Origin of the sequence: Vibrio barjaei (genome assembly GCF_001639065.2) — a bacterium.
GTDB classification, from domain to species: Bacteria; Pseudomonadota; Gammaproteobacteria; order Enterobacterales; family Vibrionaceae; genus Vibrio; species Vibrio barjaei.
This window is the reverse complement of record NZ_LQXO02000006.1, coordinates 57,467-172,809: the sequence shown is the minus strand read 5'-3', so window position 1 is coordinate 172,809 and position 115,343 is coordinate 57,467. Positions and strand designations below refer to the sequence as shown.

The 115,343-nt window shown below is 45.0% G+C and carries 92 protein-coding genes, 2 tRNA genes and 1 other RNA gene (1 of these 95 cut by a window edge); 41 read left to right on the top strand and 54 right to left on the bottom strand.

Translation table 11 applies throughout. The annotated features are described in order from the left end of the window. From AWH66_RS03450 to AWH66_RS03430, 5 genes are all read left to right on the top strand, one after another. Positions 1–241: the final stretch of a DUF4056 domain-containing protein gene (locus AWH66_RS03450; RefSeq protein WP_063605698.1), read on the top strand. Its footprint begins 833 nt before the window's first position; only the last 241 of its 1,074 coding nucleotides appear in the window; its start codon lies off the left edge, out of view; it ends in the stop codon at positions 239–241. 4 nt (positions 242–245) lie between these two features. After that, positions 246–623, top strand: a complete 378-nt coding sequence (locus AWH66_RS03445) for a diacylglycerol kinase (protein WP_063605699.1) — start codon at positions 246–248, stop codon at positions 621–623. 396 nt (positions 624–1,019) lie between these two features. Further along, a complete protein-coding gene (locus AWH66_RS03440; RefSeq protein WP_063605700.1) occupies positions 1,020–1,922 on the top strand; it encodes a LysR family transcriptional regulator in 903 nt (300 codons plus the stop codon). A gap of 166 nt (positions 1,923–2,088) precedes the next feature. Then, positions 2,089–3,093: an N-acetyltransferase DgcN gene (dgcN, locus tag AWH66_RS03435; protein ID WP_063605701.1), complete on the top strand. Its 1,005-nt coding sequence runs from the start codon at positions 2,089–2,091 to the stop codon at positions 3,091–3,093. Between the two features lie 7 nt (positions 3,094–3,100). Beyond that, positions 3,101–4,066 (top strand): enolase C-terminal domain-like protein, encoded by a 966-nt coding sequence (locus tag AWH66_RS03430; RefSeq protein WP_063605702.1) that lies wholly within the window; start codon positions 3,101–3,103, stop codon positions 4,064–4,066. Between the two features lie 59 nt (positions 4,067–4,125). On the opposite strand, the gene AWH66_RS03425 is transcribed toward AWH66_RS03430, so the two are convergent. Continuing rightward, complete coding sequence (locus AWH66_RS03425) at positions 4,126–5,529, bottom strand: MATE family efflux transporter (RefSeq protein WP_063605704.1); 1,404 nt, start codon at positions 5,527–5,529, stop codon at positions 4,126–4,128. Between the two features lie 267 nt (positions 5,530–5,796). Between AWH66_RS03425 and AWH66_RS03420 the strand changes: the two genes are divergently transcribed. Continuing rightward, on the top strand, positions 5,797–7,206 hold the full coding sequence (locus AWH66_RS03420; RefSeq protein WP_063605705.1) for a DEAD/DEAH box helicase: 1,410 nt from the start codon (positions 5,797–5,799) through the stop codon (positions 7,204–7,206). A gap of 64 nt (positions 7,207–7,270) precedes the next feature. Here AWH66_RS03420 and AWH66_RS03415 read toward each other — a convergent pair whose 3' ends face one another. Beyond that, positions 7,271–7,906: a murein L,D-transpeptidase catalytic domain family protein gene (locus AWH66_RS03415; protein WP_063605707.1), complete on the bottom strand. Its 636-nt coding sequence runs from the start codon at positions 7,904–7,906 to the stop codon at positions 7,271–7,273. A gap of 703 nt (positions 7,907–8,609) precedes the next feature. Between AWH66_RS03415 and AWH66_RS03410 the strand changes: the two genes are divergently transcribed. Both AWH66_RS03410 and AWH66_RS03405 read left to right on the top strand, forming a co-directional pair. Next, positions 8,610–13,607: a 2-oxoacid:acceptor oxidoreductase family protein gene (locus AWH66_RS03410; RefSeq protein WP_063605709.1), complete on the top strand. Its 4,998-nt coding sequence runs from the start codon at positions 8,610–8,612 to the stop codon at positions 13,605–13,607. A gap of 2 nt (positions 13,608–13,609) precedes the next feature. Beyond that, positions 13,610–16,354, top strand: a complete 2,745-nt coding sequence (locus tag AWH66_RS03405) for a sulfide/dihydroorotate dehydrogenase-like FAD/NAD-binding protein (RefSeq protein WP_063605711.1) — start codon at positions 13,610–13,612, stop codon at positions 16,352–16,354. A gap of 62 nt (positions 16,355–16,416) precedes the next feature. Here the strand turns inward: AWH66_RS03405 and AWH66_RS03400 are convergent, their stop codons facing one another. Both AWH66_RS03400 and AWH66_RS03395 read right to left on the bottom strand, forming a co-directional pair. Beyond that, complete coding sequence (locus AWH66_RS03400) at positions 16,417–17,127, bottom strand: ShlB/FhaC/HecB family protein (RefSeq protein WP_063605713.1); 711 nt, start codon at positions 17,125–17,127, stop codon at positions 16,417–16,419. A 75-nt stretch (positions 17,128–17,202) separates the two neighbouring features. Continuing rightward, positions 17,203–18,345, bottom strand: a complete 1,143-nt coding sequence (locus AWH66_RS03395) for an OmpP1/FadL family transporter (RefSeq protein ID WP_240495595.1) — start codon at positions 18,343–18,345, stop codon at positions 17,203–17,205. A 275-nt stretch (positions 18,346–18,620) separates the two neighbouring features. On the opposite strand from AWH66_RS03395, the gene AWH66_RS03390 reads away from it, so the two are divergent. The 5 genes from AWH66_RS03390 to AWH66_RS03375 all read left to right on the top strand — a co-directional run bounded on the left by AWH66_RS03390 (position 18,621) and on the right by AWH66_RS03375 (position 22,753). After that, a complete protein-coding gene (locus AWH66_RS03390) occupies positions 18,621–19,262 on the top strand; it encodes a Crp/Fnr family transcriptional regulator (RefSeq protein WP_063605717.1) in 642 nt (213 codons plus the stop codon). A 308-nt stretch (positions 19,263–19,570) separates the two neighbouring features. Continuing rightward, complete coding sequence (locus AWH66_RS03385) at positions 19,571–19,951, top strand: DUF2061 domain-containing protein (protein WP_063605719.1); 381 nt, start codon at positions 19,571–19,573, stop codon at positions 19,949–19,951. Positions 19,952–20,285: 334 nt separating this feature from the next. Further along, positions 20,286–20,486, top strand: coding sequence for a DUF3955 domain-containing protein (locus tag AWH66_RS26275; protein ID WP_083399944.1), 201 nt, complete (start codon positions 20,286–20,288; stop codon positions 20,484–20,486). Positions 20,487–20,630: 144 nt separating this feature from the next. Then, the gene (locus AWH66_RS03380; RefSeq protein ID WP_063605721.1) at positions 20,631–21,176 is read left to right on the top strand and encodes a DUF2799 domain-containing protein; all 546 of its coding nucleotides are present in this window, start codon (positions 20,631–20,633) and stop codon (positions 21,174–21,176) included. Positions 21,177–21,457: 281 nt separating this feature from the next. Continuing rightward, the gene (locus tag AWH66_RS03375; protein WP_063605723.1) at positions 21,458–22,753 is read left to right on the top strand and encodes a DEAD/DEAH box helicase; all 1,296 of its coding nucleotides are present in this window, start codon (positions 21,458–21,460) and stop codon (positions 22,751–22,753) included. A 98-nt stretch (positions 22,754–22,851) separates the two neighbouring features. Here AWH66_RS03375 and AWH66_RS03370 read toward each other — a convergent pair whose 3' ends face one another. From AWH66_RS03370 to gad, 3 genes are all read right to left on the bottom strand, one after another. Next, entirely contained in the window at positions 22,852–24,087 is a 1,236-nt protein-coding gene (locus AWH66_RS03370) for a methyl-accepting chemotaxis protein (RefSeq protein ID WP_063605726.1), read from the bottom strand. A 209-nt stretch (positions 24,088–24,296) separates the two neighbouring features. Further along, positions 24,297–26,024 carry an aspartate:alanine exchanger family transporter gene (locus AWH66_RS03365; protein ID WP_063605728.1) on the bottom strand — a complete coding sequence of 576 codons (1,728 nt, stop codon included), beginning with the start codon at positions 26,022–26,024 and terminating at the stop codon, positions 24,297–24,299. 80 nt (positions 26,025–26,104) lie between these two features. Next, the gene (gene gad / locus AWH66_RS03360; protein ID WP_063605730.1) at positions 26,105–27,499 is read right to left on the bottom strand and encodes a glutamate decarboxylase; all 1,395 of its coding nucleotides are present in this window, start codon (positions 27,497–27,499) and stop codon (positions 26,105–26,107) included. Positions 27,500–28,009: 510 nt separating this feature from the next. Between gad and AWH66_RS03355 the strand changes: the two genes are divergently transcribed. Beyond that, positions 28,010–29,275: a RidA family protein gene (locus AWH66_RS03355; protein ID WP_063605732.1), complete on the top strand. Its 1,266-nt coding sequence runs from the start codon at positions 28,010–28,012 to the stop codon at positions 29,273–29,275. A gap of 93 nt (positions 29,276–29,368) precedes the next feature. Here the strand turns inward: AWH66_RS03355 and copI are convergent, their stop codons facing one another. The 11 genes from copI to AWH66_RS03300 form a co-directional block, all read right to left on the bottom strand. Further along, positions 29,369–29,935, bottom strand: a complete 567-nt coding sequence (gene copI / locus AWH66_RS03350; RefSeq protein WP_063605734.1) for a copper-resistant cuproprotein CopI — start codon at positions 29,933–29,935, stop codon at positions 29,369–29,371. A 58-nt stretch (positions 29,936–29,993) separates the two neighbouring features. Continuing rightward, a complete protein-coding gene (locus AWH66_RS03345; RefSeq protein ID WP_063605736.1) occupies positions 29,994–33,116 on the bottom strand; it encodes an efflux RND transporter permease subunit in 3,123 nt (1,040 codons plus the stop codon). Then, entirely contained in the window at positions 33,113–34,825 is a 1,713-nt protein-coding gene (locus tag AWH66_RS03340; protein WP_063605738.1) for an efflux RND transporter periplasmic adaptor subunit, read from the bottom strand. Before AWH66_RS03340 ends, AWH66_RS03345 begins: the two co-directional genes overlap by 4 nt. A gap of 20 nt (positions 34,826–34,845) precedes the next feature. Further along, a complete protein-coding gene (locus AWH66_RS03335) occupies positions 34,846–36,177 on the bottom strand; it encodes a TolC family protein (protein WP_420882857.1) in 1,332 nt (443 codons plus the stop codon). A 138-nt stretch (positions 36,178–36,315) separates the two neighbouring features. Next, entirely contained in the window at positions 36,316–36,705 is a 390-nt protein-coding gene (locus AWH66_RS03330) for a hypothetical protein (protein WP_063605742.1), read from the bottom strand. A 77-nt stretch (positions 36,706–36,782) separates the two neighbouring features. Beyond that, a complete protein-coding gene (locus AWH66_RS03325) occupies positions 36,783–37,136 on the bottom strand; it encodes a type III secretion system effector protein (protein ID WP_063605744.1) in 354 nt (117 codons plus the stop codon). Positions 37,137–37,216: 80 nt separating this feature from the next. Further along, positions 37,217–37,465 carry a hypothetical protein gene (locus AWH66_RS03320; RefSeq protein WP_143081455.1) on the bottom strand — a complete coding sequence of 83 codons (249 nt, stop codon included), beginning with the start codon at positions 37,463–37,465 and terminating at the stop codon, positions 37,217–37,219. A gap of 485 nt (positions 37,466–37,950) precedes the next feature. Next, positions 37,951–39,099 (bottom strand): pectin acetylesterase-family hydrolase, encoded by a 1,149-nt coding sequence (locus tag AWH66_RS03315; protein ID WP_063605748.1) that lies wholly within the window; start codon positions 39,097–39,099, stop codon positions 37,951–37,953. Between the two features lie 1,051 nt (positions 39,100–40,150). After that, positions 40,151–41,080: a LysR family transcriptional regulator gene (locus tag AWH66_RS03310; protein ID WP_063605750.1), complete on the bottom strand. Its 930-nt coding sequence runs from the start codon at positions 41,078–41,080 to the stop codon at positions 40,151–40,153. A gap of 185 nt (positions 41,081–41,265) precedes the next feature. Next, on the bottom strand, positions 41,266–41,631 hold the full coding sequence (locus AWH66_RS03305) for a hypothetical protein (protein WP_063605752.1): 366 nt from the start codon (positions 41,629–41,631) through the stop codon (positions 41,266–41,268). A 213-nt stretch (positions 41,632–41,844) separates the two neighbouring features. After that, positions 41,845–42,891 carry an alpha/beta hydrolase fold domain-containing protein gene (locus AWH66_RS03300; RefSeq protein WP_083399942.1) on the bottom strand — a complete coding sequence of 349 codons (1,047 nt, stop codon included), beginning with the start codon at positions 42,889–42,891 and terminating at the stop codon, positions 41,845–41,847. Between the two features lie 297 nt (positions 42,892–43,188). Here AWH66_RS03300 and AWH66_RS03295 point away from each other — a divergent pair, with 297 nt between their 5' ends. Continuing rightward, complete coding sequence (locus AWH66_RS03295; RefSeq protein WP_063605754.1) at positions 43,189–44,982, top strand: alkyl sulfatase dimerization domain-containing protein; 1,794 nt, start codon at positions 43,189–43,191, stop codon at positions 44,980–44,982. 203 nt (positions 44,983–45,185) lie between these two features. Continuing rightward, positions 45,186–45,863 (top strand): hypothetical protein, encoded by a 678-nt coding sequence (locus AWH66_RS03290; protein ID WP_063605756.1) that lies wholly within the window; start codon positions 45,186–45,188, stop codon positions 45,861–45,863. A gap of 794 nt (positions 45,864–46,657) precedes the next feature. Here the strand turns inward: AWH66_RS03290 and AWH66_RS03280 are convergent. The 4 genes from AWH66_RS03280 to AWH66_RS03260 form a co-directional block, all read right to left on the bottom strand. Continuing rightward, positions 46,658–47,161 carry a hypothetical protein gene (locus AWH66_RS03280; RefSeq protein WP_063605760.1) on the bottom strand — a complete coding sequence of 168 codons (504 nt, stop codon included), beginning with the start codon at positions 47,159–47,161 and terminating at the stop codon, positions 46,658–46,660. Positions 47,162–47,610: 449 nt separating this feature from the next. Next, positions 47,611–47,784 (bottom strand): hypothetical protein, encoded by a 174-nt coding sequence (locus AWH66_RS25860; protein WP_167360927.1) that lies wholly within the window; start codon positions 47,782–47,784, stop codon positions 47,611–47,613. Between the two features lie 276 nt (positions 47,785–48,060). Then, complete coding sequence (locus AWH66_RS03270; protein ID WP_063605763.1) at positions 48,061–48,306, bottom strand: hypothetical protein; 246 nt, start codon at positions 48,304–48,306, stop codon at positions 48,061–48,063. 1,864 nt (positions 48,307–50,170) lie between these two features. Then, positions 50,171–51,064, bottom strand: a complete 894-nt coding sequence (locus tag AWH66_RS03260; protein ID WP_063605767.1) for a LysR family transcriptional regulator — start codon at positions 51,062–51,064, stop codon at positions 50,171–50,173. A 134-nt stretch (positions 51,065–51,198) separates the two neighbouring features. Here AWH66_RS03260 and AWH66_RS03255 point away from each other — a divergent pair, with 134 nt between their 5' ends. Then, positions 51,199–51,804, top strand: a complete 606-nt coding sequence (locus tag AWH66_RS03255; RefSeq protein ID WP_063605769.1) for a short chain dehydrogenase — start codon at positions 51,199–51,201, stop codon at positions 51,802–51,804. Between the two features lie 246 nt (positions 51,805–52,050). Here the strand turns inward: AWH66_RS03255 and ffs are convergent. Together ffs and AWH66_RS03245 are read right to left on the bottom strand one after the other, a co-directional pair. Next, positions 52,051–52,147, bottom strand: an RNA gene (gene ffs, locus AWH66_RS03250) — signal recognition particle sRNA small type. A gap of 193 nt (positions 52,148–52,340) precedes the next feature. Then, positions 52,341–53,081: a VP0952 family biofilm-associated protein gene (locus AWH66_RS03245; RefSeq protein ID WP_038229851.1), complete on the bottom strand. Its 741-nt coding sequence runs from the start codon at positions 53,079–53,081 to the stop codon at positions 52,341–52,343. A gap of 51 nt (positions 53,082–53,132) precedes the next feature. Between AWH66_RS03245 and AWH66_RS03240 the strand changes: the two genes are divergently transcribed. Next, positions 53,133–53,435, top strand: coding sequence for an MGMT family protein (locus AWH66_RS03240; RefSeq protein ID WP_063605771.1), 303 nt, complete (start codon positions 53,133–53,135; stop codon positions 53,433–53,435). Positions 53,436–53,455: 20 nt separating this feature from the next. Here the strand turns inward: AWH66_RS03240 and AWH66_RS03235 are convergent, their stop codons facing one another. Further along, on the bottom strand, positions 53,456–53,911 hold the full coding sequence (locus AWH66_RS03235; protein ID WP_063605773.1) for a YbaY family lipoprotein: 456 nt from the start codon (positions 53,909–53,911) through the stop codon (positions 53,456–53,458). 205 nt (positions 53,912–54,116) lie between these two features. Between AWH66_RS03235 and tesB the strand changes: the two genes are divergently transcribed. Further along, entirely contained in the window at positions 54,117–54,992 is an 876-nt protein-coding gene (tesB, locus tag AWH66_RS03230) for an acyl-CoA thioesterase II (protein WP_038222333.1), read from the top strand. Between the two features lie 53 nt (positions 54,993–55,045). Here tesB and AWH66_RS03225 read toward each other — a convergent pair whose 3' ends face one another. The 3 genes from AWH66_RS03225 to AWH66_RS03215 all read right to left on the bottom strand — a co-directional run bounded on the left by AWH66_RS03225 (position 55,046) and on the right by AWH66_RS03215 (position 58,230). Further along, positions 55,046–56,485, bottom strand: a complete 1,440-nt coding sequence (locus tag AWH66_RS03225; protein WP_063605775.1) for a coniferyl aldehyde dehydrogenase — start codon at positions 56,483–56,485, stop codon at positions 55,046–55,048. Continuing rightward, positions 56,485–57,660 carry an iron-containing alcohol dehydrogenase gene (locus tag AWH66_RS03220; RefSeq protein WP_063605776.1) on the bottom strand — a complete coding sequence of 392 codons (1,176 nt, stop codon included), beginning with the start codon at positions 57,658–57,660 and terminating at the stop codon, positions 56,485–56,487. Before AWH66_RS03220 ends, AWH66_RS03225 begins: the two co-directional genes overlap by 1 nt. A 108-nt stretch (positions 57,661–57,768) precedes the next feature. Next, a complete protein-coding gene (locus AWH66_RS03215) occupies positions 57,769–58,230 on the bottom strand; it encodes an Lrp/AsnC family transcriptional regulator (RefSeq protein ID WP_063605778.1) in 462 nt (153 codons plus the stop codon). Positions 58,231–58,353: 123 nt separating this feature from the next. Between AWH66_RS03215 and AWH66_RS03210 the strand changes: the two genes are divergently transcribed. Further along, the gene (locus tag AWH66_RS03210; protein ID WP_063605780.1) at positions 58,354–59,421 is read left to right on the top strand and encodes a PLP-dependent cysteine synthase family protein; all 1,068 of its coding nucleotides are present in this window, start codon (positions 58,354–58,356) and stop codon (positions 59,419–59,421) included. A gap of 73 nt (positions 59,422–59,494) precedes the next feature. On the opposite strand, the gene AWH66_RS03205 is transcribed toward AWH66_RS03210, so the two are convergent. Then, positions 59,495–62,026 carry a choice-of-anchor D domain-containing protein gene (locus AWH66_RS03205; protein WP_063605782.1) on the bottom strand — a complete coding sequence of 844 codons (2,532 nt, stop codon included), beginning with the start codon at positions 62,024–62,026 and terminating at the stop codon, positions 59,495–59,497. A 294-nt stretch (positions 62,027–62,320) separates the two neighbouring features. On the opposite strand from AWH66_RS03205, the gene AWH66_RS03200 reads away from it, so the two are divergent. The 9 genes from AWH66_RS03200 to AWH66_RS03160 all read left to right on the top strand — a co-directional run bounded on the left by AWH66_RS03200 (position 62,321) and on the right by AWH66_RS03160 (position 73,835). Then, entirely contained in the window at positions 62,321–63,748 is a 1,428-nt protein-coding gene (locus AWH66_RS03200; protein ID WP_063605784.1) for an NAD-dependent succinate-semialdehyde dehydrogenase, read from the top strand. A 20-nt stretch (positions 63,749–63,768) separates the two neighbouring features. After that, complete coding sequence (gene gabT / locus AWH66_RS03195) at positions 63,769–65,058, top strand: 4-aminobutyrate--2-oxoglutarate transaminase (protein WP_063605786.1); 1,290 nt, start codon at positions 63,769–63,771, stop codon at positions 65,056–65,058. A gap of 184 nt (positions 65,059–65,242) precedes the next feature. Beyond that, positions 65,243–67,036: a MocR-like pyridoxine biosynthesis transcription factor PdxR gene (gene pdxR, locus AWH66_RS03190; RefSeq protein WP_063605787.1), complete on the top strand. Its 1,794-nt coding sequence runs from the start codon at positions 65,243–65,245 to the stop codon at positions 67,034–67,036. 397 nt (positions 67,037–67,433) lie between these two features. Further along, the gene (locus tag AWH66_RS03185; protein WP_063605788.1) at positions 67,434–68,969 is read left to right on the top strand and encodes an ABC transporter substrate-binding protein; all 1,536 of its coding nucleotides are present in this window, start codon (positions 67,434–67,436) and stop codon (positions 68,967–68,969) included. 81 nt (positions 68,970–69,050) lie between these two features. Continuing rightward, positions 69,051–70,070, top strand: coding sequence for an ABC transporter permease (locus AWH66_RS03180; RefSeq protein WP_038229833.1), 1,020 nt, complete (start codon positions 69,051–69,053; stop codon positions 70,068–70,070). A gap of 1 nt (position 70,071) precedes the next feature. Beyond that, positions 70,072–70,992 carry an ABC transporter permease gene (locus tag AWH66_RS03175; protein WP_083399941.1) on the top strand — a complete coding sequence of 307 codons (921 nt, stop codon included), beginning with the start codon at positions 70,072–70,074 and terminating at the stop codon, positions 70,990–70,992. A 1-nt stretch (position 70,993) separates the two neighbouring features. Continuing rightward, entirely contained in the window at positions 70,994–71,977 is a 984-nt protein-coding gene (locus AWH66_RS03170) for an ABC transporter ATP-binding protein (RefSeq protein WP_167360926.1), read from the top strand. 20 nt (positions 71,978–71,997) lie between these two features. Beyond that, a complete protein-coding gene (locus AWH66_RS03165) occupies positions 71,998–72,993 on the top strand; it encodes an ABC transporter ATP-binding protein (protein WP_063605790.1) in 996 nt (331 codons plus the stop codon). Continuing rightward, a complete protein-coding gene (locus AWH66_RS03160) occupies positions 72,990–73,835 on the top strand; it encodes a carbon-nitrogen hydrolase family protein (RefSeq protein ID WP_063605792.1) in 846 nt (281 codons plus the stop codon). The genes AWH66_RS03165 and AWH66_RS03160 overlap by 4 nt, the downstream gene beginning before the upstream one ends. 30 nt (positions 73,836–73,865) lie before the next feature. Here the strand turns inward: AWH66_RS03160 and AWH66_RS03155 are convergent, their stop codons facing one another. The 4 genes from AWH66_RS03155 to AWH66_RS03140 form a co-directional block, all read right to left on the bottom strand. Beyond that, entirely contained in the window at positions 73,866–74,960 is a 1,095-nt protein-coding gene (locus tag AWH66_RS03155) for a methyl-accepting chemotaxis protein (protein WP_063605795.1), read from the bottom strand. A gap of 210 nt (positions 74,961–75,170) precedes the next feature. Beyond that, on the bottom strand, positions 75,171–75,491 hold the full coding sequence (locus tag AWH66_RS03150) for a DUF1244 domain-containing protein (RefSeq protein WP_006071398.1): 321 nt from the start codon (positions 75,489–75,491) through the stop codon (positions 75,171–75,173). Between the two features lie 123 nt (positions 75,492–75,614). Continuing rightward, positions 75,615–78,743 carry a vibriobactin export RND transporter permease subunit VexH gene (gene vexH, locus AWH66_RS03145; protein WP_063605797.1) on the bottom strand — a complete coding sequence of 1,043 codons (3,129 nt, stop codon included), beginning with the start codon at positions 78,741–78,743 and terminating at the stop codon, positions 75,615–75,617. Then, complete coding sequence (locus AWH66_RS03140; protein WP_083399940.1) at positions 78,743–79,828, bottom strand: efflux RND transporter periplasmic adaptor subunit; 1,086 nt, start codon at positions 79,826–79,828, stop codon at positions 78,743–78,745. Before AWH66_RS03140 ends, vexH begins: the two co-directional genes overlap by 1 nt. A gap of 321 nt (positions 79,829–80,149) precedes the next feature. Here AWH66_RS03140 and AWH66_RS03135 point away from each other — a divergent pair. Together AWH66_RS03135 and AWH66_RS03130 are read left to right on the top strand one after the other, a co-directional pair. Next, a tRNA-Tyr gene (locus AWH66_RS03135) sits at positions 80,150–80,234 on the top strand. A gap of 81 nt (positions 80,235–80,315) precedes the next feature. Beyond that, positions 80,316–80,400: transfer RNA gene (locus AWH66_RS03130), tRNA-Tyr, on the top strand. 101 nt (positions 80,401–80,501) lie between these two features. Here AWH66_RS03130 and AWH66_RS03125 read toward each other — a convergent pair. From AWH66_RS03125 to AWH66_RS03115, 3 genes are all read right to left on the bottom strand, one after another. After that, the gene (locus AWH66_RS03125; protein ID WP_083399939.1) at positions 80,502–81,014 is read right to left on the bottom strand and encodes a GNAT family N-acetyltransferase; all 513 of its coding nucleotides are present in this window, start codon (positions 81,012–81,014) and stop codon (positions 80,502–80,504) included. A gap of 79 nt (positions 81,015–81,093) precedes the next feature. Beyond that, entirely contained in the window at positions 81,094–82,266 is a 1,173-nt protein-coding gene (locus AWH66_RS03120; protein ID WP_063604468.1) for a BamA/TamA family outer membrane protein, read from the bottom strand. Between the two features lie 134 nt (positions 82,267–82,400). After that, on the bottom strand, positions 82,401–83,285 hold the full coding sequence (locus AWH66_RS03115) for a Tim44 domain-containing protein (RefSeq protein WP_063604469.1): 885 nt from the start codon (positions 83,283–83,285) through the stop codon (positions 82,401–82,403). Between the two features lie 263 nt (positions 83,286–83,548). On the opposite strand from AWH66_RS03115, the gene AWH66_RS03110 reads away from it, so the two are divergent. The 3 genes from AWH66_RS03110 to AWH66_RS03100 all read left to right on the top strand — a co-directional run bounded on the left by AWH66_RS03110 (position 83,549) and on the right by AWH66_RS03100 (position 87,126). Continuing rightward, entirely contained in the window at positions 83,549–84,139 is a 591-nt protein-coding gene (locus tag AWH66_RS03110; protein ID WP_006075270.1) for a TetR/AcrR family transcriptional regulator, read from the top strand. Between the two features lie 15 nt (positions 84,140–84,154). Further along, positions 84,155–86,029, top strand: a complete 1,875-nt coding sequence (locus AWH66_RS03105; RefSeq protein ID WP_063604470.1) for an MFS transporter — start codon at positions 84,155–84,157, stop codon at positions 86,027–86,029. A gap of 170 nt (positions 86,030–86,199) precedes the next feature. Continuing rightward, complete coding sequence (locus AWH66_RS03100; protein ID WP_063604471.1) at positions 86,200–87,126, top strand: YeiH family protein; 927 nt, start codon at positions 86,200–86,202, stop codon at positions 87,124–87,126. Here AWH66_RS03100 and AWH66_RS25295 read toward each other — a convergent pair. From AWH66_RS25295 to AWH66_RS03070, 7 genes are all read right to left on the bottom strand, one after another. Then, the gene (locus AWH66_RS25295; protein ID WP_083399938.1) at positions 87,071–87,280 is read right to left on the bottom strand and encodes a hypothetical protein; all 210 of its coding nucleotides are present in this window, start codon (positions 87,278–87,280) and stop codon (positions 87,071–87,073) included. The genes AWH66_RS03100 and AWH66_RS25295 overlap by 56 nt on opposite strands. A gap of 72 nt (positions 87,281–87,352) precedes the next feature. Then, a complete protein-coding gene (gene menE / locus AWH66_RS03095) occupies positions 87,353–88,738 on the bottom strand; it encodes an o-succinylbenzoate--CoA ligase (RefSeq protein WP_063604472.1) in 1,386 nt (461 codons plus the stop codon). A gap of 3 nt (positions 88,739–88,741) precedes the next feature. Further along, the gene (gene menC / locus AWH66_RS03090; protein WP_063604473.1) at positions 88,742–89,743 is read right to left on the bottom strand and encodes an o-succinylbenzoate synthase; all 1,002 of its coding nucleotides are present in this window, start codon (positions 89,741–89,743) and stop codon (positions 88,742–88,744) included. Positions 89,744–89,937: 194 nt separating this feature from the next. Beyond that, a complete protein-coding gene (menB, locus tag AWH66_RS03085) occupies positions 89,938–90,804 on the bottom strand; it encodes a 1,4-dihydroxy-2-naphthoyl-CoA synthase (RefSeq protein ID WP_006075264.1) in 867 nt (288 codons plus the stop codon). Between the two features lie 3 nt (positions 90,805–90,807). Continuing rightward, the gene (gene menH / locus AWH66_RS03080) at positions 90,808–91,662 is read right to left on the bottom strand and encodes a 2-succinyl-6-hydroxy-2,4-cyclohexadiene-1-carboxylate synthase (RefSeq protein ID WP_063604474.1); all 855 of its coding nucleotides are present in this window, start codon (positions 91,660–91,662) and stop codon (positions 90,808–90,810) included. Next, positions 91,655–93,367: a 2-succinyl-5-enolpyruvyl-6-hydroxy-3-cyclohexene-1-carboxylic-acid synthase gene (gene menD, locus AWH66_RS03075; RefSeq protein ID WP_063604475.1), complete on the bottom strand. Its 1,713-nt coding sequence runs from the start codon at positions 93,365–93,367 to the stop codon at positions 91,655–91,657. Before menD ends, menH begins: the two co-directional genes overlap by 8 nt. Continuing rightward, a complete protein-coding gene (locus AWH66_RS03070) occupies positions 93,364–94,671 on the bottom strand; it encodes an isochorismate synthase (protein WP_063604535.1) in 1,308 nt (435 codons plus the stop codon). Before AWH66_RS03070 ends, menD begins: the two co-directional genes overlap by 4 nt. A 228-nt stretch (positions 94,672–94,899) precedes the next feature. Between AWH66_RS03070 and AWH66_RS03065 the strand changes: the two genes are divergently transcribed. The 3 genes from AWH66_RS03065 to AWH66_RS03055 all read left to right on the top strand — a co-directional run bounded on the left by AWH66_RS03065 (position 94,900) and on the right by AWH66_RS03055 (position 98,132). After that, positions 94,900–96,114 carry a pyridoxal phosphate-dependent aminotransferase gene (locus AWH66_RS03065; RefSeq protein ID WP_063604476.1) on the top strand — a complete coding sequence of 405 codons (1,215 nt, stop codon included), beginning with the start codon at positions 94,900–94,902 and terminating at the stop codon, positions 96,112–96,114. 83 nt (positions 96,115–96,197) lie between these two features. Continuing rightward, positions 96,198–96,782, top strand: coding sequence for a 5'-deoxynucleotidase (gene yfbR, locus AWH66_RS03060; protein WP_063604477.1), 585 nt, complete (start codon positions 96,198–96,200; stop codon positions 96,780–96,782). Between the two features lie 18 nt (positions 96,783–96,800). Next, on the top strand, positions 96,801–98,132 hold the full coding sequence (locus tag AWH66_RS03055; protein ID WP_063604478.1) for an anti-phage deoxyguanosine triphosphatase: 1,332 nt from the start codon (positions 96,801–96,803) through the stop codon (positions 98,130–98,132). A 19-nt stretch (positions 98,133–98,151) separates the two neighbouring features. Here the strand turns inward: AWH66_RS03055 and AWH66_RS03050 are convergent, their stop codons facing one another. Then, positions 98,152–98,772, bottom strand: coding sequence for a tRNA-uridine aminocarboxypropyltransferase (locus AWH66_RS03050; RefSeq protein WP_063604536.1), 621 nt, complete (start codon positions 98,770–98,772; stop codon positions 98,152–98,154). Between AWH66_RS03050 and rrtA the strand changes: the two genes are divergently transcribed. Then, positions 98,771–99,334, top strand: coding sequence for a rhombosortase (gene rrtA / locus AWH66_RS03045; protein WP_063604479.1), 564 nt, complete (start codon positions 98,771–98,773; stop codon positions 99,332–99,334). The genes AWH66_RS03050 and rrtA overlap by 2 nt on opposite strands. Here the strand turns inward: rrtA and AWH66_RS03040 are convergent. From AWH66_RS03040 to tig, 7 genes are all read right to left on the bottom strand, one after another. Further along, on the bottom strand, positions 99,317–99,610 hold the full coding sequence (locus AWH66_RS03040; protein WP_063604480.1) for a ComEA family DNA-binding protein: 294 nt from the start codon (positions 99,608–99,610) through the stop codon (positions 99,317–99,319). The two genes, rrtA and AWH66_RS03040, sit on opposite strands and share 18 nt — an antisense overlap. Positions 99,611–99,781: 171 nt before the next feature. After that, positions 99,782–101,641 (bottom strand): peptidylprolyl isomerase, encoded by a 1,860-nt coding sequence (gene ppiD / locus AWH66_RS03035; protein ID WP_063604481.1) that lies wholly within the window; start codon positions 101,639–101,641, stop codon positions 99,782–99,784. Positions 101,642–101,826: 185 nt separating this feature from the next. Then, positions 101,827–102,099 (bottom strand): HU family DNA-binding protein, encoded by a 273-nt coding sequence (locus AWH66_RS03030; RefSeq protein WP_006075676.1) that lies wholly within the window; start codon positions 102,097–102,099, stop codon positions 101,827–101,829. Between the two features lie 195 nt (positions 102,100–102,294). After that, positions 102,295–104,646 carry an endopeptidase La gene (gene lon, locus AWH66_RS03025; protein WP_063604482.1) on the bottom strand — a complete coding sequence of 784 codons (2,352 nt, stop codon included), beginning with the start codon at positions 104,644–104,646 and terminating at the stop codon, positions 102,295–102,297. A gap of 117 nt (positions 104,647–104,763) precedes the next feature. Further along, positions 104,764–106,044, bottom strand: coding sequence for an ATP-dependent protease ATP-binding subunit ClpX (gene clpX / locus AWH66_RS03020; RefSeq protein ID WP_038229801.1), 1,281 nt, complete (start codon positions 106,042–106,044; stop codon positions 104,764–104,766). Between the two features lie 123 nt (positions 106,045–106,167). Continuing rightward, complete coding sequence (clpP, locus tag AWH66_RS03015; RefSeq protein WP_038229800.1) at positions 106,168–106,791, bottom strand: ATP-dependent Clp endopeptidase proteolytic subunit ClpP; 624 nt, start codon at positions 106,789–106,791, stop codon at positions 106,168–106,170. 105 nt (positions 106,792–106,896) lie between these two features. Beyond that, positions 106,897–108,201, bottom strand: a complete 1,305-nt coding sequence (gene tig, locus AWH66_RS03010) for a trigger factor (protein ID WP_063604483.1) — start codon at positions 108,199–108,201, stop codon at positions 106,897–106,899. Positions 108,202–108,761: 560 nt separating this feature from the next. On the opposite strand from tig, the gene AWH66_RS03005 reads away from it, so the two are divergent. From AWH66_RS03005 to AWH66_RS02995, 3 genes are all read left to right on the top strand, one after another. Further along, positions 108,762–110,552 carry a sensor histidine kinase gene (locus AWH66_RS03005; RefSeq protein ID WP_063604484.1) on the top strand — a complete coding sequence of 597 codons (1,791 nt, stop codon included), beginning with the start codon at positions 108,762–108,764 and terminating at the stop codon, positions 110,550–110,552. 3 nt (positions 110,553–110,555) lie between these two features. Next, a complete protein-coding gene (locus AWH66_RS03000) occupies positions 110,556–111,902 on the top strand; it encodes a sigma-54-dependent transcriptional regulator (protein WP_063604485.1) in 1,347 nt (448 codons plus the stop codon). A gap of 96 nt (positions 111,903–111,998) precedes the next feature. Further along, the gene (locus AWH66_RS02995) at positions 111,999–112,187 is read left to right on the top strand and encodes a hypothetical protein (protein ID WP_006075546.1); all 189 of its coding nucleotides are present in this window, start codon (positions 111,999–112,001) and stop codon (positions 112,185–112,187) included. A gap of 32 nt (positions 112,188–112,219) precedes the next feature. Here AWH66_RS02995 and AWH66_RS02990 read toward each other — a convergent pair whose 3' ends face one another. The 3 genes from AWH66_RS02990 to AWH66_RS02980 all read right to left on the bottom strand — a co-directional run bounded on the left by AWH66_RS02990 (position 112,220) and on the right by AWH66_RS02980 (position 115,316). Further along, on the bottom strand, positions 112,220–113,581 hold the full coding sequence (locus AWH66_RS02990) for a TRAP transporter large permease (protein WP_063604486.1): 1,362 nt from the start codon (positions 113,579–113,581) through the stop codon (positions 112,220–112,222). A gap of 2 nt (positions 113,582–113,583) precedes the next feature. Further along, a complete protein-coding gene (locus AWH66_RS02985; protein ID WP_063604487.1) occupies positions 113,584–114,237 on the bottom strand; it encodes a TRAP transporter small permease in 654 nt (217 codons plus the stop codon). 80 nt (positions 114,238–114,317) lie between these two features. After that, positions 114,318–115,316, bottom strand: a complete 999-nt coding sequence (locus tag AWH66_RS02980; RefSeq protein WP_063604488.1) for a TRAP transporter substrate-binding protein — start codon at positions 115,314–115,316, stop codon at positions 114,318–114,320. Positions 115,317–115,343 lie beyond the last annotated feature (27 nt).

Here is a 115,343-nt window from a genome sequence, read left to right as displayed (position 1 = left end):
AAATGGGGTGACTAAGGGTACGCCGCTTTCGTTATCAGCATTTAGCCATCTAGAACAATTTGGACAGTTACAGCTCGTCGCTGCTGACAAGATCAATTCGTTTGATATACTGCCGTCCGCATTAAATGAGAAAGAGGTCTGGACTCATCAAGAGTTTCAGATGATCGCCAATATTGCTAAGTCGGTCGATGACCAAGATGCGAACAATCGTAACGATGCCCTAATAATGAAGTTGAATTAACACTATGAGTGAAATACAAAAAAACACCGGAATCAAACGTATCATCTATGCCGCCCGATATTCTTGGTTAGGGCTAATAGCAGCATGGAAGAACGAAGCTGCCTTTCGTCAAGAAGTGGTCGCATTGATTGCCGCTGTTATTATCGCTTTGGTCATCGATGTTTCACTTTTTCAGAAAGTGGCTCTGGTCGGTAGTGTTGTATTTGTCATGATAGTCGAACTGATGAACTCGGCAGTTGAAGCCGTTGTTGATCGAATCGGTTTAGAACGTCATGAGCTTTCAGGCCGCGCAAAAGACCTCGGCTCTGCCGCCGTTTTTCTTGCAATTGGTTTAGCACTGATGATCTGGGCAGCCATATTTTGGTCGCATTTCATCGGCTAATTCCGTCACAGCCGTCTTACTTCTAATTTCAACTCAAGGCTTGAACCTAACCTAGGTTCGAGCCTTTGTTTTATCTAGTGCTCATGCTTTGAGCCGCCTTTTGGCACCTCTGATATTGAATTGAACTTCAACGAATTCTTTGCGAATAAGAGTTATCTACCGTTCCTCAGGCACTTTCAAGACGCTCTGACTATGCAGGGTTCGCCGACAGTGTGTCTGATCACGACCATTTCCACGGAGATTTTGATCAAGACAGACAATAAGCCAACGTCAAATCTAACAAATAAGGACTCCTTCAATTTTCTGAAGGAGTCCTTATCGCGTCAAAATCGACCATTCTCTTCACGCGCAAGATCCATTACAGTTAGAGCGAGCCAGTATGGGAATGGAGTCTTTGTGAACTTACGTCAACTAGAAGTGTTTTACGCGATTATGCAAACGGGAACCGTCTCGGGCGCTGCGAAAAATCTCCATGTATCGCAACCTAATGTGACCCGCGTACTAGCTCACACGGAGCTGCAGCTTGGTTTCTCTCTGTTTGAGCGCGTCAAAGGACGTCTGGTTCCCACTCAAGAAGCCAAAACCCTGTTACCAGAAGTAGAGAAAATCTATCTACAACTCGGCCAGTTTAAAACCCTCACCAATAAGGTTAAAAAAGGGCATCAACACATCCGAATAGGTGCGCCACCAGTATTGGCCACAAAATTCCTGACGCCAGTGATCGCTCAATTCTATCAAACACATCAATGCTCAATAGAACTGGTCACCGGTAATCGCTGTGAACTGTGCGATGCATTACTCGACAATGCACTCGATATTGCCGTCGCGTTTGGTGAAGACACTCCTGCCGGTATCTCTCACCAACTTCTGACCAAAAGATCAATGCAAGTTCTAGTGCCAACCTCTGATTTCACTCGATTGAACGATAGCGAAAATAAACACGCGGCTGTGACGTTAAAAGCTTTGTTAGACGATGAACTAAACATCATCGCCCTAGACAGGCGCGATCCTTTAGGGCAAAAACTCACGCTCGCTCTTGAACAAATACAACCTGATTTCGTTCCGTCTCTCACGGTTAGAAATTACAGTTCAGGTGCAGAACTGGCCGCTCTGGGCGCGGGTATTGCGATTGTTGATCCGTGGACTGCCAATCAATATGCCGCAAGTGAGAGCTTACATAGCCTTCAGCTATCTGACGCTATCGATTGTTCCGTATCACTGCTCACCAGCGACTTACATCCTTTTTCGATTGCGACGAAATCTTTTCTTTCGATGTTGAAAAATCACGCACGTGCCTAGTTACAACTTACGACCACCTATAACCTAATGTTATAGGCGACCAACAACAGAGCATTCGCTATTAGATTATCCCCTCCCTATCTTAAATAGCATCAGCCTTGCAGGTACGAATCTATTGTGAAGCTGGCTACTTGTGAATCTAGCTACTTATGAATAAAGGGACACTATGAACATTTCTCAGCCTTACTTACTTTTCCTTGGTGACGTCACTGATCCTCTTTCAGCAAAAACCGCGCGCGGTATTGTCAAATGGCGTCCAGAGGCCTGTTTAGGACAACTTAGGCTAACCGAGGATACCATCTCTTTAGGACTCACTGAATTAACACTCGAGCAGGCTAAGCAACAAGGAGTGAAAACACTGGTCATTGGCACCGCCAATGCGGGCGGCTTTATTCCTAGAAACTGGGTAGAGACACTCATTGCAGCAGCGAACCTAGGGTTGGATATCGCATCGGGAATGCATCAAAGACTGACAGACATCCCAGAGTTAACCCACCTGGCTGATCAAGGCTTAATCCAGCTATTTGATGTTAGACACTATGACGAACGCCTTGCAGTAGGTAATGGTAAAAAGCGTTCGGGGAAAAGGCTACTCACTGTCGGAACAGATTGCTCGGTAGGGAAAATGTTCAGTGCCCTGGCTATCGAACAAGCTCTACAGCAGCTTAATGTTGACGCTAGATTCAAAGCAACGGGGCAAACTGGCATCTTAATCGATGGTCAAGGCATCTCAGTGGATGCGGTCGTAGCAGACTTCATTTCAGGTGCCGTAGAAGCCTTAAGTCCTGAGTTTAACGATCATGAGTGGGATATCATTGAAGGACAAGGCTCTCTTTTCAACCCATCCTTTGCTGGCGTAAGCTTGGGACTATTGCACGGGGCTCAGCCAGATGCGCTTATTCTTTGTCACGAAGTTGGACGTCAGCACATTCGCCACCTTCCCCACGCTCAATTGCCTACGATTGAGCAGACTATTAACGCTAACCTTTTGGCAGCGCGTGTGACCAACCCTAAAGTCCAATTTGCGGGTATCTGTTTAAATACTTCCATATTGAATGAGTCTGACGCCAAAGAACTTTGTCAACAATGGAGTGAACAGTTTGACCTTCCCGTAACGGACCCAGTTCGTTTTGGCGTAGACTCAATCGCTAACAAGCTAAAAACGTTGTGAGAGTCTTATGAAGATTGAAGCGCACCATCACTCAATTAAACTCGCGAAACCCTTCACCATATCCAGAGGCACACGTACTCATTGTGAAGTAGTTCGTGTGTCCATCGAATACCAAGGAGAACTTGGACAAGGTGAATGTACGCCTTATCCGAGGTATGGTGAGTCGGTGGAATCCGTCATGGCGCAAATCAATGAGTTTAGTGCTGTTCTAGTGACCCAAGACCCCTTTGAAGCGCGACTCGCCTTGCAAAACTATCCGGCTGGCGCTGCTCGAAATGCTATTGATTGCGCGTTATGGTCGCTTGAAAGTCGGCTTTCTGATAGCCAGTTTCCATCACCCTATTTTGCGATTGCACCCAGCATCGAAACAGCGATGACGGTTTCTGTTGCTGACCTCAACACTATGACAAGCCAAGCAAAGCAGTATATTAGTGAAGGTGCAACGCTGCTGAAGGTCAAACTCGATAACGAGGATGTCGTTGAGAAAATAGCCGCTATTCGAGCGTTATCGTCTGAAGTGAAGATCGTCATTGATGCTAACGAGGCTTGGGCGTCACTTGATCTCGAGTCCTTGTTCGATCAACTAGCACCGCTAGACATCACCATGATTGAGCAGCCCGTTCCTAGTGGCCAAGATGACTTGCTCAAGGGCATTCCTCATCCTATCCCACTGTGCGCTGATGAGAGTTGCCATACCAGAGCCGAGCTAGATGAACTCGTCGATTGTTATGAGATGATCAACATTAAGCTTGATAAAACTGGCGGATTGACAGAAGCCTTAGCGCTAGAAGGAAGAGCTCGAGAACTGGGACTGATGATCATGAGTGGTTGCATGCTGGGAACGTCAATGGCAATGAAAGCAGCATTGCCTATCGCTACTAAAGCAGAAGTGGTGGATCTCGATGGTCCAGTGCTGCTTGGCAGCGATGTCGAGAATGGACTTAGCTATAAAAACGGACGATTACTGCTCTAGCCCCTAACAAATAATAAAAAAGCGCGTGACCCTTTCTCAGGTATCACGCGCTTTTACTATTAGCGAGTAGTCATTCCATCAGAAGCTCTATCAGAAATAATAGGCGGACGCTTTTTAATCACGTGGCGTAAACGCAGCAACATCAAAATCGCAGCCACAGTCAGTCCTGTAAGAATGCCGACCCAAAAACCTTTTTCACCCATAGCTGGCACAATATGATCTGTCAGCCCTAACACTATGCCAAGCGGCAATGCCAATCCCCAATAAGAAGCTATCGCCAACAACATCGGCACTTTCGTGTCTTTATACCCACGGAGCGCACCGTTCGAAGAGGTTTGCAATGCATCACTAAACTGATACATCGCTGTAAACACGAGTAATGTTGCCGCTGTCGCACTCACTGCTGGATCTGTTGTGTAGAGGCGAATAATCCAATCCGGGAACAATAAGAAAATTGTCACCGATATTAACGACATCAACCCCGCAACCAAGATCCCAATTTTACTGCGTTCAATCGCGCCTAATTCGTCTTTTGCACCTAATGCGTGGCCAACACGAATAGTAATACCAAACGAAATACTCATTGGAATCACGTAAGTCATGCTGGAGATATTCAAGGCGATCTGCGCAGCCGCCACATTTTCCGCTCCAATACGACCAATCAACAAGGCGATGACAGCAAAAATACTGCCGCAAACCGCGATGTTCATACCAATCGGTAGACCTAATCTAAGCAAATGAATCATCTCTTTTGCTCTTGGTTTAATATCAGTAAACCGAATGATAGTTTTGTAGTGATGATGGCCTTTAATGTAAGAGTACAATAGTCCTGACATTAACCAATACACCAAACTGGTTGCCCAGCCACAACCTACCGCACCGAGTTCAGGAAACCCAAACTTACCGTAAATTAAGATGTAGTTAACCGGAATGTTCACCAACAAGCCAATAACTGAAATGATCATTGGCGCTTTAGTATTGTTCATCCCTTCGCAGAAACCATTTAAGGTATAGAACAAAGCAATACCCGGCACACCAAACGCCAAGGCAAACGCATAATCACTAGCAATAGGGATAATTTCTGACGCAACCCCTATCCACTCTAATATAGGTTTCGCACTGACCAAGTAAGCCACCAGCAGCGCACTAGAAATCAATGCGAGCCAAACCATTTGAAAGAACTCGACAGAGATGCTCTCAAAGTCACGCGCACCACGGTGGTAAGCCACTACAGGAGTAAGCGCCATAATCACGCCGCGAAGCAGCAATAAAACAGGAATCCACAGACTAGCACCCAAGGCTATCGCCGCGAGGTCGGCAGCACTTACTTGACCTGCCATTGTGGTATCCACAAAACCCATCGCTTGAGTCGCAAGCTGAGTCAGAATAATAGGTATCGATAGATGCATTAATGCACCCGATTCACGAGTAAAACGAGAAAAAGGACGAGTAGTCATTTGCATGAAAGTTCTAAAACACCAATATAAATGCACCAGTGATGGCGGGATGGCGAATGTGCATTTTAGGGTGTGCCCGTTAGGCGGCGACAATATAAACACCTTACCTATAAATTTCAATAGCGCAAATCGACGAGAATTGTATTGAAGTTCGTCACAAAAGCACGCAGAATAGCGCGCCTTACCCTATCCTTGGGTTTACGGCCTTTTATAACGATAGATTCGCTCTATCCCATGACTGCCACTTTTCTCACTCCACCGACGAGTACCACTATGAGTTTTGAATCTTTAGGTCTTTCGACTCCTATTCTTCGTGCTATCCAAGAACTAGGTTACGAAAAGGCATCACCAATTCAAGAGCAAGCCATTCCTGCTATCATCGAAGGCAAGGATGTCATGGCTGCAGCACAAACCGGCACAGGTAAAACCGCTGGCTTTGCGCTACCGCTACTTGAAAGATTGAACTCTGGTCAGCGAGTGAAAGGCAATCATATTCGCGCGCTTATCCTTACCCCAACGCGTGAGCTTGCTGCACAAGTTCATGAGAGCGTGTTCAAATACAGCACTAACCTTCCATTAACCTCACAGTGCGTGTTCGGTGGCGTGAAGATCAACCCACAAATGCTTAAGCTACGCAAGGGTTGTGACGTAATGGTTGCTACCCCAGGTCGTCTACTTGATCTTTACCAACAAAACGCCATTAAGTTTTCTCAACTTGAAGTGCTCGTACTTGATGAAGCCGACCGTATGTTAGATATGGGATTCTTCCGCGATATTAAGAAGATCCTCGATCTACTACCTAAAAATCGCCAAAACCTACTATTCTCAGCCACTTTCTCCAACGAGATTCGTGATTTGGCTAAAGGGTTGGTGAATAACCCTGTTGAAGTGTCAGTCACACCGCCAAACTCAACCACAAAACTCGTAGAGCAAAGCTTATATGTGGCAGATAAGAAGCAAAAACCAGCTATGCTGGCCAAGCTAATAGACGATGGTAGCTGGAAGCAAGTCTTAGTCTTTTGTAAGACTAAACACGGCGCAAACCGTCTCGCCCGCTTCCTTGAAGGTAAGAAAATCACAGCGCTTGCGATTCATGGTAACAAGAGCCAAGGCGCGCGAACGAAAGCACTTGAGCACTTTAAAACTGGGCAAATTCGCGTACTAGTGGCAACTGACATCGCGGCTCGTGGACTCGATATTCCACAGCTACCTCAAGTGGTGAACTTCGATCTTCCTCATGTCTCTGAAGACTACGTCCACCGAATTGGTCGTACAGGCCGCGCTGGTGAAACTGGTAAAGCGTACTCTTTAGTATGTGCTGATGAAGCAAAAGAGCTGTTCGGTATTGAAAGGCTGATAGGTAAACTCATCGACCGTTTCGAGTTAGAGGGATTCAAACCAGTAAACGCCGTTCCTGAGTCAAAACTGGACACGCGCCCAATTAAACCGAAGAAACCAAAAAAACCTAAGCAAGAAGGCCAAGAGAAATCGACTTCATCTGGGCATGGTCGTGCAGATAAGCCTCGTAAGCCAAGAAAGTTCAATACTAAACGTAATGGCGACGGTGAGTCAGGTAGTTCTAACCATCGTAACAGTGCGAATAATACGAACAGCAGTGCGAACAAGAAGCGTAAGCCTAGACCTAACAAGCCTCGTGCTAGTAAACCACAGCAAAACGCTTAACTAGACAGCAAAAAGCCCACTATTCATAGTGGGCTTTTTAATTTAAAAATCAGATAATTATCCATTAAGAACTGGCGTAAATAACACTGCCGCCTTTAATCGTATCAATAATTTCTTTAGACAGTTTTTCCGGCAACGCTGGGCATCCCCAGCTACGACCAAGATAACCGTTTTTCTTCATAAACGACTCATTAGCGTAATCTGCTCCATGAACAACAATATAACGGTCACGAGCATTATCATTCACGCCTTTTGTTAGTCCATCCAATCTCAGTGAATAACCATTAGAGCCGTAATAGGTCGTATCCGTTAAAAATGTTCCAAGTGATGTCTTGCGAGAGTTTATAATATTTGAAAACTTAGTCGCCGTCTTTTTACCACTATTAATACCATGAGCTACATACGTATTAAAAACCAAAGACTTCTTCGCCATATCTATGACGTAAAAGCGTTTTTCCGTCGAGGGCTTTGAATAATCAATAATAGTTAACAGGGATTTACTGCGATTGGCAGTACTTTCATAAGCATTATAGGCGTCTTTAAACAGCTGAAAATCGACGATCCCATACAGCTTAGCGCTGTTGTATATGCCTTTAGCCGATGTTGGACTAATCTCAGCTTCACTGCGAGCGCTGTGGGAAAACAGGAAAGCACAAGAAAGTGCTAACACCCACAACGGTGAAAATATCTTTTTTACCATTATTACAACAAGTTATTCTAATCGAGTTAATAAATAAAAGACGTCTTTGTCTTAATTAGTGAACAATATTATCCTAACCTAACTATTAATAAAATCTAGTTTACTAATTTTTACATGATTATTTGAACATGATCGGAAATTATTCACATTCATTTCAAACATAATTCCAGATATCAGATAGTTAATGTTGATGCCTTTAACTTTATTAATTAACCCCTCTATGAATAATTAAACTCTCCTATATTACACTGTAGGCATATTTAAATAGACTATTGAATATATATCGAAGCGACCGTTTTTAAACCAAAGATATTAACTTGAACTGTACTAATTAAACCACCTCATTTTCAATAGGTTATTGCTCACCTAACCACATGTAATGCCGTTATTTTCTTATTGTGAACATCGACGGATAAGACTCACCTACCTCTCCTTCTATCTCGCCCTTATAACCACATAAATTGTGTTGATTTTGTGAACATACGAGCAAAGTTGTCTTTGCAACTGGTGTAGTATTTAACGCATAAGCATCAGATGGTCATCTCGAGAGCGGTCACTAGGTTTATGTGGTTCATCACCAAATGCTCTGAATGATAAGGTGCAAACTGGCAACTAGCCATGAAGTATTTGGTGAGGAGTAAAGAATCGACGCATTAAGGAAGTCGAACTAATAATAAAACCATATACCAAGGAGCAACCTCTTATGTCTACGATGACCCAAGGGAGCAATGCGCACCACAACACCCCATCCTATCCCGGCCTGACTACTGTAATCCACGGCAATGGTGCTGTCGCACATGTTATGGATTACGTCTGTGGTGGAGTAATAGGATACCCAATCACCCCTTCTACCGAGATTTCCGAACTGTATGAAGCCTTTAGAGCTCAAGGCGGCTGCAATGTTTGGGGGCAACACCCATTCTTCTTCGAGCCTGAAGGTGAGCACTCTGCGCAAAGTGGCGCATTAGGCGCTGCGCTAACAGGGGGCAAGTACATTTCCAACGCCTCATCAAGCCAAGGGATTTTATACGGGCTTGAATCACACTATGTGACCGTGGGTAAGAAAGCCGCAGGCTTTGTGCTTCATGTCGCGGCGCGTTCAGTTTCACGTCACTCACTTAATGTGATGGCGGGACATGATGACGTCTACGCCTTGTTGTCTGCGGGATACACCACCTTATTTGCGAGTAATGCCCAAGAAGCAGCCGACCTTGCAGCCATTTCGTATCGCGTCAGTGCCTTGTCACTTATTCCTGTCGCCAATACCATGGATGGCTTTGCAACCAGCCATATTCAAAGTGAAGTTCAACTACCCGAGCCGGAATTACTTAAACAATATCTTGGTAACCCAACCGATCGAATTCTCGCCCCTACAGAAGCTCAGAGAATGCTTTATGGTGCCAAAGGGCGCGTCTGGCAACTCAATCAATTTATCGACAAATACCAAGACCAGTTCTGGCCTGAAAAATTAGCTGACTTAAGAGGCTATATTACAGCTAATGAAGCAGCGATAGAAAAAGACACGCAAGGCGAATGGGTTGAATCCACCAGCGCTTACCTACCCGAAGCACTATTGAAAAAATGGCAACGTGCTTGGCTCAACGCTTATGAAAAAGATACGCGTCAACGTGTACCAGCACTGATGGATCCGCATAATCCAGGATTGACGGGTGGTGTGCAAAATCAGCCAGATTACCAAGCGGGTATCGTCGACCATCGCAGCCACTTCCTAAGTGATGTTCCACAGTTTATCGAGCAAGCCATGCGTGAATATGGCGAGCTAACGGGTCGCACCTATGAGCCTGTCATGGATTATCTATGTGATGACGCAGAATACGTCATTGTCGGTTTAGGCTCGGTCACGGATGACGCTGAAGCCGTCGCTTTGCACCTCAGAGAACAAGGTCAAAAAGTCGGTGTCATCTCCATCAAACAGCTACACCCATTCCCTGAAGCGCAAATCGTCGAGAAACTTGCAGGGAAAACTGCAGTAACAGTGTTAGAGCGTTGCGACGAAACACGCTTAACTGCGCGTATCTCTAGAGCGCTATTTAAAGCGCAAGAGAATGCCCACTACCCTCGCCACAATGGCATCAAAGCGCTAACAAACATACCAATGATCAATACTGGTATCTTCGGACTTGGTGGTCACGACCTGCAACCTAAACACTTGATCGCTGCTTTCGATAACATGCGCTCGGAGAACATTAAGCCGTTCTTCTACTTAGGCAGCCAGTTCTTCGACAAACAAGCAACGGGCGAGCTGAAACAGATTCAAGATAGATTGCGCTCTGCCTATCCCGATACTGAGCTGATGGCTTTAGAAACGGGTGAAAACCCTAACCTGTTGCCTGAATCGGCAATGCGTGTACGCTTCCACTCTGTCGGTGGGTACGGCACTATCGCAACAGGTAAGCTACTGACGGACATTCTTTCTGGTGCATTAGGACTGCACTCGAAATCCATGCCGAAATATGGCTCTGAGAAAAGTGGCGCACCAACCAACTTCTTTATTACGCTTTCTCCAGAACCTATCAAAATTACCAACGCCGAACTACAACAGGTCGAAGTCGTTCTTTCACCCGACCATAAAGTGTTTATGCACACCAATCCACTGGCGGGGCTAAGCAAAAACGGCACCTTCATTTTGCAAACTCATCATGAACCAGAGCAAGTTTGGCAAGAGATCCCTGCGAGTGCTCGTCATTTCATTCGTGACAACAACATCAACTTCTACATTGTTGATGCGTTCAAGGTAGCGCGTGAGCAAGCGCCATCGGCTGATTTAGAAATCCGTATGATGGGTATCGCCTTTATCGGAGCCTTGTGTGGTCACGCAAAACAAGTTACCCAAGGTGCTGACGAATCGGCGATGTTAGAGCGCATTACCCAGCAAATCGCCAAGAAATTTGGTTCAAAAGGCGAGAAAGTCGTTGCCAGTAACATGGCAGTGATTCGTGAAGGCATGCACGCAACACAACACGTCAATTACAGTGCATTTAATGACAATGTAGAAATCAATGAAACGCTAGCGCAAACCGAAACCCAAAAACCAGCACAAGCCAGCTGCGGATTATTTGACCCTTCTTACTTCAATAATATCGCAGGTAAGCGCTACGTTGATGGCTCCATTGGCGAAGCTCCTGTTATCCCGGGTTCTGGTATGTTCTTGCCTCCTGCCAGCGCTATCACTAAAGATAAAGGGCTCTTTAGACTTAACGTACCTAAGTTTGATGCGAATAAGTGTACTGGCTGTATGGAATGTACTATTGCCTGCCCAGATGGCGCTATTCCTAACGCGGTGCATGAACTGCACGACATTGCCTATGTGGCGATAGACAAACTGAACATTCCACCTGTACAACGCGACAGTTTAAAAGCAAAAATGCCGCCAATTCTGGACGCAGTACGCCACCACTATCGCAGCTCGGCAAAAGGGGAATCACAGCCACTGCATCAAGTCGTATCAAAAGTTGTGGATTCCATGACCTTTGAAGAGCCTATCGCCTTGCAAATGGCAGCGCTATGCGTGGCATTAGAATCCTTACCAGTAAGCCGCACCAAGCCATTCTTTGATACGATGGAAAAAGCGGTACCAGGAAGTGGCGGTTTGTTCTCTGTGGCTATCGATCCAAGCAAATGTAGCGGCTGTATGGAATGTGTCGACGTTTGCGGCCCGAATGCGTTAGAAAAAGTTCGTCAAACCACCGAAATGAACCAGCAAATGCACGAACTGTTCAACACGCTAGCGAATATGCCAAATACGCCTACTCGTTTTGTTGAACAAGGTGTGAAAGACGCCTCAGAGTCAAAACGTTTGCTACTCGACCGCAGCAACTACTATGCAATGAGTTCTGGCCACGGCGCATGTCGCGGTTGTGGTGAGGTTACAGCCTTAAGACTCGTCACCTCCATTAACCGAGCACTGCAACAGCAGCGCTATCAAGCTCATATACAGAACCTTGAGTCTATGATTGAGCAGCTTGAAGACAAGTTGGATGTAATCGTTGAACAAGATAGTGAAAATAGCAGAACCCAGCGTTTAGTTCGCACTATTGAAACGCTAGAAAAACGCTTGTTCCTATTCGAACATGGCCCAACTGGAAATGGCCCTTCTGATGCACTTATCGCTAACGCCACGGGCTGCAGTAGCGTCTATGCCTCTACCTTCCCTGCGAACCCATACAACGACCCATGGGTTAACAGCTTGTTCCAAGATACCCCAGCTGTCGCGAAAGGCTTGTTTGAGGGTGAAGCCGCCAATCAACTTGAACAGTTCAAAGCACTGCGCACCGCTAAACTCGAGTTAGAAGATATGTACGATGAAGAGATTCACGATCGTCAGCTTCGTTACCTTGAGTGGAGTCAGTTGTCCGATCAAGAACTGGCACTGATGCCAACGGTATTCAGCATCGGTGGAGACGGCGCAACCTATGATATCGGTTTTGGTGCACTTTCTAGACTCTTAACAACCAGTACTCCGATTAAGATCTTTGTGTTGAATACGGGGAGCTACTCTAATACTGGCGGACAAGCGTCCACAGCAAGTTTCACCGCGCAAGATTCCGACCTCAGCCGTTTCGGCAGTGCTCATAGCGGTAAAGAAGAAGCACGTAAAGAGCTAGGAATTATTGCTACCTTCCATCCGAAGGTCATGGTGGTACAAACCTCAACAGCATTACAAGGTCACTTTATGTCGAACTTGATGGAGTACTTGAATTATCAAGATGCACCAGCACTGTTTGATGTTTATACCCCGTGTATGGGTGAGCACGGTATCGCAGATGATGCCAGCACGCGACACTCTCGCTTAGCCGTAGAGAGCCGCATGAGTCCGGTATTTGTTCACGACCCACGTAAAGGTGAAACTTTAGCAGAGCGCTTCTCTATTGAAGGTAACCCTGAACTGGATCAGGACTGGGCAACTCATACCATCAGCTACCTAGATAACGATGGCATGACCCAACTTAAACAAGTGCCATTTACCGCCGCAGACTTCGCGTTGTATGAGGGTCGATTCAAGAAACACTTTGCGTTATTCAGCGACAACAACAACGCCGTGGAGCTTGCTGATTATCTCAACCTAAGCGTTCAAGAACGCGCAGATAAAGTACCGTTTATCTGGTCTACCGATAAACAGCAACATTTGGTGCAGCTCTCTGTTTCGCCGTCGTTAGTGGCACTGAGTGAAGAGCGTCTTCGCAACTGGCATATGCTGCAAACGCTAAGTGGACAGCATATAGCGCAGATCGAGGGAGGTTATCAGCAACAGATCGAAGAGTGGAAACTGCGATATCAACAAGCCTTGGACAACAATGAACAAACGATTGAGTCCATCGCAAATGGACTAGCAGAACTTGCAATGGTGGCAACACCAACCAGTAGCATTCCAGTGACACAAATCGATACCACTTACGCACCTGCGAAAGCCGATGGGCAATCGCAACCTCTTGTCGCGATCAATGAAGACGAAAAATGTCTGTGTACCGATTGCAAGACCTGCTACCAACAGCTGAGTGAACTGTTTGAGAAAACAACCGTGGTCGAGAATGGCGAAGCGAAAGTGATTAGCCAAGTCATTCCAGGTTCATTGGCAAAAGTGAAGCTCACTGATGAGTTAGTGAAACGTGCCGCACGAATCGCCGATGAGTGTGATGCTGAAATCATTCACTTTAACGCTCCTGCTTCGGTGGAGGTGTAGTTATGGTCGCTTTACTTACTCAATCTCAAAGGGAGCTTATGCTAAAGCGCATGGACCAAAATCCACAGCGCTTCCAGCAAATGATCATCGAAGAGAGTCAACAGCTAATCCAGGACACGCTGAAACGCGGTAACCTTTCGGCAGAGTTCACCACCAAGCTATGGGATCTGTTGCTTGCGGGCAACGATCTTAGTACCGCACTACAGCGTTATCTGTGGCGTATTCCACTGAAGCAAAAGCGGACGTTTGTTAAAGGCTTAGATCTGCACCTTTCAGAACGATACCCTATGTTTAAAGGGTTATCTGAAGGTTGGCCGGGCAGCAATAACATTCCTCCTTACGTTCGTCCTGCGGAAGAACGCCGCAAAGACTTCGATCTAGTGAGCCAAGGCTACCTTGGCTACATGGGACTGGGTTATTCGCTGCGCGAAGTAGAGCTGTTTGTGTGGCTTGAAGTGCTTCGCGACAAGCAGTGTGAAGACAAACCTTGTGAAGTCGGTGTCCCTATGTGCGACCGCGACGGCAACCCTGCAGAAGAAGCCGATGGAGGCTGTCCGGTTAAGATCCACATACCGGAAGTGTTGAATTTGATGGGCGAAGGCCGTTTTAAAGCAGCATTTGAGCTAATACGCGACGCCAACCCTCTGCCAAATGTTACGGGTCGAGTTTGCCCACAGGAGCTTCAATGCCAAGGTGTATGTACTCACAATGATAGACCGATTGAGATCGGTCAATTGGAGTGGTTCTTACCACAACGGGAGCGCGAGCTTTCTAATGGTGAGCCGCCTAAGCCTGTGGCGTGTAACCCTTGGGTTGCCGCTAGCAAACCGCCAGTTGCTATTGTAGGTTCTGGGCCCTCTGGGTTAATCAATGCTTACCTACTGGCGAAAGCCGGTTACCCGGTGACGGTCTTTGAAGCATTCCATGTACTAGGAGGCGTACTGCGTTACGGCATCCCTGAGTTCCGTCTACCGAACCAATTAGTGGATGACGTGGTAGAAAAAATCAAAGCGCTCGGAGGCCGCTTTGTCACTAACTACATCGTTGGTAAAACTGCCACTCTAGCGGACCTCAAACGTGCAGGTTTTGTGAGAGTGTTTGTCGGCACTGGTGCAGGGCTACCGCGCTTCATGAACGTTCCGGGTGAGCATCTACTTAATATCATGTCAGCGAATGAGTTCTTAACTCGCGTCAACCTAATGCACGCCAACCTCCCTGACTATGAGACCCCTATGCCAGAGATGGACAATAAAGAGGTGATGATCATCGGTGGTGGTAATACCGCAATGGACGCTGCGCGAACCGCTCGTCGCCTTGGCGCTAACGTGACCATTGTCTATCGTCGAACGCAACAAGAGATGCCAGCTCGTGTGGAAGAGCTACATCATGCGTTAGAAGAAGGTATTATGCTCAAAGAGCTACGCTCTCCTTGTCAGTTTAATGGGGACAAAAACCACGTACTGGCTACTGCCGATTTAGACGTAATGGCACTAGGTGAGCCAGATGCCTCAGGCCGTCGCAGACCGCAGTCAACCGGGGAAACGGAGCTAATGAAGGTCGATTTCGCCATCATGGCTCTGGGTAATAGTTCTAACCCTATAATGAAAGACGCCAACCCAGATCTTAACACCTCGAAATGGGGTACCTTGCTGCTTAATAAAGGCTCGCAAGAAACTTCGCTTGCTGGTGTTTATAGCGGTGGTGATGCGACTCGTGGTGGCTCAACAGCCATTAAAGCGGCAGGTGATGGACAAGCAGCCGCTCGTGAAATCATGAGTACGCTAGACTTCAATTTAAAAGAAGTCGAAGGGTTAGTCGCGCAGGCAAGCAATTACACTGAACTTGGGCAAATGCCAGCCAAAATCGTCAAACGTCGTCAACTTACCGATGAGATTGTCGAATTTACCATTACCGCCCCACTTATCGCCCGCTCCGCAAAACCCGGTCAGTTTGTGCGAGTTCTTGCCGATGAAAAAGGCGAGCTCATTCCACTGACACTCGCCGATTGGGATGCTGAGAAAGGGACGATTGAATTAGTCATTCAAGGCCTAGGAAGCAGCTCTAAACTTATCAACCAAATGCAAGAAGGCGATGTCTTTGAGGCAATTGCAGGCCCATTAGGTCAAGCAAGTAAAGTCGTCGTGCACCAAGATAATCACAGAGTCTACTTCACCGCAGGTGGTGTGGGTCTTCCCGCTGTTCATCCTATAATGCGCGCACATCTCGAAATTGGTAACAAAGTCACTTTGATTTCCGGTTTTAGAGGCGCACCCCAAGCATTCTGGACTGAGCAAGGTGATAAAGTCGAAACACTCAAAGCGCTCTACCCTGATTTACTGGAAGTCATCTATACCAGTAATGACGGCAGCTTTGGTGTGGAAGGGTTTGTCACTACCCCTCTAAAAGACCGCCTAGATGAGCATCAAGCCGGACAAGGCGAACCTATCGCGGAAGTCATTACTATAGGTCCACCACTCATGATGAGAGCTGTGAGCGACTTAACTTTAGAGTACAAAGTGGAGTGCGTGGCGAGCCTTAACTCTATCATGGTAGACGCTACCGGTATGTGCGGCGCGTGTATGGTCCCAGTGATGGAAGATGGAAAATTGATTCGTAAACATGCTTGTATCGATGGCCCAGAGATCAACAGCCATGTGATCGATTGGGACAAGTTCTTACCTAGGTTTAATCAGTTCAAACCGCAGGAAAGAGAGAGTCAGATAAAGCACAAGTTTATTGAGGAGTAAACGACACGGCGGCTATCAATGATAGCCGCCGTTTTCATTTCGTTTATCTACACCGTTCGACGTTAAAACTCATAACTCACCGATCCTGCCAGTTTATTATTGGTTCCATAATCGTCCTCCGATAACATTCCAAAGAAATTAAACGATGCGTTTTTGTTTATCTTGTAACTAAGGCCAAGTCCGCCCCAATAACCGCGGTAATTATCCGAACCAATCGAGCCACCAGCGAACCCGAGTACGCTCCAATCCGAGTCATCGATTGGACGAACACCAAACATTCCCAAATAACCGCCATGACTTTGGCTTCGCATCAGTACGTATTCGTTATCCACCTCTTCCGAAGGCATTGCCATTTTTCCATCGTTATAGCTGTAGCCCGCCATGGGAAATAACATCCACCCTGCCGGAGAAATATCAAAGTAACTTAGAGGAATGTAGGTACCAATGCTGTAGTTGTTGCGATAGCTATCATTTTCATAATCAGTGCGGCTAAAGTTGAAGTTTACGATCCCCAAATCAAATAGCCATGAGCCGCCTAAGCGCCATTCTCCGGTTTCATTGTATCGAGCATTTATCATCCTCGCTTCATCAAGGCCAATTGAGCCAGACACAAACGCAGAGTCTGAATAGCCAGCACCTACTTTGGTAACGATCTTGGTTGGATCTTCATGATGTTTCTCTTTGGCTGAAACTCCTGTCACCACCAATAATCCAACAACGGTAACAAAGCCAAAAGCTCTGACAACCGATGAAAACAGACCATTCTTTTTCATAACGCTTTATTTCTCATTAAAAACAAAAATGCCCCTCACAACGGTGAGAGGCCAATTTACGGTTAGCTCACTAGGTTAGTAGGCGTAGCTGATACTTAGGACATGAATGCGGTTGGTGTCCACACTGCCCGTAAAATAAGGAATCGTATCTGTAGGGCCAGTGTAGGTGACGTCTTGAGTGCCCATATTGCGATATTGGTATGCGATACCGATTCGATGTCCATTTGAACGCTCTTTCTCTGCGCCAAGACCTAACGACCAGTTTGCTCCAATAGGCAGCGCAGGAGTCATTTTGTCAGTGTCGTACATTTTCGAGTCGTAACGAATACCACCTTGGTAGGTCCAATCGTTTTGAGAATACGCGAGTGCTGTACCTAAGCTATAAACGTTGTTTGCAGCGTCATCAAACTGTGACCAAAATTCCACACCAGTCATAGCTTTGAAGGTTAACTCATCAGAGATTTTGTGTTGAAGACCTAAATCAAAACGCGATGGCCAAGTTAGATCTTGCTCAATCGGGTTGATGTCATTCCCATTAACAGAGACATCAATATCAGCAGAATCATGCTTAACACGATGTTTATAGTTAGCAGATAAATACGTCGATTCAGAAAGGTCATACATTGCCGAGAGCATAAAGCTTAATGCCGTAGAGTTACCAGATGCATCAATATTAGTAGCATTACCTGTCTCGAAAGATGTCATTAGATGCTGTATGACAACTGCACCACCCAACGACAATTTATCGTTCGCTTGATAACCCGCAGCCAACTGAAGGTTAAGTGCTTCCTGTGATATAGAGTCAACAATACCTCCACCAACCAAGCCTTCGTCGTACTCCATCCCGAGGCCACCATCACCATGTAATGATGCGCCTAGTACCCAACTATCGTTTACACGTTGCGCATAGGCCAAACTCGGTACAAAAGAACGTGTTTTACCACTGGTCGAAAGGTTGTTATCAGCAGGGCCTTTGCCATTATGCTCTGTATAGGCATCCAAATATTGAACACCAATAGAAAAACTATTGTCATCTATCGCCGTTAGACCAGCAGGGCTCGTAATCGCAGCACTTGCATCAGTACGATTAGATGAGTTCCCTACACCAGCGGAAGAAACGCTATCAAAGGTAGCCACTTCGTGAAGTAAGATACCGCCAGCAAATGTGGACGAAGAGAAGGTTACAGCCAGAGCGACTGCCAAAAGGTTTTTGTTCATCGTTTGCAACTCACAGATTCGGATGGCGCAAATCATAGTCAAATCAGCAATCCAAAGGTGCACTATGAGTGCATGGTAATAGCTTGTAACGAAAAGCGACGTAGGCAATTGGTCAAACTTCCTCGTTATCGAAAAGGTTGAAGAATATAAACTGCGTTTATGTTTTATATAACCAACGGCTTATTTATTCACCGTCTTGGCCCTCTTATAATTACAGACATACACCCCCCAAGAAGCTAAGGAATAGCGCTCATCCCGTTCTTGAGAGGCTTAAAATGTCAGTCCAGAAGATACTTAAAGAGATATACCGCGCGAGCGACGAACTTGCAGCTCAACTTATCCAGCGTGGCGCAGTTGTCACCATTCCCAAGGATAAATTTCTGTTCTTCCAGTATCAAAGTGTGAGCGATATCGTTATCCCTTTACAGGGCGTATTAGGTTTTTACCCCACTATCGATGAGGGCACTAACTTAAAGTACGACCTGATTACCCCCGGCATCCTTATCAATGATGTGCCATTGATTTTAGGTGAAGGTGCTCAGTCTGATATACAAGCCGTGACCGACAGTACCGTACTACTGTTACCCTTTGAGGACGTCAAAGAATTGATGGATTCTTGCTGTAGTTTTTCAAAAATGATCAACTTCTCTTTGGCAAAGAAACAGCGCTTTTGCTTAACACTATTTCGTCTACGCGGCGAAAAAAATACCGATTTGAAGATTCGTCTGGCGATGGAAGCGATCAGTTCAGCGACCTACGATGGGTCTATCCCACTAAATATTCTTACTCTCGCTTCATTACTTAATATGTCCCGCAACACCGTCGGAAGCTATATGAGTAAAGCAATTGCCGCTGGAAAAGTAGAAAGGAATGAGCTCGGTTTTCGTTTAATCGAAACAAAATCTATCGCAGCCTGACTATCTACTAGAACATGAGTCTACTAAAACATGGAATTGAAGGAGCGCCAGTGCTTGTACATCAGAAGATATCTAGCGCTCCTTCATACATTTACCCTGCTTCAGCACAAGAATAGTACTAAGGTCAATGTCGCTTTAGTATGTGCTAGTTTTTCTTCCTTAGGTGCACTAGCAGTGCATCTGTGTAAAATAACTCAACAACGACAATATAGGTATTACCTATCAATAGAAGAGTTTTAATTGATTTTAATTCTCATTACCAGTTCGACATAATGGAACCATAAGATTTGAACTGAGTGATACATCCCATGATTAAGACGATTCGATTTGCCGCTATCCATTTTACTATTGCCTTTACGGTTGCTTACGCGCTAACCGGAGAAATCTTAATCGCGAGTATGATTGCGATGCTTGAACCTGCCGTAAATACGGTTGCGTTTTACTTTCACGAACGTGTTTGGGACAAAAACCAACGCCTTCAAGCTTTGAGAAATAACGAAACCATTAAGACAGCTTCATTTGCGACCGTACACTTTAGTGTGGCGTTTGGTGTCGTTTACTTGTTAACGGGTGATGTGTTGGCGGGTGGTATCATGGCAACATTAGAGCCAACGATTAATACCATCGCGTACTTTTTCCACGAAAAGTCCTGGAATAGGAAGCACCAGCACACATGCTTCGCGCATTAATCACCTCAAAGCTATACCAGCACAATGAGAGGAAGTCGTTCATACATTTTGTACGCCATACCGAGGTCGCTATCCTACCTGTTTGTATGACTTCCCTGCTACTCTTCTAGTGTCAGATAAGCCGTTGCTGCAAACGCAACGCTCCACTTCTAATCGCCGTAGCACTGGCAAACCCACTTAGACTCCTCACCTACGAAAGACAACTACGTTTCATGACACCGCTAGTACATTCGGTTACAGATCAAAAATTACCCTAGGTGATACAATAAGAATTGGTGATATTGCTCCCTATAAAAGTTGGAGTGACGACAAGACGTGGCAAGGATGCTAGGTAATGAACTGTAAAAAATATAGGTTAACTTTCATTCTATTTGGCTTGGCAAACCTCTGCTTAGCTATCTTTCTTATGAGCGATTCTTATGTCGATCAATCAGGCGTCCTTGTAGAGAATTTTGGATTTCTTGCCCTATTCTGGCTATTACTCTTTAGTTCAGCAATTAGCTGGCTCATTACCTTGAACCGTCGACGTCGTTAAAACAGACAGAACAAAATAAACCAATGCCTTCACCCAATCTCAATGAATGGATCGTTACTTAATAAGCTTGACGAAGAGCATTGTTGATTAAGTAACTTTCGACTCTTTAGCACTATTTTTCTTTTTCACTGTTTTGGATTTTATATGTATATCGGACTAAAAAGTTTAGACATTAAATGGCTTGTCGCTGCGCTAGCTATTACGCTTTCTGGTTGTTCCAGTATGTCTATTGAAGAGTGTAACAACGCTGACTGGTATCAAGTTGGTTATAGCGATGGACTTAACGGTCATAGCCCTAAAATGATTGATAGTTATATCAGTGATTGTAGTGAAGCCGCTGTTTTTCCCGATAGAGAACAATGGTCAAAGGGGTTCAAAGTAGGGACGGGGCTGTACTGCTCACCGGATAATGGTTACAAGGTGGGTTATGAGGGACAGCAGTACTACTATGTGTGTCCGGGCGAGTCTTTTCTCAAAAACTATGAGTTGGGCAAACAAGCTAGGCAACGCGATCAGCGCCTTAAACAGATTGAAACCGAGTTACGTACTATCGAAGATAAGTTAAGAACGACACCAAGCGAAAATCATGATGAGCGCAAACGTCTAGAAGATGAAAAGCGAGATTTAGTGTCAGAGCGTTCTCATCTACTCGGGTTAACCGTACAACATAATTTCAATATCTCATTTTAAGCTGAGTTCTTGCAACCCAAAGCCTTCCTCTCACAAAGAGGGAGGCTTACCTTTTAACGATAAAAACCCCACTCAAATTCGGATTGACTGCCGTCATATCGTAATAATTTTCAGATTGTTAGCCTAATAACTGTACAATTTCTACTCAAACAACCAAAATTAGTCACCACAGGCAGCAATTATTCTTCTATAATCACCGACCGTATTTTTGGTCAACAATCATTTTGTTGATTGGTTAACGAGAAACACCAAATACCGCCATCTGCTTTTAGGAACAACGAATGTCATTTTTATCACAAGGTTTTTCATCCGAGATCGTGCAAGCACTGACAGAGTGTGGTTATGAAAAACTCACTCCAGTTCAACAACAAGCGATACCACATGCTCGTCGTGGACACGATATTTTGGCACACGCTCAAACCGGCACAGGTAAAACCGCCGCTTTCTCTTTGCCAATTATTCAACAGATTGTCGATACTCCAAAGGCTCGCACTCGTGGAGCGGTACGTGCACTTATTCTGGCGCCAACTCGTGAGTTAGTGGATCAAATCGCTAATAACATCGAGAGCTACACTCAATACGTCGACGTGTCAGTTGCCGCCGTGTTTGGTGGTGCGAAAATGTCGTCTCAAGAGCGCAAACTTGAAGCTGGTGTCGACATTCTGGTTGCGACTCCAGGTCGTCTTATTGAGCACTTGGAGCTTGGTAACGTTAAACTTGCCAATCTTGAGTTCCTAGTCTTCGATGAAGCAGACCGAATGCTGGATATGGGCTTCATTAGTGCAATTCGCACTATCATGACTAGTATCAGCAGCCAGCCACAAACTATGCTGTTTTCCGCGACATCATCACCTCAGATGAATGCCTTAGCGCAAGATCTGCTGCATAAACCAAAACGCATTATTGTGAATGCAGAAAACTCAACGGCGGATACGGTAGCTCACGTTGTTTATCCGGTAGACGAAGAGCGCAAGATCGAACTACTTTCCGAACTTATCGGTCGTAAAAACTGGCAACAAGTTTTAGTGTTCGTAAACTACAAAGAGACCGCGAATGAGGTCGTAAAAGAGCTAAAGCTTGATGGTATTAAAGCGGTGCTATGCCATGGTGATAAAGCACAAAGCTCTCGTCGTCGTGCTCTGGAAGAATTTAAAACCGGTAAAGCACGCGTGATGGTGGCGACAGAAGTTGCGGCTCGTGGTTTAGACATTCAAGGACTTCCACATGTTGTAAACTATGACATGCCATTCCTAGCTGAAGACTACGTGCACCGAATTGGTCGTACTGGCCGTGCAGGTCAGCAAGGTCATGCCGTCTCTTTTGTTAGTCGTGAAGAAGAACTGACACTGGTTCAGATTGAGAATCTAATTCAACACCGCATTAAGCGTATCCAACTTGCAGGTTACGAGCCAGCAAACCGCGATGCTTTGCTACAGAAAATGCACACTAAACCAGCATACAAAGACCGCCAAGGTCGCACGAATAATGCTAACGAGCAAGGCTCTGCAGAGCGCAGACTACGTCTGATGCGAGCGATCAAAAACAAGTCTAGTAAAACAACTCGCCTAAAAGATTAATCGCAGCTTCACTAGCAAGCACCATCAAAAAACGCAGCCGTTAAACGCTGCGTTTTTTGTTTGTCTGTAGACCTATCTCTGTCGCCATCGCTACTCTGCTATTTCGCAATCGACTCCAATGAAGCATCCAAGCAGTCCGATATCGTCACCAGCTCATCTTTAGCACGCACGACATTGTCGGTACTTTTGGTGCAGTCGAGCGCCAACTTATTCACCATCTCTAAACTGTCGATAGACTGCTCACATAGGTGCAGTGTTTCTACCGAGTCGTTACAGATCTGTTCATTCAATGCCAGAAGCTGGTTATAAGCAACGGTTATATCGTCAAAGCTGGCCGTGGACCGCGTGGTCACTTGAGATATTTCACTCACACTGCTCTCGCTTTTCGCAATAGCTGACACCAACGTACTCGCCGTATCGATAAGCTGTTTGGTCATGGTTTGAATTTCCGACACTGCGTTTTGGGTATTCTCCGATAAGGTTCTAACCTCTCCCGCAACGACTGCAAAACCCCGCCCAGCTTCGCCAGCCCGAGCGGCTTCAATGGCCGCATTTAGCGCAAGCAAATTCGTCTGCTCAGAGATGGAAGTAATCACATGCAAAACATCCCGAACCTTCATCGAAACATCGGTCAACACATTGCTTGATTGATTCGCTTCTGCCATTTCATGTCTGAGTTGATCGACATCTTTAGTTAGTTGTTGGTTGTTCTCTTGAATCGCTAAGAACTGGTTGGAGATGGACTGGCTCGCATCAAGACTGCGCTGTGCTTCTTGCTCACCACGACTTATCGCCACTTGAATATTGTTGATGTCTGACGTGGTATCGGCTAGCTGAGTCACCTGCGTTTTGAACAAAACATCTAAATCCGAAGAAGCACTTTCGATATGGTGAGTACAACGCTGAAGCTGCTCAACTGAACCATTAACGTCATTGATAAGAGAAACCAGTTTATTGAGAGTGCTATCGACAGCCGAACCAATCTGGCCGAACTCGTCTTGTCCTGAAAAGCCAATTCGGTGATCAAGTTGACCGCGCTGAACCTGCTGCATAGTGTCAATAATGTGTTTGAGAAGCGGCAAAATATTCTGAGAAATACCGGTGGATAAGAACAGCACTAACCCAACGACTACCACTGAAAAGACGACAATCGCAGCAGGCGATAGTAGCAATTGAATGCTATCGCCGCCCGATAACAAGCCTAAAGCGTACAAATTTGATATACATAGAACGACAATACCCAAGCAACCTACAATGCCCGGTAACAGCATTTTTACTGGCATACTGATGTTCATAAACAGCCTATCTCGCCAGCCAATCTCAATATCACTCATTTCCATTCCCTTGATTTTCTGACCTTACGGTCAGGATATTGAGCAGGATTTAGCCGATAGTGTCAACTTATTCTGATATTGGAGTACGAGTTTTATGATGCCTGCGGTTTTATGAGGCACGCATAAATGGCACAAGAAAAAACGGCACAAAGAGTGCCGCTTCTCATTAGTATTGTATTCAACTCATAGAACTATTAGCTAATAGCCATCTAGCTGATAACCATTGCGATATAGCCAAGGATTAACACGATAACGGAAGTCAGCGCATACGGCACTGGATAGCCAATCGCCGGCATGTCACTTTGGGTGGCATCTTGAGCTCCTTTCATTGCAGGCGTACTATTCCTACCACCAGCACAAGCTCCAGCTAGAATGGCTGGGTTCATCTTTCGGATGTACAATCCATATAGCCAAGCTAATAGTGGTGGAACCAGTGCTGCAGTTACACCCAGCAAGGCTATTTTAATCACGATAATGCCTTGAAATGAGGCAAGGATTTTAGGCCCAACCGTTGCAGCAAGTACCGCTACGAACAAGTTAAGACCAATATCTTGCAAGAAGCTTCGTGCTCCTTCACTCATTGGGCCACCAAAGGCTGGGTTACGAGTTCGCAAGAACGAGAACACGATCCCGGTAAGCATACAACCAGCAGATGTACCCAATGCAAATGGGATTCCGGCAATGGTCACACTCAAGTGGCCAAACACATAACCCACTAGCAATGCTAACGCTAAGTAGAATGTTTCGGTGACTGTGCTTTCTACAATGGGCACACTATTCAGCTGACAAGCCGTTTGTTCTACGCACCACTGTGAGCCTGCAATACGAACAACGTCACCCACTTCTACTGTTGTATTAGGTAATAGTGGTTGTTGATGACCTTGTCGAAATAGCGCTTTGAAGTACACGCCAAAACCCACCTCAGCATGCAACTGAGCAATAGTTTTACCTGCATGTTCTGATTTACCCACATGGATGTCAGCAACTTCAATATCGACATTGCGCGCTCGAGGTTCGTCAACTTCATTGCCAATATCTGCTTCACCTTCTTTGATAAGAGCGCTGTATTCACCACGAACACCGATGACATCACCTAACTGTAACGTTGGGTTCTCTGAAGCATCCAACACTTCATCGCCCCGCACGACTTTTAGCACCACTGCATCGGGGAAATGTTTATAAAGATCTTGGACCGAGCGCCCTACCAACTCTTCATGGGTCACCTTGTAGGCACGAACATCAATAGGCAACGCACCAACGTCTGAAAAGCCAAAGGTGCTAGGGAGTTTCTCGTTATCATCACCAGTAGAGAATTCTTTCTCGGCATCTTTACCAGCTTTTACTGGATCAATACCAAACATAGAAGGTAAGTATTTGATCAGCAATATAATAAGAACTGTCGACAACACATAGCTGATGGCATAGCCTGCCGCGATATTCGCGCTCACTTGATCTGCACTCATTCCCGCTGGCGGCACAAAAGCCCCTGAGGTAATGGCTGATTGCGCTACGCCCATTACTGCGGTAACGGTATAACTTCCAGAAATGATACCTGCCGCATATCCGGGCTCTAATCCCATTAGCTTGGCGCCAATCACAACGATGGCAAAGTTACTAAAGACAACGATTAGCCCTATAACGACAAAATCTAAGCCACCTCTTGCCAGTCCGGAAAAGAACTGAGGGCCTACTTTCATGCCGATGGCGTACATAAACATCATTAAGAAGATGTCCGACACTAGCCCCGGCTCCTCAATTTTTAATCCAAAAACTGAGAAAGAGGTCAACGCCAATGCAACACCAACAATCAATGTACCTGCCGTTGTACCAAGGCTCACACCTTTAACGGTAATACGTCCTAATGGGTACCCTATCGCGAGTGATAGAAATAGAAATACAAATGGGTTTTCAGATAAGTAATTAAAAAGAAAAGACATGATCTCACCTGCTACATTCTGATTGAAGCAGCAGAGCAATGCACCGCATCACTCTGCCGTTTACTAAGAGCGGTGGCAACTTAACCGTGGTTAAAGTTACTTGACTCGTCGGCATCACTGCCGTTAATCACTGGATGCTTATCGAAGAAATCAACACAGTGTTGTAAATCGGAGATCAGCAAGTCCGCCATGTCTCGACTAAAGCCGTGACGCACGAGAATACGCATAATAACCAGATCTTGGCGATCCGCAGGCATTGCATACGCAGCAATCTGCCAACCACGAGATCGAATGCGATCCGATAGGTCGTAAAGGTTGAAGCCTGGGTTTGCACCTTTCTTGATAGACCAACTCAGTGCCGGAATACCACCGTGGCCATCGTAAATGATTTCAAACATGCCCATCTTCTCAACTTCTTTGGCAATGTAGCGTGCTGTTTCATAGCATGCGTCATGAATCTTTTTGTAGCCTTCTTTACCCAATCTTAAGAAATTGTAGTACTGTGCAACGATTTGTCCCCCAGGACGAGAGAAGTTCAATGCAAATGTCGGCATGTTACCGCCAAGATAGTTCACATTAAATATCAAATCCTCATGCAACGCATCGGCATCACGCCACACTACCCAACCCACACCTAATGGCGAAAGACCAAATTTGTGGCCAGAAGCATTAATCGATTTAACACGAGGCAAGCGGAAATCCCATTCTAAATCAGGGTCACAGAAAGGCGCTAAAAACGCGCCACTGGCGCCATCAACGTGAATTGGAATATCTAAGCCTGTTTCTTCTTGAAGCTTATCTAGAGCTTCATGAACCGCTTTTACTGGTTCGTACTGGCATGTGAACGTCACACCGAGAGTCGGTACTACACCAATGGTGTTTTCGTCACAACGTTTGATCACTTCTTCAGGTGTCATGATGAGGCGATCACCTTCCATTGGAATCTCACGAAGTTCAATATCCCAATAGCGCGCAAACTTATGCCAACAAACCTGTACCGGACCACAAATAAGATTTGGTTTGTCAGTAGGTTTGCCCTGCTTCTTCATTTTCTCACGCCAAGCCCACTTTAATGCCATCCCGCCAAGCATCGCGGCCTCACTCGACCCCGTCGTTGAACAACCCATTGGGTTCTCTGCATCTGGCGCATGCCAAAGATCCGCTAGCATATGAACACAGCGCGATTCAATTTCGGCCGTTTGTGGGTACTCATCTTTATCAATCATGTTCTTATCGATGCATTCATCCATCAATTGATGCACTTCATCTTCTACCCATGTTTGACAAAATGTCGCTAAGTTCTGACGCGAGTTACCGTCTAGCATAAGTTCATCGTGAACAACTTGATAGGCATGTTCAGGTGCGTGCTCATTCTCAGGGATTCGATACTTGGGCATAACCACTGACAAATCTTTGGAAGAGTAAACATCATCTAACATTGAACCACGAACAGCTGACTTTTTATGAAGAGGCATAATCAATCCTTTATATCATTGAAACTATTGCGTAAGTTGTCATTAAGCATTTGTTTTAAAAGGCACAACGACGTTGGATTAAAGTTAGTCGAGATTCCATTGACGTGCTAGTTTCATATTCGGTTGATAAGATTCAAATCGTTATTAGTAGACTTTTCTGCAGATGAGAGTAGTGCGGCCTCTCATTTTCGTCTCTAATGATTTAACCCCATGACTTTCTCAACTCATGAGATTAAACCGCTAAAATTGCCTAAAAAATTAACAAGAATCGTTACTTGAAACCTAACTAGACGCTCAACACAAACGCACTTCGACTTATACCACCCGCTCTCACTGTCAGATAAATCTTAGTGCCAGAGGCTAAGATAAACGCCTCACCATGCATTGAGTGCGACAGCAAATCCGCCCTACATGAAGCTTTGATTTACCCTTTTGTTAGTTTGGCTCTCTTTTTGCTTATTATTTGTTCGTTTTATCCTAACTAATAACGAAAATTGGAGATACCACTACATGGATAACCGTATCATTAAGGTTTCAAGGAATACTGAAAAAGCGCCCGTAAGCCCAATATCTACACAGTCTGTTGCCTTTTCTCACTACAATAATATTTCGGCTCAACTACCCATCGATCCTGCTACCAAGACTCTTATTGCGGGTGGTATAGAGCAGCAGGCAAAACAGTGTCTGAACAATATCAAAATGATAGTAAACAGCATTGAGCATACGATGAGTGACGTGGTGAGGATCAACGTTTACCTAAAAAACATTACCGACCTCGACAAAGTCAATGAAGTCTACGCTTCCTTCTTTCCTCTACACCGCCCCACTTATACGTCACTTGCAGTCGCTGACTTACCAATGAAAGGGGCGTTGGTGCAAATGGACGCTGTCATTTCAAATGGCGAAGGTACCTACCCTCAAGACCCTTGTGATTTGGTGAAATTAACTCGAAATAGCGTCAACGCACCGATAACACCACTCTCCAGTCAGACTGTTGCGTTTTCCCACTACAATCATATTTCAGCTCAGCTACCTATCGAACCAAAGTCGGGAAATGTAGTGACAGGCGGAATTAAAGAACAGACTCAACAATGTCTACGCAATATCAAAACGATACTCGAAAGCATTGACGTGCCGATGGATGATATCGTCAAAACAAATATCCATATCACAAAGTTGGAGGATCTTCAGGCCGTTGACGAAGTGTATAAAACCTTCTTCCCAGATTCTTCCATTGCTCGTGCCGTTAATTACTTACCTGCACGCTCCAGTGTGGTGGTGGAAGGCTTAGCGCTGGATGCACTAGTACAAATAGATGCGACCGTTTCTCACGGCGATGGCACTCCGCCTCAATTAGTTGAAGACCGTCACGGCATCGTTATTAAGGCAACCAATACCGAAAAAGCACCGTTAAATGCCCTATCGACGCAAAGCGTGGCCTTCTCTCACTACAACAATATCTCAGCGCAACTGCCTATTGACCCTTCGATCGGTAAGATTGTTGCATCAGGGGCAAAAGAACAAGCGATGCAATGCTTCGAGAACATTAAAGCCATCGTTGAAAACATCGATCACGTGATGGATGATATTGTTAAACTCAACATTCAGCTTAAAGACATGAATGATCTGTGTGCACTAGAAGAGGTGTTACGGAGCTATTTTAATGATTCATTACCAGCGTTGACCGTTATTGGCGTATCAAGTTTACCGTCCAATTCGGTGATTCAAATAGATGCCATCATGTCGAACGCGGAAGGAACACCACCAAATAAATAGGCTGATAGCAGCGCGCTGACAAGGTTTCCCGCTGATTTGAGTGCCCTTGAAGTTATGTTCTAGGGCACTTATTGCTAACGAAACACCAGCCTATTACAACGTGATGCTCTTAACCATCCCTGCTTCTGCATGACCCGGAATGTTGCAAGCAAACTCGACTTGTTTCTCACCATGAAAATGCCACAGCAACTGTGCTGCTTTGCCTGGTTCAAGATAAACCACGTTGCCCATACCATGATGGTCATGTCCCGCTGGCATCGATTTCATCATTTCACGGTGTTCCAATTGTTCTGCAATAGAACCGATAGAAAACTCATGGTCGATTTTGCCAGTGTTCATGACCACAAACTGAACGACGTCATTAGGCTCGATCTTAACATCACGCTTAAAAGTGATTTTCATGTCATCCGTTAAAATGACATGCACCACTTTATCGGGTTTAGCTCCCTTAGCAGGCATGCCCACTGCAGACATCCCGTCCATGTTCATCATATTACTATGGTCCATCTTAGCGTTGTCCATATCAGAATGATTCATCATGCCATGATCCATATTGGAGTGGCCCATATTGGAGTGATCCATTTTCGAATGATCCATACCTTCTGCCATCACGGCGGTTGAAGCGATGGTAAGCGCTAATGTCATCAGTGTTTTTTTCATGATTGCTTCCTTTTTGAATAAGTGATTGGCAGCCTCTTTATTAGGAGGCCGCTAACGGTTATTGGTTAATTTCCCTTGATTTCCACAACTTGTAGATAGCCGGAAGTACCAGCAATGTGAGCAATAATGCGGACGCCATGCCGCCAATCATTGGGGCGGCGATGCGTTGCATCACTTCAGAGCCAGTACCTGAACCGTACATAATTGGAATAAGACCGATGATGACTGTTAACACCGTCATCATAACGGGACGCACGCGCAGCCCTGCGCCTTCACGGATCGCCTCGGTTAACATATCGAGCGTTAATGGCGATTGATTTTCTTGTGCCGCTAGTTTGCGTGCATGCCATGCTTGATTTAGGTAAACCAGCATAATGACCCCAATCTCGACGGCTACTCCGGCAAGCGCGATAAAGCCCACTCCTACAGCAATCGAGAAGTTGTACCCAAGGTAGTGCATAAGCCACAACCCACCTACCATGGCGAGCGGCAGTGTCCCCATAATGACCAGCACTTCACCGACCCTTCTAAAACTAAGGTAAAGCAGCAACATAATGATGGAGAGAGTAACAGGCACAACAACGCTTAAACGCTCTTTGGCACGCTCCATATACTCATATTGACCAGACCACGTTAGCGAGTACCCCGCGGGTAGGGACAATTGCTCCGCCACAACGTTTTGAGCTTCGGTGACATATGACCCAAGATCGCGCTCAGCAATATCAACAAACACCCAGCCGTTCGGGCGGGCGTTCTCAGTCTTAATCATTGGCGGGCCATCTTCATAGCGGATTTTCGCCACATCTGCTAACGCGATTCGAGCACCATTTGGAGTAACTAGTGGCAGATTCTGTAGCTTCACCACCGAATCACGATAATCTTGTGGATAGCGAACGTTAATTGGGTATCGCTCCAACCCTTCCACCGTCTCGCCCACATTCATACCACCGACTGCCGTTGACACCACTTGCTGAACATCACTGACGTTCAGACCATAACGCGCGGCGGCGAGTCGTTTGATATCAATCGTGACATACCGTCCACCCGCTACCCTTTCGGCATATACCGACACCGTACCTTGAATCGTTTTGAGGATAGGTTCGATATTGGCACCTATCTCCTCAATGACTTTGAGATCAGGTCCCGCGATCTTGATACCAATTGGCGTCTTTATCCCAGTTGCCAACATGTCAATACGAGTCTTAATTGGCATTACCCAAGCGTTCGTTAGCCCTGGGAACTTCACCAAATCATCAAACTCCTTACGTAATGATTCTGTGGTGACGCCATCTCGCCACTCAGAGCGAGGCTTCAGTTGGATGGTGGTCTCAATCATAGTTAAAGGGGCGGGATCAGTGGCGGTTTCTGCACGGCCAATCTTGCCCCACACAGTCTCGACTTCAGGAACAGTCTTGATCAACTTGTTGGTTTGTTGAAGCAGTTCACGTGCTTTACCAATCGAGATACCAGGATAGGTCGTTGGCATGTACATCAAATCCCCTTCATCCAAAGGTGGAATAAACTCACTGCCTAACTTACTGGTCGGATAGAAAGCCGACCCCATCAAGGCGATAGCCAGGACAATCATCGACTTAGGGTAACGAAGACTTAGGTTAAGCATTGGTCGATACATGGCAATCAAAGCTTTGTTGACGGGATTTTTATGTTCGGGCAGCACTTTCCCGCGAATAAAGTACCCCATCAGCACAGGCACCAAAGTAATCGCTAAGCCCGCAGCCGCTGCCATGGCATATGTTTTGGTATAAGCGAGTGGAGAGAACATTTTGCCTTCCTGTCCCTCAAGCGCGAACACAGGAACAAAGCTCAATGTAATAATAAGCAAGGAGAAAAACAGCGGAGCACCGACTTCTTCTGCTGCCCGCCCAATAACTTGCCAACGGTTTTTATCGGTAAGCGGTGTTTTCTCGATGTGTTTGTGAACATTTTCGATCATCACGATCGCGCCATCCACCATAGCTCCAATGGCAATAGCGATCCCACCCAACGACATAATATTGGCGTTAATGCCTTGCCAGTGCATGACGATAAATGCGGACAAAATACCGATAGGCAAACTAATAGCAATCACAAGCGACGAACGAATGTGGAATAAGAACAGCGCACAGACTATAGCTACTACCACGAACTCTTCAGCTAACTTCTTCCATAGGTTTTCAACAGCCGCATCGATGAGCGTTGAACGGTCATAAGTCGCAACAATCTCTACGCCATCAGGCAGACCGCGTTGCAGCTCTTCCAGCTTTGCTTTGACATCATGAATAACCTGACTGGCGTTCTCCCCAAAGCGCATAACGATAACGCCACCAACCGCTTCACCTTCACCATTAAACTCGGAAATACCACGACGCATCTGAGGCCCAAGATTGATGTCCGCAATATCCCCCAGCAGCAGAGGTGTCCCTTTGCTCGTCACCTTAAGGGGAAGCGCTTTGATATCCTCAATGCTGCTCAAGTAGCCCGTAGTGCGAACCATATGTTCAGCCTCACCGACCTCTATCACCGACGCGCCGGTCTCTTGGTTACCATTTTTGATGGCCATGTTGACCTGCTGCAAGGTCAGGTCATAAGCACGCAACTTAGCAGGATCAATTTGAACCTGGTACTGCTTGACCATGCCGCCTACCGTCGCGACTTCCGAAACGCCGGCAACGGTCTGTAACTCGTACTTTAAAAACCAGTCTTGTATGCTGCGTAACTCTGCTAGATCATGTTGGCCTGTCTTGTCTTGCAGTACGTAGCTGTATATCCAGCCCACCCCTGTCGCATCGGGACCCAGAGTCGGCTTTGCCTGTGATGGTAAATTAGGCGTAACTTGACTTAAATACTCTAAAACCCGCGAACGTGCCCAGTACATGTCGGTATCATCGTTAAAGATAATGTACACATACGAATCACCGAAGAAGGAGTATCCCCGTACCGTTTCTGCGCCCGGCACCGCTAACATGGCTGTCGTCAGAGGATAAGTAACCTGATCCTCAACAACCTGTGGAGCCTGTCCCGGATAGCTGGTTTTGATAATCACCTGAACATCTGACAGATCAGGAATGGCGTCAACAGGTGTGTTCTTAACACTGTACAAACCTGCCAACGTCAAAAAGCAGGTAGCGACCAAGACCAAAAAACGATTTTTGATAGACCAACGAATAATGGCTCCAATCATGGTTGACTTCCTCCACGCTGCAGATCAATAAGCACATAGTCCGAACCCTGCTTCGTCACTAAGAAACGCACCGTGTCGCCTTCAGAGAAGCCAGTTAGATCCACGTCTCCTTGGGAAGTGAAGTTCATTTCTCCGGCTTCCCAGCCCCATTCTGCAACGGCGTTGTGACGGAGGGTTATCATGCCAAAATCAACCATCAACATGGTGATCTCCCCTTGAACCCAAACCTGCTCAGCAACCAGTTTGTCACTCACTTTGAGATCGATAATGGCGTATTGCCCTGAATCGGTTTTTGCCATTTCAAACTCAACGTGTTGACCTGATTGCAAGGGGTTAAGGTTGACACCCTTGTCCACCGTGAAATCCATCGTCATCCCCGGCCAATCCCACTCTGGTACAGGTTGGTGATTAATGGTCAACATATTGTGTCCTGCCATCACACTCGTGATTTCACCTTGCGCCCACACAGTCTCCGCTGGCGGTTCTACGCCATTGATTCGTGACAAATCCGCACTTTGGCTTGACTCCGAATCCAACATAAACTGCGCAGAGGTCACAACCTTGTCACTTGTGGTCAATCCCGCTAACACCTCAACTCGGTCACGGGCCTCTCGTCCAATGTCGATACGTGCTGAGCGGTATTTACCACCACCTTCGGATAACACTACGCGAGTCATCCCTCCAGAGCGAATCACGCTTGAGCGAGGTATCGTCAACACCGCTTGCTCCGTCTTGGGTTGCAGCGCAATGTTGGCAAACATATTTGGCTTCAATTGATGATCTGGGTTAGCAAACTTGAGTCTGACTCTCAGCGTTCTCGTTGCTGGGTCGAGAATTGGATAAACATAGTCAATTTCCCCTTGCCATTCCCTGCCTGATAACGCGTCCAATGTCATCGTTGCTTGGCTGCCCGCTTTGATCCATTCCGCTTGACGTTCGAACACTTCGGCATCGACCCAAACTTCATCAATTGGCCCTGCGCTGATAACCGATTGAGCTGGGGATAAATAGCCACCTTCACGGATATTTAACGTAGCCACCACACCATTGCCCAATGCCTTGATATCAATGGTCTGAGACGCTTTGCCTTGCCTAACTATCTGGTTAATTTGATCTCGATCTACACCCAACGAAATTAACCGCTCCGTGGCGCCTTTAACCAAGCTACTGCGTCCTGTGCGATGGGCATTAAGTAACTCTTCTTGCGCTTTGACCAACTCTGGCGAATAAAGCTTGAATAACACATCTCCTTTGTTAACACGCTCCCCCACAGCGTTGATATAGAGCTTTTCGACCCAGCCCGCAACGCGCACATTGGTTTGCCATAAGCGACTTTCATCAAAAGCGATATAGCCGACTGTCTCGATACGCGGCGATAGCTTCGCTAGCTTTACCGGTTCTGTTTTTACTCCTAAGTTGTTCTCCACCGCAGGGTTGATGTTGACCGTTCCTGGTTTGTCATTACCACCGTTAAGGTCATCGGCGTACACTGGGATAAGGTCCATTCCCATTGGGGATTTACCTGGTTGATCGCGTTGATAATTTGGGTCCATCGGTGCTACCCAGTACAGCGGCTCTTTCGCTCCCTTTGTACTAGCATTTTCATCGGACGCCCCCGCCATGTTATGACCTCCGACATAAGGAGCGACTAACACACCAATTCCAGCGCCAACCGCTAAGGCCAATAGCGCAACATTCAATGTCTTCATCTTTGTTTACCTTCTCAGAATTATTGTTGTTTTGATGGCACTGAAAGCACCGGAGTTGAGGCTTGATAATCAAAACCACCCAGAAAATAGGACAGATCGCTATTGACCAAACTAAGATCCGTTTCCAACCTCAGAGCCTCTAGCTCTATTGCCAGTTCGTCTCTGGAGGCGGTGATTACATCACTAAATTGCGCAGTGCTGTTTTCATAACCTCTTTCTACAGCTTTGGTGCGAGCTTTAGCCTGAGAAAGGAGACTTTGACGATAACGTTCAAGACGTTCGGTGAGGTTTTGCCTATCCATTGTCAGTGCACTGACTTTGGCGTACATCTGAGAAAGCAATGCATCCTTATTAGATTTGGAGGCAACCACTTGATACTCGGCAGCAGCATGATTTTTGTCCTGACGATTACCAGTGAACAGAGGAATATCCATCGTGACATAAGCGCTCACTAAATCTGGCGCTGGTTCACCGCGCATATTGTTAGCTCGTCTATGGGCATACATCGCTTCAACGCCAAACTGAGGCTTGTACGCTTCTTCTGCAATGGCGACTTGGGTTTCACTCGCGGCTATTTCGATATCTGCCATGCGAGCCATTGGGTGCTGATTTAGAATGGCGTAGTAGTCTGAACGACTGTGCTCTAATAGGCGACCTTCCAACCTCTGCCAGTCTGAAGTCGTGGTCGCCTTAAGAGTCGGCTGATTAGACAACCATTGAGCACCTAACCATTCGGAGAGCTGAGCAATCAGGCGGTTTTGCATTTGACGGTTGGCCTGCAACTTTTCATCCAGCTTACTGACCTGCAACTGAGCCTGAATCAGATCTTGAGATTCACTGTTACCAATGGCGTAGTTAGTTTGGATAAAGCGAACCATTTCTCTCATTAGGCCCTGACTTTCCAGCAGCACACGCTCTGACTGTTGCTGAAATCCCAGCTCATACCACAGCTTTGAGATACTGTTTGCTATCTCAAGCTCACGTGTTTGTACCTGAAATTCAACACCATCGGCTTGCGTTTGCGTTTTTTGGTTTTGAAGGGCTAATGTCGACCCTCGTCCAAACTGTTGCATCAAACCCACTGACACGTTTGTCATTGGATCTTGGTCTAATTGAAAGCTGTCCGTTGGTAGGCCGCCAACGCCAACTTTTAATACTGGGTCTTTCAACGTAGCGCTAGCAATCCCAGACTGCCTTAACGATTCTGATTGAGCGTAGAAGCGAACTCTACTTGCATCATTGGCGATCGACAATTCGATCAGCTGTTGCAGTGTTACTGAACCAAGCTGTTCTGTGCTTGGGTTGGTAACTTGCATCGTGGTGACATCGTCTGCCAAAGCAGACATCGGCATCCACAAGGCAGCGCTCACGGTAAGCGCAACCAAAGTAATAGGTTTGTTCACGATAGTATCCAATCTGCGCGCTTAAATAATAAGCACGATTAAACAACTTCTTAGAACTCTAAGAAGGGCTAGAAAAATTAGATTGGATTACGCTCTAGGGGGTCGATCGAGGCCGTTTGCTCGATAAATTGGACTAAACGCGAGTTCGAGCGTTCTTTTAGAGAAGAGAAAATGATGAATACCGTGCATTAAGTCTGCACTGATAACCCCAACACCGTTCGCACACGTTGCGCTACAGCAATTATGCTTTGATTCACCCCCACACTCACTGACAGCAGTTTGCTTAGAAGCATTATGATGGGAGTTTGTGGAGGAGTCGACACTAGCAGTACAATCTACCATTGCTCCGTGTTGAGAAGACACAGCGATATCATTAGAAAAAGCCATCGTAGGTGCACTAACCACTAATGTTGATGCTAATAGCGCAACAACCGTCAGTAACGACATCCAACGTTTTCTAATAACACTAAAGCGCATAACAAGCCTTCTGCGAAAAATCTCAACAAGTGTAGACCTTCCCCTTGGGGGAAGGTCAATAAAACTGTGAAGAAAATTTAGAAATATCGCTGTCTTTTCGCTAAGCCAAATTGAGCTCTAAATACGTTTTCGCTCATTGGGTTATTTTCATATTTGCCTAGTCCAGTCGTCCATAACTCTTCGTCTCGACCATCCATCTTAATACCTTGAAGACAATGTAAAGAGTGAATCAACTCATGAGCTAGCACCACATAAGGCTCTGCCTTCTCACCTCTTCGGGTAACAACCTGAACGTTGGTAAAACGCATATGACATACGGAACCTGTAGCGTTGGTGGCAGATTTTTGGTCTAAAGCGGAGTTATGACTGCCTCCAGAAATCCAAAATGGACATCCTTGAGGTGCGTGTTTGGCGAGGTTTGAAGGTGTCATCAATGAAGAGGCAAGAAAAATACCAAACGCACTCTACTGCGTTGTTCTTTTTAACGCAGCGATACAAACGTTTATTGGAACTATTTAACCAAATAGAGCAGTGTCGAATTAACTTGAGGGATCTCTAAGCTAGGGTCTTCTCTGCAAGATTGATGGCATGTATCACAAGCACTACCATCGGCAAGACACTTTTGTCTCATGACGATGTCATCTAATGCTCGGATTCCCTGACGAGAGTTCAATTCAATGCTCCGAAAAATCTGGCATTGTGCTTCATCAGCCGAATCAACTAACCCCAAAATAGAAACACCTTCCTGTTTTGCGATCATTAACAACTCTTCTATTTTACGTCTCAGCTCTGCACTCATCATCTACCCCATCATACTTTAGATAACTGGTTCACTCTCCTTGGACATAACGCAGTTTCCCCACCAGCGATCGAGCTACTTCAATAACTCACTCTAACTGACAGTTATATAATCAAAGTACTACGTTAATGAGTTGTTATACAATGGAGGTTTACAAAACCATACATTATTACCGTATTAACGTAGAAGCTCTAAATAGGGCTTTAAAGAGAGGTTAACAATATGGATTTGATAGCAAAATGAGCAGCCTGAGACAACAATAAAGTACTCCCCAAATCGATTCAGCTTGTGGTTTTGTAATGCATTGTATTTATGAGCAGTGAGTCACTTATTATTAACTAATTTTAAGCTTATCGAGGTTACTTAGATTTTTATGACAGAGCTGAAAAACTCACTTCTGAAAACACGCTGATATAGCGTGTTTTCGTCACAAATTAAGCATATTTTTACAGCGAAGTAGGTAAATAGCTTGAACCTACATCATACTTGCGTTCCTTATTGATGATATCGTCTAACCACTTGTAGAAGAAAGTTCCCTCCTCAGAACATTCGTAATATATATCATTCCACTCTAGGCAATGAGCCGTCGTTTTGGTTTCTTGATTCTTCCCACACTCCGATATGTAAAAGAAATAGTTGTCGTTGCTAACGCTTTTCAGATGCTTTTTGGCGTAAATCATATCTTGGTGCCAGCGAGCTTTCACTGCATCTGTGACTTTGTCTCGTAAGACCCAACTTTGAAACTTAATCATGGTTTCGTCGAAGGTTGTATTCTGCTGCAACATTGTAATACGCGGATTATTCTTAAATAACTCAAGTGAGTATAGGTACGCATCTTTCGTTATATTATTAGTGATCTTGAAACCAAATGCCTTTTCACTGTCTACTCCCCACGCTTCAACAATTTCAATAGAGCGCTCTGTCGCAATGATATTCCCATCCGACAGTTGATAGATTTTGCTGTTTTTGAACATTTCTGCGATACGTGGCAAATAAAAAATGGAAGCGAACCCGCCCGCACTCTCACCCGAGACTAAGACCTTCTCCGGATTTTGTTTATAGTTTTTTTGAAGGTAATTCAGTGCTGCATCAACATTAACTTTGCCTCTGTGCGTGATTAAACGAGTCTCACCATTAAGCATTTTGTATTGATGCTCATTGTGACCAATATGAACATCTGCTGAGCAGTAAGATATCATTAACTTGCTCCAGTCCTTGAAAGGATTCTTTGGATTCTCATTTCGGAAAATACCTGTTTGAAATACCTCTTCATTCATATTTAGAGCATCTGCGTAGTAGGCTCCGTCCTCCGCGGTAAGTGCACGTGATTCCTCCTGCCAATAAATCGGGCGGTTGCAAGTGTCTTTATCCCAGCACGTACCTCCAGGCCCAAAGAAGATATGTAGGTTGTCTGACTTTCCCTCTTGATAATAAATAGCGTACTCTGAACCATCGCTACAGAGTGTTTCGCCACCTAAAGGAACTTTTTCCCATACATCAAGTAGTTTGGATTCGGTCACACTTGCCGCCCCTAAGCCTGTCGCAAGTACAGGAGTTGTCAGTAGTATGCATGCACAAAAAAGTAGTTTTCTCATTTTTCCTAATCCTTATGTCCCTTGGAAGGACTTGATTGTGGCTAGCTAACTAAATCATTTAATCGCATAGATGCATTGCTCAAACCGACCGTTATCTAGTTTGTGAACAAATTGACTTAATTGGAGCTATTAATTGATTGCCTTCGAACGTGAGAACTGCAAGCTAGGATTGGCATCTGCTTAACATAGCTCTTCTGGAAGGAGTTGGCGTGAGTGTAACTACTTCCGAGTAAACGGCGTATTCGATGTGTGCATTGAAATTGATACGGAAAATTGAGCTCTGATAGCGCATAGCTCAGTATCTAAATTCAATGCCAGTCGGGTTTTCCAAGCTATTTGGGAATTGTGGTGCGTTATAACTCGTTGATTAAAAGTTACTAAACGCTAGATGGTGATGCTTGCAACAAAAGTCTGCAAATTCTAACTTGTCTCGAATTTCTGCGTAGTAAAATTACAGCCATTTACGTACAGCCAAGTCACTAGGACCGCTTGGTGATCACGCTAGTTTAGTTAGCGGCCTAAATCGTTTTTGGACAAAACTAATTTAGTGCAAATAGTCAAGTACATTTGTGTCAGATAAGAAAAAGTATCTTGAAACCTTAAACACTTGTATCTGCGTGTTAAAGGCCTCGCGACTATGTTGAACGATAGCAGAGTAGATAAGTTCACAAATTCTGATGTAACTCAAAGAAGTGTCGAAAATCTTACCATGGTTTCTATCTACCTTTGCTTCCAGCTAAACATAATTGGAGCTAAACCACTCTGGAATGCATAATTTATAGTTAAAATGTTGTTCAACTAAATTGGTTAATCCTGAACGAAAAGTGGCTAAAGGAGCGTCTTGAGAACTTGAGAGTTACCCTGTACTTGCCTTTTTGGTTTTACCCACATTCGTAATCAGCAAAGTGTACGAAGCAAGTAGTTGAGCTCGCGGTAAAACAGACATGATCAACCAGTCAGAATCAAGGCATGATTGCCCCCTAATGTTCTAAAAGAAATGAAAATCGTACTGAGGTCACCATCTCTATTGGTCATAAGAAGAGACCCCTGTTTAAAGCTCAGGCTGCTCCACACTATCAAAATAAGACTGAAGTGTTTGATGAAGCAATTGATTAAGAGGAAAACCTCGCTTGGTCTGCAAATAACCTCCTACGATATTGATATGATGTAACTCTTTAGGAAGTTTAGGGAGCGGATAACAAGCCAATTCGGGCTCTATTTCTACCATATAGCTGCTGCCAAACAAGATAGCGTCTGAAGCTTTCAGTTTATGCAGCAGTACTTTTACACTGTGAGTGACTAAAGCAACATCTGCTTTGTAACCTTTTGATTGATATAGTTTTTCGATTGGAGAACGTTTCGAGTTGACGCCATCAATCTCAACTCTGGTGAGCGGTAGCCTATGAATGGATTCCCAGTCACTTGTCTGTTCCAGTACAGGGTGTCCCTTGCGAGCCACCAAGCAGAGCTTCACACTATTTAGATGATGTTGATAGATTTCCTGAGGCATCGGATAGCCTTCGAACTGAACCAAGTAATCAACATGCCCATTGATGACTTCTGCTAGCGAATCGTTTTGCCAATAAACCAATCGTATCTTGGCTTTAGGAAGAACTTTTCTCAAAGCATCAAAAATGCCGACGCCATAAACTTCTAAGAAAAATATCTGTAGAGCAATAGTAATTTCACCATCAAACTCTTCGGGTTCAAAATCTCGATAGGACTCAACTACTTTTATAATCGGTGTAAACATTTCGTCAGAAGCCTCTGCGAGTTTTTCAGCCAATTCCGAAGGTTCTACACCATGAGCCTTACGTATGAACAATTGATCTCCAAAGACTTCTCTTAATTTAGCTAAGCCTCGGCTGACACTAGTTTGAGAAATACCTAACTGACTGGCTGCTGCATGAGTGTTCTTGGTCTCTACGACTGCTTGCAATAGCTTGAGAAGATTAAGGTCTAAGTCTTTGATCTCTTTCATTCAATCACCACTATGGAAACAATATATTTTGCTCTCTTCCACTATGGTTCAATTTTATGATTGAAGCAATCAGTATCTAAAGCTGCTTATAAGGATAAGAAACTATACACTAAGGTGGGTGTCACTCTATGCGGATTGAAAAACGCTATAATCAATGCAGTGTGATGTGAAATTACTAATAAAACTCATTCATTTGGCAATTTCGGGTAGAACCTCATTCTCCCATGTAGTTTTGCGTTAATCTTTTCGCAAAGCATACCCACCTTACTTTCTACTTCAATCCAAACTTCATCTAGCCAATATATATCGACTAAGAGATGAATATCGTTTACCAAATCGTCCATCGTTTTTTTCGTCAAACCTTTCTCGAGGGTGGTACTAGAAAGTGATACATCAACTACTATTAGCCGACAACCGCGTTCATACTTACCATTATACTCTTCATAAAGATCAGCAACGTTTTCAGCAGAACAAATAACCATGATGCAACGACCCTCCCCAACGTCACATATACGATAAGGGCGATCATTTAGATATATGATGTGTGTCATCAGAATTTACCTTGTTAAGTTAACACTAGTGGTTAAATATGCTTAGTGCACTTGTATGGCAAGCTACTGAGGAAACGCTGCAATATCTAACATCACAGCGGCCCTGCAAAACAGCGAGCAACTTGGTATTCTCACTGCTATTTGAACTTTTTCGTAAACCTATCAACAGAGACTAAGCTTAAATACCTTTACCGAACGCAATTAGCCGCTTCGCTATAAATAGGTACGCATAAAGCGACTGAGTGCCTGATAATGCTCCGTTGACTCTGGTGTGCCTAAGCCTAGTAAGTAATCGGCGTGAGACTGCCCTTCATAAACGTTCAGTTCTGTTGCCACCCCTGCGCGTTTTAACTCTCTGTCTAGTCTGATCGTATCGCTAAGCAGCAAATCACGTGTGCCTGTTATCAAATAACTCGGTGGAAAATTATCAAAGCTGCCATTGATTGGCGAAACTAAAGGATCACTGAGCTCTAGCTCACCCACATACTGTTCTACCATAGATTCCGCCAGGCCACGCCAGCTACCTAGTACATGATCTAGGCCTTCATTGATATATCGGCTGTCTCCCGTCATTGTCATATCAACCGAGGGGGTTCCTATATATAACGCGGCTGGTATCTCAATGTTCTGCTTATTGAGTTCTTGTACCGTCAATACAGAGAGCGTCGCTCCGGCAGAAGTTCCTCCCATGACCATGCTCTCTGCACTGCGTTCTTGGATGAGCTCTTTCCATACATTGACGATGTCATTACGACCCGCGGGAGCCGGGAAGTTTGGCGCTTTGCCATAATCTATCGCCAATACAGGGACTTGTAAGTGAGTCGCAATAACTAGCCCTTCAGTAATAGAAGCGTATCCACTATTTAACATATACGCGCCTCCCTGAACCGAGATAAAGAGCTTATCTTTCATATCTGGAGCAACGACCTTTGGCGTTAGCCAATAAACGTCAACACCTGCAATGACCCCTTTTTCAATGCTTGTGCCGAGATGCTCAGCGAGCCCCAGAGCTCTCTCCTGAGCTGCTGTATCTTTGGATTCGACAAACTGGAGCCACTCGCTTTTGGTGGCAGGGATATTGATTTGCAGCGCATCCACATCTGGAGAAGGAACACTGCTTGAAAACTGATAGAACTCCTCGCTGACCGCGGTTGTCAATGGTACCGGGTTGGATGACAACATCACTTGCTTATCGCTGGTCATAGCAAGAGTAGAAACAGAGTATGCAGCAAGTAATGAGACTAAAATTTTCTTTTTCATTGGTTCACCTTAAATAGTTACGAAAGTCATTTTGTTGAGGCCTATTTAAGCTCACCGAACTTGCCCTGAACATGAATTGAACAAATTCATTTTTGACGTATCACTCCACCTCTTCGTTGTTCAAAAATGAATCACTGTAATTCGTAGAATCTTCACCCACCTCTCCATAGACTTTCTCACCATAACTAAGGGGAAAGCCCTTCTAATTCGTATCTAACGCCGCACGATTTAACATTGCAGCAAAGCGATCACAAATCTATTGGCGCCCGATACACCCGTAAACGAGGAATAAACGAAATGGTATATCGCAACTCAATCAAAAAGATCGCTCTGGCAATCACAGGCCTTACTATTACAGGCACTGCGGCAGCTTTCACAGGCACGCCGGCAGTTGCCCCAAGTCAATACGGCATGTCTTTGCACCATGAGCTTGTCACCACAGCAAACGGCGCAATCACCACGCTTCCTCAGGCGAGTGTGAATTCCAATATGGACGCCGAGCAAAAACAGGTCACTCAAGTGGCTGACAACGTATATCGCATTGCCGGCTGGGGAATTGGCAACATCATCGCTGTGGATGCACCCGATGGATGGATAGTGGTCGATACTGGTGACAATATTCAGTATGCCTCCGAGCAGCGCGCCGCACTTGAAGATAAAGTGGGTCAATCGATTACGGTTACCGCCATTTTGTATACCCATTCACATTATGTTCACGGAACCAAAGCGTGGATGGATGACGAAACCCAAATCTATGGGCATCAAGATCTAGTCGCTAACCTTGAAGCAGACAACGGTATTAGCGTTTTGAGCGGTAATTTTAATACCAGAGCGGCGATTCAGTTTGGCATGCTGCACCCAACAGAGGGGCAAGATGCCTTCCCAAGCATACTTGGCTTTGGGTTAGATAAACTCACCGGAGAATCTGGGTTCTTACCGCCCACCATCACTTTTGAAGACAATGTGGTTGAAACTCACACTATCGCTGGGCTGAATGTAGAGGTTCTTCCAAGTAAAACCGATGTGTTGGACTCTGTGGCGTTTTACTTTCCTGCGCACAAGTTATTGGTATCAAACGCAGTCAATAATGGCAGCCTGTTTAACCTTTATACACTGAGAGGTGATATTTACCGCGATCCTATGCGTTTAGTGGAAGCCGCCGATTTAGCACTTGCCAGAGACATTGAGCTGCACGTAGACATACATGGCCCCACACATCTCAATGCCGATGACGCTCGCCAAGCCATTGAGTTTTTCCGTGACAGTATGCAGCTTATCCATGACCAAACTTACCGTGGTATCTCTATGGGCAAAGATGCGCAACAAATAGCGGAGTGGATTTATCTGCCTGCAGACATTCGGGCCGACAACGAAACCTATGGTCAGGTAGAGAGCTTTGCCAAGCAGGTCTATAACGCTCGTATTGGTTGGATGGGATGGGATGTGTATGACATCAACCCACTCCCTAAACGCATTCAGGCTCAAAAAACGGTTGAGGCGATGGGAGGCGTTGACGCGGTCATCAGCAAAATCAAAGATGCACAAACCCAAAAGGATACCGCGAGCGTCCAGTGGAGTTTGTTCTTAACAACACAGCTGCAAAATATGGGGGCTCTAGAAGGCGATGCCAAAACCCTGCGTGCCAATGCTGCCCGTACCCTGGGTCAACATACCACGTCAGCCAATGCGCGAGGTTTTTATATCTCTGAAGCCTTACTCCACGAAGGCAAATTACGTTTTGCTGGCGAAACACTAAACCATTACCAGGATCTAAGTGAGATGTTGGGCGGAGTAACTGCCGAGAAGCTCGAAAACTCACCACTGCATGCCAACGTACAGTATTTACGATTCATGGTCGATACACGTTTGGCGGAGGGCAAGCATTTAGAGTTTAACCTTAACTTCAGTGAGGAGGGCCAGCACTACGCTATCGCGTTACGTAATGGCATAGTGGCTATTACTGAACAGCCAAATAATGGCCGAACTTTTGAGTTAACAAAGCAAGATTGGGATCTGATGTTATTGGGCAAAATTGCATTTACATCATTACATGATGACCTAAACGATCTTGAGCAGATCATTGTCCGATAACGGTTGATATCAGCACACCATCAGTCTTCACCGTTGTGGGGGCTGATTCTCATATCCATCACTCGCTACAAATTTGAATTTCTCTAATTCATCGGCAACATCAACCACAAAACATAAAGTAGCGTTATTCAAACGGCACACAAACGACGGATTGCTCACGAATTCATGGATGCGTTAACCACTGATTAAGACAGAGAGTAACAATGAAAAAAGTAACCACTATCGCTGCAATTTTAACAACTCTATTTTCTACTTCAGCTTTAGCAAATAAAAATATCGACTTCTCCAACCCGTACGCACTGTATAATGGTGTTTCTGTTGGTTATGGCAGTCATGATTTCGACGTGAGCGCGCAGTTCACTAGCCAGGTTAATAACCGCTGGAATCTATTGGGGACGTATCATAGTGACGACAACTTTGACAATCATAACTTAAGACTCAACGTCATCCACAATACAGGCGTCGGCTATTTTATTGGTTATAACTACGATTCCAACTTCAACAATAGAAACATTCGCGCAAACACTGGTGAACTTGGCGTGCATGTAAACGTGCCCCTAAGTAGAGAAGTTCGACTGGTCCCAGAGTTAGCCTTAGGTTCTTTTGAACATCAACATATGTCGAACACTGCTTACTATACGCTATTGTCGCTAAGTATGGTTTACAACACGAGAAACAACACCTGGTTTAGTGTTACACCAGAATACACTTATAGCTTCAATGATCTTAAAGAAGACAATGGGCGTCGCTCTAGTTTTAGGAGCTGGGATCTTATCGCGGATGCCGGTTACCAGATTAATAACAACCAGAGTTTGGTTTATACCTATCAATACGACAAAGGGGATCACCTCTCCCTAATCTCATACCGAATTGGTTTCTAGCTAGTTTCAAGCCCGCCTAACACGGGCTTGTTAAAAAGTCACCAAGCACTGGGGAGAACGTTCTAGAGTTCATAAATGATAGATGCAGGTATATTATTTCCGAAATTAGAAAATATGTGTCCAATCGTTTGTGATGAAAGGACTGTTTCGCTAGGTATAGCTCGAAATGTAGCAGAAATAACTCTCGAAACAAGTTGTGTCGTAATTGTGCAAGACCCTCTTGGAAAATTGGATACTAGAGTTTTGTCCAACAGCTTGTTGGACAATTGGGGCGTGAAGACGTTGTTGCAAGTTCTGCAACTCCTGAGGATTCCTCGGCAGTTCCTCATTAGCAAATCCTATGGGTTATATTATGGCTCCTGAAACGTTTTGGGGCAGATCCGAGCTAGCCGAACGGTCAGCACGGATCTGGACATAAACGTGTTTCAGAAATTAGAACATTAGCACTTCATGAATTAGTTAAAGTATGGAAAAGTCGTACGCTTAACTTGGTGTCCAAAGCTAATGGTGCGGTTCACAATGATGGCCAACCCGCACGTTACCTACAACTAAAAACGAGGTACTCGAATTAAAGACGCTGTGCTACAGATGCTAACTTATACTGCTTACACCCCAAGGTAGTGCTACCTGTCTGTATAGGTGGCTTCTGTACCGAAATCACCAAAAAACTAGTTTAGATCGAAGAAAATCATCACAAGATTGATTTATGAAATATGCCCGAGTCGTCTAATTCCCCATCTATCGTTATCGCCCCCACTCCAAAAGAGGTAGCTATAAGAGCAGCTGGTATAGTACTAATAAGTTTCATTAGGTTGGATTCTCCCTATGTATTCATAATTTGTTCCAGGTACTGTGTACACAACCCAGTAAAACGATTCTCTAGATGATGAATCAAAAACTCTTAAAGTGAGAGAATGACTACCTCTTATTATTTTATAAGTCCTTTCATTGATTCTAGAAGAAAAAGTTTTGTTTGTGAATTTTGTTGACATACTTCGTAATGCATAGATTAAAGCTTCTGAACTCTGAATCTTTCCATCTTTGATGATAATGTATTCTTCATAAGGATTAGAGGCATATTCTCTAACTTCTGATTCTACCTTAAGCATCAGAAAATTGTCATACAAAAAGAAAGATAACCAGAGTGATGCAGTAGGGATAAATATTAGCAACGTTTTTTTTAGAGGCTTAGTTGCTCTTCTGTTTATAAAAAATATTAATCCTACTAGTAAGGGAGAAGAGAAAACTAGCATCAACCCCCAAATGTATTGAATATCGATATAATCTTTTATACTCATTTATGTCATATTTCCCAATTTATTGCATGTATTTTTCGAATAAAAGCACGCTCATTTTTCTTCTGTTTTTTATCCTTTCTCCATGAATGGGACAAAATTTTCTACCTCATATCTCTCAGTACTTCTCTTTTAGGTACACACCCACTATGTCGCATCCAGATACTTGCACGTCTATCTTTGCTTTAGAGATTAATGCAGTCGTCAATAATTTCAAAACCGTCCGACTGCTAACCACGAATCTCCTCACCAGCGGTTTCAATCACAATATCAACCGCTACTTTTGTAGCACCTTTCTTTAGTACAACGTAACTTTAGGAAAGTTAGTTCCAAAAATCGATTTTTCTGGAAAAGTCTCAAGTACCGTTTCTCTTGTACCTTTCCAGATTTATTCAAGAATTGACCTGTGTTGGTAGATTGAGACTCTGACAATAAAGTTCGTAACTTTTACATTAAAGATGCGAACTTTTTTGGGGAAGTACTGCTCCTGCTGAAACAGTTTTTTGGACATATGATCTGCTCCAGTCTCTACTATCTCCATCAATTGTTAAAGCTCCTGCTAAACCTGGAATTATCACAAGCATTGATAATACAATATGCTTTATATAAACTTCTATCTTCATCATTAGCATTTCCTATAAAATAACGCCCCTTAAAGTATGGGGAAATAGTTTTTGAAGCATAAAACGACCACTTCGACTTAGTCTGATATGAAGCAGTTATAACAAAACTCTTTTCGTTCTCGTTTTTAACCAATAACCTAAGGCGAATATCTCTTGCCGCGCTTCGGTTACTGATGCTTGTATCTAATGTCGCTTTCATAGCAAGTTCCTTTATATCTTCTGATAAGTCCCTCGAAATATTAATTACAGAATTATTAATGATTGCTATTTCACTTGACTTTAATACGCTTCTAATTTCTTTCGCACTAGCTGCGTATGCTCGTAAACAGCCCACGACAAAGCAACAAAGGCGAAGATTGTAGAACCAATAAATTTAATTAATAGTTTAGTGCTAGGTTTCCAAATTTTTATCGGTGAGAACGCTAGCCCTGCCAAAGAAACAGTAGTAAACATTAATATCAATGCTGTACCTTCCAGATACACTAGAAAATCACCTTGAATATCCAAACTGATTAACTCTGTCATTTTTATCTATCCATATGATGTAGTGAGGTTCTACAGTATACTCTTCAGGGCAATGTATTCAGTATTTTTAACTACAGATCAACATTAGTTTTGCGACGGTTAATCAACTAGTGTTATGCGATGAATAGAATCTCTATCATGCAGTCACCACAACGATGTCTTCCATAAACAACCACTCTCTCATTTTGAGCTTGTGCGGAAAGTAACATTGAATATACCGCTTTGCTAAATTCATCAAGTATTATGGTCCACTCTGTTGCTAGTTCGCCACTAACTCTTTCAACCTGCTACTGGTAACCAACGCTTTGTTTCGTAAGGACTGACACCTATAGACAGTCTTTAGATTAGGATAATTGGGTTATTACGTTGCCTCATGCTATCAGGCCGTAAGAAGGTTTGGGGTACTTCTGAGTTTCTAAGTGCCATCTGTGAAGGTTCTGGACAATTATCAGTTTCGGAAAATTGAACATTAGCAATTAATGAATAACTTCAGGTATTGCAGATTCAGTGAAAACATCATGTAATCAGTTATAAGTTATCAGGCACTGCTTTACATGTTGCTAGAAACAACCATGGCCTAGAGATCCAATTTAAATCTCCCTGTGAAGATATAGCTTTTATAATTTATGTTAAACCTAACTAGCTTCATTTGAGGATTTGAGTCGTGGCTACGAACTTGAAATTCATAGACCTCATTCCCTCTGTAAATCGTTAGTTTATATGTATAGTTGTTTCTTGAGAAACCTCTGTACTCTTGGTTTGTTCTCAGTTTTCGTAGTGACTTGATAATTTGAGTGCCATCTGTTTTGACATCATTAACTAATACTGTATAACCAGATACTGGATGAGAAAGGAAATTTACAACTTTATCTTTAATGTTGATATTTACAATGTGCCTAGATAAAAAAAGTGTGCACACCCATATCATCGCGAATGAAACACAAGCAACTAACCTAATTGTCCTATTCTTTATCAGCCCTAGACCTTGTATCGCTACTAAAACCAATAAAGGTAAAAATGCTACCCAGTAGTAACTTTTCAAGAAAGCAATCAAATCAATCAAATGATACATACCGATATTACCTCATATAAACCTGCCATTTGGAGCACGCTAAGTAGAAGCCTGTATGTGTTCGCTCATAAATAACGCCTTGTAGAGCCAGAATCAGGACTACTCGAGTGTTCCTTCAGATAACTAGAATCAGTTTGTAACCCTGTATTTTGCTTTGATGAATAGTCGAGGTATAAATCCATACTTGGGGTAGACTCTTGTTTAAGCAGCACCTCGCCCCCCCTCTCTGGAAACTTTCATAAGAACCGAACGAAGATAACAAACCCTATGACATATATAGGTTTGGGTCAGCTAGCATACCATAAGCATAGTATTTGTAGTTGAAATCCGTATCTTTATTGACTGCAATTTAATTCTGGCTACGCAACGCTTAATCCTTATTTTTAACCGCTGACATCAAGTTCTTGTAGGGAACACCATTCACGCAAGGCTTTTTCATTACGTTCTTGCTCAAACTTAAACCAATCATAACGCTAGTAATACTCGCGTTCAATCTAATGCCCTTATAGGCCTAACGTCTAGGATGCGAACTTTAGATATTGCCGAAAGTTCTCACGTAATTCCAGCGATATTGAGCAAGACGATTTTCAGCCAATTCATGCCTCAAGGGCGAATGGTCCAATCTTCTTTCATCGGATAAGATTTTGTAGGGAAAATGCACGCCCCTAAAATGTGTAGAGTATTTGATCTAACTGACTTTGGGGCACTTCTGAGCTAGAAAGTGCCACGGTTAAAAATTCAACCCATCAGGTTTTGAATAGGAACATTTTTTGCGACCGATACCGAAGCAACCTATGTGAGGTATTTGTCCTCTAATAGTGAAACAACCCACTTTTGTAGCGGATCATCGTTATACCTTGGGTGCCATGCGGCGATAACATCAAACGGCTCAGGTGACGCACTCATATTGATTTGCGTCACGTTCAAGCCTTCAATAGCTCTCGAAGGCAAAAAAGCGATAGAGTCGGTTGTTTCAAGGTAAAGAGGTACCACGGAGAAACACGGTGCTGACACAACAACATTACGCTCTAAACCAAACTTTTTGAACCAGTCATCTATGGAGCCCTTAAAGTTTGGCCTAGAAGGCGAAGCCATAATCGCTGGATGAGCTGCGATTTCTTCGAGTGATGGATTTACTTTAGAAATCGTAGAATGGTTGGATGTGATACACACATGGTGCTCTTCAAACAGCTTAATGATTGGATAAGGCTCAGGAATATAATCAGGAAATGCAATCGCTAGGTTCACTTTTCCACTTTCCATTAAGTCATTTAACTTATCTAACTCAAAGTCTCTAACAATGATTTTTAAGTTTGGCGATTGAACCCTCAACATTGCAATCAACGGTGGCAAAACGATTTGTTGCGCATAGTCTGTAGCTGCTATGACATATGTGCCTTCTACCGTTGTTGGATCAAACATTTTTGGCGAGAGGAGAACTTGAAAACCCCTAAGAAGTTTATCGATTTCTAGAGAGAGCTCTTCTGCCAAAGGCGTGGGTACAAAGCCATTAGTTTTCCTAAGAAATAGTCGGTCGCCAAATACATCACGTAGTTTTTTGAGTTGCTCGCTTACTGCTTGCTGAGTTATGCCGAGTTGACCTGCCGCCTTCGATGCACTCTGCTCTCGAATCAACGCCTGAAAGACTCTGAGCTGCTTAATGTCTAACCTATCTAGCTTATTCACTTGAATTACCTTTTGCCTAAGCGGAGCATTACCAAATTTTATTGTATCACTTACAAAATAACGTTGTTTCTATTTGTTTTTGCTATTCACTAACATAACTCCTGCCGAAACAAATCATAGAGACGGAGAAAATCATGAAAACAGTAATTCTAGTAGGTGCTTTGGGTAAAATGGGACAAGCTGCCTTAACTGGTTTAGGTAATCATAAAGTGATTACCGCAGGCCGCTCTGGCAATGTTGACCATATTGTTGATATTACCGATGAAAACTCGATTCGAGCACTATATGAAAAAGTCGGTCACTTTGATGCTGTAGTTAATACAGTTGGTTTTTGTGAGTATGCAACGTTTGCTGAAATGAGCGCATCACAATGGATGACGACGGTAATGAGCAAAATGATGGGACAAATCAACCTTGTTCGTATAGGTCAAGAATACATCGCAGATAACGGCTCATTCACTTTAATCAGCGGTATCTTAAATGTAAAACCTATCCCTTATGCAATTGCGGATGCGACAACAAGTGGTGCAATTGATACCTTTGTTAAGTGTGTCGCACACGAAATGCCAAAAGGAACACGCATAAACGTTGTGAACCCAACTGTACTTGAGGAAGCCTGGGAAGTTTATGGTGAAATGATGCCAGGCTTTGAGCCAGTACCAGGTAAACTAGTTGGTAAAGCGTTTGAACGCTCCGTTGACGGCTTTATCAATGGCGAAGTACTGTTTGTTGATGCTTAACAATTTCTAATCAATATGAGCACGCCTTTCACGGCGTGCTTCTTTAAGTAAATAGAGTACTTACGTTAACAAACTTTGGGAAAAAATAAGCCAGCCTCGTAAGACAGTTAGTTGAGATAGTTCATATGATTCAGTGGGCGCTATCGATAGGTTCCTACTGACACAGGAAAGAGAGCTATCAGCGAAGGTTTGATGAGATTTAGATAGCAAAACGCCGCTTATAAAAGCGGCGTTTTCAATGGGTGGAAGCCCCAGCCACATCCCGGCACACAAGTCACTCGCTGCGGCTGCTTCCTTCCGGACCTGACCGAGTTCACGAGCTATTGTTGCGGGAGGACCAGAGCCTCCATAGATTTTGTTGCGTTGCTTGGTTAAGGGTCACTGTTGCAAGGCGTGGGAGGATTATCAGGTATCGTGACGATGAATGCAAGGCCATCACCGCAAATTTGTACCCTAAGCAGATTAAGTGCTTACAGAATAGTCAAAGCGCCGACACTGTAGTCAATGTCTGCGCTTTATCTTGTTCAAAAAGGGCTTTAAGGTTCTTGCTGTTCTTCATCTATGCTCAGAATGTAATCGGTCATCCATGCTGTGCCCAATAAACAGAGCCAAACAACAAATACTGGTTTAGGCACCTCTATCGATGGCACCACGACTAAGGCGGCAAAACCGACCGTAGGCAGTGTCCAGCACAACAGCTTGTTCCAACGAAATGTTTTAAGTCTTCCGAGACTTTCCATCGAAGCTAAGATTCCGGTAATACACAAAGATACTAACGCGGCGTAGGGCAAACCTGCCGCCCAAATGGGCAATATCAATGCTAACGACCACCAGCTATGCTCCGTTGAACCTTTCCAGTTTCGTGCCGCATACCAAGCAACGAAAACTGAGAAAGCTTGAACAAGTGTCACCATAGGGGTGCCACCTAATTTACCCGCTGATTGGGTGAGCATAATACCCACGTTCAGGGTCAAGACTATTAGCCCTATGATGCTGACGACCCATATATTACTTCGTTTGGAAAACGCGACAGAAAACACTGGGATTAGTATCCAAACCGCCACCGACATCGCAATGGACTGAAGGGGCAAAGTGAGACCATATACCACCATTGAAGCAAGCAGCATCAGCCCGGCTATACCACCCTGAGGCAAGATCCACAGAGCAGGGATCATCATCGCTAGCACAGGGATGTCCCCTTCTGTAACGCTGATAGTTCTGGCACAAACTACAACAAGTAGACTTGTGATTATGAATTGAAAAACGGAAAATACCATAGCTCCTCCTTATTACCTATCCTTGGCAAAATGAACTAGGACTCCTTCAGTATGGATCAATTTAAGGCGCAAATCTTTGCAGTAATTCACCAAATTCCACATGGAAAAGTCGCGACTTACGGTCAAATTGCCAAAATGGCGGGCTATCCGGGTTATGCGCGCCATGTTGGTAAAGCCTTAGGCAACTTACCTGAAGGTAGTGCATTACCTTGGCATCGAGTGATTAATGGCAAAGGAGAGATATCGCTAAAAGGAGATAATTTCTTAAGACAGAGAGCGCGATTGATGGAGGAAGGAGTGGCGTTTTCATTTAAAGGTAGGATTCGTTTGAAAGAATTTGGATGGCAGCCATAACCGCCATCCAGTGATAGGTATTAGCGCACGCCAACTAACATCATATTGATGTTTGCTGTTTGGTTCGCGTCAGTAATAACAGGGTATGAGGTATCACTGATAAAACGCAGCTTGCCATCTACTTCAATGCGAGCACTCACACTATAAGTGTGCTTCGCTTTGATATCCGCCATGTCGTAGCTTAACTCAAAATCAAACGGCACTTGTGCACCATCGGTTGTAAAGGTTTGCTCACTAATCACCGTAGCAGCGACGTCTTGTAGCGATACATCTTGAAGCTTCACTGTCACTACGGCATTGGGCGGTAATGCTATACGCTCTCTGTAAGCAATTGTGCCTTTCACTGATGACATACCGTCTTCCATCTTCTTCTGTTGTTCAACTTGAGATGCTGCGTCTGATTGAGGTGCAGATTGGCACCCTACCAAGCCTAGACCTAAAGCAATAACCAGCGTGCCGATGAGTGTCTTTTTCATGATGCCTCTCTTTGAGTTTTGATTACAACCTGTGCAAAAAACAGGAACAATATGCAATAAACATATCAGATATACGGTATCTCGCTTAACAAAAACACGCTTTTTTTCAATAAATTCACCCAATTCCTACATTTTTCTCTGCTTGACGAAATTGACAGCAAAACCCACACTTGGCTAATAAAGTTATGAATAAAAGATGGGTGCTATGAGTAAACCACTAAGCGATTTATTAGAACTATTACAGCTAGAACAACTCGAAGTTGACTTGTTCCGAGGGCAAAGTGAGAACCTTGGTTTACCGCAAGTCTATGGCGGCCAAGTGATTGGACAAGCGTTGTCTGCAGCGCGTTATACCGTTGCTGAAGATAGAACGGTTCACTCCTTCCACAGCTACTTTCTCTACCCTGGTGACCCAGAAAAGCCCATCATTTACGATGTAGAGAACCTAAGAGATGGTAAGAGTTTTAGTACTCGCCGCGTCAAAGCCATCCAAAATGGTCGCCCCATTTTCTACTTAACGGCAAGTTACCATGGTGAGGCTCCGGGCTTTGAGCATCAAAGCGCCATGCCAGAAATACCAGGTCCCGAAAACTACGCCTCAGAATCTGAATTGGCGGCACGAATCGCTGACTTTCTCCCAGAAAAACTTCGCAAAGCTTTTTGCGGTGAAAAGCCGATTGAAATGCGTCCAGTGACCGTCATCAATCCATTAAAACCAGAGAAGGCAGAGCCTAAACAATACCTTTGGATTCGTGCGAACGGCGAAATGCCAGACAATCAGCTTATCCACCAGTACCTGCTTGGATACGCGTCTGATTGGGGCTTCTTAACCACCGCACTGCATCCCCATGGCGTTACCTTGTTAACTCCTAAGTTTCAGGTCGCTACCATCGACCATTCCATCTGGTTCCATCGTCCTGTAAAAATGGATGAGTGGCTGTTGTACGTAATAGATAGCCCGAACGCTAGTAACTCTCGAGGATTGGTTCGTGGCGAAATTTTCAACCAAAAAGGCGAGCTCATTGCTTCTTCAGTTCAAGAAGGAGTTATGCGCTTTACCGACGAAACGTCACGATACTAATAGAAAAGGCGGGGAATCATCCCCGCCTTTTCGTCTCTACTCTAGCTCTAAGTTTAGTGAGGGTATTTGCCCCACTTTCGATTGATTAGATAATTCACCACACGACGAGCGAATCCTGAGTAAGGTGAATGCAAAAAACCAATCGCTGACACCTTACCTTGATGCATGATTGGACGCAGTTTAGAAAAAGTCTCAAACCCTTCGCGCCCATGATAATGCCCCATACCACTTGGCCCTACACCTCCGAACGGCAAATCATGCTGTGCTACATGAAGCATCACATCATTGATGGTTAGCGCGCCAGACATGGTATTTTCCAACACCGCTTGTTGCAGTTCTTTATCATCAGAGAACAGATACAGCGCCAGCGGTCGGTCACGTTCATTAATGAAATGGTAAACATCGTCCATGGATTTGTAAGTCAACACTGGCAAGATAGGACCAAATATCTCTCTGGTCATCACTGGCTCATCGCAAGCTGGGCTTACCACTAAATGCAGAGGAAAACGTCGAGTCTGCGCGTCTGGCTCACTTGCTGGGATGAGGTTAGTCACCTCACCCTGCCCTTCCTTCGCTGATTGAAGCGTCTCGTTAAGGCGAGTAAACGACACCTCATCAATCACTGCTGTGTAGTCTGGATGGTCAATAGTTTTATAACGGCTCTTCATCACTGATTTCGCCGCTTTAATCACATGCTTGAGCTTGTCTTCCGGCACTAACAAGTAATCCGGAGCCACACATGTCTGCCCAGAGTTATACACTTTGCCGCCAAGAATACGCTTGAGTGCTTTCTTCACATCGTAATCTGGAGCGATGATAGTTGGCGACTTTCCGCCGAGCTCTAAGGTCACCGGTGTTAGATTTTCTGCTGCCGCCGCCATGACTTTGCGGCCCGTCGCACCTGAACCAGTAAAGATAAGATGGTCAAATGGCAGTTTTGAAAACGCTTGACCCGTCGAGCCAGTTTCGGAGATAAAGCACACTTCATCTTCGGTAAAAGCACTGGAAAATGCTTGCGCTAAAGCTTGGCACAGATGAGTTGAGTTCTCCGACATCTTTACCATGACACGGTTACCCGCAGCTAACGCGGCGGTCATAGGCCCCACAGCCAAATAAAGGGGATAGTTCCAAGGTACGATAATCCCAACCACACCTAGCGGCTGAGGTACGACTTTATTTTTCGCTGGCCAGAACCAAACTGAAGTATGACGTTGTTTTGGACGCATCCATTTTTTTAGATGCTTTCTGGCATCAATAATGCCATCGATGGAAGAGAAAATTTCTAGCAGCGCCGTTTCTGTGGAAGAACGATGTCCAAAGTCCTTAGCGATGGCCTCACAGAGCTCAGATTGATTCTCTCGCAGGATTTTTTCCAGTTTGAGCAGGTTGACGCGTCTCAGTTCGCGACTAATACAAGGAGACTCTTTAAATGCGGCTTTCTGTTCTTGAAGTCGCTCTATCATCTGTTGTTCATTGAGTTCAACTGCACTCATTAATGCGCTCCTGTATCAAGTAATGTGTCTAATAGTCGTTGGCACTCCGCTACCGTCATCTCTTCAGGTACCGGATACTCTCCAAACGCTTCTTTAATCGCTTGTTTTGCTAAGCGAGGAATGTCGGACTTCTTAAGCTCCGGAATCACCGTTGGAATATTCAGAGTACGGAGTAACGAATCGACATTTTCAATAAAGTGATGACTATCTTTATATCCCAAGGTCAACGACAGTTTTGTCAGTCTGGCGTTATCTCTTTGTTCAATAAAGCGAAGTACATGGGGCAATACCACTGCATTAGCCCTGCCATGTGGAACATGGTAAAAAGCGCCTAATTGATGGGCGATTGCATGAACATAGCCAATATAAGTTCGGGTAAACGCCAAGCCTGCCTCATAACTCGCTATGGCCATTTTTTCTCGCGCAACTTTGTCACTTCCTTGCAGATAAGCAGCTGGAAGATAGTCGAAAATCGCTTGAATTGCGTTGATTGAGCACGTTTCAGTAAAAGTATTTGAATATTGGCTCAGGTAAGACTCAACGGCATGAGTTAAGGCATCCGCCCCCGTTTCTGCGGTAATTTGTGCGGGTAAGCCCAACATAATATCAGGGTCTAACACCGCCACTTTCGGGACTAAGAAGGGATCAGTAATAGAGCGCTTCATTTTGGACTCTACATCGCTGACTACCGCCGCTACCGTCCCTTCGGAGCCTGTGCCTGCTGTTGTTGGAATCGCAATAATGGGCATCAGTGGACGGTGCACTTTAAGCAAACCTGTCAGCTTAGAGACATCTTTATTAGATTTCGCACTGCCAGCAATCGCCTTAGCGCAGTCCATTGGTGACCCACCTCCAAACGCAATGATGCCATCACAACCCAGCTGCTTATAGCGTTCTACGCCGTTGCGAACCGTGGCAAAGTCCGGGTCTGGGAGCACTTCATCGAACACGCTGTACTCAATCGATGCAGACTCTAACGCTGTTAGCATATCGTCTAACAGTCCCAGTTTTCGCAAAAGCGCATCGGTGACCACTAGCGGTTTTTTAACTGAATACTGATTACATAAAGCCGGAATATTGAGTACTTGGCCAGAACCAGATAAGCATTCTGGTTTAGGCACTGGTACCATTTTGATAAATGGCTTTTTTACCGACACCAATAGCTGATGCAGCATATGACACTCCTTTGCCTGCCAATATTAGAATTGAACCTAATCTAGTTTTATAGAGTGATTACTCAGATGAAGCAAGCGTGATAGTAACAAGATGAGAGATCTAGGGAATCAACGTATCGGTAACGCCGTGGTGTACTTCAACGGTTCCATCGCGAATGTAGAGGTCACGTTAGACAAGCCATCAATACTGTTAACGAGCTTCTTGTAGAACTCATCAAAACACTTCATGTCTTTAACCAGTACTTTCATCATGTAGTCATATTCACCCGCCATGCGATAAAACTCCATCACTTCAGGAAAAAGTGATGCGGTTTCGACAAACTCTTTATACCACTCATGTGAGTGATCAGTGGTTTTGACTTGCACGAAAGCGGTGAATGACAAGCCGAGCTTTTCTGGGTCTAGCAAAGCGACGCGCTTTTCAATAATGCCGTTATCTTCAAGCTTTTTGAGGCGCTTCCAGCATGGGGTCGTAGTCAGGTTGACGGCCTCTGCCAGATCGTTCAACGACAAGGTGCCGTCTTGTTGCAACAGCGCTAGCAACTTCTTATCAGTATTATCTATATCCACAAACAGCTCCAAATAGAAAAGTTTTCTACCTATTAGGGAATTCAAAGTCAATATAGCAAAGTTTTTCTCCTGATACGTAGGTAAATTATCACCATACCGATAACAAAGTAGGAAACAAAACTTATGTGTACCGATATTAAATGGATTAACAGCGCCGTTCGTAAAATTGAGGCAGACTTCCAGCGCTCAGCCGATACGCACCTCATCAAACTCGATCTTCCAAGCATCGAGGGTATCGATGTTTATCTAAAAGATGAAAGTACACACCCTACTGGTTCGTTAAAACACCGTTTAGCGCGTTCTCTTTTCCTTTATGCGCTTTGTAACGGTTGGATCGGCTCAAAGACGACGGTTATTGAATCATCATCAGGTAGCACTGCGGTTTCTGAAGCTTACTTCGCGCGCCTGCTTGGTTTGCCATTTATCGCGGTTATGCCAAAAAGCACAGCTCGTAAGAAGATCGAGCAAATCGAATTCTATGGCGGTACAGCGCACCTAGTTGATCGCCCTGACCAAATCTATGCAGAGTCTCACCGCTTAGCGAAAGAACTTAACGGTCACTATATGGACCAATTTACCTACGCAGAGCGTGCTACTGACTGGCGTGGTAACAACAACATTGCTAACTCTATTTTTAATCAAATGGAGCTAGAAGATCATCCGATTCCTACATGGGTAGTAATGAGCCCAGGGACTGGCGGTACATCTGCAACAATCGGACGCTTTATCCGCTATCAAATGCACGACACTAAACTGTGTGTTGTCGATCCAGAGAATTCCGTGTTCCACGACTTCTTCAAAACAGGTAATGCCGATATTACCGGTGACTGTGGTAGCAAAATTGAAGGCATTGGCCGTCCTCGTGTGGAGCCTAGCTTTATCCCAGGTGTAGTCGATGAAATGCGTACCATTCCTGATGCAGCGAGTATTGCTACCATCCACTGGTTGGAAAAGATGCTAGGCCGTAAAGTAGGGGCATCGACAGGTACTAACCTATACGGTGTGTTGCAATTGGCTGGCGAAATGAAAAAGCGCGGCGAAAAAGGCTCTATTGTCACCCTACTATGTGACAGTGGCGAGCGTTACCTAGATACCTACTACAACGCAGAATGGATTAATAACAACATTGGCGATCTACAACCTTATACTGACAAGCTAGAAAGCTTCGAAGCGACAGGTGAACTGGCTTAATCTTCAATGAAGACCAAACGCCACTTCGGTAAGCGAAGTGGCGTTTTTATTGTTACGTTCTTAGCGTTAGATCCTAATTGCAATACGGTGCCAATTTACCTAACTCAATAGCAGTTGTATCCCAATTAAACTCATCATTATCACTTACATAATAATAGATCACACCATTCGGCAACATCACAAACTGTATGCCACCATAGCCCGACATGAACGGAATCATCACGTCGCATCCTGAGTCAACCGTCACCGATTTACCCCACATACTATTGGCGTAATATTTATCGGTAATTGTCGTTGGCAGCGGAGGTGACGTGGGGTCTTCAAACAACGCGATCGCTAGCTCTGCTGGATCCAGTAGTTGTTGACCATTAACAACTCCCCTATCAATAGAAGTGAACTTAGACAACTTAACAATATCATCGCTCAGGAAAGTCAAACCAAATCCACCAAATGGCATACCTTCACTGTCATAGGTGCGACGCGTGTCTTTCGAGCCTTCATCAATACCTAATGGCGACCAAATATCCGCCACCAGCACGTCATCGAATACATCAAAGCTGCTACCTAACTGACTCTTGGTAAAATTCTGAGCTGCAACGGTTGCAATATAGGTATCGGTCGTGTGATAGATAAACAATGAACCCGGCGCCGACTTACGAGGATAACGACTTATTGAGTAATCGAGTTTGTCTTGGTGGCCTAGGACCAGGAAGAAGCCAGTATCATTAGCCGTCGAGCCTTCATCACTCATAGAACTTGAGGACAATCGATAATTACCCGTCGCCATATCCAACGCATGGTTCGGTGTTACATCTTGCCAATCCCCTTCAGGATCATTGGCAGTTTCTGGTACGAGTGAAGTCAGGTCAGTATTCATGTAGCCTGGATACATAGCCTCTAACCTCATCGAAACCGTACCCGCAAATGCGGTTTTAGCCGTTGAGTAAGATGGCATTCTCAAGCGATCACAGTACGGATGCACACCTTGTCGTGTAGTGCACTCAGCGCGGTAGTGAACACCGTTGAAAAACACCCCATAAGCGGTCATATGCTCCGGCGTCACACCACTACCAATATTGGCAAGGTTCAAGCCAATAGATGGATAGTCACTAACAAGTTCACTCAAGGCTCGCGTTTCAATTTTCGAGCGCTCATACGCCTGGTGCGCTTGTTTGATCGCTAAGCTGTCTGCGACAGTATGAGGAGTGTACGTAGCGGCTACACTTCCCCACATATCAAACTGATAATACAGACATGTTTCAGAGGCGATCTGATAAGCAACCTGACTGACAGATTGATTATCAAAGGTAAACATCATTAGGCCATTATGGACACAATTCGAGTTCTTTTGGATAAGAGAAAACGGAATGGCTGCCCGGCTTGAACCATTGTCCGAGTTTTCTTTCCATACTCTCCCCGGCTCTAAAATGTACTCCCAGTATGGATGAGAGCCAAGATTAATACCGCGTTCTACAGGAATTAAGTGGGTACCACTTTGAACAAATGAGAAGGAGAAGTCAGGAATATGCTTTCTAGGATCATCACCATTCCCGGTGTAACGGAAGGTATCTCTATGCTCGGTAAACTGGCCGATTCCGGCACTCTCAGGGGCGATAAGAGTTAACGTCCCTTCAAAATTATGCTCTGGTTGAGCAGCCTCACTCGGTAATGCGAACGCCTGAGTTGTCGCTAAATAGGAAACCGCATTGCTACTGTTAAGTTCAGAGTAAGTCAGTTGGTTACGACTCACACTCCCACTGCCAGTGAGCGGTTGATAATTCTCCGTATACTCTCCGCTGTTATCTTCAACCCCATAGCCACTTAACGTCACTTGAGCGGTTGGATTTTGAGGGTCATTACTATCTAGGGTAAGTGTTCCGGCTTTTAATCCAGATGTCGTTGGCTCAAACTGCACCGTCACATCACAGGAGGTATTGTTATCCAGCGTGACCCCATCACAGCTATTATTGACTAACACATAATCCGCACCAGAAACTTGAGCACTGTTAATGGTAAGCGACTGCGTTCCTGAATTGGCTACCGAAATTCGCTTTTGAGTTTGACTATCAATCAACTGGTTACCAAAGTTGGCTTGCTCCGTTACAACAATACTTGGATTCTCTCCGCCCGAATTGGCTGTTCCTGTTACTGACACATTCTCCACATAGCAATGGTCAGCACCACCCGTTTGCGCTCTAAAACGAAGGGTTAGGCTGTTGCTCGAAGGAATAGTTATCGACGATGGATAAAAATCGCCACCGTCTTGCCCATTAGTGAGCGCTGACATTTGAGTGTAACTGTTACCGTCATCCGTAGAGTATTCTGCTATACAATAATCAGCTGACTCAAGTAGTCTTGCTGCGAGCAAATAGTCCACATTAATATCACTATAACCGCTGACGTTTATTACTCTTTCTATTGAACCCGTTTCTTTTAGATAAGCCGATAAACCATCAATAACAACAGTGTCACTGGTGCTGGTATTTCCATACGCGATCCAATTAGACAACCCCGAATTAAAGTCATCATAAAAAAGCTCATCCGCTACTGTTGGTACTGAATAGAGCACAACAGATACTAGCGAGAGACAGAGAGAAGGCTTCATTCTATTTCTCCAAATATAAAGTCAATGTTCTTCCCTGAATAGGGACTTTATGATTGCCGCACTCTGAAATATTGCACTTAATGTCGCACACAGTTGACGGCTCACAATCGAACTAATAATAGAAAAGCCAAAATACCTGATAGGTACCAGTTGCCACTATTTCGTGGTACCAGCAAATTATTATTCCCCTCAATAACCATCTTAATCTGGTACCAGAAAATAGTGCTAACTGGTACTAAGCCGAGTAAACCGATTCGCCTATTCTCAACGTTACATTAGTTGGGAGAATAAATAATGGAATATATAAATAATAACGAACTGCTCGCTGCATTTAATAATCAAACTGACCATTCTATTGCAGTATATAACCCACATGATGAATCCATTGTGGGATATATACCTTCTCTTTCCATTGAAGACATTAATCACAAAATAGAACGCTCTAAGGTCGCGCAACAAGAATGGCAAAATACCACCGCCAGCCATCGTGCCACTATTTTGAATAAGTGGTTCGAGCTGGTAACTGAGTACAGTGATGAGCTAGCGCAAATCATGACACTAGAACAAGGCAAACCGCTGACTGAGGCTAAAGGTGAAGTGGTTTATGGTGCCAGCTTTATAAAGTGGTTTGCAGAAGAAGCCAAACGTACCTACGGTGACACTATCCCTACTCCTGCTGCAGGAAAACGACTCATGACCACTAAGCAGCCAATAGGGGTGACCGCTTCCATCACGCCTTGGAACTTTCCTATTGCCATGATCACTCGAAAGGTAGCCCCAGCGTTGGCTGCAGGTTGTAGCTGTATCGTGAAACCTGCGAACCAAACCCCTCTATCGGCTTACGCCATCGCTGAGCTTGCGTATCAAGCTGGTCTTCCCAAAGATCTGCTGTTTGTTATCAATAACCACTCTTCTGTACTGGTTGGCGACCTACTTTGTCACCATGAAGATATTAAGAAGCTGTCATTTACAGGTTCCACAGAAGTAGGTCGAACCTTACTGAAACAAACCGCTGACACCATAAAACGTACGTCGATGGAACTCGGTGGCAACGCGCCCTTTGTCGTCTTTGACGATGCGGATATTCCGGCTGCCGTTCAAGGCGCTATCGCCTCTAAGTTTCGAAATGCAGGACAAACTTGTGTCTGTGCCAATCGCTTTTATGTTCAAGACGCTATCTATGATGAGTTCGTTGATCAGTTTGTGTCTGCCGTCTCACAACTCAATGTTGGCTACGGCTTGGAAGCCGAGACCCATGTGGGTCCACTGATTGATAGCAAAGCTAAAGACTGCATCTTAGCGCTGATTTCTACGACGTTGCAGCAAGGTGCCAAGCTGCAATACGGTGGCGATAAGTTATCGGGTAACTATCTACAACCCACCGTCCTGACCGACGTCTCCAGCGATATGGACATTGTACAAACTGAAATATTTGGCCCCGTTGCACCGGTGATTCGATTTGAAGATGAAAGCGATCTCATCAGGCAATGCAATGACACCATCTATGGCTTGGCAAGCTACTTCTATACCGAAGATATTCAACGCGCTTTCAGAGTGGCCGACGCATTAGAGTTCGGGATGGTAGGCATCAACGAAGGCATAATCTCCACCGAAGTCGCCCCATTCGGCGGTATTAAACAATCTGGTTTCGGCCGTGAAGGCGCAAAACAAGGGATCGAAGAATACCTAAATACTAAATACATCTGCTTCGGTAATCTCTAACTCTCAGCTAAGGAAAGAATATGAGCAATTTAGACTGGCAAAAAAGAAAAGACGCCGTTATTGCACAGGGTATGGGTAACCTTGCCCCTGTCTATATTGAGCGAGCCAACAACGCCACGTTAACGGATATTGAAGGCAACCAGTACATAGATTTTGCTTCTGGCATAGCAGTAACTAATACAGGTCACTCACATCCGAAAATTGTCGCTGCCGTCACTGAACAGCTACAACAATTCAGCCACACCTGCGCTATGGTGACGCCCTACACTAGTTTTGTCACATTAGCTGAAAAGCTCACCCAATTAGCCCCTGGAGATTTCGATAAAAAAGCGGTGTTCTTAACCACCGGCGCAGAGGCGGTTGAAAATGCAATTAAGGTTGCTCGCGCCCACACTAAACGCAGCGGAGTTATTGCTTTTAAAGGCGGCTTTCATGGCAGAACCAATATGTGTATGGGGCTGACAGGAAAAGTGACCCCTTACAAAGCTGGTTTTGGTCCATTTCCTAACGACATCTACCATGCACCGTTTCCCAACGCACTTCATGGCGTTACCGTTGAGCAAAGCCTCGAGGCGCTCAATGACCTACTGACTACTGATATCGAGCCTTCACGTGTCGCGGCTATTATTTTTGAACCCATTCAGGGAGAAGGTGGATTTTACGCCGCACCAAAAGCTTGGACAGATGCAATACGAGTCTTGTGTGACCGACACGGTATCGTACTCATCTGCGATGAGATCCAAACCGGCTTCGCTCGTACAGGGGCGATGTTTGCTTCCAGTCACACTGACTTGGTACCGGATATCACGACTATGGCTAAAGGCATCGCGGGCGGTTTTCCTATCTCAGCGGTGGTTGGCAAAGCCGAAATCATGGACAGCGCTATGCCCGGTGGCCTAGGAGGTACCTATGCGGGGTCTCCATTAGCTTGCACTGCTGCTCTCAGTGTTTTAGACATCATAGAGCAGGAACAATTGTGTCATCGCGCGGTTGAAATCGGACAACAGTTTAATGACAAACTCAACGCTATGCGCAGGGAGTTACCTTGTATTAGCGAAGTGCGACAAGTCGGCGCCATGATTGCGATAGAGCTCGACAATCCGAGAACTGGAGAGCCACTTGCACACATTACTAAGCAATTAGTGACGGCTTGTGTGCAGCAAGGAGTGATCATTTTATCTTGTGGAGTTAAAAGTAATGTCATCCGTTTTCTACCGCCCCTGACCATTGAAAGGGACGACATTGAAAAAGGACTCACAACGGTTTACAAATGCCTTACAAAAATCACTAATCAAAACTTGACGCTGTAGTTTTACTGCATTTATTTACCAAACAACAACCAACTAACTCTATGAATTAAATCTACATTTGGAATCTGAGTCACGTATTTACAGTTGTGAATCAGATTCCAATACAACGCGCGATCTTGGTCTCGGAAAATAACATTTTGTTAACCAATACTGTTGATAAGATAATCAATCGTTGAGGTAAGCAGTGTTAGAGAAGTACATTCAAATCGACCCCAATTTATCCCTGTCACTGCAAGACCAAATCAAAACCGGTATTACGCATGCGATCACCAGCGGCTTTCTGGATAGATCGGTGCCTATCACCTCTTCTCGAAAGCTGGCCACCAGCCTCAAAGTATCTCGCAACACCGTCCTTCGAGTGTATGAACAGCTTAATGCTGAGGGCTTTTTTGTTTCGCGAGAGCGCAAGGGTTACTACATAAACCCCGAACTAAATATTAAGCCTAAGCCTCTTACTACACGCGACCAACAGCAGACACTGCCATGGAACAAATACGTCAAGCTCACCACTCTCGATTCACCGCCCTCTCCTCAAGAGCTGAGTGAGTATCCTTATCGCTTTATTCATGGAATGGTCGATGAGACCACCTTTCCCGTGGCTGAATGGCGTAAATGCGCCATTCAATCGTTGAACAAAATCAACAGCAAACGCTGGACTTCCGAGTTTGAGAACTACGATGAACTGATTGAGCAAATTCGCACTCGTGTCCTGCCTCGACGAGGTATCTTTGCACAGCATAATCAAATAATGGTTACCATGGGAACTCAGCATAGTTTAAACCTGATTAGCCGCTTGTTGACCGACCAAAGTACAACGGTTGGTATCGAAAACCCGGGATACCCAGAAGCAGTAAACCAACTAAGTGCAAAAACAGATCGCATCGTCCCAATTGATATCGACGAACAGGGAGCGGTAATTAATGAGTCATTGCACTCATGCGATTTGGTTTATGTCACTCCGAGCAATCAGTTCCCCACAACAGTGCGAATGTCAAAACACAGAAGACAAACTCTGCTTCAAGCTGCTGAGGAACATGACTTTCTGGTGATCGAAGACGACTTTGAGCATGAAACCAACTTTATTGATGAAGACATTCCAGCACTAAAAGGCGAAATTCATAGTGAGCGTATTATTTACCTCTCGAGCTTTTCTTCTACTATCGCTCCAGGTCTGCGACTTGGCTTTATCGTCGCCGCTCCTCAGTTCATTGAGCTGGCTAAACGGCTTCAACAGCGCAACCATACTTGCCCGCCTAAAAACAACTGTCAGACCCTAGCTCTGTTTCTTAAATTAGGCTACTACGATTCATTAATACATCGACTGCTGACTCGCTATCGCAGTAAATGGCTTACCATGGAAAAGGCGCTTAATTTCTACTTTCCGCAATCAGGGGTAGCCTCAGCGTTATCTGGTACCGCATTCTGGATCGACTACAAACCCGGTTTTGACGCAAACCGGCTGGCTAACGTGGCGCAGCAGCACGGGATTTTGATCAATTCTGGAGAGAAGTACTATTTTGCTAACGCCAAGAGAAATGGTATTCGGCTGAGTTTCAACTCCATCGACGAAAGCGATATTAGGGAAGGCATAAAACGGCTAGCGCTGCTTGCTCAACACATTATGCCCGATGACTCCTTAGAAACAGTAAAAGGACAACGACTTAAGGCTGAAGAAGTCAGGGAGGTGGTCGATGATTACATCATCTGCACGACTGACTGCTTTAACATTCCTTATAAAGTGACTTTCCAGCAAGATGGTCGAATGCACGGTATGTCCAACCGCCCCAATGATGAGGATGAGGGGTATTGGTGGTTAGAAGAAGACACCTTGTGCATTCAATGGAAGAAATGGCAATTTTCCGACGTACGAAGACAGAAGTTGATTCGCCATAACAATACCTTGTATCGGTTTGACGAAAATGGTCTTTTGGTATCGAAAGGGACTCTATTACCAAAAGCATCAATACCATCCCATTGAATAAAATGATCGCTGAGATAAATGTCACATATTTGTTAACTGGATTTCATATCTATTAAAGAAAGGTCTTACCCAGCATTCTATAAGCGAATTATTTTACCGCTCAGTATCTTATATATATCGCTATTTAGAACTTAAAACCAAGAATATCAACCAATATTTCACACAATTTAGCATAAGTAACTATAGAAATACCAAAACAGCGAGTGTAACTCACCAAGATAATTCTGTTTTATATAAGCCAATTCGTTGAACATATTTATTAACAAAACTGGATCCAACGATAACGACAACTGGTACTACTCGATAGTTAACCTGAGCGCTATTTTTTAAATGTCTTGAACAGGAAGTAAATAAACAAGGCCTTACTCTGGTCAAATAATTACAAGGAAGCATTATGTTACTACGCAAACATAAATTGACTGCTGTTGCGCTACTGACGCTCGCCACTGGCTTTACTCATGCCTCTGCGCTAAACACCGCAACATTTGCTACATATACCGATATAAAAGATTGGGATCCTGCAATTGCCTTTTCTACCGAAGTCATCATGCTTAGCAACGTTTACGAACCATTGGTCTGGTATAACCCTCCGGGTTCAAAAGAAACCTTCAGCCCGGCACTAGCAAAAAGCTGGAACGTAAGTGATGACGGTTTAACTTGGACGTTCCAACTGAGAAAAGGCGTGCAGTTTCATGACGGGACACCCTTTAATTCTCAAGCAGCCAAATCTTCTATCGAACGTACGGTTTCTATGAAAAAAGGGGCTTACTATATTTGGCCTAAAATGGAGATTTCCACACCCGATGCCAATACCTTAGTCATCAAAACCGAGAAACCATCGCCTATCGATCTTATCGCTTCGTCACAGTATGGCGCTTATATCTACTCACCCGCTGCAGCAGACAAAGGCACAGAATGGTTTAATCAAGGTAATGCAGCCGGAACTGGTCCTTACCAAGTGACTCAGTGGGAAAAGGGTCAACAAGTCATTCTAGAGCAGAACGAGCAGTATTGGGGTGGTTGGCAAGACGAGCAACTCGATCGTGTGGTGCTAAAATACGTTTCAAACCCAGCAACGCAAGTACAGATGATCAAAGCAGGTGATGCCGACTTCATCAGCTTACCTTCTGCTGACCTAGTGGAATCACTCGCAAAGCATCCAGATGTTAAAGTGATTGACACTCCCTCATGGAAGAACTCACAGTTCTTAATCAATACCCAAAAATACCCAACGGATAACCTAGAGTTCCGTAAAGCATTACTTCATGCTTGGGACTATCAATCTGTGGTTGATTACATCTACGCAGGAGGAGCAACCATTCCTAGCGGTATTGTTCCCGGTACCATGTGGGGTGCTATCGAAGGTCAGGAAAGCCCAGCCTTCGACCTTAAGCAAGCCAAAGCATTATTGGAACAATCTGGCATTCCGAAAAAAGACTGGGTTCTGGATGCTGCCTATATCAACTCTTCAGAAGCCTATAAAAATGCCCTGCTAATGTATCAAGAGAATCTACGCCAGATTGGTGTGACGCTGAATCTAAAGCCGGGCCCTTGGGGTAAGATCTGGAACGATGCGAAGAATCTAAAAACCGCACCGAACCTTCAGTCTATGACATGGTGGCCAACTTACGCGACACCGTCAGATTGGTTGATTGGTCTGTTCAAAACCGAAGAATCACCGTCGTTTAACTTGTCTCACTATTCCAACGCCAACTACGACTCTCTTGTGGACAAGGGTGTAGCCGCCGAGCCAACGAATAAAGCTCAGGCTTCTAGCTATTACCAGCAGGCACAACAAGTGCTCATTGATGATGCCGTCGCTATCTTCTACGCCGACTTGAAAGGCCGCATCATTCATCACAAAGAGATTGAGGGCGTCACGCCAAACCCAGCCTACGCGGCCACGTTCTTCTATCAACTCTCAAAATAATCAGCGAGCAGGAGATCAGAAAGAAGTACCGAGCACGGTACTTCTTTCTCAACGTCATTGAAGACACAGTGGTAAGTAGTTATGAGAAATTACATTTTTAGACGCTCGTTAACGCTAGTTGGCATCATGGTCGGCATTTTGGTTATTACCTTCTTTTTAACCAGAGTGCTACCTTCGTCTCCAGTGGAAATGATGCTTGGAGCCAAACCCACAGCGGAACAAATCGCTATCGCCAAACAAGAGTTAGGGCTGGATAAACCGTTATGGCACCAATTTGTGTCCTATATTTCCCAAGCCGCAACAGGCGATTTCGGCAAGAGCTTACGTACCGGCCAAGAAGTTAAATCCGAAATTATTAAGCATATGATGGCGACCATTGAACTGGTCACCATTGCTATTGGTATTTCATTATGTACTGGTATCCCACTTGGTGTATGGGCAGCGATTCGAAATAAAACGCCAGTCGACCAAATGGCGCGTGGCGTGTCTATTGTTGGTATCGCGATTCCATCCTTCTTTCTCGCCATCTTGCTACAAATGCTGTTTTATGGCGTCTTAAACTGGTTTCCGCTGCAAGGAAGAATTGATTCTCATATTCTAATCGATGCGCAGTTTACTGCAGTTACAGGGCTGTTCACGGTAGATACTTTACTGGCTGGGGATTGGGTTGCCTTTAAAAGTGCGGTCCAGCATTTAGCCTTGCCCGTGCTCACCCTTAGCCTCGCCACGTTTGCCATTTTTGTTCGAACTACACGCAACTTAATGGTGGAGGTGTTGAGCCAAGATTACATTCGCACTGGTCATGCGTTTGGATTGAGTCACTCCAAGATTTATTTCTTCTATGCGTTAAAAGCAACACTCGTCCCGTTGTTGACTGTTATTGGCCTGACCTATGGATTTATGTTGGGCAACAGTGTGATTGTAGAGTCCATCTTTGATTGGCCCGGTATAGGTCGCTACGTTGTCGAATCTGTCATCACTAACGACTTTCCTGCTGTTATGGGTGTCACCTTGATCCTGTCATCGAGTTATTTACTGGTGAATTTCGTCATCGACCTACTGTACTTCACCGTCGACCCAAGACTGTCTCCTGAGGTGTAATATGAGTAAATCATCCGCACACGTTGCAAGTATTGCGTTAACCGCAAATTCAGAGCCTGTCGCACAGCATCTGTGGCAGACTCGCGTTCGTAAGTTTTGGTACAACGCTAAAAACAATCCGCTACTTTACATTGGCGCGTTCATTTTTATTTCTCTGATTGTCATGGCGGTCTTTGCACCTTGGCTAGCGCCTTGTGACCCTGCAAAAATGAATTTTGCCCACAAGCTGCAATCGCCTAACGCGCTTCATTGGTTTGGCACGGATAACTTAGGAAGAGACATCTTCTCCCAAATTCTTTATGGCGCCCGAACCTCTCTATCCGTCGGTATTATTACTGTGATATTAGCGCTTGTGATTGGCTTACCCATTGGTCTGGTCGCAGGCTATGTTGGTGGTAAAGTTGATGGCTGCTTAATGCGAATCTCCGATGTGTTTCTTGCCTTCCCTCCCATGCTCTTACCTATCTGTATGATAGCGATACTTGGTCCAGGGCTATTGAATGTGATGTTTGCCATCGCCCTATCATGGTTCCCGTGGTACTCAAGGATACTGCGTGCAGCGGTAATTAGCGTGCGTAATGAGCAATATGTGTTATCTGCTCAAGCGGCCGGCGTCGGTCATTTAACGATCATGTTTAAACACCTCCTTCCTAATGCTATGACCCCTCTATTGATTCAAGTTTCTATGGATTTTGGGTACGTGATCCTCTGGGCAGCGGCATTAAGTTTCTTAGGTCTGGGCGCTGTCCCTCCAACCATTGAGTGGGGATTAATGATAGGCAATGCACAATCTTTGTTCCTTGAATACTGGTGGACCGCCGTATTCCCAGGCTGCGCTATTTTTGTCACGGTCTTGGCTGCCAACTTATTAGGTGATGGTTTACGAGACGCACTTGATCCAAAATTCAAAGGGAGAGATTAGTATGACCGATTCTCTATTGTCCGTACGCAACCTTAGCATTCAATTTGAGAACTTCTCCTCAACTATCCATGCCGTTAATGGATGCAGTTTTGAACTCAACCGTGGCGAGATCCTTGGTTTGGTAGGCGAATCTGGGTGCGGAAAGTCCCTCACTTCAACCGCCTGTCTCGGATTACTGCCAGATAACGCTATTCTTAATGGTTCGATTTGTCTTGAAGGTCAACCCCTTGAGTCGCTTTCCGCACAAGAGTGGGCACGCGTTCGTGGTGACGATATTGCGATGATATTCCAAAACCCGATGACGGCTCTAAACCCCTATTTCACCATCGAACAACAAATGGCTGATATTATTCTTGCCCACCGCAAAATCAGTCGCAAACAAGCCAAGCTCGAAGCAATACAGTTGCTGGACATGGTTCACCTTCCAGAACCAGAACAAGCGGTAACGAAATATCCACATCAGTTTTCTGGTGGCCAATTACAACGAATTATGATCGCCATCGCGTTAAGCTGTGAGCCCAAAGTCCTTATCGCCGATGAGCCAACAACAGCACTCGATGTCACCATTCAAGCACAAATCATTTTGCTGCTGCGCGAACTAGCCGAAAAACAGAACATCAGCATTTTGTTTATTACTCATGACCTATCCGTCGTGGCATCGCTATGTGACCGCGTGGCGGTGATGTACGCCGGAACCATTGTTGAACAAGGCCCTATCGATTCACTGTTCAATCACCCTATGCATCCCTATACCAAAGGACTACTTAATTCCGTCCCAGCGATTGGTTTAACCCATGAATTGTACGCCATACCTGGTTCTGTGCCTGACATGAGAACAAAACCTCAAGGTTGTGCTTTTGCCTCCCGTTGCCATGCTGCCACAGATCTGTGTCTAAGCGCTGCGCCAGAAGCCAAACAATATAACGCGCATCAGGTCCTGTGCTTTCATCATCAACCACCAAAACAGCAGAAGCAAATTGCTTGATTAATTGAGGAGGAATCATCATGGTACAACCATTATTGAAGGTCACAGACCTTGCCAAGTCCTACTCTGTTGGGCAACAAACATTACAAGCGTTTCAGCACATCAACTTCGACATTCAACCAGGCGAGTGTGTGGCCTTGGTCGGAGAGTCTGGCTGCGGGAAAAGCTCCATAGCCATGACCATACTCAAGCTTATTGACGCTGATTGCGGTCATATCCACTTTTGCGGTCAAGATATCAGCGTACTTAAAGGTCGACAGCTCAAACAGCTACGAAAAGAGTACAGCATCGTATTTCAAAACCCCTACTCTACACTCAACCCTCGACTTTCAGTTCAAAAGCTATTGGAAGAGCCGCTGCTTACTCACACAAAGCTGAGCAAACTAGAACGGTTGGATAAGGTTCTCGAAATGCTCACTACAGTGGGACTTAATGAGAACATGTTAAACCGCATGCCTCATGAGCTTTCCGGCGGGCAGCGTCAACGAATAGGGATTGCACGCGCTTTAATGCTCGACCCCAAATTGATTATTTTAGATGAGCCAACGGCAGCGCTGGATGTCTCTGTTCAAGCCACCATTGTTAATCTACTTAATCAGCTTAAGCAGGAACGTGGTCTGAGCTATTTGTTCATTACTCATGATTTAGGATTGGTCGAACGAATCGCTGACAGGGTATTGGTGATGTATTTAGGTGAAATTGTCGAAGCAGGTCCCGTCGGTGATGTGTTTCATCAAACTCAACACCCGTACACACAAGCCTTGCTTAACTCTATCCCGTCACTAGATCCTACCCAACGTGATCGATTGCAAGCCTTATCGGGAGAAGTACCAAGTGCGTTGAACCGTCCACATGGATGTGCATTCCAAAGCCGCTGTCAAAGGTTGAGCGAGAAGTGCCAAAAAGCCTTTCCTCGCATAGAGCAAGAAAGACCCCATGAGAGCGCTTGCTTTTACCCTTTATTGAATGAACACCAGCACTTTGCAGCAAACCAACAAGATAAGGTGACAATATGAGCCATTTTTCAATTGCGGGGCTGCAATTAAGCCTTCCAATGGGCGATAACTTAGCAACGTTGGAACAGAAGACTCGTGCCACTTGCCAGCGATTCCCTTGGGTCGATATGGTGGTTTTTAGTGAACTTGCTATTTACGGTGCGTCACTCAAATATGCCGAGCCTATCGGAGGCGAAACCGAGCAGAGACTGATCAAGCTGGCTCAAGAACAGAATATCTGGCTGGTTTCTGGTTCCTATTACACTCAAGATGACAATGGTACCAGCAACACCTTGTTGGTGATTAGTCCCGAGGGACAAGTTATCGCTCGTTACCAAAAAATGTACCCTTTTCTCCCATACGAGCAACAGGTTGAAAATGGCGACCAGTTCGTGACTTTTGACATCCCTAATGTTGGGCGATTTGGCGTTTCCATTTGCTATGATATGTGGATTCCAGAAACTATTCGTGCGCTAGCCTGTATGGGGGCTGAGGTTATCATTCACCCAACGATGACAGGCACGATAGACCGCGAGATTGAATGCTGTATTGCACGAGCCAATGCCATCACCAACCAGTGCTTTATGGTGGATATCAATGGTTGTGGGCCGCTGGGAAATGGGCAATCGATCGTCGTAGGTCCGGAAGGCGATGTGCTTTATCAAGCAGGAGAAACCGAACAAGTCATTCCTATTGAGCTTGATGTAAGTCGAGTAAAACGAGTGAGAGAAAGAGGAACCTTAGGCCTAGGACAGCCACTGAAGAGTTTTAGAGACCACCCAATTGCGTTTCCTCAGTATCAAGAGCCGTCGGTTTATCTCAATACCCTAGGCGAGCTTAAACTTCCTCCAGCTAATCTCTAGACCTGAAGGGGACTCACCGTCCCCTTTGCTTCAGCCACGCTGATAGTCTGACTTCACTTTGTCCTGTGCCAGCGAAATATAATGAACAAGGTCTTGATACCCATCATCAAGTTGAGCAACAAGCTCCGCATCTGTCGCATTATTCGCCACTCTGTGCAAACAGTCATGATAATACCTAGCTTTGTCGCTAAAGTATTCTAACGGCCCGCCAACACTTGCTAGTTGACGGGTTTCTTCATGATGAGCCACTATTTGGCCAAAGATGGTTTCGTGTTCTTTGAGCTCTAATAGCGAATGTTCGTATTCTGCACCAATGAGTTTAGAGTGGGCAGTCGTCCACATATTGGTGTATTGCGCGACTGCGCTTGAGGCGTAAATATCTACAGTGCTCTTGTAAATCACATCTACCGTTTCAGACGAGAGAGACAAAATAGACTGGGTATCTTGAACTATCTCTGCCGCGCCTCGTGACGCTTCCGCTACTTGGCTTGAGACCAATTCAATATTGTCTCCCGCTCGATTCGTGCTGCCTTCAATGCGTTCAACCAATCCCGAAATTTCACTGGCGGCTTCATTGGCTCTACCCGCCAATGAACGTACTTCATCCGCCACTACCGCAAAACCACGTCCATGCTCGCCAGCGCGCGCCGCTTCAATGGCAGCATTTAACGCCAGTAAATTCGTTTGCTCGGATATCTGGTGGATAATACTAATAAACTGAGTGATATCGCTGGTAAGTACCTGAAGAGCTGCGACGGTTTCTTTGCTCGTTGCCGCTGACTGAGAGACTTCATCCAACGACTGATACATAGCATGCAACTGCTGCTGTGTGCTTTCAAACACGCCAAGATTAGCCTGCAACTGATCACTTTGAGCGATAAGTTGGTTATTGGCCTGTTCAATATTGGCGGTGGTGGAGATCAGTTGCGTCGTCACGCTATTTAAGAATCGACGCGAACGGGTTTTCTGCGAAGACAACTGCTGCTCCAGCCGCTCGATAGTTTGCTCACGAAGCGCCAACTCTTGCTGCAATTGCTCAATCTGGCAAGCGAAAGTGTCCGTCTGTTGTTTTTGCTGTTGCAACTGCTGCTGAGTGTTTAGTAACTGTTTTTTGGATGCAAACATAAATCATGACCACTGCGGTTCTTGTTATTCTTTATTAACGTTAGCATTGAGGTGCTAAATAGAAATGGACTAAAGAGTAAGTTGTGATTAGTGGCAGTGGGTATACCCCGATTAGGGTATGGACGGGTGAGCGCCTTGCGGCGATTTATCGACTTAAATGGCTATCACAAAAAAGTGACTCTCTTCCTCAAAAGGAAGAGAATCTAATGACTATTTCTTGTTTTGACGCGCTTCAAACGCAGCCAACTGTTCAGGTGTTGCTTTAGGTTGGTGGTTGGTTTTCCACTCATCATAAGTCATACCGTAAACACGCTCTCGGGCATCATCGATGTCCAGCGCCAATCCTTCATTTTCAGCTTCTGCTTTATACCATTTGCTAAAACAGTTACGGCAGAATCCTGCAAGAATCATAAGATCGATGTTCTGCACATCTTTGTTTTCATCAAGGTGAGTCAACAGCTTACGAAATACCGCCGCATCCAGTTTATCTTGCTGCTCTTGAGGAAGATCTTTGTATTTAAATTCAGCCACTTTACTTTCCTTATTGATTGTTTTTGTACTCAACAATCCTAACCAACAAACAAAAAAATGCCCAGTCGAAACTGAGCATTTTATGAGACTAATTGAAACCTGATTTTAATTTAATCTGTGGTTTTAGCTGTCGGTTAACTCGCCATGGCTGGTTCGCGCTTTGACGTCGTGACTCAGCGCTTTATTGAGCTCAGCTTCAACATGCCCTGGCGCTTTGGTCTTAGCAGAGATAAGTCGATACATCGCTGGGATTACAAACAAGGTCACTAAGGTAGCGAAAGCCATACCAAAGAAGATTACCGTACCCACTGCGACTCTACTTTCATAGCCTGCTCCAGTAGACAGAATCAGCGGAATTGCCCCTGCGAGCGTGGTAAATGCCGTCATCATGATTGGTCGTAAACGTCGTGCTGAAGCATCGATAATGGCTTTTTCAAACTCAACACCTTTATCACGTAACTGGTTGGCAAATTCTACAATTAGGATGCCGTTCTTGGTCACCATACCAATCAACATGATCATGCCGATCTGGCTGTAGATATTCAGTCCTTGCTGCATGATTACCAGACCTAAGAAGCCACCAAAAACGCCCATAGGTACGGTAAACATTACCACGAGAGGGTTTACGAAGCTTTCAAACTGAGCGGCTAGTACGAGATAAGCCACCAGCAAAGCCAAACCAAACACGACTAAGATACTGGATTGGTTTTCTTTGAAATCTTTCGATTCCCCCGCATAACTTACCGAGATATCACCAGGGAGCATTTCCACAGCTTGTTGGTCCATGAAATCGAGTGCTTCACCTAATGTGTAACCGTCCGACAAGTTGGCTTTAATGGTAATCGATTTTTGCTTATTGTAGTGTGACAAACGAATCGATGACGCCACTTCTTCGATGGAAGTCACCGCATCCAGAGTAACCAACTCGCCGGACTTAGTTCGCATATAGATCTGACTTAAATCATTGGCGTTATTGAAGTTATTCTCATCACCACGCAGATACACGTCATACTCTTCACCGCGTTCTACATAGGTGGTTTCACTTTTACCACCAAGCATGATCTCTAACGTATCCGAGATATCAGACACACTAATGCCCAACTCCGCGGCACGCTCACGATCAATCGTCACAACAAGTTCTGGCGTTTTCTCAGAATAGTCGGTACTTGCCCCTTCCATAAACGGAGACTGTTCCGCTGCCAACTCTAGTTTATCCGCCCACGTCTGTAGCTCATGATAATCCGAACCACCAATAACAAACTGGACAGGTTCGCTCGACCCACCTCGGAAACCCGGCATAAATGGGAAGACACGGACGTCGGCAATACCCGCCAAAGACTTTCTCACCACATTGAGAGATTCTTGTGCCGTGATATCACGATCATTCCAATCCTCTAAAATCATGATAACAAAGCCCGTTTGGTCACCCGCATTACCACCAAACGCAGGCGATTGAATACTAAACGACTTCAAGAAACCTTGCCCTAATAGGGGCATAAGGCGTTTCTCAACGATGTCCATATTTGCAGCCATACGGTTATAACTGGTTGCATCGGCACCACGAACGAAGGCAAAAATAACCCCACGGTCTTCTGACGGTGTTAATTGGGCAGGGACTTGTTGCATCAATTGGAAACTACCGCCTATACAAGCCACGATGATAATTGGTGCCATCCATCTCAATTTAAGGGCTTTAACCAAAGCCGCTTTGTAGCCGCGCTCAAGCTTTCTAAACCCCTTGTCGACAAACTGAGTAAAGCGATTCGGTTTAACATTGGCTTTTAGAATAGTGCTCCCCAACACCGGCGTTAGCGTTAATGCTATCAATGAGGAGAAGATCACCGACATCGCCAGTAATACCGAAAACTCAGTAAACAGCAACCCGATCATGCCATCCATAAACGAGATTGGCAGGAACACCATCACCAAAACCAGTGTAGTGGCAATAACGGCAAACCCCACCTCACGCGTCCCTTTATAGGCCGCTAATAGAGGTGACTCCCCTCTTTCGATATGGTGGAAGATGTTTTCGACTACCACAATGGCATCATCGACCACCAGACCGATTGAAAGGATCAGTGCCATTAAGGTAATTAAGTTGATTGAGAAGCCAAAGAAATATGCCGCGATAAAAGACGAGATAAGCGACACTGGAACCGTCACGGCTGGAATCAAAGTAGCTCGAGCTTGGCCAATAAAGATGTAAAGAACGAGGATAACCAAACCGCCAGTAATAAACAGTGTGTTATACACTTCTGAAATCGAGCGATCGATAAAGACGGTAGAATCGTAGTCAATCGCCAGTCTTGTTCCTTGTGGAAGGAACTGCTGCATGCGCTCCACTTCTTTATGTACTAAGTCAGCGACTTGTAGCGGGTTTGCATCAGATTGCGGCACAATCCCCATACTAACGTTAACAACGCCATCACTCTTAAAGGTCGAGTTTTCGTTTTCTGCGCCCACATAAACATCAGCGACATCTTTTAGGTAGATAGGCGTATTATCACTAGCGCGCTTAACTACCAAATATTCAAAATCGACAGGTGTATTGTAGGCGCGTGCGGTACGCACTGACATCACAGTGGCATCGTTTCGAACTTCACCCCCTGGGCTTTCGATGTTTTCGCTGCGTAGCGACGAGGTAATATCTGACGTTGTCACACCGCGACCAGCCATATAGGCAGGCTTAAGCTTAATGTACATCACCTGATACAAGCCACCCGAAATGTCCACCGAGCTAACGCCAGAGATAAGACTGAAACGGTCGACCAAAACACGGTTCACATAATCAGTAAGCTGAGTGCGGTCCATCTCTGAAGAACTAAGATTGATATAGAGTGACGCTTCACCACTACCATTGTTCTTAAACACCAGAGGGTCATCCGCCTCATCCGGAAGTGCACGTTGGGCACGGGCTACGGCATCACGAATGTCACTGACACCGGTATTCAAGTCATAGCCGAGTTCAAATGTCACAGTAATACGTGACATGCTGTTTCGCGTGGTTGACTCTATTTCATCAATACCACTGATACCAGAGAGCTGGTCTTCAATAACAGAGGTGATTTGACTCTCAATGATAGTGGCCGATGCCCCTTCATAACGAGTAGAGATAGAAACGACTGGGTTTTCAATGTCCGGCATTTCACGAACGGCGAGTTTACTAAAGGAAACAATACCGAACACGCAGAGCAGCAAGCTCAATACGATTGCCGCTACCGGACGTTTAACAGAAACATCAGATAACAACATTAGCTCGCTTCCTTGTCATTGCCCGCTGGCTTGTCACCGGTGCGACCTGCTGTCGGCTCTGATTTCACTTCTTGAACCGAGGCACCATCACGCATATTTACGATACCTTGAACCACAATACGCTGGCCGATTTCTAAACCCTTTTCAATCACCACTTGGTTGCCAACGCGCGCACCTAAGAATACTTCCGTGCGATGTGCCTTGTTGTTTTCATCAACGACGTAAACAAAACGTTTGGTACCCGAATATTCCAGAGCCTGTACTGGGATAATAGGTGCTTCAATTGGAGGGAATTCCATTCTAGCTTGCGCTAGCATGCCCGGTTTTAAACGGTTCTCATCGTTTTCAAAATGAATACGAACTCGAAGGTTGAGGGTTTCCTGATTCACTCGGGTATCGATTGCAACCACTTTACCTGTGAAGATACGTGTACCCCACGCTGATGTTCTGGCGGTTACATCCATGCCTTTTTCAAGCATAGGTAAGTAGTGTTCAGGAACTTGGAGGTCGAGTTGCATCGTCGAGAGGTCATCTAAAGTCAGCAGTTCAGTACCCACACTGACCAGCTTTCCTCGGCTGAAGTCAATTAAGCCCACTGTTCCCGTGAAGGGCGCTTCGATATAGAGATCGTTGAGGTTGGCATTGGCCGCATCTAATCGAGCGTTACCAATTTCTACTGCGGCTTTCTGAGCATCAATTTCGGTTTTAGTAATCGCATTACGATCCACAAGGCGCTCAAACTCGGCAAGAATACGTTTTTCATCACGAACGTAAGCTTTAGCTTCCGCCACCGCTGCACGTGCTTTATCATCATTCAACAGCACCAACGGCTGACCTTTTTCAACTTTTTGGTTCGCTGTGACTTTGATTTCGTTAACAATACCATTGACTTCCGAGGCGATAATAACCGACTGATCCGCTTCTAACTTGCCAACTAATGAGAGAGATTGAGAAACTTGATGGATGGCAACAGGTTCAGTCACTACTGAGGTAGCCTTGGAGCCAACGTTCCTTTTGGCGAAGGTTGCTGGTGAAGCACTAAGAATAGACAGTGCCAGCAAACCGATTATTGTTTTGTTTTTCATCGTGTTTGTCTTCAGTGTAAAAACTACAGATAGTGTAGCGAGTAATACGAGGAATAACGTCAAGAAGTGTAAATGTATCCTAAAGAGATTATTTACATTTGATGATCATCTATTTAGAAACCATCCACGTACAATCAATGTAACACCGCGCTGGTTAATAAATAATGACTAAAAACACGCTTTTTAAGCGTCTTTGTCCAAAAAGGCACCATTCAATTCAAAATCCTCAAAAAAGGGTTTACAGCTATGCGCAGTTTGTTATGATGCGCTCCGCACTTGAGTGATGTGTTGGGAAAACATTAAACAAGTATAAAAACTCCTGGGGGGGTTCCCGAGTGGCCAAAGGGATCAGACTGTAAATCTGACGGCACTGCCTTCGATGGTTCGAATCCGTCCCCCCCCACCATATTCTGTTTAGTTGTTATTAACGGTTAAACAAACTTGAAGCACTGCGTTGGGAAAACGGTGAAACAAGTATAAAAACCCTGGGGGGGTTCCCGAGTGGCCAAAGGGATCAGACTGTAAATCTGACGGCACTGCCTTCGATGGTTCGAATCCGTCCCCCCCCACCATATAAACGAAAGCCGACTCAGTGAGTCGGCTTTTTTGTTATTGTCACTTTGTATTGCTCACACCATTACCTACCAACCTATTTTCGAGTTTACTTCAGACTCTAAATCTCACGCTGATATAAATATGCATTTGAGCAAACGTCATGAAGCACCGCAAAATCTTTGATCTTTTCTATTTGCTCGAATTGGTTATTCTCAAGCACTTTTTGTGATGCCAAGTTTGACGTTAATGCGTGCGCTTTGAGGGTTTTCAGGCTGGTAGTTTTTTTTGCGTAATCTATGAGCAGTGATAAGGCAGAACTGGCGATACCTTTTCCTGCATGGGATTCGCCGACTCGATAACCCACTTCAGCATGAGTCATGTCGGTTTCAGAGACATTGAGATTAATTCGACCGCAAATCTCTCCTTCATTGTTACGAATGAGCATTGGGTAGCAAAGAATCGCTCTATGAAACAGTATCTGTTCACGAATATGTTCTTCCACACCTTGTTGACTGTAGAAACCGTCGTCCCTCGGAGGAATATGCTGCTCAAACCACGCTTTGTTCTGCCGCTCAAACAATAACAAAGCGTGACAATCTTCCAGCTCAACAAGCGATAGGGATATGTCCATATGGGCTAATAATCCTTAATATTTGTGATTGCGCATCCAACTCACAAATCCAACTCACAAAACCAGCGCGAAAGTCTGTTTAGAAGACTTCATTAACATGGAAATAGAATGTACCGCCATGTTCACCGTAACCGATATCCGCACGCACATTAACCTTGTCTTTGATCTTTAAGCGCAAACCAGTACCAGCACTCGCCAGAGTTTTGTCCCAAAGCCCTGATACATCATCGGCAACGGTGCCAGCTGCCCCCCAAAATACGACACCTACTCGCCAATACACTGGTAAGCGGTACTCAACTTGTCCCATCATCATCTGATTATCACGGTAACGACCAAGTATGTAACCACGCATAGCATCAGCACCACCAAGATCAGGCAGTTGATTCCATGGCACATCCCCAGAAGTTAAGTTCGCTTGTACTTGCCAAGCCAGTAATCCTGGCATAGGTGACAACGAATGGTACTGTGATGCTTTCAGTGAGTATTTACCAAAATCTGCTGAGTTAGTTGCATCATGGTAATAACCGATATCCGCTTGCAGTAGAGTTCCCTTAGAAGCATTGGTCACATTATCACGTGTGTCATAAACGTTAGATAAAAACACACCGTAGCTGGTGTTATCGGTTAGCTCATCGGCAAGATAGTCAGCAGCCTGATTATCAAATTCCTTTTCATGAGGGCGCACTGATTTGATGTTACCGCCTAAACCCAAGAAATAGTCACCTTTCACTCTAGTGAGCCATGTAGGCTTAATATCGATAACTTGCTCTTTAAAGTTGACCTTATTGTCGTCCTGCTGACCATTCTCATAGCCTCGACCATAATAAACCGCTGCATCATCAAACACTTTTATATCGGTAAAAATACGGTCGTTACCCGAATTGTAAAAGTGCTTGTTACTGAACGTAATCCCCATAGAACCATTAGTCGAAGCGTAAGGATTGATCACCAAAGACGAAGGCTGTCCCGCCCCCTCTGAGAGGTCACCATAGAGGCCGACATACAAAAGACCAAGACCTAATCCTTGTTCTGGGGTATAGAACACGGCAGGAATATAGCTAGAGTTAAGCCCTTGTTGAGCATCATAATCTTGTTCGGCACCAAATATGCTCAGCACATCATCCAGAGTGTCAGTCGTTGGATTAGGTGTTGCTTCAAATAAAGGAACTACTTGCTCTTCAGCATGTAATGTAGTCGCAGTCGCTAATGAAGCACAAAGTACAAGTGCAAATCTAGAAAATGTCTGTTGCATCGATAATTTATATGAGTTCAAAAAGAAAGGTCGAATTATAAAATAAAATAGCGCCAACATTGTGAAATTATTAACTCAAAATACAAAAAAACCGCAGTGGTCAGACTGCGGTTTTTAACATGATATTGAGGTAATTAACCTTGAATACCGACGATAAGCCATGGCGCGTTAGGTACAGTAAGATCGCGCTCTAAGTGCCAAATATCTTCGATATCCTCTTCGATGCTTTCTACAGCATCACGGTAACGACCCGAGAACTGCAAGCTCAGCTGTGCTTTGTTTGCATCGAAGTCTGCGCGAACAATTTCCGCATCTACGTACATAACGTCAGTATGCTGCTCGCCTTCTAACTTAGCACGCTCAGCTATTAGGTCTTGCAATAGGCTCGGTGATACATACTCTTCGATGGTATGAAGTTCGTTATGGTTCCATGCACCTTGCAGGATTCGATAGTGTTCACGCGCACCATTTAGGAATGCTGCTTGATCGAAACCCGGTGGGTAGTTATGTGGGATATCGCTGTGACCTGCAGCACCAAAGCCACCCGTCGCTGCACCACCGTTTTGTGGCTGCTCGAAGTTTTGGAAGTTTGGTTGCTGCTCAAACTGATTGCGCGTGTTGCCACCGAACGCCGGCTGCTGTCGCTGCTGATTCATGCTACCTTGCTTGGCACCAAGCATCCCTCGCATAAACTTGAAGATTACGAATGCAATCAGGCCAAAGATTAGGATGTCCATGAAGTTGATGCCTTCAAAGGCACCACCAAAGAACGCCGCTAACAAACCACCAGCCAATAGACCGCCTAGAAGACCGCCCATCAAACCTTTTTTGCTGCTACCAGCTTTGTTTTGATCCTGTCTGCTGATGTTATTTGTGTTCTGTTGCTGTTGTTTCGGAGCTGGAGCTGTTTTAAAGCTCTTACCGAATGATTTACCGCCACCGAACTTCTTCGCTTCAGCTACCGGATTCACCGCTACTGCAAGAACAAGCAGAGCGACGAAAGAAAATAAACGTTTCATTCTAGACCTTTAGTTATATTGTTACGTTAAGTCGTAACCACTATACATGAACTACGACCCATCAAGCATAATATACTGAGCTTAGCATTAAAGGAATCACTCTGATGCCTCGACATGTTTCAGAATATTGCACGTATGTTACGAGCTAGATAGAACTGCATTCAAAACTATGCGTAAAGCCTGCAATACAAGGCTTCATTAGTTGACGCTTAAACATGACACCTCTAAAATAACGAACCGTGTTCAATTAACGATGCGCAACCATGGCCCGCAGAAACGATCATACCAGGGAAGAGCTTGTTGAGCTTACGCTCACGACGGTAAAAGACTACCTTAGCGAAAACTCTTATCACACGCTTAGCCTTCGGAAGATTGCCACTCTGATTGGTTATGTTCCCAGCACATTAGTGAATGTATTTGGCAGCTATAACTTGCTACTGCTGCACGCTGTCGCTCGCACTTTAGATGAACTGTCACAGGAAGCAAAAGCGGTTGTGGATGAAGCTGACAATGTCGAAGAGGCCTTATATGCTCTCGCAAGTTGCTATCACGAGTTTGCCAAGAAATACCCATATCGTTGGCAGTTGATTTTCGAACACAACATGAACGGTGATACGCTTCCTGAATGGCAATCACAACGTATCGACGGTATGACAGGCATGCTGGAGAGCTTGCTTTCAGTCTATAAACCGGAAAAGTCTCACTCAGAAGTCCTTCGTGCCAGTCGCGTACTTTGGGCTGGTGTTCATGGCATCACACTGCTCAGTGTTGACGACAAATTCTTTGCTTCAGAGCCCGTCGATGGCGATGAGCTAATCAAAGATCTAATCTCAAAGTATTTACAAAGCTGGTAATCAAAAGGAAAGGTAATGCCACATACGAAATCTGCGTCTCTGTTATCTCAAAGGCGCTTTCTGCCCTACTTTGTGACTCAGTTCTTTGGCGCTTTTAACGACAATATTTTTAAAAACGTTCTATTGTTGTTTGTCGCATTTGCAGGACCGCAGGTTCTGCCAATCTCAAGTAACCTGTTTATTAACTTAGCGGCCGGTCTATTCATTTTGCCGTTCTTTCTGTTTTCCGCCTCAGCTGGTGTACTTGCCGACAAATACGAAAAGTCATGGTTCATCAGAAAAGTAAAGCTGGCTGAGATTGCAATTATGTGTCTCGGCGCAATTGGCTTTATTACTGAAAGCTATGGCATTTTATTATTGTTGCTGTTCTTAATGGGCACACAGTCCGCGTTTTTTGGCCCGGTGAAGTACGCGCTTCTGCCGCAACAACTGAAACCGAACGAACTATTGTCCGGCAATGCATTAGTTGAAACAGGAACCTTCCTTGCTATCCTGTTGGGTACCTTAGGCGCAGGTATTATAGCTTCAGCAGAAAGCGCAAAATACGTTGCTGCTGGCTGCGTAGTGTTATTTGCCTTGGCTGGCTACATTTCAAGTCGCTCTATTCCAGAGGCCCCTGCGGCTGCGCCGGATCTAAAATTTCGCTGGCAACCCGTAAAGCAAACTAAAGAAACACTTAAAATTGCTCACCAAGACCGCGTGGTATTTCAGTGTATCATGGCCATTAGTTGGTTCTGGTTCTTGGGTGCGGCCTACCTAACGCAATTTCCGAATTTCACCAAAACACATTTAATGGGCAATGAAGCGGCCGTTTCATTCCTACTTGCACTTTTTTCTGTAGGCATCGCACTCGGGTCTATGCTGTGCGACAAGATGTCTAAGAATCGCATTGATGTCGGTATCGTACCAATAGGCAGTATTGGCATTACCATTTTTGGTGCGCTGATGGCTATTGCGGTTCCATCAAATCTGCCTCAATTTACTTCATTCGGCGAGTTTATTTCCCACTCTAGCTTATGGCCTGTATTTGGCTATCTATTGTTATTAGGCATGTCCGGTGGATTGTTTATCGTCCCTTTGTACGCGCTGATGCAACAGCAAGCTAAAGAAACTGAACGTGCTCGAGTGATCGCTGCTCTCAATATCTATAACTCGCTATTTATGGTTGGAAGTGCAGTTTTAGGTATCGTAGGACTGTCCGTGTTGGAACTCACCATTGTCGAATTGTTCCTCGTGCTGGCACTGATGAACTTTATGATGGCGACCTACCTATTTTTGCAAGCTCCTATCTTTGTGGTTCGTTTCCTTATCTGGGTACTCACAACTATCATGTACCGTATCACCCATAAAAATATGCATCACCTGCCCGAAAAAGGCGGGGCCTTGATTGTCTGTAATCATGTGAGCTATATGGATGCGTTAGTGATGAGTGCTGCAAGCCCAAGACTCATACGTTTCGTCATGGAAGAAGACTACGCAAACTACAAACCTGTTCGTCGCTTTTTACGACGCGCCGGAGTCATACCTATCTCTTCCAACCGAAAGGGTTCCATCCGAAGAGCGTTTAACGATATCGAACAAGCTTTAGCGGAAGGAGAAATTGTATGCATTTTCCCTGAAGGACGTCTAACCTCAGATGGTGAGATGAATGAGTTTATGCGGGGTATTGATATTGTCCTGCGCCGTTCCCCAGTACCTGTCATCCCTATGGCGTTGAAGGGATTATGGGGAAGCTATTTCAGTCGACACAAAGGTCGTGCTTGTAAAGGGCTCCCAACTCGCTTCAGAGCTAAGTTGGAATTAGAAGCCGGCGCACCAGTAGCACCGGAAGATGCATCAAGTGCAACGATGTTCGAAAAAGTCGCAACACTTCGTGGCGATTATCGCTGATCACCTCGGATGGCCTGATAAGTCTATATCGACATTGTTCATATCAAAACAACAAGCGTTTAGTTTTACTGAACGCTTGTTAAGAAATTTTAGGTTTTGTTGATCTAGCGAAATTCATACAATTCCTTTATGTGGCGAGAAAATTCTCGCCTTTTTATTAAAGGTACTCCATGTTCACCCAGTTACGCTCATACCCTCTGTTTTTTCTCGCAATTCTTGCCTGCCTTACTCCCTGGGTTTCCTCGCCAATAGCGCTGATACTTGGCTTCTTTTTGACAACTTTCAGCCTAGTGCCAACCACGCTGCCATTAGCAAAGTTCACTAAAAAGTTGCTCGCCTACTCCATTATCGGATTAGGTTTTGGTATCCACTTAGATCAAGCTATGCAAGCCACCAGCGATGGGATTGGAATCATCGTTGTAACTATAGTTGGCACGCTAGTCATCGGTTGGTTCTTGGCACGCCGCATGGGATTGGACAAACAAACGGGTTACCTCATTTCATCAGGTACTGCCATCTGTGGTGGTAGTGCTATTGCAGCGGTTGCACCCGCTATTAACGCGGATGATGAGAAAATCGGTATCGCTCTTGCCACTGTATTCGTACTTAACTCTGTTGCCTTATTCGTGTTTCCCGTCATTGGTCATGCGTTAAGCCTCGACCAACATACTTTCGGTACATGGGCCGCTATAGCCATCCATGATACGTCATCCGTGGTCGGCGCTGCTTCCGCTTATGGTGAGGAAGCACTCACCACGGCAACGACGCTCAAACTGGCCCGTGCGCTTTGGATCATTCCTGTCGCCCTAGTCAGTGCAGCTATTTTTAGCAACAAGCAAAATAAAATTACTATCCCTTACTTCATTTTATTTTACTGTGTTGCGATCTTGGTAAGCGACTACTTACCTCAGTTTGAGGTGGTATATCAGGGGATTTTTGATGTTTCGAAAAAGCTGCTGGTAGTGTGTCTGTTCTTGATTGGTTGCAGCATCTCAATTGAAAAGCTTAAACAGGCAGGAAGTAAACCGATGGTGTTTGGCGTTACGATGTGGTTGTTGATTTCGGCGACTTCTCTAGCTTGGCTAACGCTCGTTTAGTCTCAGGGTCTGTTGTTTGTCCTTGTTTTACATTGAAGAACAACACTACGGTCAACAAAAACGCTGTCAGTTCCGCAAGCGCTCTTGTCAGTCCATCTGTTGAGAAGGCAAGCGCCAGTTGAAGGGCAATTGCGATAACCAGTAATTTGTTCATTCCATAGGCTCACTGTTTTTCCATGTCTCATATTATGGTGAGCCTATTGGGTAATGAAAATTCAGTTTTGGACTATGAAATAACTACATAATTGGATTGATGCTGCGATAGCCACTTTTTCACCTCAGCACGTGAGACTTTAATTCCCGATGGTGAAAGAGACTCTGGCAATAAGAAATACGCAATCGGCTGTTTGAATCTTGGTAACGAATCCGCAAGTTTTCGCCGCTGTTCAGAGACCGTCGGCAATGCAGTTGACTGCACTACCGCAACACATCGCGCCCCATATTCTTCATCTTCTACCGCAACTACAATGCTCTGAGTAATCATTGGCTGTGCATTGAGAGCAGCTTCGACCTCCTCGCAGTGTACGTTTTCGCCACCTGAAATAAACAGATTGTCAGCACGACCAACCACTCTAAGCTCATCGCCATTGACCCACTCTCCGAGATCTCTGGTATCCAGCCATTGCCCTTCCAACGCCAGTGGCAGAATTTGACCTTGCCAATAGTAGCCTTTGGCTAAGGTCTCACCCGACACAAAGATACGATTGCCACTTAACTTTAGCTCTCGTCGCGGAAGAATATGCCCCGATGATGGCCACTCATCAACCGATTTAGCGGTCACTGTCGAAGCAGTTTCTGTCATACCATAGCCCATCCATGCATCGATCTGTCGGGCTTTTGCTTGTTGGATTAGTGACAAAGGAATGTGGCTACCACCGAGTAGTACTCGCACTAACTTAGTCTGCCATTGATTATCAACAATCCGTTTAAGCTGCGTAGACACCAGCGAGGCGTGACTTACATCTGAGATGTCTTTGCAAAAGTCACCGCTAGCAATTTTGAGTGTCGCACCAGCTTGTAGCCAACGCCAAACAATACCCAACCCAGAGACATGGTACATGGGTAGGCTCAATAACCAACAGTCTCCAACACCGAAATGAAAACGCTCGAGCAAGCCACTAGCAGAGGCTATGTGTTGCTCTCTACCATGAACAACGGCTTTTGGGCACCCTGTTGAACCAGATGTGAAAATGATGGAGGCTATATCAACATTTGTAGGGGCCAACGACTGTCGCGATGCAGTCCCTCGAGAAAGGAAGCACAAACTTGGTGGCAACGTCGAGTTACTACAATCCCAAACCACAGCACGCTCACCTTCTAGGTATAGAGAGGACAGTTTGGCTTCAAGTAACTCACTTGACTGCTCGGCAATAATCGCAGGCACCGCGCCATGAGTAAGGCAAGCAAGGTAAGCGAAGACTAACGTTTCCTCGGCACGACCAATTAGACAAACGACCTGACCTTGAGTAATGGCATTATCAATAAGCAACTGTCGATATTGATCGACTTGTTGTTTTACATCGACCCACGTTAGTTGGCGTTGGGGTGTAATTAAGGCTATGTGGTTGGGAGCAAACTGAGCCCAGTGCTCCCAAAAGTGTGATGAAACCACCGACTAGCTGTCCACCGATTCAGATTGCCAAACCAAAGTTTGGTCCGCTAGACGCTCGACAGGAAGCAAGCAACCTGGCCACGGCGTTTCGAGTTGAGCACCGAACAGCTGCATGGTATCCAAACCAGGTGTTTCTGCTGGTATTTGCCAGTGAGCAAAGCGCGCTAACTGCCCAAGACCAATACTACTCTCTAAACTTGAGCTAATAACGACTTGAATAGCATGACTTCTTGCTTCATCGATCAAACGAATACATTTGTCAAAGCTGCCGATTAAGGTTGGTTTGATGATTAACGCTTTTACACCCGTTAGCTCTTTCACCGAAAAATCAGGTTCTTTGATCGCGGCCTGTAGTGTTTCATCCCAAGCAATAGCGATCCCCGTATCTATTGCAAACGACACACTATCACCAGGTGTTTGGCAAGGCTCCTCGACAAACGCGATACGTTGTCTAAGCGATGGGACAATGTGCTTGGCAAACTGCTTGGCTTTGTCCAAAGTCCATGCTTTATTGGCGTCAAGTCGCAGAGTGAGGTCTGGAATCGATTCGAGGAAAAGACTGACCAACATGCCATCTCTTATCGTTTCGTACAGCCCTACTTTGAACTTAGCAACCTTAGTGCCTTGCATGTTGTTCAATATAGGTATCAGTTCGTCCGGGTCGCCACTACACAAAGGAGCCGCACGATAATTGCCGGTTTGAGGAAGCGTGTGAGCAAGTTCCATTAATGCGGCAGACAAACCGAACGCGACAGAAGGCACGCATGCTTCTAAGTCTATGTCTTTGCCATTGACCCATTGCTCTAATTGGCTTTGCGCTTCTATTCCGGCTTGTTCAAACGTTTCTTGGCTGAATCCAGGTAGAGGGGCGATCTCACCTAAGCCTGTCTGGCCGTCTTCAGACAGTTCTACAATCCAACCGTCTCGATGAGTAAGTTTTTGTTCTCGAAGAATAACACCACTGTCCATAGGCAGACTGTAGCGGTAGAGTTTTGCTTGTCTCATAGTAGAGTCCCACTTCATAGGAAGTATACGTCGTCAACTAAAAATGAGAGAGTCGACGACGTTGAATACACCGTTGTTAGGCCACATTTCACTACAAGAGTTCCCAAATTACTTGAGCAAACTATCGATAAAATGTATCTAAATATGGCCAAACAAACATGACGCCAAGGCTGATAGTGCCTTGGAGCCGATGGTTACGGGTTTCTTGGGAACTTATTGAAGTCTGGACGACGCTTCTCATTAAATGCATTACGTCCTTCCTGACCTTCATCAGTCATGTAGAACATCATGGTCGCGTTGCCCGCTAGCTCTTGTAAGCCAGCTTGACCATCACAGTCAGCGTTCAGAGCGGCTTTCAAGCATCGAAGTGCCATTGGGCTATGTTGAAGTACTTCACGACACCAACGAACGGTCTCTTTGTCCAAATCCTCTAGTGGCACAACCGTGTTCACTAAGCCCATATCCAAAGCTTCTTGTGCGTCGTAGAAGCGGCATAAGAACCAAATTTCACGAGCTTTTTTCTGGCCAACGATGCGAGCCATATAAGACGCGCCCCAACCTCCATCAAATGAACCAACTTTAGGACCCGTTTGACCGAACTGTGCATTTTCTGCTGCAATCGTTAGATCACACATCATGTGTAGAACATGACCGCCACCAACGGCCCAGCCAGCTACCGAAGCGATAACAGGTTTAGGGCAAGTACGAATTTGACGTTGGAAGTCCAACACATTGAGGTGATGTGTACCTGAATCATCTTGGTAACCGCCATAGTCGCCACGAACACTTTGGTCGCCACCAGAACAGAAGGCTTTTTCACCTAATCCAGTAAGAATAATGACTCCAACACCCTCGTCGTAACGAGCGTCAGCCAGTGCTTTAATCATTTCGCTGACTGTTTTTGGGGTAAATGCATTGTGAACTTGTGGGCGTGCAATCGTGATTCTCGCGATGCCATCTTCAGATTTATGATATTGAATTTCTTCAAAATCGCCCGTTACGTCCGCCCAATTAACCGGTGCGTAAAGTTCTTCTTCTGTTAGTCCAACTGTTTTAGCCATGATCTATTCCAATTTTTCTTTTGGGTTTAAACCCATTTGTTCTAGATAACTCAGCAACACCGAGGCAAAAGCCTTAGGCTGCTCTTTGTGTACATTATGCCCAGCTCCCGCAATCACCTTAAAATCAAGGTTGCTATCTTGAGCTAGCGCAGTAAATTTTGTGTCTCGTTCACCCACGATATACAGAGGTCGATTACCGTTACTAAACCGAAGCTGCTGGATTTTTGGCAGCAGGTTAGGCTGGTGAGCTAGTGAAGTCGTCATCAGCATATGACTTAGCTTGTCACCAAGGTTAACACTACGTTTAGCAATCAAATCTTGTCTTTGCTCATGATTTAAGGAAGAAAACACCGGTTGTTGATACCAATCGCCCAAAACCTCTGCAATATCATCATTTTTGAAGCGATGCGCCCATGCTAAGTCATTTGCAAATCTATCCTGACGGGCATGTTCTGAGCACAGTCCAAAATTTCCACCTTCAATGACGACACCAGCCATCGTGAGTGGCAGCAGTTGATTATCTGCACCCTCATACTCGCAGAGAAAGTACATCGACAACCTAGCACCCAACGAGTACCCCACCAAAAAGGTGGGCACTGTAGCACTGAGGTTTTGTGTTTCAATACATTTTAGTATGGTTGAATGGATCAATCTGCAAACATCACTAAAACTTGTGCTTTGGATCGACTGACTTTGACCATGTCCCGGTAAATCGATAAACAGCTTGTTGTAGTTTGGAAGGTATTCACTAACGGTGTGAAAGTCGTCACCCGCCCCTAAAAAGCCATGTAAGAAAACCAACAGAGGCTTATCTTCAGTATGAGCTTGGAGGGACGCTGTGAACTGACTATTAAGCATGAGTCTGATAAGTACTAATGTCTTGACTTAGTTGGCGAATCAAACTTGCCACTTCGTCGGCAGCGGTAAGCACTTCAATCAATAGAGTGCCTTTCCCACTTAATAAATGATGTTGAATTTGTGTCTCTAAGTCTTCACGTGATTTAGGTGCGCAATACTGCAAACCAAACTGAGCCGCTGCATGTTCAAAGTTTAGGCCATGGGGCATTTGATAACAGCGCACTTTTTTGTCTTGCGGCACGGGTAACATATCAAATATCGCGCCCCCATTATTGTTAGTAACAACGACTACACAAGGTGCTTCCGTACGGCTAAAAAGAGACAGCGAATTCAAATCATAGAGCAGCGATGTATCACCCAAATAGAGCACCGTCGACTTACCTTTATCGCGATGAACACCATTGGCAGAAGCGACCAAGCCATCAATACCTGACGCGCCTCGGTTGCTATAAGTTTCGATGCCTAGCGGGTTAGTTAACATGTCCGCTAACCTTACGATAAGGCTATTACCCAAAAACAGACTAATGTCTAGCGGCAGTCGCTCAATGCTACGGGCAACATCAAATTCGGTCAGATGTGAGCGAGTAGGCATTAATGTCGTCACGAGTTGGGCATAAGATTTTAATTCATCTCCCCATCCGATATTCTTGCTGTGTTCCAAAGTTTCCAATGCCGACTTTAGCCATTGAGAGATCGACACCTGGCAATGTTTCAACGAGACGTGATCTGGGTTTAACCGATCGTCAAACTCACTCAGTACTAGGTAGTCACTTTGATGAGATTGCTGTTTTAGCCAAGCGTTCAACCTCTTCGAAACCAGCCTTGCACCCACTTGGAGTACGGTATCAGCACGTGAAAGCATGTCTGCAGCTTGTGCATTCTGAAGCCAAATATCATAACGCTGCCAATCGCCTCCCAAACCCGATTGAGGGTCGAGTAAAATTGGCCAACCTAACTTCTGCGCAAGTAACTTTGCTTGCTTGGCAATCGCGAGAGTTACACTGCCTACTACGATGACACCCTTTCTGTCACCAAGTCTTAATGCACTATGCTCTGCCGTATAGTCAGTAACGCTAACCGTATGATAGTCGACAAAGCAGGCGTTGCTATTTCGCCATTTAGCAATGGGTTGCAAATAGGCAGAGAACGAACGCTTATCGTCTCCACCATATAAGGGTTCAGGGAACGGACAGTTGAAGTGAATACTACCGCCACGCGCCTTTTGAACTGATAATGCGTGGTCAACAGTAGATAATATCCACGTTGGTGAAATCTGAGTTGTTGGCGATGGCAGATTAACGGTCTCCGTCACGTGTTGCGAAAAGATTCCAGACTGCACGATGGCTTGATTAGCACCACAATCGACTAACTCAATGGGGCGATCAGAGGTCAGTAAAACCAGCTTCTCTTTAGTCAACTTAGACTCAGCAACCGCAGGAAGTAAGTTAGCGACTGCAGTACCAGATGTAACAATGACAGCAACAGGTGATTGGCTTGACTTGGCAAGACCTAGCGCCAAGAAACCTAAACCACGCTCGTCAAAATGTGTGTGAACGGTCAACTCAGGGTGAGCAACGGCCTCAAGGGTAAGCGGGGTTGAACGTGAACCCGGAGCAATACATACGTGTCTGACCCCTTGGCGATAGAGTTCTTCTATCAGTATTTCCGTCCAAACCCTATTTAAAGCAGCTTGGTTGTGGCTCATGACGCAACACCTAAAGACGGTTGGTCAGAAATTAGACTCAATAAAGTGGACATCTTTTTATCCAACTCTTGCCATTCATGTTCGGCGATGGAACCAGGCACGATCCCCGCACCCGCGAAGAGTTGTAGCTCATCTTTGACCAATAACGCACTTCTAATCGCGACACAAAACTCTGCTTTTTCATGGCTAAGATAGCCCACGGAGCCAGCGTACCAACCACGTGCAAAAGGTTCATTCTGCTGGATATACTGAATTGCTTCTGCTCTTGGAAGCCCTGCAACTGCGGCGGTTGGCTGCAACGCTTGAAGCAATTGCACTCCGTTAATGCCCTTGTGCAAATGCGCCAAAATGTTTCTTTTTAGATGTTGAACTTTGCGCAGCCGAACCAAGCGAAGTTCACTTTCTAGATGCACTTGGTCTGAATGTGGCGATAGGCTTTGCAGAATATCATCTACAACGTATTGGTTCTCATTGATGTTCTTGTCATCTTGAGTTAGCCAATTGGCAAGCTCCATATCTTGAGCAGCATTACCACCTCGACCAATCGTCCCCGCCAAGGCTTCTGTCTCTAGCTCTTGCCCTACTCTTCGATAGAGGCGCTCAGGCGTTGAGCCTACAAATGCATGTCCAGGGGACAAGGCCATCAAAAAATGGAAGCTATGATGGTTTTGAGCATAACTTGCTTTGAGTAGCTGCGCAGGAGAAATAGAGTGCTTGAGATCAACGCAGGTTTTACGAGCCAAGACCACTTTTTTGAATTTGTCTTGCTGAATTCCTGCTAAAACATCATCAACCAAATCACACCACTGTGCTTTCTCTGGTGTATGACGCAATGAGACGATGTCACTCGCTAGCGGCGCGAGTTCTTTTGCATCAGCAACGAGTTGTTTCAAGGCTCTAATTGATACCTCTTTGCTCATTCCAATGTTAACCGCTAAACGCCATCCTTCATCGAAACGAATCAACTCGATTTGAGGTAAGAAAAAGAATGCCGACATACAACGACGGTTTTTGTCTGAATGGCCATCAAAAGAACGACCACCCCATACTCGTTGCTTTTCACTGAGAATCGTATAAGCAGGAGCCGCTTCTGAAAAAGTATGAAGCTGACCGAGTGCAACCACTTCTTCACGAGTATCTCTCGACTGCCAATAGAACTTAGGATAATGAGGCTGAGCGTCCAACCAGTCGATGCCATGAGTCTTTGGTGAACCCTGCAATTCTTGCTCTAGTCGTTTGGTGCCTTGTGGCGCACGCTCTAGTTTTTCAACAAGCTGAGTGATGGCTTTTGTTAAATGAGACAAATCAACCTCAAAACTGTAACTTTTAATCTTATATACACGAGATACTCTATTTATACCAACTACATAGATCAAGCAACACGCGCTTTAATTGTTCGCAATGTTAAGTGGCTCATTGCCACTGAATTCATATCCAATCTTTAATTTTCACTTTAGGCAGATTTTTATTCTTTCAAAAGCCAATTTAGTGTAATTTAGTAAAGAAATAGCCGTTTTTTTAGGAATATAGCAATGAAAAATATCGAGATGTCGTCAAAACTCGATAATGTCTGCTACGACATTAGGGGACCTGTACTCAAACATGCTAAGCGCATGGAAGAAGAGGGACATAAAATACTGAAACTCAATATCGGTAATCCCGCCCCTTTTGGTTTTGATGCCCCTGATGAAATATTAGTCGATGTCATCAGGAATCTACCTACATCTCAAGGTTATTGTGATTCCAAAGGTATATACTCCGCGCGCAAAGCTGTAGTTCAACACTATCAACGTAAAGGCATTCGTAGCCTAGACGTTGAAGATGTTTACATTGGCAATGGCGTTTCAGAGCTCATTGTAATGGCGATGCAAGCTCTGTTAAACAACGGAGATGAAATGTTAGTTCCCGCTCCTGACTATCCACTTTGGACAGCAGCGGTTTCTCTATCCGGTGGTAGCCCAGTTCACTACCTCTGTGACGAACAAGCGGATTGGTATCCTGACCTAGATGATATCAAGAAGAAAATCACGCCTAAAACTCGCGGTATCGTGCTTATCAACCCAAACAACCCAACCGGTGCGGTTTATAGTCGTGACTTCTTACTCGAAGTGATTGAAATTGCGCGTCAGCACAAGCTGATCATCTTCGCAGACGAGATTTACGATAAAGTCCTGTATGACGGCGCGACACATACCTCAGTTGCAACCCTAACTGAAGATGTACTCGTAATGACCTTCAATGGCCTTTCTAAGTCTTATCGCGTTTGTGGCTTCCGCGGCGGTTGGATGTTTATGACGGGCCCTAGGGAGCATGCCACTGGGTACATTGCTGGTCTTGAAATGCTTGCCTCGATGCGCCTTTGCGCTAACGTTCCGATGCAACACGCGATTCAGACCGCCTTGGGTGGCTACCAAAGTATCAATGAACTGATCTTACCGGGTGGGCGTCTATTGGAACAGCGAGATAAAGCCTACGAGCTTATTACCCAAATTCCAGGGATATCTTGTGTGAAACCCAAAGGGGCAATGTACCTGTTCCCCAAGATCGACACCAAGATGTACAACATCAAAGACGATCAGCGCATGGTGCTCGATTTTCTGAAGCAAGAAAAGGTTCTCCTCGTGCAAGGCACTGGTTTCAACTGGCCTAAACCTGATCACTTCCGCATCGTTACTCTGCCTCACGTAGAAGATCTAGAGATGGCGATTGGTCGATTTGAAAAATTCTTGGCAACATATAGCCAGTAACTCTTTCATAACACTGATATAAAGCCTATTCTTATTGAGCGCCGAATAAATAGTTCGGCGCTAGTATTAAGGGATTACGCGGTATGAAAGAAAGTCACTTTTTTGCTCACCTTGCTCGAATGAAACTGATCCAACGCTGGCCACTAATGCGTTCGGTTTCAACTGAGAACATCTCAGAACACAGTCTTCAAGTCGCCTTCGTTGCTCATGCTTTAGCCATCATCAAGAACAAGAAATTTGGCGGTAAAACCAACCCTGAACGAATCGCTATTCTCGCGATGTATCACGATACCAGTGAAGTGCTAACAGGTGATCTTCCAACACCAGTTAAATATTACAATCCTGAAATCGCAAAGGAATACAAAAAGATAGAGTCTGCGGCTGAACGAAAGCTGCTTTCTATGTTACCCGAAGAGTTTCAGGATGATTTCCGACCGTTCTTAATTTCAGAATACGCTTACGAGGAAGATACCCAAATCGTCAAACAAGCCGATTCTATTTGCGCATATTTAAAATGTCTTGAGGAGCTGAGCGCAGGAAACCATGAGTTTGCTCTCGCTAAAAAACGCTTAGACCAAACACTGCGTGAAAAGCAAACCGAAGAGATGGACTATTTCCTAAACACCTTTGCACCAAGCTTTGAGCTTTCTCTTGATGAAATCAGTTAGCCACCTTGAGGAATTGAGATGCCGTTAGAATCCATGCAAATTTGGCAAGCCCGACATAGTGATGAGCACAAACTCAGACGTAATGATCATCGCGACCCCTTTCAACGTGATAGGGCTAGGATTCTCCACTCCGCAGCGTTTAGGCGGCTGCAAGCTAAAACCCAAGTGCACGGTACGGGTGTCAACGATTTCCACCGCACACGTCTCACGCATTCGCTCGAAGCGGCTCAAATAGGCTCAGGTATCGCGGCTCAATTAAAACAAAAACAGCCAAAACTCGAGCCATTATTGCCTTCTGATGCACTCATTGAAGCACTTTGCCTCGCTCATGATATCGGTCATCCACCCTATGGACATGGCGGTGAAGTCGCACTCAACTACATGATGCGTGAATATGGTGGTTTCGAAGGCAACGCCCAGACGTTTCGTATCATCACCCAACTCGAACCCTATACCGAGCATCACGGGATGAACCTCACCCGCCGCAGTCTATTAGGGTTGCTTAAATATCCTGCACCTATCAGCCAAACTTGCGCCGACAAGCAACCTCATCCGGTGAGCAGCCAACGCCAGTTAAAAGCCAAAGATTGGGCTCCCGCAAAAGGGATATACGATAAAGATAAACCGCAGTTTGATTGGGTTATCGACCCACTGTCGGACAGCGACAAGTTGTTGTTGCAGACCATGCGATTTGAACAGTTGACGCCACTTCAACACAATAAAACGCAATTCAAATCTCTTGATTGCTCTATTATGGAGTTAGCAGACGATATTGCTTACGGTGTGCATGATTTAGAAGACGCGATTGTACTTGAGTTGGTGGACAAAGATATGTGGCAAGCGAATGCCGCAGCACAGCTTAAAACGCAAACCAATACTTGGCTCTCAGAACATATTGACTCAATCACTGAACTGCTTTTTTCAGGTAAACACTACGAGCGAAAAGACGCCATCGGGGGCATTGTCAACGCCCTACTAACTAGCATTGAAGTAAAGAAAGTCCCAGAGGTTAGTTTCAACAACCCTTTACTTCACTACAACGCCTATCTTGATGGTGATATGGAATGTGTCTTAGCAATTCTGAAACGATTTGTCAGTGAGTTCGTAATTCAAGTGCCAAGGGTACAAATTGTCGAGTACAAAGGCCAACAAATCATTATGGATCTTTTTGAAGCATTCAGCGCCGACCCTGAGCGCTTACTTCCTGAGTCAACACGCAACCTCTGGCGTAAAGCCAGTGGACAACAAGATAATGGAATGCGCGTGATTGCCGACTATATTTCCGCCATGACTGACGGCTATGCCCAAAAGATGCATCAACAACTGTTTGCAGCGCATTCGAATTACTAGTGACTAGAAAGGTTAAGCCTTATTCGTTGGAGTCCGGAGCGCGATAGTTTTTTTCATAAACACCTGAAGGCATTTGCTGAATCTGGAACTCTATCATTTTTTCAAATGCAACCAGCATAGCGTCGAAGTTCCGTTCAGGCTCTAACGTTTGAATAATATGATGGCCCGCTTCAACCGTGGATAGTGCATTAGGTGATGGTGCTTTGCGAATCCGATAATCGCCCTGCAAGGTCTCTGGCAATTTAACCAAGGGTAAAGCATGCAAATTCGTAGACAGTTTCCACATCTTAAACGCTTTCTTCCACGTTCCGTCGAGTAGAATGACACGCAAGTGCTTGTTAGATGCTGCGAGTTGTACTTGCGATAATTCAACGGAGTCTTCACCCGGATACAGCACCACAGACTGGTATGTATCATCAGCCAACAGATCATTAAGCGCTTGATGGGTCGAGAAGTTCTCGCCAATAAAAAGATGTCCGTTTGGCAATGACAAGGACAAAATTCGCGCCGTCCCAAGCGGGCGTTTTTCTTCACTTGGATGCTGCAAAATGATCAATTGTGTGTCACAGTGAACGGGTTGAATCCACTGACAAATACAAGCACGCTTAGCTTTTAGGCACTTGGGACAATATCGAGATATGGACACTTCTTTCGTCATAAGACTATTGCTGTTTTCTCTGCTTTGCGCACTGCTGCAAATTCCGAGCTTACAGTCCTTAGTAGAGTGGAACAAGCTAGCAATACATGCGGGTCAATGGTGGCGGATAGTATCAGGAAACTTCTCGCATACCAACTTAGTACACCTAGGCATGAACCTCTCAGGACTCTGGGTCATTTGCTACGTGTTTCGTCCTTCGTGGCGGTCAATGGTGGGTGTTACGCTAATTAGTGCGACGTCTATCGGTTTCGCTTTGTTGTTCACAAACTTAACGTATTACTTAGGCCTATCAGGAGTACTCCACGCTCTATTTGCTTATTGGGCGCTACAAGAGGCGCTGAGTGGAAGAAATTCAAGTTGGCTGTTGGTATTGGGTGTCATCGGTAAAGTCGCTTGGGAAAGCCTCTACGGCGCGTCAGAAGCGACCTCGCAGCTCATCGCGGCCCCGGTTGCGACACAAGCCCACGCAATAGGACTTGGCGTCGGCTTGGTTTTGGCATTCTCGGCAAACGCCTATCGTCGTAAGTTACAAGGTGATTCTTGAACGGTTCTTCTCTACCGTCGCTGCACCAATACCTTTTACTTGAGTCAAATCATCCGCCGATTTAAAACTCCCATGTTGATCACGATACTCCACGATATCTTTTGCTTTCTCCTCGCCAATACCTTTAAGCAGTTCCGCCAATTCTTCAGGGCCCGCTTGGTTGATATTGACCGTTATCTCTATCCCCTCTAGTTTCTTTGTTTCGGATGCATAGGAAAAGCTCACAGGGACAACTAACAACACTACTAACAGCCAGACGTTTTTTAGATACTTCATTTGAATTCCTTTTTCTCACTAAAAGTCGCCTTCCAAGATACCCAGAAAAAACAAGCTGAAAAGTTCTGTCTACAGAAAACAAAACGGACCGCGAATGCGGTCCGTTTTTATTAGCTTATCAGTTACAGAAAAACTGTGAGCTGAATTGCGTCATCGACTCAGTTAATGCTGTTATTCAGCATCAAGTAAATATTCGATGTCCGTATTTTTGCGCAGAATTGAAAGCACAGAAGCTAAGTCTTGTTGAGTTGCTTCACGCTCCATTTGAGCGCCAATTTGCTCGTTGTAAGCTTCGTTGTATTCAGAAGCAACTTTAGTTAGCTCAACAACAACAATGTTACCTTCCATATCTTTGGTCTGAGCGTAGGTCGCTGCGTTTTCTGCTGGCTTAGTCATTGCAAACACAGTGCCTGCTAATGGAGAGCTACGGTCGATAGCTTCCAGTTCTCCAAAGCTTAGGTTGTTCGCTTGAAGTGCGTCTTGCTTGCCTTCTTTTAGCTCGTTCACTAACTGAACACCCAAATCCATAGCCGCTTGCTCACCTTTAACTTTCGCTAACTGAGTTTCCACTTGCTCTTTCACTTCTTCAAGTGGCAATACAGTTTGTTCACGAACGTCATCGACACGAACCACAATGATATGCTCTGGAGCCACTTCCATTACTTCAGAGTTAAGGCCATCTTCTTTCACTTCTGGTGACTGAATCGCTTGCATCACTGCTGGCGTTTTCAAGATTTCTGGCGCATCAACTTGAGAAATGAAATCGGTAGTCACGACTTTCTGATTAACCGCTTTCGCTGCATCGTCCAGTGAATCAGGATATTCGAAGGCAACCTTCTCTAGCTCGTTTTGTAGGTTATAGAACTCATCTACCGCTACTTGGTCTTTAAGCTCAGCGATGATTTCGTCTTTCACTTCAGCTAAAGGCTTAGACTCAGATGCTTTGATAGCGTCAAGTTTAATAATGTGGTAACCGAAATCAGACTTAACTAAACCAGTTGTATCACCCACATTCTTAAGAGCAAATGCAGCTTCTTCAAAAGCAGGATCCATCACATCACGTTCGATCCAACCTAAAGAACCACCCTCTTCAGAGCTACCAATGTCTTCTGACTTTTCTTTCGCTAGCGTCGCAAAATCAGCACCGGCGTTTAGCTCATCCAAAATTGCTTGCGCTTTCGCTTCGTCATCGCCTTGAACCAAAATATGGCTCACTTCACGTTGCTCAGAAGTAGAGTATTTGTCTAAATGCTCGTCATAGTACTTCTGAACTTCATCGTCAGTGACTTTAACTTGATCTTTAAGTGCTTGAGCAGACAGCTCGATGTAAGCCACTTTGACTTGCTCTGGACGCGTAAACTGGCCTGGGTTCTCTTCATAATACTTTTGAATCTCTTCATCAGTAATTTGAGCTTTCTTAGAGAAGTCAGCAAGCGATAGAGTCAGCGTTTTGATGTCACGCGTTTGGGTTAGAAGCTTGCTTTGAAGCTCGATTTCGCTAGGAAGCGTAAACTCGCTGCCTTGCAATGCCGATAGTAGTTGGTTACGAACTAGGTCACGACGTAGGTACTCTGCAAAGCTGTCAGCACTGAAACCAGCACGGCGCAGCGTTGCTTGATAAATATCTTGGTCAAATTTGCCGTCATTTTGGAATTGAGGCATTTCAAGAATCATTTGACGGATTTGAGCGTCGCTAATACGTAGCCCTAGCGATTCGGCATGTTGCTCAAGCAACACGTCGTTAATCATACGATCAAGAACTGACTTACGGAAAGACGCTACGTAGCTTGGGTCACCAAGCAGAGTCGAGAAGTAATCACCAAGCTGAGATTGCATGCGATTGCGTTCGTTTTGATACGCTTGTTCAAACTCACCACGACCAATTTCTACATTACCCACTTTTGCCGCAGTATTGCCAATTCCGCCCGCGATGTAACTACCTACACCAGCAAACACAAAAGACAGAATAATGAGTCCTAAGATAATTTTAACCGCGATGCTATTCACGCCTTCGCGAATTCGCTCCATCATAATTTTATTACTCTCCAGATAGGAAGGGTTATCTTCTACTGCATCGGATAATATCAGAAAAAGAAATGCGCATCAGTAAGATGCGCATATTTAAAAAAAGTTCGACTTATTTTGTCGATTAAGCCTTACAAAAGCTTAATTTTCGCTCAGTTGACGCAAAGTTTGCGAGCAACTGTAACAAATGATTAGTTACAAGCGTCTTTAAGAGCTTTACCTGCTTTGAATGCAGGAACCTTAGCTTCAGAGATTTGGATCTCTTCGCCAGTTTTTGGGTTACGACCTGTACGTGCTGCACGAGTACGTACGCTGAAAGTACCGAAGCCAACTAGAGCCACTTGATCACCTTCTTCTAGAGTAGTGCTAACTGCTTCGATGAAAGCATCTAGTGCACGACCAGCTGAAGCTTTAGATAGATCTGCGTTCTCTGCGATTTTTTCCACTAATTGTGTTTTGTTCACTGTGTTTCCCCTTTATGTTACCGAATTGTTATTTTTTAAAAGGTAACGTTAGTTCCATTCTCGTAGTTGAAGACTCTAAGCCTTGTCTATCAAGGGCTTCAGAGTTACATAGCTAAACTTAGTGCTACAAAAAAACGCTGACAAGCTTTTTTTGCCTATCAGCGCATTTCTTTTACCTAAATTTGGAGCACATCACTATTTTACAGGTTCAAATGCCGCTCCAAGCGGTGCTCTCTCTAAAGCAACTTCAAGAACTTCATCAATCCATTGCACCGGAATCACCTTCAGATCCGCAATAACGTTGTCAGGAATTTCTTCCAAGTCACGTTCATTATCCTTAGGAATCAATACCGTTTTGATACCGCCACGATGCGCTGCAAGTAACTTTTCTTTCAGGCCGCCGATAGGTAGGACTTCACCACGTAGAGTGATTTCACCTGTCATTGCTACCTCAGCTTTCACTGGGTTACCGGTCAAGCTCGAAACTAAAGCGGTGCACATTGCGATACCCGCACTTGGACCGTCTTTCGGCGTCGCACCTTCAGGAACGTGAACGTGAATGTCACGCTTCTCGTAGAAGTCTGAGTTAATCCCTAGCTTCTCTGCACGAGAGCGTACAACCGTCATCGCCGCTTGAATTGACTCTTGCATCACATCGCCCAATGAACCGGTTTGAGTCAGCTTACCTTTACCGACCATCGCTTCCGTTTCGATAGTCAATAGGTCACCACCTACTTCTGTCCACGCTAGGCCAGTTACCTGTCCAATGCGGTTGCTGTCGTCAGCTTTACCATAGTCAAAGCGCTGTACGCCTAGGTATTCTTTCAAGTTGTCTTGATTTACCGTCACTGTCTTCAGTTTCGGATCAAGCAAGATGTTCTTAACCGCCTTACGACAGATTTTTGAAATCTCACGCTCAAGGCTACGAACACCCGCTTCACGTGTGTAGTAGCGAATGATGCCAATAATCGCAGAGTCTTCAATTTCAATTTCGTTCGGCTTCAAGCCATTACGTTGAACTTGCTTAGACACTAGGTGACGTTTAGCAATGTTCAGCTTTTCATCTTCTGTATATCCAGAAAGACGAATCACTTCCATACGGTCCAGTAAAGGCCCAGGAATATTCATTGAGTTAGATGTCGCAACAAACATCACATCAGAAAGATCATAATCGACTTCTAAATAATGGTCGTTAAACGCATTGTTTTGCTCTGGGTCAAGAACTTCAAGCAGCGCTGATGACGGGTCACCACGCATATCCGAGGACATTTTGTCGATCTCATCCAGAAGGAACAGTGGGTTTTTAACACCAACTTTCGACATCTTCTGAATCAACTTGCCCGGCATAGAGCCGATGTAGGTGCGTCGGTGACCACGGATTTCCGCTTCGTCACGTACGCCACCCAATGCCATACGAGTATATTTACGCCCCGTTGCAGCCGCGATTGAGCGACCAAGGGAGGTTTTTCCCACACCAGGAGGACCAACAAGGCACAAGATAGGACCTTTTAGCTTGTTGATGCGGTTTTGCACCGCCAAGTACTCAAGGATGCGCTCTTTAACACGCTCTAGGCCATAGTGGTCTTCGTTCAGTACTTCTTCCGCTTTTGCTAGGTTCTTTTTAACCTTAGAGCGCTTAGCCCAAGGAACACCTACCATCCAATCGATGTAGCTGCGAACAACGGTTGCTTCAGCGGACATCGGAGACATCATCTTAAGCTTATGTAGCTCTTGTTCGGTCTTCTCTTGCGCTTCAGCAGGCATTTTTGATTCTTCAATCTTAGCCTTCAGCGTTTCGAACTCATCAGGAGCATCATCTAAGTCGCCAAGTTCTTTCTGAATCGCTTTCATTTGCTCATTCAGATAGTACTCACGCTGAGATTTTTCCATTTGTTTCTTAACGCGACCACGAATACGTTTCTCAACTTGCAGTAAGTCGATTTCCGATTCCATTTGTCCCATCAAGAACTCTAAACGTTCAGTTACGTCAAGCAACTCAAGCACTTGCTGCTTATCCACGAGTTTAAGCGGCATATGAGCAGCGATAGTATCAGCAAGACGCGCCGCTTCATCGATGCCACCAAGAGACGTCAGTACTTCCGGTGGAATCTTCTTGTTCAGTTTGATGAAACCTTCAAACTGGTCGATTGCACTACGTACAATGACCTCTTCCTCACGCTCATCGAGTTCTGGCGTGATCAGATATTCAGCATCCGCTACGAAAAATTCTTCATCGCGGTAATTGTTAATTTTGGCACGCTGCTGACCTTCAACCAGTACTTTTACTGTGCCATCCGGTAGCTTGAGAAGCTGCAAAATGGTTGCAACTGTGCCTGTTGTGAATAGATCGTCAATTTTTGGCTCTTCAGTATCTGCTTCTTTCTGAGCCACAAGGAGTACTTGTTTGTCATTATCCATCGCCGCTTCTAAGCAACTAATGGACTTTTCGCGGCCAACAAACAAAGGAATCACCATGTGTGGATAAACAACCACGTCGCGCAGAGGCAATACCGGGATTTCTATACGCTCGGAACGTTCCAAGTTCATATTATTCTCTCTTCCGCTTAGTATTATTTTCAGTATATGGGGGCGTATTCGTTGGATTCAATAAAGAAATAAAAAAAGGAGGTATCAAATACCTCCTTTTTAACTCAGCTTCGCAAATTACTCGGCGCTGGCAACTTGATTATCGTTGTTTGTGTAGATAAGTAGCGGTTCTGACTCGCCATTTATCACACTTTCATCAATAACCACTTTGCTTACGTCAGTAGCCGATGGTAATTCGTACATCGTTTCTAGCAGCACACCTTCAAGGATTGAACGTAGACCACGAGCACCTGTTTTACGCTCCATTGCTTTCTTAGCAATCGCACGCAGTGCATCTTCGCGGAACTCCAACTCAACACCTTCAAGATCGAATAGCGCACCATACTGTTTGGTTAGTGCGTTCTTCGGCTCATTCAAGATTTGAATCAAGGCATCTTCATCAAGCTCGGTCAGAGTCGTTGTCACTGGCAAACGACCAATGAACTCTGGGATTAGACCGTACTTAACTAGATCTTCTGGCTCAACCTGGGTAAATAGCTCGCCGACCGTCTTAGTTTCGTCCTTTGAACGAACCTCTGCGCCGAAACCAATACCAGTACCAGTTGCAACACGTTGGTCGATCACTTTATCGAGACCTGCGAATGCACCACCACAAATAAACAGAATCTTAGAGGTATCTACCTGCAAAAATTCTTGTTGTGGGTGCTTACGACCACCTTGAGGTGGAACCGATGCAATCGTACCTTCAACCAGTTTTAGTAGTGCCTGCTGAACCCCTTCTCCCGACACATCACGTGTGATCGATGGGTTTTCAGCTTTACGTGAAATCTTGTCAATTTCATCGATATAAACAATACCGCGCTCGGCTTTTGCTACATCGTAGTCGCACTTCTGAAGTAGTTTTTGGATGATGTTTTCAACGTCTTCACCAACATAACCGGCTTCGGTCAATGTTGTTGCGTCGGCCATTGTGAATGGCACATCAAGGAAACGTGCAAGCGTCTCAGCAAGCAGTGTTTTACCACTACCCGTTGGACCGATAAGAAGGATATTACTCTTACCGAGTTCAACACCGTCTGCTGTTGTATCACCATTGCGCAAGCGCTTGTAGTGGTTGTAAACAGCGACTGAGAGAACTTTCTTCGCGTAGTCTTGACCAATTACATAATCATCGAGGTGCGCGCGAATGTCTCTTGGCGTTGGTAACGCTTCAGATTCCTTCTTCGGCAACACATCTTTGATTTCTTCACGGATGATATCGTTGCATAAATCAACACACTCATCGCAAATGTAAACAGACGGACCTGCGATTAGCTTGCGAACTTCGTGCTGACTTTTACCACAGAAAGAGCAATACAGCAGTTTACCGCTACCACTCTCTTTGCTTTTATCTGTCATTCGCTAACCTCTTAGCCTTTACTTTCTATGTTTTGAGTGTATATCAATTTAGACCAAATTGCGCCCGCCAATTTGATTTTCACAGACTGCAATTTGGCCAATTGTTACTCAACCGATTATCGATTAACCGCGATGGGTTAAAACTTCGTCAATAATACCGTATTCAGCGGCCTGAGCAGCTGACATAAAGTTGTCACGGTCAGTATCTTTTTCGATAACATCTAGTGGCTGACCTGAGTGTTCTGCCAAAAGATTGTTCAGCTTCTGTTTGATAGTCAGAATTTCTTGTGCATGAATCTGAATGTCTGAAGCTTGACCTTGGAAACCGCCTAGTGGTTGGTGAATCATCACGCGAGAATTAGGCAGAGCAAAACGTTTACCAGGAGCACCTCCAGCAAGTAGGAAAGCACCCATGGAACATGCTTGACCAGTACAAAGCGTGCTTACATTAGGCTTAATAAACTGCATAGTATCGTAAATCGACATACCAGCCGTTACGCTACCACCAGGAGAGTTAATGTAGAGGAAGATATCTTTGTCAGGATTTTCTGATTCAAGAAAAAGCATCTGGGCAACAATTAAGTTCGCCATGTTGTCTTCCACTTGACCAGTCAAGAAAATGATTCGTTCTTTTAATAGTCGCGAATAAATATCGTAAGAGCGTTCGCCACGGGAAGTTTGTTCAACCACCATCGGTACTAGCGCGTTCATAATTGGCGACATTGCATTTTTTTCTTGGTAGCTCATATTCTTATGTCCCTAAAATAAATGGCCCGGATGATAAACATCATACGGACCATTGTTAGCAGAGAAGTCGACTCTAAGTCAACCTTCTATACAAGATATTGCTTATTAAGCAGCAGGCTGTTGGTTCATTAGCTCGTTGAAGCTAACGTCTTTATCAGAAACCTGTGCTTTAGCAAGAATTGCATCGATCGCTTGCTCTTCTAGTGCAACGTTGCGCATGTTGTTCATCATTTGCTCGTTTTGCTCGTAGTAAGAGATAACTTCTGATGGATCTTCGTATGCTGTTGCCATTTCAGAGATAAGCTCTTTCACTTTCTCATCGCTAGCTTCTAGCTCTTCAGACTTAATCACTTCACCTAGAAGTAGGCCAACAACTACGCGACGCTTAGCTTGCTCTTCGAATAGCTCACGTGGAAGCTGTTGTGCAGCTTCTGGGTTGCCACCGAAACGCTGTGCAGCTTGCTGACGTAGAGCACCGATCTCTTGGTCGATTAGTGCAGCTGGAACGTCGATGTCGTTCTCTTTAACTAGACCGTCAAGAGCTTGCTCTTTGATGCGGTTCTTGATTGCTTGCTTAAGTTCGCGCTCCATGTTCTTACGAACTTCAGCTTTAAGAGCGTCAACGCCGCCTTCAGCAACACCGAACTTAGCAACGAACTCATCGTTTACTTCTGGAAGCTCACGTGCTTCAACTTTGTTCACTTTGATTAGGAACTTAGCCGCTTTACCTTTTAGGTTCTCAGCGTGGTAATCTTCTGGGAAGTTTACGTCGATTTCAAATTCCATACCCGCAGTCTTACCTTGGATACCATCTTCGAAACCAGGGATCATGCGACCAGCGCCCATTTCTAGTGGGAAGTTCTCAGCTTTACCACCTTCGAACTCTTCACCGTCGATTGAACCAGTGAAATCGATAGTTACACGTTTACCGTCTTCAGCTGCTTCTTCAACGTCAGTCCAAGTTGCTTGCTGCTTACGTAGAGTGTCGATCATTTCTTCAACGTCAGCGTCATTTACTTCAGTTGCAGGCTTTTCAACAACGATGTTTTCTAGACCCTTAAGTTCTACTTCTGGGTAAACTTCGAAAGTCGCAGTGAAAACAAGATCTTTACCAGCTTCGTTTTCAACAGGAGCGAAAGTAGGCGCGCCAGCTGGGTTGATTTTTTCAGAAACGATTGCTTCGATGAAGTGACGTTGCATAACTTCACCCATCACGTCTTGACGTACTGCTTTGCCGTACATTTGCGCAACCATCTTCATCGGTACTTTACCTTTACGGAAACCATCAAAACGACGGTTTTTCGCGATGTTGCGTAGTTCAGCTGTCACTGCGTCTTCGATATTAGCAGCAGGAACAGTAATGTTTAGACGGCGCTCTAGGCCCTCTAGAGTTTCAACAGTAACTTGCATTGTATAAACCTCAGTTTGGCTCAGTGTTGGCTGAGCGTATGAGCATCCATATCACGAGGATATTTCCGCTTCATCCTTGTTAGTACCAATAGGCACTTCTTTAAAGTGAGCATCGATAACCGGTAAACCATACTTCAATTAGCATGTTATCTTGGCTATCGGACTAATGAGTGACGTCTTCATCGGGCTGAATAGACAGCCTCAAAGGCATCTCTGATTAGTCTCAGGACAAAATTTCAGACGCGACATTCTAGCGATCTCCGCCTACCCTGTCGAGTCGAAGTCGGGTCAATCGGTGGTTTTGTCTCTAATTACTCCAAGAAAACGTTCTACAATGACGTTTTCAACCGATTCCAACTTGAAATGGGGACAATATCGGCTTTTTCAAGAGAGTGAAGGGCTTTTTTTGGCGAATGGCGAAAAAAGAGATCTTGCTCCTGTTTTACTACGCGTTAACCTCTCAGTTCTTATAACTTTTTTGCCACATAATCTTCAAATTCGTTAACCTATACTTTCAAACGACATACGGAAACGTTGGGGTTTAACGTTGGGGTTCGACGATGCGATTGAAACGGATTTTGCTAGGCTTTGCTGCCCTATTTCTCTTAATTTCGACGGTAGGCGGTCAATGGTATTGGCAGCACAGTTATGCTGCCCTCGAAGAACAACATGACAATTGGCTAAATCGATTCGTAGAAACCATCGACAGCAAGCTGGACAAGTATCGACATATCCCACAACTCCTGTCGCAAGATAAAGAACTGGTAGACGCATTATTATCCCCGAACAACACCGCTCAAATTGAAGTGACTAATCGTTACTTAGAGCAAGCCAACCGGATTATCTTGGCCTCCGACACCTACCTTATCGACCGATACGGCAACACCATTGCCTCAAGTAACTGGGCACTAGATCGTTCATTTATCGGCAAAAACTTTGCTTTTCGACCTTATTTCCAAGAAGCCATTAACGGTGGACGCAGCACTTATTTTGCGCTGGGCTCGACATCTGGACAACGTGGTTATTATTACTCTTTTCCTGTGACTTATGCTGCTGAGCACATTGGTGTCGTCGTGGTCAAAATGGATCTGTCTGCCATTGAGCGTAACTGGCAAAGTGAAACTAGCACCTATGTGGCCACCGACAATAATCACGTCGTGTTCATGTCTAGCAATCCTAATTGGCTGTTCAAAAGTCTTTCAACACTGAATCCGCAAGCTCTACAACGTATCCGCAATTCAAGACAGTACTTAGAAACCGATATCCACAGTTTGGGATTCATCGGTGACCTAATGGCAAAATCCACCCAGCTTACTATTCCTGAAGGTAATCTCTTCACCAAACACTACTTGGTTACCCAACGTGAATCCGGTATTCCAAATCTTATTTTAAGGGTCTTAACTCCCCTCTCGACGCTCTATATTGAGCTTTTCGGCTTTATTAGCGTACTAGCGCTGGTTTTTATTACGCTTTACCTAGTCGTCGCTCTGATTGAGAACCGCCGCTCTCGCCACCGACAAATCGAACAAGTGCAAGCTGAAGCGAAACAAAAACTTGAGTTTTTGGTGATGGAACGCACTGCCGAACTGCATGTAGAAATTGATGAAAGGGTCAAGACTGAAAAAGCCTTGCGACAAGCCCATGATGAACTCATTCAAGCCGCTAAATTGGCAGTGCTAGGCCAAATGTCTGCCAGTATTAGTCACGAGCTAAATAACCCTCTTGCGGCCATTCGCAGCTTTGCCGAAAACGGCCAACGTTTTATCGACAAAAACAAAGTTGACCGAGCGAGAGACAATTTGCAGCGTATCGTCGCATTGACTGAACGAATGGCAAAAATCAGCCAGCAACTTAAGTCTTTCGCCAAACGCAGTGATGCTAATGAGTTAAGCCGTATTAAGCTGACTCCTGTGATATTTTCAACCATAGAGTTAATTCAGCCGCAACTTAAGAGTCATCAGGTCACGCTCGATTGCAAAATTGGTCAGCAAGATACCCTAGTACAAATCAACCCCATTCAGGTTGAACAGGTTTTAATTAATTTGCTAACTAACGCAATGCAAGCCATGCATGATAGTGAACAGAAACGATTGGAATTGACCATAGAACAGGGTCAAACCAAAGTGACGATTCATATCGATGATTCCGGACCAGGTCTGGATGGCAACTCGATAGCTGAGTTGTTTGAGCCTTTCTATACCACCAAAGAAAATGGTCTGGGGTTGGGGCTTTCCATTTCCCAACAGATTATTCAAAACCTAAACGGTAAGATTCGCGTCGCTCGCTCTCCTCTGGGAGGCGCTCGTTTTTCGGTTGAACTGCCTATTTTCACCCATGCGGACAAGGACTAAATTATGAGCCAAGTATTTTTCATTGATGATGAAGCTGATATCAGAGCCGCGTTGGAACAAAGCTTCGAACTCGCCGATATTGATGCACGATTCTTCGCATCTGTTGAAGATGCCATGTTGTGTCTAAAACAAAATGACCTTCCGCTTGCCATTATTTCCGATATTCGTCTACCAGGGTTATCAGGTCTTGATTTACTCAATACTGTCACCCACCACCACCAAGGTATTCCCGTCATCCTTATTACTGGGCACGGCGATATTTCGATGGCGGTTCAAGCCATTCAAGATGGTGCTTATGATTTTATCGAGAAACCCTTCTCTGCTGAACGTCTCATCGAGATAACACAACGAGCAATTGAGAAGCGACAACTTACCCTTGAGAATGAGAGCCTTAAGCGCTCACTAAAAGCAAGCCAAACACTTGGACCGAGGATTATCGGTGACACTAATGTGATTCAAGAACTCCGCTCCACTATCTCCGTAGTTGCCGATACCGATGCCGATATTTTGCTGTTTGGAGAAACGGGTACGGGCAAAGAGTTAGTTGCACGTTCTTTACATGAACAGAGCTCTCGAAAAGACGGTAATTTCGTCGCGGTAAACTGTGGCGCAGTTCCAGAGAACTTAATTGAAAGCGAGCTATACGGCCATGAAAAAGGAGCGTTTACCGGCGCAGAGAGCAAACGTATAGGTAAGTTTGAACACGCAGAAGGCGGAACCTTATTTTTGGACGAAATAGAATCGATGCCAATGCAAGCGCAAATAAGACTACTTCGAGTATTGCAGGAAAGAGCCATTGAACGAGTCGGTTCTAATACACTCATTCCCTTAAATATCCGCGTTATCGCCGCCACTAAAACCGATCTAAACCAAGCTTCGATGCAAGGTACCTTTCGCCAAGATCTTTATTACCGCTTAAATATCGTGACTTTGGATTTACCTCCTCTAAGAGAGCGTAAAGACGATATTGCTTCACTATTCCATCACTTTCAGCTTGTCGCCGCCTCACGCTATGGAAAAACGGCCAATGCATTAACTCCTCACGAGCTCAGTCAACTTATTGGTCATGATTGGCCCGGTAATGTAAGAGAGCTAAGAAACTGTGCAGAGCGTTTTGTCCTACTAGGTAAAATTCAAGCAGGCACGCCTAATCAAGAGGAAAGTGAAGAAGGACAGTCTCTCGCCGAACAAGTGGGGCTATTCGAAAAAAATGTCATTGAGCATGCCCTTATCGAAGCCAATGGTAGCATCAAGGCGACAATGGAAAAACTCAACGTTCCTAGAAAAACTTTGTACGATAAAATGCAGAAATATCAGCTTATTAAGGAATCCTACAAAAGCTCTTACTAAAATACTGTAGAAGTGTGAGCCAAGTCTCCTATACTTAAATTATATAGACAGGACGTTGCATAACAATTGAGTATAAGAACACGTAGGGAGACAATTATGGGCGAAAAAACAAAGGTTCCCTTTATTTCTGATACGGTAGAAATCGATGGTATTTTTTACGTTGAGCATCGCACCAGCGAAACTGTAGACAGAAGGAAAAAACAAAGCAGACGTGTTTTTTATGAAAGACGCTCTCAGCCGGATCCAAGAACGCAGAATATCAAGCATATAGATGAGGAGGTCTAGCGACCTCCTCTTTTTTTGTCATTAATAAATGGTTACTTGGTAATGATTTCTGGTCCCATTAATGTAGTCGGAAGCCAAGTAGATACCCACGGAACATAAGTAACAATTATCAAGAATAGGAACATAACAGCAACCCAAGGCAGTGCCGCTTTCACCACGCCCAGCATCGACATTTTCGCCACCCCTGCGGTGACAAACAGGTTTAGGCCAACTGGAGGAGTTATCATCCCTATTTCCATGTTCACTACCATCATAATGCCAAGGTGAATCGGATCGATACCCAGCGCAATGGCGATAGGGAATACTAACGGTGCCACGATGATCAACAAGCCAGATGGCTCCATAAACTGACCACCAATAAGCAATAGGACATTCACCACAATGAGGAAGGTTATTGGACCAAGACCCGCCGAAAGCATTGACTCAGTGATCATTTGAGGAATACGTTCTTCTGTTAATACATGCTTAAGGATCAGAGCATTAGCAATGATAAATAGGAGCATGATGGTCAGTTTCCCTGCTTCAAACAGAGTATGCTTGGTGTCTTTATGCACAAAAGCTTGGAACACTTTAACAATCGCTGGCTTGGTATTTTCCTTATCAGCAAATGGCCCCATATCTTTGTAGATAAAGTTGGCAATCAAGAATGAATACACTGCGGCGACCGCAGCGGCTTCTGTTGGTGTAAATACACCACCGTAAATTCCGCCAAGAATAATCACGACTAGCAGCAAACCCCAACTCGCCTCACGAGCGGAATCGAACACTTCCTTCCAGCCTACAAATGGTTGCTTTGGTAATCCTTTTACTTTCGCAGCGATATAAATGGCGATCATTAGCATCAAGCCCGCAAGCAGGCCGGGGATAACGCCACCTAGGAACATACGGCCAACAGACACGTCTGTTGCTGCAGCGTACACCACCATTACAATGGATGGCGGGATCAAAATCCCTAAAGTACCGGCATTACAAATGACCCCAGCAGCAAACTCTTTGGTATAGCCATTTTTGATCATGCCCGCGATAACAATACTACCAATTGCCACCACAGTTGCAGGCGATGAACCCGATAGCGCTGCGAACATCATACACGCCACCACCGACGCCATTGCAAGACCACCGCGGAACCAACCGACCATAGCAATCGCAAATCGAATGATGCGCTTTGCTACGCCACCCGTCGACATAAAGCTCGATGCCAGAATAAAGAATGGAATTGCAAGTAACGTGTAGTGGCCAGCAAAGGCGTTAAACAAGGTTTGCGCTACAGATGCTAACGATGCGTCCGAGTGCATTAGTAGGAACAAGATACTGGACAAACCCAGTGACACGGCAATAGGCACGCCAATTAGCATGAAGCCTACCACCATTAAAAAGAGTAATAGAATATCCATGCTTATTTTTCCTTGTCTTTAACACTGTCAAACGCGTTGTCTTGCATTTCCGCTTTTAATGCTTCTAGGTCTTCTTCAGCTTCATGACCTGCGATCAGTCGATCTAACTTACCAGTCATTATTTGGTACGCGGCTTGAGCAAATCTAAAGGTCAGTAATGCCATACCAATTGGCAGTGCCATGTAAGGAATAAAGCGCGGCAGTTTTTCGTAACGTTCACCTTCATTTAACCAGTCAGCTAAAAACTGCAAAACTTCAGGCATGGGAATATCATCGGTTTCATACCAAGCTCGGTCTGTGGCAAAGGGGTACCAGTAGTTCCACGAGCCGATGAGCAATAAGATAGAGAACACCAAACAAGCTAATACCGAGGCAATGGCAAACCGTTTGCGCTTATCCTCCGATACCATGTTGATGACAACATCCACACCGATATGAAAGTGTTTTTTAACACCATAGGACGCGCCAACAAGGACCATCCAGGCAAACATAAATACGGTAAGTTCAAGAGCCCAAAGGATATTGTCGTTAAATACATAACGAGAAATAACGTTAGCAAAAGTGAGCAAAGTCATCGCGCCAAGGAAGAAAGCAATCAGCGTTTCTTCAAAAGCATCGGTCACTTTACCAATACGAGAAATAAGAGACTGTTCCATGTGATACATCGCTTTTGTAATAGTAGGGACAGAGGGTTAGGCCCCACGTCCCGTGGGGCCCTTAACAATGAATATCGAGGTTATTGTTGGTTTGATGCTTGAGCGGCTTCAATCAAGTCCGCGCCAATGTCTTTCTCAAACTTTTTCCAAACAGGTTGCAGAGCTTGAACCCACTGCTGACGTTGCTCAGGAGTCAAAGTACGCACAACACCACCTGCTTCAACAATATTGTTTTTGTTTGCTAGGTTAACTTTGCTCGACTCTGAGTTACGAGTCTCAGTCACTTCTTTTAAGATCTGCGCGAACTGCTCACGAGTGTCATCCGGCATACCATCCCAGAACTCCTTTGAAGTCACTACAAGATAGTCAAGAATACCGTGGTTGGTTTCAGTTACACCATCTTGAACTTCAAAGAACTTCTTACCGTAGATATTTGACCACGTATTTTCTTGGCCATCGATAACCTTCGTTTGCAGGCCGCCATACACTTCCTTGAATGACATTTTCTGAGGGTTTGCGCCTAACTGTTCAAACTGAGCAACTAACACATCAGAAGCTTGAACGCGGAATTTCAGGTCTTTCGCATCACCGGGAACAAGAAGTGGCTTATTCGCCGACATTTGTTTCATGCCGTTATGCCAAAACGCCAGACCTTGTAGACCACGACGATTCATCGCATTCTTCAGTTTTTCACCCGACTCTGAGTTTTGGAAACGATCCACGGCGTCTACGTTTTCAAATAGGAAAGGTAGGTCGAAGATGCGGTACTTCTTGGTGAATTTCTCGAATTTAGAAAGTGAAGGAGCGGCAAGTTGAACATCGCCGTTTAAAAGGGCTTCGAGAACTTTATTGTCATCGTAAAGAGTTGAGTTAGGAAATACCTGCATACACGCTTTGCCGTTCATTTCTGTATTCACACGCTCTTCTAACAATGATGCGGCAATACCTTTAGGGTGTTTGTCGGTGTTGGTTACGTGACTAAACTTAATCACAATCTCACCTGGATCACACGCCGCAGCGGCATTAAAACTTGCTAGAGCAATAGCAGAAACAGACAGTAGGGATAGAGGCTTTAACATTATTATTCTCCTTTGGATTAATGCAGT

Bases quoted from the DNA above. Each gene is read 5' to 3' on its own strand.
- lon (WP_063604482.1), bottom strand. From the start codon at position 104,646: ATGAACTTGGAACGTTCCGAGCGTATAGAAATCCCGGTATTGCCTCTG.
- menB (WP_006075264.1), bottom strand. From the start codon at position 90,804: ATGGCTAAAACAGTTGGACTAACAGAAGAAGAACTTTACGCACCGGTT.
- gabT (WP_063605786.1), top strand. From the start codon at position 63,769: ATGAGCAATTTAGACTGGCAAAAAAGAAAAGACGCCGTTATTGCACAG.
- copI (WP_063605734.1), bottom strand. From the start codon at position 29,935: ATGAAAAAAACACTGATGACATTAGCGCTTACCATCGCTTCAACCGCC.
- dgcN (WP_063605701.1), top strand. From the start codon at position 2,089: ATGAACATTTCTCAGCCTTACTTACTTTTCCTTGGTGACGTCACTGAT.
- gad (WP_063605730.1), bottom strand. From the start codon at position 27,499: ATGCCTCTTCATAAAAAGTCAGCTGTTCGTGGTTCAATGTTAGATGAT.
- AWH66_RS03420 (WP_063605705.1), top strand. From the start codon at position 5,797: ATGAGTTTTGAATCTTTAGGTCTTTCGACTCCTATTCTTCGTGCTATC.
- AWH66_RS03305 (WP_063605752.1), bottom strand. From the start codon at position 41,631: ATGACACACATCATATATCTAAATGATCGCCCTTATCGTATATGTGAC.
- AWH66_RS25860 (WP_167360927.1), bottom strand. From the start codon at position 47,784: ATGATGAAGATAGAAGTTTATATAAAGCATATTGTATTATCAATGCTT.
- AWH66_RS03115 (WP_063604469.1), bottom strand. From the start codon at position 83,285: ATGAAACGTTTATTTTCTTTCGTCGCTCTGCTTGTTCTTGCAGTAGCG.
- AWH66_RS03410 (WP_063605709.1), top strand. From the start codon at position 8,610: ATGTCTACGATGACCCAAGGGAGCAATGCGCACCACAACACCCCATCC.
- AWH66_RS03330 (WP_063605742.1), bottom strand. From the start codon at position 36,705: ATGCGCTTTAGTGTTATTAGAAAACGTTGGATGTCGTTACTGACGGTT.
- AWH66_RS03185 (WP_063605788.1), top strand. From the start codon at position 67,434: ATGTTACTACGCAAACATAAATTGACTGCTGTTGCGCTACTGACGCTC.
- AWH66_RS03365 (WP_063605728.1), bottom strand. From the start codon at position 26,024: ATGTCTTTTCTTTTTAATTACTTATCTGAAAACCCATTTGTATTTCTA.
- AWH66_RS25295 (WP_083399938.1), bottom strand. From the start codon at position 87,280: ATGAACAAATTACTGGTTATCGCAATTGCCCTTCAACTGGCGCTTGCC.
- AWH66_RS03220 (WP_063605776.1), bottom strand. From the start codon at position 57,660: ATGCTGCATCAGCTATTGGTGTCGGTAAAAAAGCCATTTATCAAAATG.
- AWH66_RS03290 (WP_063605756.1), top strand. From the start codon at position 45,186: ATGAAAAAAGTAACCACTATCGCTGCAATTTTAACAACTCTATTTTCT.
- AWH66_RS03335 (WP_420882857.1), bottom strand. From the start codon at position 36,177: ATGCCGATGTCTGCTTTGGCAGACGATGTCACCACGATGCAAGTTACC.
- clpX (WP_038229801.1), bottom strand. From the start codon at position 106,044: ATGACAGATAAAAGCAAAGAGAGTGGTAGCGGTAAACTGCTGTATTGC.
- AWH66_RS03270 (WP_063605763.1), bottom strand. From the start codon at position 48,306: ATGACAGAGTTAATCAGTTTGGATATTCAAGGTGATTTTCTAGTGTAT.
- AWH66_RS03235 (WP_063605773.1), bottom strand. From the start codon at position 53,911: ATGAAAAAGACACTCATCGGCACGCTGGTTATTGCTTTAGGTCTAGGC.
- AWH66_RS03340 (WP_063605738.1), bottom strand. From the start codon at position 34,825: ATGAAGACATTGAATGTTGCGCTATTGGCCTTAGCGGTTGGCGCTGGA.
- AWH66_RS03380 (WP_063605721.1), top strand. From the start codon at position 20,631: ATGTATATCGGACTAAAAAGTTTAGACATTAAATGGCTTGTCGCTGCG.
- AWH66_RS03310 (WP_063605750.1), bottom strand. From the start codon at position 41,080: ATGAAAGAGATCAAAGACTTAGACCTTAATCTTCTCAAGCTATTGCAA.
- AWH66_RS03240 (WP_063605771.1), top strand. From the start codon at position 53,133: ATGGATCAATTTAAGGCGCAAATCTTTGCAGTAATTCACCAAATTCCA.
- tesB (WP_038222333.1), top strand. From the start codon at position 54,117: ATGAGTAAACCACTAAGCGATTTATTAGAACTATTACAGCTAGAACAA.
- menD (WP_063604475.1), bottom strand. From the start codon at position 93,367: ATGAGCCACAACCAAGCTGCTTTAAATAGGGTTTGGACGGAAATACTG.
- AWH66_RS03245 (WP_038229851.1), bottom strand. From the start codon at position 53,081: ATGGTATTTTCCGTTTTTCAATTCATAATCACAAGTCTACTTGTTGTA.
- vexH (WP_063605797.1), bottom strand. From the start codon at position 78,743: ATGTTGTTATCTGATGTTTCTGTTAAACGTCCGGTAGCGGCAATCGTA.
- AWH66_RS03355 (WP_063605732.1), top strand. From the start codon at position 28,010: ATGGATAACCGTATCATTAAGGTTTCAAGGAATACTGAAAAAGCGCCC.
- AWH66_RS02985 (WP_063604487.1), bottom strand. From the start codon at position 114,237: ATGGAACAGTCTCTTATTTCTCGTATTGGTAAAGTGACCGATGCTTTT.
- AWH66_RS03170 (WP_167360926.1), top strand. From the start codon at position 70,994: ATGACCGATTCTCTATTGTCCGTACGCAACCTTAGCATTCAATTTGAG.
- AWH66_RS03370 (WP_063605726.1), bottom strand. From the start codon at position 24,087: ATGAGTGATATTGAGATTGGCTGGCGAGATAGGCTGTTTATGAACATC.
- tig (WP_063604483.1), bottom strand. From the start codon at position 108,201: ATGCAAGTTACTGTTGAAACTCTAGAGGGCCTAGAGCGCCGTCTAAAC.
- AWH66_RS03400 (WP_063605713.1), bottom strand. From the start codon at position 17,127: ATGAAAAAGAATGGTCTGTTTTCATCGGTTGTCAGAGCTTTTGGCTTT.
- AWH66_RS03280 (WP_063605760.1), bottom strand. From the start codon at position 47,161: ATGAGTATAAAAGATTATATCGATATTCAATACATTTGGGGGTTGATG.
- AWH66_RS03200 (WP_063605784.1), top strand. From the start codon at position 62,321: ATGGAATATATAAATAATAACGAACTGCTCGCTGCATTTAATAATCAA.
- AWH66_RS03160 (WP_063605792.1), top strand. From the start codon at position 72,990: ATGAGCCATTTTTCAATTGCGGGGCTGCAATTAAGCCTTCCAATGGGC.
- AWH66_RS03430 (WP_063605702.1), top strand. From the start codon at position 3,101: ATGAAGATTGAAGCGCACCATCACTCAATTAAACTCGCGAAACCCTTC.
- AWH66_RS03405 (WP_063605711.1), top strand. From the start codon at position 13,610: ATGGTCGCTTTACTTACTCAATCTCAAAGGGAGCTTATGCTAAAGCGC.
- AWH66_RS03315 (WP_063605748.1), bottom strand. From the start codon at position 39,099: ATGAGAAAACTACTTTTTTGTGCATGCATACTACTGACAACTCCTGTA.
- menC (WP_063604473.1), bottom strand. From the start codon at position 89,743: ATGAGACAAGCAAAACTCTACCGCTACAGTCTGCCTATGGACAGTGGT.
- AWH66_RS03065 (WP_063604476.1), top strand. From the start codon at position 94,900: ATGAAAAATATCGAGATGTCGTCAAAACTCGATAATGTCTGCTACGAC.
- rrtA (WP_063604479.1), top strand. From the start codon at position 98,771: ATGGACACTTCTTTCGTCATAAGACTATTGCTGTTTTCTCTGCTTTGC.
- clpP (WP_038229800.1), bottom strand. From the start codon at position 106,791: ATGAGCTACCAAGAAAAAAATGCAATGTCGCCAATTATGAACGCGCTA.
- AWH66_RS03385 (WP_063605719.1), top strand. From the start codon at position 19,571: ATGATTAAGACGATTCGATTTGCCGCTATCCATTTTACTATTGCCTTT.
- AWH66_RS03255 (WP_063605769.1), top strand. From the start codon at position 51,199: ATGAAAACAGTAATTCTAGTAGGTGCTTTGGGTAAAATGGGACAAGCT.
- AWH66_RS02980 (WP_063604488.1), bottom strand. From the start codon at position 115,316: ATGTTAAAGCCTCTATCCCTACTGTCTGTTTCTGCTATTGCTCTAGCA.
- AWH66_RS03225 (WP_063605775.1), bottom strand. From the start codon at position 56,485: ATGAGTGCAGTTGAACTCAATGAACAACAGATGATAGAGCGACTTCAA.
- AWH66_RS03210 (WP_063605780.1), top strand. From the start codon at position 58,354: ATGTGTACCGATATTAAATGGATTAACAGCGCCGTTCGTAAAATTGAG.
- AWH66_RS02990 (WP_063604486.1), bottom strand. From the start codon at position 113,581: ATGGATATTCTATTACTCTTTTTAATGGTGGTAGGCTTCATGCTAATT.
- yfbR (WP_063604477.1), top strand. From the start codon at position 96,198: ATGAAAGAAAGTCACTTTTTTGCTCACCTTGCTCGAATGAAACTGATC.
- AWH66_RS03375 (WP_063605723.1), top strand. From the start codon at position 21,458: ATGTCATTTTTATCACAAGGTTTTTCATCCGAGATCGTGCAAGCACTG.
- AWH66_RS03005 (WP_063604484.1), top strand. From the start codon at position 108,762: ATGCGATTGAAACGGATTTTGCTAGGCTTTGCTGCCCTATTTCTCTTA.
- AWH66_RS03105 (WP_063604470.1), top strand. From the start codon at position 84,155: ATGCCACATACGAAATCTGCGTCTCTGTTATCTCAAAGGCGCTTTCTG.
- AWH66_RS03325 (WP_063605744.1), bottom strand. From the start codon at position 37,136: ATGACACCTTCAAACCTCGCCAAACACGCACCTCAAGGATGTCCATTT.
- AWH66_RS03320 (WP_143081455.1), bottom strand. From the start codon at position 37,465: ATGATCGCAAAACAGGAAGGTGTTTCTATTTTGGGGTTAGTTGATTCG.
- AWH66_RS03155 (WP_063605795.1), bottom strand. From the start codon at position 74,960: ATGTTTGCATCCAAAAAACAGTTACTAAACACTCAGCAGCAGTTGCAA.
- AWH66_RS03165 (WP_063605790.1), top strand. From the start codon at position 71,998: ATGGTACAACCATTATTGAAGGTCACAGACCTTGCCAAGTCCTACTCT.
- AWH66_RS03040 (WP_063604480.1), bottom strand. From the start codon at position 99,610: ATGAAGTATCTAAAAAACGTCTGGCTGTTAGTAGTGTTGTTAGTTGTC.
- AWH66_RS03125 (WP_083399939.1), bottom strand. From the start codon at position 81,014: ATGGACATATCCCTATCGCTTGTTGAGCTGGAAGATTGTCACGCTTTG.
- AWH66_RS03120 (WP_063604468.1), bottom strand. From the start codon at position 82,266: ATGCAACAGACATTTTCTAGATTTGCACTTGTACTTTGTGCTTCATTA.
- ppiD (WP_063604481.1), bottom strand. From the start codon at position 101,641: ATGATGGAGCGAATTCGCGAAGGCGTGAATAGCATCGCGGTTAAAATT.
- AWH66_RS03140 (WP_083399940.1), bottom strand. From the start codon at position 79,828: ATGAAAAACAAAACAATAATCGGTTTGCTGGCACTGTCTATTCTTAGT.
- AWH66_RS03445 (WP_063605699.1), top strand. From the start codon at position 246: ATGAGTGAAATACAAAAAAACACCGGAATCAAACGTATCATCTATGCC.
- AWH66_RS03295 (WP_063605754.1), top strand. From the start codon at position 43,189: ATGGTATATCGCAACTCAATCAAAAAGATCGCTCTGGCAATCACAGGC.
- AWH66_RS03110 (WP_006075270.1), top strand. From the start codon at position 83,549: ATGGCCCGCAGAAACGATCATACCAGGGAAGAGCTTGTTGAGCTTACG.
- AWH66_RS03390 (WP_063605717.1), top strand. From the start codon at position 18,621: ATGTCAGTCCAGAAGATACTTAAAGAGATATACCGCGCGAGCGACGAA.
- AWH66_RS03425 (WP_063605704.1), bottom strand. From the start codon at position 5,529: ATGCAAATGACTACTCGTCCTTTTTCTCGTTTTACTCGTGAATCGGGT.
- AWH66_RS03345 (WP_063605736.1), bottom strand. From the start codon at position 33,116: ATGATTGGAGCCATTATTCGTTGGTCTATCAAAAATCGTTTTTTGGTC.
- AWH66_RS03100 (WP_063604471.1), top strand. From the start codon at position 86,200: ATGTTCACCCAGTTACGCTCATACCCTCTGTTTTTTCTCGCAATTCTT.
- AWH66_RS26275 (WP_083399944.1), top strand. From the start codon at position 20,286: ATGAACTGTAAAAAATATAGGTTAACTTTCATTCTATTTGGCTTGGCA.
- AWH66_RS03205 (WP_063605782.1), bottom strand. From the start codon at position 62,026: ATGAAGCCTTCTCTCTGTCTCTCGCTAGTATCTGTTGTGCTCTATTCA.
- AWH66_RS03300 (WP_083399942.1), bottom strand. From the start codon at position 42,891: ATGAAAAAGAAAATTTTAGTCTCATTACTTGCTGCATACTCTGTTTCT.
- AWH66_RS03180 (WP_038229833.1), top strand. From the start codon at position 69,051: ATGAGAAATTACATTTTTAGACGCTCGTTAACGCTAGTTGGCATCATG.
- AWH66_RS03175 (WP_083399941.1), top strand. From the start codon at position 70,072: ATGAGTAAATCATCCGCACACGTTGCAAGTATTGCGTTAACCGCAAAT.
- menH (WP_063604474.1), bottom strand. From the start codon at position 91,662: ATGCTTAATAGTCAGTTCACAGCGTCCCTCCAAGCTCATACTGAAGAT.
- AWH66_RS03055 (WP_063604478.1), top strand. From the start codon at position 96,801: ATGCCGTTAGAATCCATGCAAATTTGGCAAGCCCGACATAGTGATGAG.
- AWH66_RS03415 (WP_063605707.1), bottom strand. From the start codon at position 7,906: ATGGTAAAAAAGATATTTTCACCGTTGTGGGTGTTAGCACTTTCTTGT.
- AWH66_RS02995 (WP_006075546.1), top strand. From the start codon at position 111,999: ATGGGCGAAAAAACAAAGGTTCCCTTTATTTCTGATACGGTAGAAATC.
- AWH66_RS03000 (WP_063604485.1), top strand. From the start codon at position 110,556: ATGAGCCAAGTATTTTTCATTGATGATGAAGCTGATATCAGAGCCGCG.
- AWH66_RS03395 (WP_240495595.1), bottom strand. From the start codon at position 18,345: ATGAACAAAAACCTTTTGGCAGTCGCTCTGGCTGTAACCTTCTCTTCG.